Annotated in this window: 91 protein-coding genes and 1 tRNA gene (1 of these 92 cut by a window edge); 48 read left to right on the top strand and 44 right to left on the bottom strand. The window is 69.0% G+C overall.

The features are described 5' to 3' along the window. Positions 1 to 112: 112 nt before the first annotated feature. From rpmH to tam, 5 genes are all read left to right on the top strand, one after another. Entirely contained in the window at positions 113 to 247 is a 135-nt protein-coding gene (rpmH, locus tag RALTA_RS15740) for a 50S ribosomal protein L34 (RefSeq protein ID WP_008650850.1), read from the top strand. A gap of 61 nt (positions 248 to 308) precedes the next feature. Next, positions 309 to 824 carry a ribonuclease P protein component gene (gene rnpA / locus RALTA_RS15735; protein WP_407637497.1) on the top strand — a complete coding sequence of 172 codons (516 nt, stop codon included), beginning with the start codon at positions 309 to 311 and terminating at the stop codon, positions 822 to 824. 10 nt (positions 825 to 834) lie between these two features. Continuing rightward, positions 835 to 1,116, top strand: coding sequence for a membrane protein insertion efficiency factor YidD (gene yidD, locus RALTA_RS15730; protein ID WP_012354399.1), 282 nt, complete (start codon positions 835 to 837; stop codon positions 1,114 to 1,116). A gap of 21 nt (positions 1,117 to 1,137) precedes the next feature. Beyond that, a complete protein-coding gene (yidC, locus tag RALTA_RS15725; RefSeq protein ID WP_012354398.1) occupies positions 1,138 to 2,817 on the top strand; it encodes a membrane protein insertase YidC in 1,680 nt (559 codons plus the stop codon). Positions 2,818 to 3,113: 296 nt separating this feature from the next. Next, positions 3,114 to 3,884, top strand: a complete 771-nt coding sequence (gene tam, locus RALTA_RS15720; RefSeq protein ID WP_012354397.1) for a trans-aconitate 2-methyltransferase — start codon at positions 3,114 to 3,116, stop codon at positions 3,882 to 3,884. 7 nt (positions 3,885 to 3,891) lie between these two features. On the opposite strand, the gene RALTA_RS15715 is transcribed toward tam, so the two are convergent. Further along, on the bottom strand, positions 3,892 to 4,278 hold the full coding sequence (locus RALTA_RS15715) for a VOC family protein (RefSeq protein ID WP_012354396.1): 387 nt from the start codon (positions 4,276 to 4,278) through the stop codon (positions 3,892 to 3,894). A gap of 58 nt (positions 4,279 to 4,336) precedes the next feature. Next, positions 4,337 to 4,549, bottom strand: a complete 213-nt coding sequence (locus RALTA_RS30800) for a hypothetical protein (RefSeq protein ID WP_242405236.1) — start codon at positions 4,547 to 4,549, stop codon at positions 4,337 to 4,339. On the opposite strand from RALTA_RS30800, the gene RALTA_RS30795 reads away from it, so the two are divergent. The 7 genes from RALTA_RS30795 (at position 4,461) to RALTA_RS15680 (ending at position 9,958) form a co-directional block, all read left to right on the top strand. Beyond that, entirely contained in the window at positions 4,461 to 4,931 is a 471-nt protein-coding gene (locus RALTA_RS30795; protein ID WP_322787186.1) for a PaaI family thioesterase, read from the top strand. The genes RALTA_RS30800 and RALTA_RS30795 overlap by 89 nt on opposite strands. Continuing rightward, positions 4,928 to 5,743, top strand: coding sequence for a CHAD domain-containing protein (locus tag RALTA_RS15705; protein ID WP_012354394.1), 816 nt, complete (start codon positions 4,928 to 4,930; stop codon positions 5,741 to 5,743). Before RALTA_RS30795 ends, RALTA_RS15705 begins: the two co-directional genes overlap by 4 nt. A 91-nt stretch (positions 5,744 to 5,834) precedes the next feature. Next, complete coding sequence (gene mnmE / locus RALTA_RS15700) at positions 5,835 to 7,262, top strand: tRNA uridine-5-carboxymethylaminomethyl(34) synthesis GTPase MnmE (protein WP_012354393.1); 1,428 nt, start codon at positions 5,835 to 5,837, stop codon at positions 7,260 to 7,262. Between the two features lie 148 nt (positions 7,263 to 7,410). Next, on the top strand, positions 7,411 to 8,280 hold the full coding sequence (dinD, locus tag RALTA_RS15695) for a DNA damage-inducible protein D (RefSeq protein ID WP_012354392.1): 870 nt from the start codon (positions 7,411 to 7,413) through the stop codon (positions 8,278 to 8,280). Positions 8,281 to 8,426: 146 nt separating this feature from the next. Then, positions 8,427 to 9,020 carry an OB-fold putative lipoprotein gene (locus RALTA_RS15690; protein WP_012354391.1) on the top strand — a complete coding sequence of 198 codons (594 nt, stop codon included), beginning with the start codon at positions 8,427 to 8,429 and terminating at the stop codon, positions 9,018 to 9,020. Positions 9,021 to 9,052: 32 nt separating this feature from the next. Continuing rightward, the gene (locus tag RALTA_RS15685; RefSeq protein WP_012354390.1) at positions 9,053 to 9,253 is read left to right on the top strand and encodes a hypothetical protein; all 201 of its coding nucleotides are present in this window, start codon (positions 9,053 to 9,055) and stop codon (positions 9,251 to 9,253) included. Positions 9,254 to 9,415: 162 nt separating this feature from the next. Continuing rightward, a complete protein-coding gene (locus tag RALTA_RS15680; protein WP_012354389.1) occupies positions 9,416 to 9,958 on the top strand; it encodes an Sbal_3080 family lipoprotein in 543 nt (180 codons plus the stop codon). Between the two features lie 101 nt (positions 9,959 to 10,059). Here the strand turns inward: RALTA_RS15680 and RALTA_RS15675 are convergent, their stop codons facing one another. From RALTA_RS15675 to RALTA_RS15665, 3 genes are all read right to left on the bottom strand, one after another. Next, entirely contained in the window at positions 10,060 to 11,037 is a 978-nt protein-coding gene (locus RALTA_RS15675; RefSeq protein WP_012354388.1) for a M14 family metallopeptidase, read from the bottom strand. A gap of 115 nt (positions 11,038 to 11,152) precedes the next feature. Next, positions 11,153 to 12,139: a Bug family tripartite tricarboxylate transporter substrate binding protein gene (locus RALTA_RS15670; RefSeq protein ID WP_041232236.1), complete on the bottom strand. Its 987-nt coding sequence runs from the start codon at positions 12,137 to 12,139 to the stop codon at positions 11,153 to 11,155. 129 nt (positions 12,140 to 12,268) lie between these two features. Beyond that, positions 12,269 to 13,225, bottom strand: a complete 957-nt coding sequence (locus RALTA_RS15665; RefSeq protein ID WP_012354386.1) for a LysR family transcriptional regulator — start codon at positions 13,223 to 13,225, stop codon at positions 12,269 to 12,271. Positions 13,226 to 13,319: 94 nt separating this feature from the next. On the opposite strand from RALTA_RS15665, the gene RALTA_RS15660 reads away from it, so the two are divergent. Next, complete coding sequence (locus RALTA_RS15660; protein ID WP_012354385.1) at positions 13,320 to 14,153, top strand: MerR family transcriptional regulator; 834 nt, start codon at positions 13,320 to 13,322, stop codon at positions 14,151 to 14,153. A 21-nt stretch (positions 14,154 to 14,174) separates the two neighbouring features. Here the strand turns inward: RALTA_RS15660 and RALTA_RS15655 are convergent, their stop codons facing one another. The 6 genes from RALTA_RS15655 to RALTA_RS15630 all read right to left on the bottom strand — a co-directional run bounded on the left by RALTA_RS15655 (position 14,175) and on the right by RALTA_RS15630 (position 20,129). Next, positions 14,175 to 14,339, bottom strand: coding sequence for a rubredoxin (locus RALTA_RS15655; RefSeq protein WP_012354384.1), 165 nt, complete (start codon positions 14,337 to 14,339; stop codon positions 14,175 to 14,177). After that, on the bottom strand, positions 14,336 to 15,211 hold the full coding sequence (locus RALTA_RS15650; protein WP_041232235.1) for a metal-dependent hydrolase: 876 nt from the start codon (positions 15,209 to 15,211) through the stop codon (positions 14,336 to 14,338). The genes RALTA_RS15655 and RALTA_RS15650 overlap by 4 nt, the downstream gene beginning before the upstream one ends. Before the next feature lie 46 nt (positions 15,212 to 15,257). Next, entirely contained in the window at positions 15,258 to 16,220 is a 963-nt protein-coding gene (locus RALTA_RS15645) for an alpha/beta fold hydrolase (RefSeq protein ID WP_041232234.1), read from the bottom strand. Next, on the bottom strand, positions 16,217 to 17,107 hold the full coding sequence (locus RALTA_RS15640; RefSeq protein WP_012354381.1) for an SDR family NAD(P)-dependent oxidoreductase: 891 nt from the start codon (positions 17,105 to 17,107) through the stop codon (positions 16,217 to 16,219). Before RALTA_RS15640 ends, RALTA_RS15645 begins: the two co-directional genes overlap by 4 nt. 61 nt (positions 17,108 to 17,168) lie before the next feature. Further along, the gene (locus tag RALTA_RS15635) at positions 17,169 to 18,764 is read right to left on the bottom strand and encodes a flavin-containing monooxygenase (protein WP_012354380.1); all 1,596 of its coding nucleotides are present in this window, start codon (positions 18,762 to 18,764) and stop codon (positions 17,169 to 17,171) included. Between the two features lie 258 nt (positions 18,765 to 19,022). Further along, positions 19,023 to 20,129, bottom strand: coding sequence for an AraC family transcriptional regulator (locus RALTA_RS15630; RefSeq protein ID WP_041232404.1), 1,107 nt, complete (start codon positions 20,127 to 20,129; stop codon positions 19,023 to 19,025). Positions 20,130 to 20,254: 125 nt separating this feature from the next. Here RALTA_RS15630 and RALTA_RS15625 point away from each other — a divergent pair, with 125 nt between their 5' ends. From RALTA_RS15625 to RALTA_RS15595, 7 genes are all read left to right on the top strand, one after another. Continuing rightward, the gene (locus tag RALTA_RS15625; protein ID WP_012354378.1) at positions 20,255 to 20,860 is read left to right on the top strand and encodes a hypothetical protein; all 606 of its coding nucleotides are present in this window, start codon (positions 20,255 to 20,257) and stop codon (positions 20,858 to 20,860) included. A 7-nt stretch (positions 20,861 to 20,867) separates the two neighbouring features. After that, on the top strand, positions 20,868 to 22,463 hold the full coding sequence (locus tag RALTA_RS15620; protein WP_012354377.1) for a GMC family oxidoreductase: 1,596 nt from the start codon (positions 20,868 to 20,870) through the stop codon (positions 22,461 to 22,463). A gap of 272 nt (positions 22,464 to 22,735) precedes the next feature. Further along, the gene (locus tag RALTA_RS15615; RefSeq protein WP_012354376.1) at positions 22,736 to 23,719 is read left to right on the top strand and encodes a TetR/AcrR family transcriptional regulator; all 984 of its coding nucleotides are present in this window, start codon (positions 22,736 to 22,738) and stop codon (positions 23,717 to 23,719) included. A 165-nt stretch (positions 23,720 to 23,884) separates the two neighbouring features. After that, on the top strand, positions 23,885 to 24,835 hold the full coding sequence (locus RALTA_RS15610; RefSeq protein WP_012354375.1) for a DUF1571 domain-containing protein: 951 nt from the start codon (positions 23,885 to 23,887) through the stop codon (positions 24,833 to 24,835). A 159-nt stretch (positions 24,836 to 24,994) separates the two neighbouring features. Next, entirely contained in the window at positions 24,995 to 26,350 is a 1,356-nt protein-coding gene (locus RALTA_RS15605; RefSeq protein WP_012354374.1) for a DUF2957 domain-containing protein, read from the top strand. Positions 26,351 to 26,384: 34 nt separating this feature from the next. Next, positions 26,385 to 27,665, top strand: a complete 1,281-nt coding sequence (locus RALTA_RS15600; RefSeq protein ID WP_012354373.1) for a DUF2957 domain-containing protein — start codon at positions 26,385 to 26,387, stop codon at positions 27,663 to 27,665. A gap of 80 nt (positions 27,666 to 27,745) precedes the next feature. Continuing rightward, a complete protein-coding gene (locus RALTA_RS15595; RefSeq protein WP_041232233.1) occupies positions 27,746 to 28,585 on the top strand; it encodes an OmpW/AlkL family protein in 840 nt (279 codons plus the stop codon). A gap of 155 nt (positions 28,586 to 28,740) precedes the next feature. On the opposite strand, the gene RALTA_RS15590 is transcribed toward RALTA_RS15595, so the two are convergent. The 3 genes from RALTA_RS15590 to RALTA_RS15580 all read right to left on the bottom strand — a co-directional run bounded on the left by RALTA_RS15590 (position 28,741) and on the right by RALTA_RS15580 (position 34,703). Continuing rightward, on the bottom strand, positions 28,741 to 30,225 hold the full coding sequence (locus RALTA_RS15590; RefSeq protein ID WP_012354371.1) for an efflux transporter outer membrane subunit: 1,485 nt from the start codon (positions 30,223 to 30,225) through the stop codon (positions 28,741 to 28,743). 2 nt (positions 30,226 to 30,227) lie between these two features. Beyond that, a complete protein-coding gene (locus RALTA_RS15585) occupies positions 30,228 to 33,380 on the bottom strand; it encodes an efflux RND transporter permease subunit (protein ID WP_012354370.1) in 3,153 nt (1,050 codons plus the stop codon). 72 nt (positions 33,381 to 33,452) lie between these two features. Next, on the bottom strand, positions 33,453 to 34,703 hold the full coding sequence (locus RALTA_RS15580) for an efflux RND transporter periplasmic adaptor subunit (protein ID WP_012354369.1): 1,251 nt from the start codon (positions 34,701 to 34,703) through the stop codon (positions 33,453 to 33,455). A gap of 616 nt (positions 34,704 to 35,319) precedes the next feature. Between RALTA_RS15580 and RALTA_RS15575 the strand changes: the two genes are divergently transcribed. After that, complete coding sequence (locus tag RALTA_RS15575; protein WP_012354368.1) at positions 35,320 to 36,063, top strand: TetR family transcriptional regulator; 744 nt, start codon at positions 35,320 to 35,322, stop codon at positions 36,061 to 36,063. A 31-nt stretch (positions 36,064 to 36,094) separates the two neighbouring features. Here RALTA_RS15575 and RALTA_RS15570 read toward each other — a convergent pair whose 3' ends face one another. Then, entirely contained in the window at positions 36,095 to 37,189 is a 1,095-nt protein-coding gene (locus RALTA_RS15570; protein WP_012354367.1) for an ABC transporter substrate-binding protein, read from the bottom strand. Positions 37,190 to 37,511: 322 nt separating this feature from the next. Here RALTA_RS15570 and RALTA_RS15565 point away from each other — a divergent pair, with 322 nt between their 5' ends. Both RALTA_RS15565 and RALTA_RS15560 read left to right on the top strand, forming a co-directional pair. After that, positions 37,512 to 38,186: a response regulator gene (locus tag RALTA_RS15565; RefSeq protein WP_012354366.1), complete on the top strand. Its 675-nt coding sequence runs from the start codon at positions 37,512 to 37,514 to the stop codon at positions 38,184 to 38,186. Position 38,187: 1 nt separating this feature from the next. Then, complete coding sequence (locus tag RALTA_RS15560) at positions 38,188 to 39,669, top strand: sensor histidine kinase (protein WP_012354365.1); 1,482 nt, start codon at positions 38,188 to 38,190, stop codon at positions 39,667 to 39,669. Positions 39,670 to 39,770: 101 nt separating this feature from the next. Here RALTA_RS15560 and RALTA_RS15555 read toward each other — a convergent pair whose 3' ends face one another. The 14 genes from RALTA_RS15555 to RALTA_RS15490 all read right to left on the bottom strand — a co-directional run bounded on the left by RALTA_RS15555 (position 39,771) and on the right by RALTA_RS15490 (position 58,239). Continuing rightward, complete coding sequence (locus RALTA_RS15555; protein ID WP_012354364.1) at positions 39,771 to 41,030, bottom strand: IS256 family transposase; 1,260 nt, start codon at positions 41,028 to 41,030, stop codon at positions 39,771 to 39,773. A gap of 541 nt (positions 41,031 to 41,571) precedes the next feature. Further along, complete coding sequence (locus RALTA_RS15550) at positions 41,572 to 43,068, bottom strand: dihydrolipoyl dehydrogenase family protein (RefSeq protein ID WP_012354363.1); 1,497 nt, start codon at positions 43,066 to 43,068, stop codon at positions 41,572 to 41,574. A 67-nt stretch (positions 43,069 to 43,135) separates the two neighbouring features. Then, on the bottom strand, positions 43,136 to 44,032 hold the full coding sequence (locus RALTA_RS15545; RefSeq protein ID WP_012354362.1) for a patatin-like phospholipase family protein: 897 nt from the start codon (positions 44,030 to 44,032) through the stop codon (positions 43,136 to 43,138). 15 nt (positions 44,033 to 44,047) lie between these two features. Further along, positions 44,048 to 44,461 (bottom strand): PaaI family thioesterase, encoded by a 414-nt coding sequence (locus tag RALTA_RS15540; protein WP_012354361.1) that lies wholly within the window; start codon positions 44,459 to 44,461, stop codon positions 44,048 to 44,050. 51 nt (positions 44,462 to 44,512) lie between these two features. After that, the gene (locus RALTA_RS15535) at positions 44,513 to 45,571 is read right to left on the bottom strand and encodes an AbrB family transcriptional regulator (protein ID WP_012354360.1); all 1,059 of its coding nucleotides are present in this window, start codon (positions 45,569 to 45,571) and stop codon (positions 44,513 to 44,515) included. Positions 45,572 to 45,684: 113 nt separating this feature from the next. Next, on the bottom strand, positions 45,685 to 47,199 hold the full coding sequence (locus tag RALTA_RS15530) for a tripartite tricarboxylate transporter permease (protein WP_012354359.1): 1,515 nt from the start codon (positions 47,197 to 47,199) through the stop codon (positions 45,685 to 45,687). A 28-nt stretch (positions 47,200 to 47,227) separates the two neighbouring features. After that, positions 47,228 to 47,701, bottom strand: coding sequence for a tripartite tricarboxylate transporter TctB family protein (locus tag RALTA_RS15525; RefSeq protein ID WP_012354358.1), 474 nt, complete (start codon positions 47,699 to 47,701; stop codon positions 47,228 to 47,230). A 249-nt stretch (positions 47,702 to 47,950) separates the two neighbouring features. Next, positions 47,951 to 48,919: a Bug family tripartite tricarboxylate transporter substrate binding protein gene (locus RALTA_RS15520; RefSeq protein WP_012354357.1), complete on the bottom strand. Its 969-nt coding sequence runs from the start codon at positions 48,917 to 48,919 to the stop codon at positions 47,951 to 47,953. Between the two features lie 504 nt (positions 48,920 to 49,423). Further along, positions 49,424 to 50,284: a ChaN family lipoprotein gene (locus tag RALTA_RS15515; protein ID WP_050976463.1), complete on the bottom strand. Its 861-nt coding sequence runs from the start codon at positions 50,282 to 50,284 to the stop codon at positions 49,424 to 49,426. Between the two features lie 43 nt (positions 50,285 to 50,327). Then, positions 50,328 to 53,525: an efflux RND transporter permease subunit gene (locus RALTA_RS15510; protein WP_012354355.1), complete on the bottom strand. Its 3,198-nt coding sequence runs from the start codon at positions 53,523 to 53,525 to the stop codon at positions 50,328 to 50,330. Positions 53,526 to 53,528: 3 nt separating this feature from the next. Beyond that, complete coding sequence (locus tag RALTA_RS15505) at positions 53,529 to 54,764, bottom strand: efflux RND transporter periplasmic adaptor subunit (protein WP_012354354.1); 1,236 nt, start codon at positions 54,762 to 54,764, stop codon at positions 53,529 to 53,531. Positions 54,765 to 55,025: 261 nt separating this feature from the next. Further along, on the bottom strand, positions 55,026 to 55,664 hold the full coding sequence (locus RALTA_RS15500; protein ID WP_012354353.1) for an MOSC domain-containing protein: 639 nt from the start codon (positions 55,662 to 55,664) through the stop codon (positions 55,026 to 55,028). Positions 55,665 to 55,815: 151 nt separating this feature from the next. Next, the gene (locus tag RALTA_RS15495; RefSeq protein ID WP_012354352.1) at positions 55,816 to 56,988 is read right to left on the bottom strand and encodes an MFS transporter; all 1,173 of its coding nucleotides are present in this window, start codon (positions 56,986 to 56,988) and stop codon (positions 55,816 to 55,818) included. A 225-nt stretch (positions 56,989 to 57,213) separates the two neighbouring features. Next, a complete protein-coding gene (locus RALTA_RS15490) occupies positions 57,214 to 58,239 on the bottom strand; it encodes a D-2-hydroxyacid dehydrogenase family protein (RefSeq protein ID WP_012354351.1) in 1,026 nt (341 codons plus the stop codon). A gap of 527 nt (positions 58,240 to 58,766) precedes the next feature. On the opposite strand from RALTA_RS15490, the gene RALTA_RS15485 reads away from it, so the two are divergent. After that, on the top strand, positions 58,767 to 60,623 hold the full coding sequence (locus tag RALTA_RS15485; protein ID WP_012354350.1) for a phosphoenolpyruvate carboxykinase (GTP): 1,857 nt from the start codon (positions 58,767 to 58,769) through the stop codon (positions 60,621 to 60,623). 51 nt (positions 60,624 to 60,674) lie between these two features. Here the strand turns inward: RALTA_RS15485 and RALTA_RS15480 are convergent, their stop codons facing one another. Both RALTA_RS15480 and RALTA_RS15475 read right to left on the bottom strand, forming a co-directional pair. Beyond that, positions 60,675 to 61,361, bottom strand: coding sequence for a response regulator (locus RALTA_RS15480; RefSeq protein ID WP_012354349.1), 687 nt, complete (start codon positions 61,359 to 61,361; stop codon positions 60,675 to 60,677). Beyond that, on the bottom strand, positions 61,358 to 62,764 hold the full coding sequence (locus RALTA_RS15475) for a cache domain-containing protein (protein ID WP_041232232.1): 1,407 nt from the start codon (positions 62,762 to 62,764) through the stop codon (positions 61,358 to 61,360). The genes RALTA_RS15480 and RALTA_RS15475 overlap by 4 nt, the downstream gene beginning before the upstream one ends. 405 nt (positions 62,765 to 63,169) lie before the next feature. On the opposite strand from RALTA_RS15475, the gene RALTA_RS15470 reads away from it, so the two are divergent. The 3 genes from RALTA_RS15470 (at position 63,170) to RALTA_RS15460 (ending at position 66,140) form a co-directional block, all read left to right on the top strand. Then, positions 63,170 to 65,242 carry a carbon starvation CstA family protein gene (locus tag RALTA_RS15470; RefSeq protein ID WP_012354347.1) on the top strand — a complete coding sequence of 691 codons (2,073 nt, stop codon included), beginning with the start codon at positions 63,170 to 63,172 and terminating at the stop codon, positions 65,240 to 65,242. Between the two features lie 22 nt (positions 65,243 to 65,264). Then, positions 65,265 to 65,459, top strand: coding sequence for a YbdD/YjiX family protein (locus RALTA_RS15465; RefSeq protein ID WP_012354346.1), 195 nt, complete (start codon positions 65,265 to 65,267; stop codon positions 65,457 to 65,459). Between the two features lie 225 nt (positions 65,460 to 65,684). Then, positions 65,685 to 66,140 (top strand): hypothetical protein, encoded by a 456-nt coding sequence (locus RALTA_RS15460; protein ID WP_012354345.1) that lies wholly within the window; start codon positions 65,685 to 65,687, stop codon positions 66,138 to 66,140. A 252-nt stretch (positions 66,141 to 66,392) separates the two neighbouring features. On the opposite strand, the gene RALTA_RS15455 is transcribed toward RALTA_RS15460, so the two are convergent. Then, complete coding sequence (locus tag RALTA_RS15455) at positions 66,393 to 66,683, bottom strand: hypothetical protein (protein WP_012354344.1); 291 nt, start codon at positions 66,681 to 66,683, stop codon at positions 66,393 to 66,395. Positions 66,684 to 66,884: 201 nt separating this feature from the next. Here RALTA_RS15455 and RALTA_RS15450 point away from each other — a divergent pair, with 201 nt between their 5' ends. Beyond that, positions 66,885 to 67,826 carry a LysR family transcriptional regulator gene (locus RALTA_RS15450; RefSeq protein ID WP_012354343.1) on the top strand — a complete coding sequence of 314 codons (942 nt, stop codon included), beginning with the start codon at positions 66,885 to 66,887 and terminating at the stop codon, positions 67,824 to 67,826. Between the two features lie 72 nt (positions 67,827 to 67,898). On the opposite strand, the gene RALTA_RS15445 is transcribed toward RALTA_RS15450, so the two are convergent. The 4 genes from RALTA_RS15445 to RALTA_RS15430 all read right to left on the bottom strand — a co-directional run bounded on the left by RALTA_RS15445 (position 67,899) and on the right by RALTA_RS15430 (position 73,626). After that, positions 67,899 to 70,589, bottom strand: coding sequence for a DNA topoisomerase III (locus tag RALTA_RS15445; RefSeq protein ID WP_012354342.1), 2,691 nt, complete (start codon positions 70,587 to 70,589; stop codon positions 67,899 to 67,901). Positions 70,590 to 70,747: 158 nt separating this feature from the next. Next, complete coding sequence (locus tag RALTA_RS15440) at positions 70,748 to 71,152, bottom strand: thioredoxin family protein (protein ID WP_012354341.1); 405 nt, start codon at positions 71,150 to 71,152, stop codon at positions 70,748 to 70,750. 82 nt (positions 71,153 to 71,234) lie between these two features. Beyond that, positions 71,235 to 72,437: a DNA-processing protein DprA gene (gene dprA, locus RALTA_RS15435; protein WP_012354340.1), complete on the bottom strand. Its 1,203-nt coding sequence runs from the start codon at positions 72,435 to 72,437 to the stop codon at positions 71,235 to 71,237. Between the two features lie 7 nt (positions 72,438 to 72,444). Beyond that, on the bottom strand, positions 72,445 to 73,626 hold the full coding sequence (locus RALTA_RS15430; RefSeq protein ID WP_012354339.1) for a LysM peptidoglycan-binding domain-containing protein: 1,182 nt from the start codon (positions 73,624 to 73,626) through the stop codon (positions 72,445 to 72,447). 160 nt (positions 73,627 to 73,786) lie between these two features. Between RALTA_RS15430 and def the strand changes: the two genes are divergently transcribed. The 10 genes from def (at position 73,787) to RALTA_RS15380 (ending at position 84,101) form a co-directional block, all read left to right on the top strand. Next, positions 73,787 to 74,293, top strand: a complete 507-nt coding sequence (def, locus tag RALTA_RS15425; protein ID WP_012354338.1) for a peptide deformylase — start codon at positions 73,787 to 73,789, stop codon at positions 74,291 to 74,293. 153 nt (positions 74,294 to 74,446) lie between these two features. After that, positions 74,447 to 75,460, top strand: coding sequence for a methionyl-tRNA formyltransferase (gene fmt / locus RALTA_RS15420; RefSeq protein ID WP_012354337.1), 1,014 nt, complete (start codon positions 74,447 to 74,449; stop codon positions 75,458 to 75,460). A 188-nt stretch (positions 75,461 to 75,648) separates the two neighbouring features. Beyond that, positions 75,649 to 76,509, top strand: coding sequence for a zinc metalloprotease HtpX (htpX, locus tag RALTA_RS15415; protein ID WP_012354336.1), 861 nt, complete (start codon positions 75,649 to 75,651; stop codon positions 76,507 to 76,509). 141 nt (positions 76,510 to 76,650) lie between these two features. After that, the gene (gene rsmB, locus RALTA_RS15410) at positions 76,651 to 78,084 is read left to right on the top strand and encodes a 16S rRNA (cytosine(967)-C(5))-methyltransferase RsmB (RefSeq protein WP_012354335.1); all 1,434 of its coding nucleotides are present in this window, start codon (positions 76,651 to 76,653) and stop codon (positions 78,082 to 78,084) included. Between the two features lie 9 nt (positions 78,085 to 78,093). After that, positions 78,094 to 78,969: a DUF4390 domain-containing protein gene (locus tag RALTA_RS15405; protein WP_012354334.1), complete on the top strand. Its 876-nt coding sequence runs from the start codon at positions 78,094 to 78,096 to the stop codon at positions 78,967 to 78,969. Beyond that, positions 78,966 to 81,398: a sensor histidine kinase gene (locus RALTA_RS15400; protein WP_012354333.1), complete on the top strand. Its 2,433-nt coding sequence runs from the start codon at positions 78,966 to 78,968 to the stop codon at positions 81,396 to 81,398. The genes RALTA_RS15405 and RALTA_RS15400 overlap by 4 nt, the downstream gene beginning before the upstream one ends. 52 nt (positions 81,399 to 81,450) lie before the next feature. Then, entirely contained in the window at positions 81,451 to 82,161 is a 711-nt protein-coding gene (locus RALTA_RS15395) for a response regulator (protein WP_012354332.1), read from the top strand. A gap of 60 nt (positions 82,162 to 82,221) precedes the next feature. Continuing rightward, positions 82,222 to 82,297 (top strand) — tRNA-Phe (locus RALTA_RS15390). Positions 82,298 to 82,569: 272 nt separating this feature from the next. Then, on the top strand, positions 82,570 to 83,061 hold the full coding sequence (locus RALTA_RS15385) for a hypothetical protein (RefSeq protein ID WP_012354331.1): 492 nt from the start codon (positions 82,570 to 82,572) through the stop codon (positions 83,059 to 83,061). A 299-nt stretch (positions 83,062 to 83,360) separates the two neighbouring features. After that, positions 83,361 to 84,101, top strand: coding sequence for an aquaporin (locus tag RALTA_RS15380; protein ID WP_012354330.1), 741 nt, complete (start codon positions 83,361 to 83,363; stop codon positions 84,099 to 84,101). On the opposite strand, the gene RALTA_RS15375 is transcribed toward RALTA_RS15380, so the two are convergent. After that, positions 84,085 to 85,782 carry a carbohydrate porin gene (locus RALTA_RS15375; protein WP_012354329.1) on the bottom strand — a complete coding sequence of 566 codons (1,698 nt, stop codon included), beginning with the start codon at positions 85,780 to 85,782 and terminating at the stop codon, positions 84,085 to 84,087. The genes RALTA_RS15380 and RALTA_RS15375 overlap by 17 nt on opposite strands. Positions 85,783 to 86,255: 473 nt before the next feature. Between RALTA_RS15375 and RALTA_RS15370 the strand changes: the two genes are divergently transcribed. The 3 genes from RALTA_RS15370 to dinB all read left to right on the top strand — a co-directional run bounded on the left by RALTA_RS15370 (position 86,256) and on the right by dinB (position 89,593). Beyond that, a complete protein-coding gene (locus tag RALTA_RS15370; protein WP_012354328.1) occupies positions 86,256 to 87,392 on the top strand; it encodes a TRAP transporter substrate-binding protein in 1,137 nt (378 codons plus the stop codon). 151 nt (positions 87,393 to 87,543) lie between these two features. Continuing rightward, positions 87,544 to 88,449, top strand: a complete 906-nt coding sequence (rarD, locus tag RALTA_RS15365) for an EamA family transporter RarD (RefSeq protein WP_012354327.1) — start codon at positions 87,544 to 87,546, stop codon at positions 88,447 to 88,449. A 64-nt stretch (positions 88,450 to 88,513) separates the two neighbouring features. Continuing rightward, positions 88,514 to 89,593, top strand: a complete 1,080-nt coding sequence (dinB, locus tag RALTA_RS15360) for a DNA polymerase IV (protein WP_012354326.1) — start codon at positions 88,514 to 88,516, stop codon at positions 89,591 to 89,593. A 77-nt stretch (positions 89,594 to 89,670) separates the two neighbouring features. Here the strand turns inward: dinB and RALTA_RS15355 are convergent, their stop codons facing one another. Both RALTA_RS15355 and RALTA_RS15350 read right to left on the bottom strand, forming a co-directional pair. After that, a complete protein-coding gene (locus tag RALTA_RS15355) occupies positions 89,671 to 90,663 on the bottom strand; it encodes a DUF2272 domain-containing protein (protein ID WP_012354325.1) in 993 nt (330 codons plus the stop codon). Positions 90,664 to 90,902: 239 nt separating this feature from the next. Then, entirely contained in the window at positions 90,903 to 91,181 is a 279-nt protein-coding gene (locus tag RALTA_RS15350) for an HU family DNA-binding protein (RefSeq protein ID WP_012354324.1), read from the bottom strand. 1,132 nt (positions 91,182 to 92,313) lie between these two features. On the opposite strand from RALTA_RS15350, the gene RALTA_RS15345 reads away from it, so the two are divergent. After that, positions 92,314 to 92,829: an SET domain-containing protein gene (locus RALTA_RS15345; RefSeq protein WP_012354323.1), complete on the top strand. Its 516-nt coding sequence runs from the start codon at positions 92,314 to 92,316 to the stop codon at positions 92,827 to 92,829. Between the two features lie 21 nt (positions 92,830 to 92,850). Here the strand turns inward: RALTA_RS15345 and RALTA_RS15340 are convergent, their stop codons facing one another. The 4 genes from RALTA_RS15340 to phhA form a co-directional block, all read right to left on the bottom strand. Beyond that, entirely contained in the window at positions 92,851 to 94,479 is a 1,629-nt protein-coding gene (locus RALTA_RS15340; protein WP_407637496.1) for a sensor histidine kinase N-terminal domain-containing protein, read from the bottom strand. A 128-nt stretch (positions 94,480 to 94,607) separates the two neighbouring features. Next, entirely contained in the window at positions 94,608 to 95,312 is a 705-nt protein-coding gene (locus tag RALTA_RS15335; protein ID WP_012354320.1) for a response regulator transcription factor, read from the bottom strand. A 156-nt stretch (positions 95,313 to 95,468) separates the two neighbouring features. After that, positions 95,469 to 95,768 (bottom strand): 4a-hydroxytetrahydrobiopterin dehydratase, encoded by a 300-nt coding sequence (locus tag RALTA_RS15330; RefSeq protein ID WP_012354319.1) that lies wholly within the window; start codon positions 95,766 to 95,768, stop codon positions 95,469 to 95,471. A gap of 149 nt (positions 95,769 to 95,917) precedes the next feature. Next, a complete protein-coding gene (phhA, locus tag RALTA_RS15325; RefSeq protein ID WP_012354318.1) occupies positions 95,918 to 96,847 on the bottom strand; it encodes a phenylalanine 4-monooxygenase in 930 nt (309 codons plus the stop codon). A 170-nt stretch (positions 96,848 to 97,017) separates the two neighbouring features. Between phhA and RALTA_RS15320 the strand changes: the two genes are divergently transcribed. The 5 genes from RALTA_RS15320 to RALTA_RS15300 all read left to right on the top strand — a co-directional run bounded on the left by RALTA_RS15320 (position 97,018) and on the right by RALTA_RS15300 (position 107,661). Then, positions 97,018 to 97,503, top strand: a complete 486-nt coding sequence (locus tag RALTA_RS15320; protein WP_012354317.1) for an Lrp/AsnC family transcriptional regulator — start codon at positions 97,018 to 97,020, stop codon at positions 97,501 to 97,503. Between the two features lie 107 nt (positions 97,504 to 97,610). Next, on the top strand, positions 97,611 to 103,682 hold the full coding sequence (locus tag RALTA_RS15315; protein ID WP_012354316.1) for an alpha-2-macroglobulin family protein: 6,072 nt from the start codon (positions 97,611 to 97,613) through the stop codon (positions 103,680 to 103,682). Next, the gene (locus RALTA_RS15310; RefSeq protein WP_012354315.1) at positions 103,679 to 104,383 is read left to right on the top strand and encodes a lysoplasmalogenase; all 705 of its coding nucleotides are present in this window, start codon (positions 103,679 to 103,681) and stop codon (positions 104,381 to 104,383) included. The genes RALTA_RS15315 and RALTA_RS15310 overlap by 4 nt, the downstream gene beginning before the upstream one ends. Further along, a complete protein-coding gene (pbpC, locus tag RALTA_RS15305) occupies positions 104,380 to 106,605 on the top strand; it encodes a penicillin-binding protein 1C (RefSeq protein ID WP_012354314.1) in 2,226 nt (741 codons plus the stop codon). The genes RALTA_RS15310 and pbpC overlap by 4 nt, the downstream gene beginning before the upstream one ends. A 102-nt stretch (positions 106,606 to 106,707) precedes the next feature. Continuing rightward, positions 106,708 to 107,661, top strand: a complete 954-nt coding sequence (locus RALTA_RS15300) for a delta(1)-pyrroline-2-carboxylate reductase family protein (RefSeq protein ID WP_041232231.1) — start codon at positions 106,708 to 106,710, stop codon at positions 107,659 to 107,661. Here RALTA_RS15300 and RALTA_RS15295 read toward each other — a convergent pair whose 3' ends face one another. Further along, complete coding sequence (locus RALTA_RS15295; RefSeq protein WP_041232230.1) at positions 107,662 to 108,300, bottom strand: TetR/AcrR family transcriptional regulator; 639 nt, start codon at positions 108,298 to 108,300, stop codon at positions 107,662 to 107,664. A gap of 177 nt (positions 108,301 to 108,477) precedes the next feature. On the opposite strand from RALTA_RS15295, the gene RALTA_RS15290 reads away from it, so the two are divergent. Beyond that, positions 108,478 to 109,333, top strand: the beginning of a protein-coding gene (locus RALTA_RS15290; RefSeq protein WP_012354311.1) for an alkyl/aryl-sulfatase. The gene runs 1,133 nt beyond the window's last position; only the first 856 of its 1,989 coding nucleotides appear in the window; it begins with the start codon at positions 108,478 to 108,480; its stop codon lies beyond the right edge, outside the window.

Raw genomic sequence — 109,333 nt, 5'->3', positions numbered from 1 at the left:
CGCCGCTGCAGTTCCCTCGCAAGCGGCAACCCCATGCGAACCATACGCGGCGGCCACGGCACCCCGGCACCGGCCGGAGTCGGGCGAGCCAAGATCAACCAGAGAGTGCAACATGAAACGTACCTACCAACCTTCCGTTACCCGCCGCAAGCGTACCCACGGTTTCCGCGTGCGCATGAAGACCCGCGGCGGCCGTGCCGTCATCAACGCTCGCCGCGCCAAGGGCCGCAAGCGCCTGGCAATCTAAGGGCCGGGCGACCGGTCCGGACCGCGGCAACGCGGTCCAGGCCAACCGCCTCGCTGTCCGGATGGCCGGTAGCTTGCCGCAGGGTGCAGTGTTCCCGCTAGCTTTGCCAGGCGTGTCTACCTTTGCCTTTCCCAAAGCCGCGAGGCTGACAAAGACGGATGAGTTTTCATCCGTTTTTGCTTTGCGGCCCCGGCGGCGCAGCACCCACTTCGTGCTCTATGTACGCCCGAACGACCGGCCGGAAGGCCGGCTGGGCGTGGTGGTGGGCAAGAAGTTCGCGCCGCGCGCCGCCGAGCGCAACCTGGTGAAGCGCATGGCGCGCGAGCTGTTCCGCCAGCGCCGCGACCAACTGGGGGGCCGCGACGTGCTGCTGCGTCTGCAAGCGAAGTTTCCGCGCGCGGAATTTGCAACGCGCGCGGCGGTCCGAAGGGCATGCGCGGCGGAAATCGCCAGCCTGCTCGACGTAGCGGCAAAACCACTGCCGCCACCCGCGCCGCCTGCCTCGCCCCCGGCGCCGCCCACCGCGGCGCCAGCGGCGAGCCCCTCGCAAAGCCAGCCACCAGGCCAGCCAGCCTGACCGCCCCGCCATGAAGCGAATCCTGCTAGCCCTGCTGCGCGTCTACAAGATCGCCCTCAGCCCTTACCTGGGCTCGCAGTGCCGCTTCCTGCCGACCTGTTCCGACTACGCCCGCGACGCCATCGTCCATCATGGCGCCGCGCGCGGCAGCTGGATGGCCGCCTGCCGGCTGTGCCGCTGCCATCCTTTCGCCCAAGGCGGGTATGATCCCGTGCCGGGCACGGAAGCAGACACGCCAGTCCATGCCGCCACAGGCCATGCGCCCGTGGCAATCCGTCTGCCCAGACCCTGATTTTTCCGACCACAGCCAGACATGGATATCAAACGCACCATCCTCTGGGTCATCTTCTCGATGTCCCTCGTGCTGCTCTACGACAACTGGCAGCGCGCCAACGGCCATGCGTCGATGTTCTTCCCGAGCACGACGCAGCAGCAGGCCGCTTCGGCGCCGGCCGCCAGCGGCGCTGCCGCGCAGGGCGACGTGCCCAAGGCCAACGTCCAGCCCGCTACCGGCACCTCGGCCGCCCCGGCCGCTGGCGCCGCGCCGCAGGCCGCGGCCCAGCCCACCGGCGAGAAGATCGTGGTGACCACCGACACGGTGCGCGCCGAGATCGACACCGCCGGCGGCATCGTGTCGCGCCTGGAGCTGCTCAAGGAGCATGAGAAGGACGGCAAGCCGGTGGTGCTGTTCGAGCGCGACAACGTGCGCACCTACATGGCGCGCTCGGGCCTGATCGGCGGCGACCTGCCCAACCACACCACGGTGTTCACCGCGGCCCCGGGCCCGCGCGCGCTGGACGGCGCCGAACAGGTGCAGGTGGTGCTGACCGGCGAGAAGAACGGCGTGAAGCTGGTCAAGACCTACACCTTCCGCAAGGGCAGCTACGTGGTCGACAGCAAGTTCGACGTGACCAACGCGGGCACCGCGCCGGTCTCGCCGACGCTGTACCTGGAACTGGCGCGCGATGGCAGCAAGGTCGAGCAGTCGCAGTTCTACAGCACCTTCACCGGCCCGGCGATCTATACCGACGCCGACAAGTACCACAAGCTCAGCTTCGAAGACATCGCCAAGGGCAAGGCCACCGTGCCGGCCGCTGCCAACAATGGCTGGGTGGCGATGGTGCAGCACTACTTTGCCTCGGCCTGGATCCCGCAGACCGGCAAGGAGCACAGCTTCTACGTCCAGCAGATCGATCCGAACCTGTACCGCGTGGGCATCCAGCAGCCGCTGGGCGAACTGGCCCCGGGCGCCACGGTCAGCACCGATGCACGCCTGTTCGCCGGTCCGCAGGAAGAGCACATGCTCGAGAAGATCGCCCCGGGCCTGGAGCTGGTGAAGGACTACGGCTGGCTGACCATCCTGGCCAAGCCGCTGTTCTGGCTGCTGGAGAAGCTGCATGGCTTCCTGGGCAACTGGGGCTGGTCGATCATCGCGCTGACGGTGCTGATCAAGCTGGTGTTCTTCCCGCTGTCGGCGGCGAGCTACAAGTCCATGGGCAAGATGAAGGACCTGCAGCCGCGCATGACGTCGATCCGCGAGCGCTACAAGAACGACCCGCAGAAGATGAACCAGGAGATGATGGCGCTGTACCGCACCGAGAAGGTCAATCCGCTCGGCGGCTGCCTGCCCATCGTGATCCAGATCCCGGTGTTCATTGCGCTGTACTGGGTGCTGCTGTCGTCAGTGGAAATGCGCGGCGCGCCGTGGCTGGGCTGGATCCATGACCTGTCGGTGCCGGATCCGTTCTACATCCTGCCGATCGTGATGGCCGTGTCGATGTTCGTGCAGACCAAGCTGAACCCGACCCCGCCGGATCCGGTGCAGGCCAAGGTGATGATGATCATGCCGCTGGTGTTCTCGGTGATGTTCTTCTTCTTCCCGGCCGGCCTGGTGCTGTACTGGGTGGTGAACAACATCCTGTCGATCGCGCAGCAGTGGCAGATCAACCGGATGCTGGGCAAGGGCAAGGCGGCCGTGGTGGCCAAGAGCTGAAGCTGTTGCAAGATGCGGTGATGGAAAGCCCGGCAGAGATGCCGGGCTTTTTGTCTTTGCTGAGGCTGAGGGCTGAGGGCTTTCGCGATCCCGACGGTTTGCTCCCCTCTCCCGCTTGCGGGAGAAGGGCCGGGGGAGAGGGCAGGCGCGGGCATACCGACGCGCTTTAACTTCGTGGACACTCCGGCCCTCTCCCCCACCCCTCTCCCGCAAGCGGGCGAGGGGAGCCTGGTTCAAGCGGTGTTGGCTTCGGCAGGCGTATGCTACTGGCCTGCCCTTACCGTCAGGAGACTCCCATGAGCTGGTCCGCCCACCAATACGTCGCCTTCGAGGACGAACGCACCCGCCCGGTCCGTGACCTGGTGGCTGCCATTCCCAACGAGATCGCGCGCAACGCGGTCGATATCGGCTGCGGTCCCGGCAACTCCACCGAGGTGCTGATGGCGCGCTATGCCGGCGCCTCGGTGACCGGGCTGGACAGCTCGCAGGACATGATCGACGCCGCGCGCAAGCGCCTGCCCGACGTGCAGTTCCGCGTGGCCGATATCGGCGCCTGGGACGAGGCCGGCCCGTACGACGTGATCCTCGCCAACGCGGTGCTGCAATGGCTGCCCGACCACGGCCGCTTGTTTCCCGAACTGGTCGCGAAGCTTTCCCAGGGCGGCACGCTGGCCGTGCAGATGCCGGACAACCTGGAAGAACCCGCGCACCAGCTGATGCGCCGGGTGGCGGCCGAAGGCCCTTGGGCCGACAAGCTGGCCGGCGCCAGCAAGGCCCGCGCCGAACGCGCGCCGGCGCGCTGGTACTACGAGTTGCTGCGCCCGCTGTGCCAGCGCGTGGATGTATGGCTGACCACCTACCACCATCCGCTGGCCGGCGGCGCGGCCGCGGTGGTGGAGTGGTTCAAGGGCAGCGGCCTGCGCCCGTTCCTGCAACCGCTGGACGAGGCCGAGCGTGCCGCCTACCTGGCGCGCTACCAGACCGAGATTGCCAACGCGTACCCGGCGCTGCCGGACGGCTCGGTGCTGCTGCCGTTTCCGCGCCTGTTTATCGTCGCGACGCGCTGAGGATCCCTTACGCCGGCTTGTGGCAGACCGCCTCGATGTTGTGGCCGTCCGGGTCCAGCACGAAGGCGCCGTAGTAGTCGGGGTGGTAGTGCGCGCGCACGCCCGGTGCGCCGTTGTCGCGCCCGCCCGCGGCCAGTGCCGCGCGATGGAACGCATCGACGGTCGCGCGGCTGTCGACGCGGAACGCCACGTGCACCGGCGGCTGGTTGGGCGTGCCGCGGTGGATCCAGAAATCGGGATGGCCGGGCGTGCCGAAGCCGGCCACATCGGTGCTGCCGGTGACGCTGGCCGGGAATTCCTTGTCCAGCACGTAGCCGATGGCGCCCAGCGCGGCCTGGTAGAAGGCGCGGCTTTTCTCGTAGTCGCTGACGCTGACGCCGGTGTGGTCGATCATGGGTGGCTTCCTTTGTCGTTGGTTGGAGCGGGCAGGTCTCAGGCCAGGTCCAGCACGCTCATGGTGGCGTTGAGCCGGCTGACCAGCACGGATTCGCCGTGGACGTCGGCAGGCCCTGACCCACGAGGAAACCGCCATGACCACCGAACAGGAACGGCTGCTGCTGCGCGACACCATCGAGGCTGGCTTCCGCCAGGCCGCCTTCGTCAGCGACGTCGGCATCGCGCTGGCCGACTGCGGGCCCCGGCTGGTGCGAGTCCACGCTGGCCATCACGGCACGCCACCTCCAGCACGGCGGCATCGTCCACGCGGGCGTGCAGGCCACCATGGCGGACCACACCGCCGGCGCGGCCGCCTCCACCATCCTGGAAGCCGGCCAGCACGTGGTCACCGCCGAGTTCAAGATCAACCTGCTGCGGGCCGTGCGCAGCGAACGGCTGCGCTGCCGCGCCGACGTGCTCAAGTCCGGCCGCTCCATCATCGTGGTCGAGGCCGACGTGTTCTGGCGAATCTGGGCATTCCAGCCTGAAGGACGGGGCGTGTCAACCGCCAAAGCGGCGCTGGCGCCGCATCCTGCCCAGGCGCGTGCTGTCGCCTACACTGAAGGCATCTGCGTCCCGCGTGCGCGCCTGACCGCATGCAGTCCGCCATGAACGCCGACGCCCATTCTCCCAAGCTGCGCCGCAAGACGCGGCCCGCTGCAGCCTTTGCCGCGCTGGCGCAAGCCAGCCTGGCGCGCATCGACGCGTGCCTGGACCCGCTGCAGCACCGCGACGACCCGGAAGACCTGCACCAGCTGCGCATCGCCCTGCGCCAGGCGCGCGCGGTGGTGTGGGCCATGGGCCCGGCCCTGCCGCGACAGGAGCGCGACCGCTGGAAGCGCGACCTGCGCACGCTGGCCCGCGCCACCAGCACGGTGCGCGACTGGGATGTGTTCCTGGCCGAAACCATCGGCCCGGCCCGAGAACTGGAGCCGGAAGACACGATCCTGGCCGCCATCGCCGACACCGCCCGGCAGCGGCGCGACGCGGCGCGCGAAGCGATGCTGGCGACACTGGCCGCTTACCGCGACTGGCCACTGCCCGCGCTGCATCGCGACCTGGCCCACCTGGCGCAACTCGCCACCCGCGCCCGCGGCGACGGTGCCCGCCTGTCCAGCTTTGCACGCCGGCGCGTGCGGCGCGGCCGCAAGCAGCTGCGGGCACTGGCCCGGGACGCCCGCCATGGCGACCCGGCCGCGGTGCACGCGCAGCGCATCGCCGGCAAGCGGCTGCGCTACGTGATCGAGGCGCTGGCGCCGGTGCTGCCGGCGCGCTATACCACGCGCCTGCACCGCAAGCTGGTCAAGCGGCAGGCCCGGCTGGGGCGGCAGGTCGACGGCATCGTCGCGCGCCGCCTGCTGGCCGAGTGCCTGGACCTGCAGGCGATGCCGGATGACGCGCCGCCGTTGCCCGGCGCCAGCTGAGCGGCCCGCCAGCCATGGCGGCCTGCCATAGCGTTCCAGCGCGTTCCGGCGCGTGCCACGCCAACCGCACCCGATCTGCGACAATACCGCCATGACTGCTCCCCAGCTTCCCATAGCCGCCATCGCCACCGCGCCGGGCCGCGGCGGCATCGGCGTGGTGCGCGTGTCCGGCCCCGATGTCGGCCCCGTGATGCGCGCCGTCTGCGGCCAGGCACTGAAGCCGCGCCACGCCACCTACCTGCCATTCCTCGACGGCAACGGCAAGGTCATCGACCACGGCCTGGCACTGTATTTTCCGGCGCCCAACTCCTATACCGGCGAGGAAGTGCTGGAGCTGCAGGGCCACGGCGGCCCGGTGGTGATGCAGATGCTGCTGACGCGCTGCCTGCAGGCCGGCGACGGCATCGGCCTGCGCCTGGCCGAACCCGGCGAGTTCACGCGCCGCGCCTTCCTCAACGACAAGCTCGACCTGGCCCAGGCCGAGGCCGTGGCCGACCTGATCGAAGCCAGCACCGAGGCCGCGGCGCGCTCGGCCGCGCGCTCGATGGAGGGCGAGTTCTCCAACGCCATCCGCCAGCTGGTGGACAAGGTCATCCACCTGCGCATGCTGGTCGAGGCCACGCTGGACTTCCCCGAGGAAGAGATCGATTTCCTGGAGCAGTCCGACGCGCGCGGCCAGCTCGCCACCATCCGCGATGAACTGGGCGCGGTGCTGGCGCAGGCGCGCCAGGGCGCGCTGCTGCGCGAGGGGCTGTCGGTGGTGCTGGCGGGCCAGCCCAACGTGGGCAAGTCGTCGCTGCTGAACGCGCTGGCCGGCGCGGAACTGGCCATCGTCACGCCGATTGCCGGCACCACGCGCGACCGCGTGCGCGAAACCATCCAGATCGACGGCATCCCGCTGCATATCATCGACACCGCCGGCCTGCGCGAGGAAGCCGCCGACGAAGTCGAGCGCATCGGCATCGAACGCACCTGGGACGCCATTCGCCGCGCCGACATCGTGCTGCACCTGGTCGACGCCACCGACTACCTGCGCCACGGCCTGTCCGAGATCGACGACGCCATCGACGACAAGCTGAGCGGCCAGCTGCCGCCCGGCGCGCCGATCGTGCGCATCGTCAACAAGATCGACAAGGCGCCCGCGGTGGGCGAGATGATGTTCGGCGGCAACCGCCCGCACGTGGTCGCCGCCAACGGCCCCAACCCGACCGAGATCTGGATCTCGGCGCGCACCGGCGCGGGCATCGAGCTGCTGCGCCGCGAACTGCTGCGGCTGGTGGGCTGGCAGTCCGGCAACGAAGGCACCTTCCTCGCGCGCGAACGGCACCTGACCGCGCTGCGGCAGGCGCAATCGCGCCTGGACGTGGCCGCCGAACAAAGCCAGCGCCAGGCCCAGGCGCTGGACCTGTTCGCGGAAGAACTGCGGCTGGCGCAGGAGCACCTGAACAGCATTACCGGCGAGTTCACCAGCGATGATCTGCTAGGGACGATTTTTACGCGGTTTTGTATTGGGAAGTAGGGCGGTAACCAGGTCCGTGTGCCATGCGCGCCGGACACCGTGCCCAGGGCTTCCCAGAGCAGAGGGCTGCTCATCTATGCCACTGTATATTCATACAGTAGAATGACTCCGAAACGCTGAGGAAGAACCAACGTATCAGGGGCGATCAATGGCTGATGAACGCGTGGCTGCACAGCATCACAAGACTTTCGAGAGCATCCGGCACGAGGACGAGCACGGTTTCGAATTCTGGCGGGCAAGGCAACTCGCCGGCGTGCTTGAGTACTCGCAGTATCGCCACTTTGTTGCCGTCATAGACCGTGCGAGGGAGGCTTGCCGAAACAGTGGCCAGCCGCCTGAAGACCATTTTGAGGACGTCCTCACAATGGTGGAGATCGGCTCCGGCGCACACCGCGAAATTGAGGATTGCCGACTCTCCCGCTACGCCTGCTACCTGATCGTGCAAAACGGCGATCCGTCCAAGCCAGTGATTGCCAACGGTCAAACGTACTTCGCGATCCAGACCAGGCGACAAGAGCTGGCCGATGAAGCCCGTTTCAGGACTCTCACTGAAGACGAGCGCCGCCTGATGCTTCGAGGAGAAATGGCTGAACACAACAGGGCTCTCACGGCAGCGGCCAAGCAAGCAGGCGTCGCGACCGCATTAGACTATGCGGTCTTCCAAGACCACGGCTACAAGGGACTCTACGGCGGCCTGGGTGCGAAGGACATCCATGTCAGCAAAGGACTGAAAAGAAGCCAGAAGATCCTTGACCACATGGGCAGCACCGAACTGGCCGCCAACCTGTTCCGCGCAACCCAGACGGAAGAGAAGCTGCGACGGGAGAACGTTCAGGGCAAGAAGCAGGCGAACCAGACCCACTTTCAGGTGGGCGCGAAGGTGCGGCAAACCATCGCTGATCTCGGCGGCACCATGCCAGAAAAGCTGCCCACGCCAGAGAAGAGCATCAAGCAGATCGAGCGCGAACAGCGTCAGTTGCAAAACGACTCGGACAAGTCCACACCGGAAAATTTCTGACCCGACGGCAGGCACCAAGGGCGACAGCCGCTCAAATGGCCGCGCTGGCCCTGGACAGGGCAATTGCGCGCGTTTGCGGCAGCCAGGGCGCATAATTCGCCTTTCGCTGTTTTTGCCTTCCGCTTTCACTACGCAGGACCTTCCCGATGTTGAACCGCACCCAGCAGATCCTCATTGCCATCGTCGCCGTGGCTGTCCTTGGCATGTTGTGGTTTGCCGGCAATGACCGCCGCGACGATGTTGGCGGCGCCGTGCCCGACGCGCCGGCCGATGCGCCGGCCGATGCGCAGAGTGCTGCCAGTGCGGTGCCGGCCAGCGAGGTGCGCGGCGTGCCGCGCAACGGCACGCTGGATCCGGTCAGCATCGACCCCCAACGCTCCGCCGACCGCCTGCCGCAGTTGCAGGCCGATGCACTGCTGAAGGCGTATCGCGACAATGCCGCGCAAGCCGACCGAGACTACCTGAACCAGTACCTGATCGTCGAAGGCGTGGCCAGCGGCATCCGCCGCGAGGGCGAGCAGGTCTTTGTCGATATCCGCACCAACGATCCGGGCGCCAATGTGCGCGCGCTGCTGCTGCCGCGCCAGATCTGCGGCCCGGCCGGTCGCGAGTGTGAAGTCGAAGCGCGCGCCACCATGGTCCGGCGCGGCCAGAAGGTGGCGCTGGAGTGCAACGGCGCGGGCCTGGCCGACGGCATGCCGCTGCTGCGCGACTGCCTGCTGCGCGGCGGCGCCAACTGATCGCGCTCGCGACGATTCCGGAGATCCCCGCCATGCAATCCGTGCTGTCCGTCCTTGCCATCCTGATCATGGTGGCGACCCTCGTCGGCGTGATCTCGCCCGCCTGGCTCAGCCAGACGCTGTTCGGCGGCAAACCCGTGACGCGCGTGCAGGTGGCCGTGGTCGGGACCTGCCTGGCCGCGCTCTGCCTGGTGCTGGTGGGCCGGCTGGCGCAGGGCGGCGCGGGCGGCTGAGGCGTCATCCGCAACGCCATCCGCAACACCAGAAGCGACCGTTTTGCGCTTCTGTTTGGCCGATTGGATCGGCCTGCCGGCGCCTACAGTGTGAAGGTATGCGGTGGCCATTGCGCCTTGTGGCGGCGCGGTGCAGCGCCGCCCAGCCTTCCAGGACATTCCATGAACCATGCACTGCTGGCGGCCTGCGTGGGCCTGCTGCTCACCGGCTGTTCGACCTACCAGGCCGTAACGCCGGTCGACCGCCTTGACCCCACCGATCCCGTTGTCGCGTTCCAGCTGCCGGCCGGCGGCGGCCCGCTCGGCAACTACGGCGCCCACGGCACGCTGCTGTGCGTGGTGGTGAACCCGGTCAGCGGCAATGACTTTGTCGAGAGCTTCCTGTCGTCGCTGCGGCGGCGCAATTTCGAGGTGAAGGTGCTGCAGGCGCAGACCTCGATCGCATCGTGCCCGATGGTGGCGCTGTACACCGCGCGCGGCGCCTGGTACTGGAACACCTACCTGAATAACGCCGACATCACCGTGTATCTCAATGGCGACCGGGTCGGCAAGGCGATCTACAACGCCAACCGCAGCGCCGGCGGGCTGAACCTGAGCAACTTCGTGCAGCCGTCGTCCAAGCTCGATGAACTGGTCGAGCAGCTGTTCCCCGGCATGCTGCCGCCTCCGCCGCCGGCGGACACGGCGCCCGCGCCGGCGGCCTAGCCCTTCTGCCTAGCCGATCTGCAGTCAACCGGAGGGCCGCGCCATGACGCTGTGCGCAGCATCCTGCCGGGCGCGGCCGCGCCCGGCCCAGCGTACCCGGGTCAGCGCTCCGGCCGGCCCAGGCGCACCACGGTCACGCCGGGGCGCAACTGGCGCAGCGATGGCATCACCAGCACGCAATCCGGATACGGCGTCACCACCGGCGCGCCGTCGCGCCAGCCGATTACGGTCCCGGCCTCGGTAAAGGTCTCCAGCCCGGTGTAGGGGCCGGCAAAGCGGAAGTCCATGCTGGTCGCCACCACCGGCTCGGTCACGCGCACCACGCGCTGCGCGGCGGCCAGCGGCTGCAGCCAGCCGGCGGGCAGGTCGCTTGCGTCAACGATGCCGGCATGCAGCAGGAACCGTGCGGTGCTGTCCTGCGCCACCGTCACGGCGGCCGGTTCCCAGTGCTGGCCGCATTCGATCAGCAGCGCGTTGCGCGGGCTGGCGGCATCGCCAAAGCCATCGTAGTCGCGCATGCGGCGGCCTTCCGGGTGGCCTTCGTCGACGATCACATCGGCCGGCGCACCGAGTGCGCGCGACAGGGCGATGCCCTTGTCCAACGGGCCGGAGACGATCAGCGGCCGGCTCTTCTCATGCATCGAATGCAGGTCCAGCAGCAGGCCGACGGTATCGATCACCGGCCGCATGGCGCGTGCGCGGCGCAGCTCGGATGAATCCAGGCTGGCGTCATCGAGAACCTTCGCGGTCCACACGCGGTTGAAGTCCTGGTCGACGAAGCGCGAGGCATCCGGACTGGCGGGATCGAAGCGGTGGTAAGCATCGACGTTGGCAAAGGCCAGCGTCAGGCGGCCGCGGCGCGGGCGCAGGCCGTGGTCCAGCAGCGCCTTGACGGCGATGGCGCCGCACACCTCGTTGCCGTGGGTCAGCGCGTTGACCATCACGTGCGGGCCGGGCCGGCCGCTGTCGAAGGTGTGGAGGTAGGGGATGCCGGTGTTGCCGGCGGCGTAGGGGCGGATGTCGGGGAAGGCGACGTCGACGGGGTAGGCTTCCAGGGGTGCGGTGGGCTGGTGGGTCATGGGAGTCGGTGCGTTCAGGGTGCCTGGCAAGTCGATGCCTGCCGGGTCGGTGTGATAGGGACGGTGAGTGTGCGGTCGGCGGCATTGCAAGGAGCGACGCCGCCTCGCCATCCCCTTACTGCTGAATCCCCGCCGTCTGCACGATGGTGCGATAGCGCCCGGTCTCGCGCTTGATAAAGCTGCCGAACTGCGCCGGATTGGCGGGCGCCACTTCCACGCCGGCCTCGGCCAGTTTCTTCTTCACGTCCGGCATCGCCAGCACGGCCTGCATCTCGGTGTTCAGGCGCGCCACCACCGGCTGCGGCAGCTTGGCCGGGCCCATCAGGCCGAACCAGACGCCCATGTCCACGCCCTTGAGCGCCGGCGTCTCGGCCAGCGCGGGCACGTTCGGCGCCACCGGCGAGCGTTTGGCGCCGGTCACGCCGTAGGCCTGCACGCGGTTGGCCTGGATATGCGGCAGCGCCGACGACAGCACCATCACCGCCAGGTCGATCTGACCGCCGAGCAGGTCGGTCGCCATGGCCGAAGCGCCCTTGTACGGCACGTGGGTGATGTTGACCTGGCCCTGCTGCTTGATCAGCTCGCCCGCCAGGTTCAGCGGGGTGCCAACGCCGGACGAGGCGTAGGCCAGTTTGCCCGGCTGGGCCTTGGCCAGCGCGATCAGCTCGGCCGCGTTCTTCGCCGGCAGGCCGGGCTTGCCGACCAGCACCATCGGCTGGGTGCCGACAAAGGTGACCGGCGCCAGGTCCTTCTCGCCGTCATAGCGCACCGCGGGGTTGGTCAGGCGCGCGATCGACACTTCACTGCCCGAGCCCATCAGCAGCGTGTAGCCGTCGGCTTCTGCCTTGACCACCTTGGACGCGCCGATGGTGCCGCCGGCGCCGCCCAGGTTTTCGATCACCACGCTCTGGCCCAGGCGCTTGCCCAGTTCCGGGGCGATGGTGCGGGCCACCAGGTCGACGCTGCCGCCGGCGGTGTAGCCCACCACCAGCGTGATCGGCTTGGTGGGCCAGGCATCGGTCGCGGCGGCGGCGGTGGAAACGGCGCCGGCGCAAGCGGCAAGGCAGAGTGCGGCAGCGGCCGCGCGCAGGGTGGTCTTCATGGTATTGGCTCGGTGTCCCGGAATCATGGTTGTGGACCGATGTTAGAAGCGCAGGACCGGCGCGGCGTGCGGCTTTGGCAACCGCGGTTGCCGATTTGGCAATGGCGGCAAGGGGCCGCCGGCGGCGCTTCAGCGCGGCGCCTGCACGGCCGCCTGCCAGAAGGCCTCGGCCAGCGGCCGCATCGGCGCGCGCGGGCGGTAGAGGCGGATGTCTAGCGCCAGGTCGCCGCCATCATCCTCGCGCGGGGCGGCGATGGCGCGCACGAGCCGGCCGTCACGCAGGTCGTCGGCGATCAGCCGCGCGGGCAGCCAGGCCAGGCCCATGCGCTGGCGCACCATCTCGTGCACCGACTCGGCAAAGTCGCTGACCGCGATCACGTCCAGCCGCGGCGCCAGCTTGCGGCGCGCGATCTCCTGGTTGACCATGCGGCCCAGCGTCAGGGTTTCTGCGTAGGCGATCATCGGCACCGGCGCGGGCGCGGTCTTGCCAGAGACCTTGCTTGTCCCCAGCCGGTGCAGCGGCGCACCGCGCGCGTCGGCGGCGCTGACGCACACCAGCCGCTCCACGCCGGCCAGGTGGAACTGGTAGCGCGCGTCGTCCAGCATCACCGGCAGGTCGGGCGGGCTGTAGCACAGCAGGAAGTCGGCATCGCCCTCGGCGAACATTGCCAGCGCGTCGTGCATCGGGAAGGTCGACAGGCGGGTGCGAAAGCCGGCCGCCGCGGGGTCATGGCGCAGCGCCTCGCGCAGCCCCGCGAGCCAGGCCGGCACCATCGAGCGCGCCAGCGTCTTGCCGGTGGCAATGGTCACGGTGCTGGCATCAGCGCGGTGAGCGGCGCGCAGCGCCAGGCGGGTGTCGTCGAGGGTGCGCAGGGCGCTTTGCGCCGCTTCCAGGAACTGGCGCCCTTCGGCGGTCAGGCGTACCGGGAAGGCGCTGCGGTCGATCAGCGGGGCCCCGGCCCAGACCTCCAGCGCCTGCATGCGCCGGCCAAAGGCGGGCGGGGTCACGTTGCGCAGCTCGGCGGCGCGCGCGAGGCTGCCGGCCTGGGCCAGGCAGACGAAGTCTTCGAGCCAGCGGATATGCATGGAAAACGGTCGGTCGGGGTGGGGGCAATGCCTTCATTATCGGCAAAAGCCGCCGCCACTTTGCCTGCCGCGTTCCTCGGTTAGAATTTTTGGCATGACACTGACCCGGCGCCGCCAACCTTCGCCTCCGTCCCGCCCGGCGTCCGCCGCATCCGGACCGCCGCCTGCCCCGGAATACACCATCGACGAACTGGCGCGCGTGGCCGGCACCACGGTGCGCAACGTGCGCTCATACCAGGACCGCGGCCTGATCGACCCGCCGCAGCGGCGCGGGCGCGTGGGCATCTACACGCAGGCGCACCTGGGCCGGCTCAAGCTGATCCACCACCTGCTGGCGCGCGGCTACACGCTGGCCAATATCACCGAACTGCTCAAGGCCATCGTCGAGGGGCACGACCTGCGCTCGATCCTGGGGCTGGAGACCGCGATCAGCAGCCCGTGGACCAACGAGACCCCGCGCCACTATTCCTACCTGGCGCTGGCGCGGCTGTTCGGCCGGGCGATCTCGCGCCCGGCGCTGGCCAAGGCGATCTCGCTGGGGCTGCTGGAACCGGACGGGCTGGGCTACCTGGCGCGCAGCCCGCGCGCACTGGCCGCGGGTGCGGAGATCGCCCACGCGGGCTTTGCGCTGGAGGATGTGCTGGAGATCATCGCGCAGTCGCGCGGGCATTTCCAGGCGGTCTCGGACCAGATCGTCGCCACCGTGGTACGCGAGCTGGACCGCTTTGGCGAGGGCAAGCTGCCGCCGCCACAGGACGTGCCGCGGCTGGTCGACATCCTGTGGCGCATCCGCCCGCTGGCGCTGGTGATGGCCGAGACCGAGATGATGCGGGCGCTCGAGATCTCGGCCAACAAGTACCTGGGGGACCGGGTGGCGGCGATCATCGAGCATCTGCATGATGAGGAGGGCGGGGGCGCCAAGCCCTAGCCCTCGTCCACGCCCTGCCGCCTATAGCGCAACCATGTCGAAATCCGCTTTCGCCATGCCGCAGTCCGGGCAGCGCCATTCCGGCGGGACCGCGCCCCACGGTGTGCCGGGCGCGATGCCGTGCTCGGGCATGCCGAGCGCTTCTTCATAGACGAATCCACAGATTCGGCACTGCCAGATGGTCATGCCGTCCCCCGCAGCGAAGGCGCCCGGGTGGAGACGCCGGCGGCGCGCGCGGTGTCTTCGATTTCCCGCACCAGCGGATCGATGCGGGCCAGCTCGGCGCGGTTGTCGTCGTCCCAGGGATGGAAGCCGGGGCGGAAGTAGCTGAGCCACTCCGGGATCATGCGCGGCAGCGCGCCGGGCGACGCCCACAGGAAGCGCAGCGCGGTGCCAAACCCGCTCAGCTTGTTGCGGCAGCCCTTGTCGCCCATCACCAGCGCGATATGGAACACGAACACCATGGCCCAGAACGTCACCGTGGTGGTCAGCATGGTGAAGGTGCGCACGAAGTAGCGGTAGGGGCCCGGCTTCATCACGGTGTTCCAGACATCGTAGGCCACCGCCTTGTGCTCGGTTTCCTCCAGCGCGTGCCAGGTCCACACCTGCCGGTAGCCGGCCTGAGAGTCCGCGCCCAGGTGGCGCACGTCCTTCAGCACGCCGTCGGCCAGCATCGCGGTGTAGTGCTCCAGCGCGATGGTATGCGCCAGCTGCCATGACTTGGGCAGGATCTTGCGCAACATGTCCAGCAGCTTCCACACCGCGCGGTCCAGCGCCGCGGCGGGCAGGCCGGCGTCTTCCATGAGCCGGTTGTAGAGGATGTGCTCGCGCGTGTGCATCGCTTCCTGGCCGATAAAGCCGGCGATGGCGCGGCTCAGCTCGGGGTCCTTCACCTGGTCGCGGTAGTTGCGCACGCTGTCCATGAAGAAGCGTTCCCCGGCCGGGAAGAAGATCGACAGCGTGTTGAGGAAATGGGTGACGTGGCGGCCCCGCTCGTGCCAGTCGCTGATGCGCTCCGGCGGCAGGTGGGGATGCACGTCGCGGCGGACTGGCATCATGGCGGTCTCCTTGGGTGACAGCCGGCGCGCACGGCGCCGGCGCGATTCATTGGCGGTCCAGGAATGGCAGCAGGTCTGCGGCCACGCGTTGCGGGTCTTCTTCCATCGGCACATGGCCCAGCCCCGCGTAGCGGCGCAGTTGCGCGCCGGGGATGCGCTCGGCGAAGGCCTGCGCGTGCGCGGGCGGAATCCAGCGGTCGCGCTCGCCCCACAGCACCAGCGTGGGCGCCCGCACGCTGCCGAGCAGGTGGGTGTCGAGCTGGGCGAAGTCGAGCTTCGGCACCATCTTGCCGACCGCCTCGCGGCTGCCTTCGGCATAGAAGAAGTCCACGTAGCGGCGGAAGGTGGCCTCCGGCACGCGCGAGGCGTCGCCGTAGACGTCGCGCGTGGCGGCGCGGATGATGCACTCGGGCAGCAGCCACGGCGCCGACCAGCGCACCGGCGCATGGCGGAACAGGTCGATGTAGATCGGCAGCTTCATCGGGAAGCCGGCGGCATCGATCAGCACCAGCTTGTCGACCGCACCCGGCCGCCGCACCGCGAGGTCCCACGCGATCAGCCCGCCCAGCGAATTGCCGATGATGCTGGCGCGGCGCACGTTCACCGCGGCCAGGAAGGCATCGATGAAGTCGCGGTAGCGGTGCACGTCCATGGTCTCGATGCGCCCGCGCGCATCGCGCAGCGGCCCGGTCAGGCCGAACGGGGCCAGGTCCAGCCGCAGCACGCGATAGCGTTGCGCCAGCGCCGGCACGATGCCCTGCCACGTATGCAGCGACGCGCCGAAGCCGTGGATCAGCACCAGGGTCTCGCCGTCGGCGGGGCCTTCGTCGGTGTAGTGCACCATCGCATCGAGCACGCGCACCCAGCGCGAGGCCGGCAGCGCATGGCGCTGCGCCAGCGTCGCGCGCGACAGGCTGAACAGCCCCACGCGGCCCTGGCCGAACCAGCGCGTCAGCGTGCCCGGCGGCGCCAGCAGCGCCGCGTCGGCTTCCATCGCCAGGCGGTTCACGGGCGCTCTCCCTGGCCCACCGAAGCGGGCGCCACCACGTTGCCCAGGTCGCGCTTGCGGCGCGTCTCGCGCACCACCAGCGCCTGGTAGGCGGCGGGCAGCAGCCGCGCCATGGCGTCGGCGGCGTAGGCGTCGGGCCCGATCAGCACGCGCCGGCGGTTGCGCCGCACGCCCTCCAGGATCACGCGCGCGGCCTTGTCGGGCGAGGTAATGAAGAATTTCTCGAACTCGTCCTTGCCGTGCTGCGCGTCGCGCACCAGGAAGCCGTTGACGCTGGCCGAGACACGGCTGGCCTGCGCGATATTGGTCTTGATGCCACCGGGGTGCACGGTGGTGGCCGACACGCCGCAGTCCATCAGGTCCAGCTCCTGCCGCAGCGATTCGGTAAAGCCGCGCACCGCGTACTTGCTGGCGTTGTAGGCGCCCATGCCGGGCTGGGCGAAGATGCCGAAGATGCTCGAGGTATTGACCACGTGGCCGTCGCCGCTGGCCTGCAGGTAGGGCAGGAAGGCCTTGGTGCCGTAGACCACGCCCCAGAAGTTGATGCCGATGATCCATTCCAGGTCGTCGTAGCTCATGCCTTCGACCGTGCTGGACAGCGCCACGCCGGCGTTGTTGAAGATCAGGTTGACGCGGCCGTGCGCGTCGGCGGCGGCAGCGGCCCACGCATAGACCGCGGCGCGGTCGGCCACGTCGACGGTGTGCTGCGTGACGCGCGCATGGGGTGCCGCGGCCATGGCCTGCGCCGCAGTCTGCGCCAGCCCGGCCTCGTTGCGGTCCGACAGCGCCAGCTGGCAGCCCTCGCGTGCCAGGGCCAGCGCCAGCGCGCGGCCGATGCCCGAGCCGGCGCCGGTGATCGCGGCAACCTTGTTACGGAAGTCCTTCATGTCCGGTCTCCTTCCGGTGTGTGTCGTTGTTCTGGGTGAAATCGGGGCAACGGCGCGTACGTCATGCTCCCGCGGCGCTGGCGATGTCCGCCGCCGGCTGCCGGGTGGCCTCGTCCGGCACGGCGCGCCGCACCGGGTACAGGTCGTAGTCGGTCATGCGGAAGCTGGCCGTGGCGCGGCGGAACTGCCAGGTGAAGCCGGGCCACAGCGTGGTGTTGCGGCCGCTGCGCGGGTCGATGTACCAGCTGGCGCAGCCGCCGGCGGACCAGATCGCGTGGCCCAGCCGGGCCTGCAGCCGTTCGTTGAAGCGGCGCTGCACGGGCTCGCGCACGTCCACCGCCTGCACGCCGTCGCGGCGCATCTGGCGCAGCGCGTCGGCGATATAGGCCACCTGCGACTCGATCATGAACACCATCGAGCTGTGTCCCAGGCCGGTGTTGGGACCGACCACGAAGAACAGGTTGGGAAAGCCCGACACCGTGGTGCCGAGGTAGGCCTGTGCGCCGTCGCGCCAGGCATCGACCAGGTCCACGCCGCCGATGCCGGCGATCACGCCGCGCAGCAGCGGGTCGGTGGCATGGAAACCGGTGCCGAGGATGATGCAGTCCGCCGGCCGGCGCGTGCCGTCGCGCAGCACCACCGCGTCGCGCTCGACCCGCGCGATGCCGGCGGTGACCACGTCGACGTTGTCGCGCGTGAGCGCCGGGTAGTAGTCGTTGGAGATCAGCACGCGCTTGCAGCCGATGGTGTAGTCCGGCGTCAGCGTCGCGCGCAGCGCGGGATCGCGCACCTGCCGCGCCAGGTGGCGGCGCGCGACGCGCTCGACCACCTTCATGATCTTCGGATGCAGCACGAAGCCCAGCACGCGCGACTCCAGCATCCAGTAGATGCCGGTGCGCACCAGCGTCTGCGTGAACGGCAGGCGTCGGAACAGCCAGCGCTCGGCGGCGCTGACCTCGCGGTCGGGCTTGGGCATGATCCATGGCGGGGTGCGCTGGTACAGGTCCAGGTGCGCCACCTGCGGGGCAATCTGCGGCACGAACTGGATCGCGCTGGCGCCGGTGCCGATCACCGCGACGCGCTTGCCGCGCAGCGCATAGGCGTGGTTCCAGTGCTGCGAGTGGAAGCATTCGCCTTCGAACGTGTCCAGCCCGGGGATGTCGGGATACGACGGCCGGCTCAGCCCGCCCATGCCCGACACCAGCACGCGTGCCCGCACCACCTTGCCGTCGGCCATCTGCAGCCGCCACAGCTGCGCGGACTCGTCCCAGGCCGCGTGGCGCAGCTCATGGTGCAGCCGCAGGTGCGGGCGCAGGCCGAAGCGGTCGGTGCAGTCCTCCAGGTAGGCACGGATTTCCGGCTGGGTCGAGAACATGCGCGACCAGTCCGGGTTGGGCGCAAAGGAAAAGGAGTACAGGTGCGACTGCACATCGCAGGCGCAGCCGGGGTAGTGGTTGTCGCGCCAGGTGCCGCCGACCGAGCCGGCTTTCTCGAACACCAGGAAATCGTGCTCGCCGCGCTCGCGCAGCTGGATCGCCATGCCCAGGCCGGCAAAGCCGCTGCCGATGATGGCGATATCGGTGTGCTCGGGGGCAGGGGGTGCCTGTGGTGGCCACTGCGGCGACAACGCCGCCGGCAGCTCCGCGGGTGCATTCATGCGCGCTCCTCACCTTTGCGACAGTGTTTATTGTGACATTGATGGATGTCATCGTAGGAAGCGCGGCCGGGGCGGTCAATGCCGTGAATCGAAGGATGGTTCTAATTTTTCGGGATTTCCAGCGGCGTCTGGTGCACATGAAACAGTGCCAGGGGGCCGCATCGCCGCTTGCCACGGAGGCTCGCCGCGCGCGTTTGAAACCGCAGGATTTTTTCGGGGCTTCGCCGATGGCGAAGGCGCGCGCGCAACAAACGGGCGCTAGGCGGTCCGGCCCTTGCGGCGCCAGCCGTGCGGCGTTTCACCGGTCCAGCGCTTGAACGCATGGGTGAAGGCGCTCTGTTCGGAATAGCCGAGCCGCATCGCGCATTGCGCCAGGCTCAGGCCGGGCTCGGCCAGGTACTGCCGCGCCAGCGCCTGCCGTACGTTATCCACAAGCTGTGAATAACTGATGCCCTGTGCCTGCAGCCGCCGCTGCAGCGTGCGCACCGGCAGGCCCAGTTGCGCGGCGACGTCGGCGATCGGCACCTCGCCCTGCGGCAGCCGCGCGCGGATGCAGGCGCGCGCCTGCGCCAGCGCGTCGGCGCCCGCGGGCACGATCTGCTGCAGCTGCGAATCGGCGATGCGGGTCATCTGCGCCTGCATGCCGGCATCGGCCTGCAGCGACGGCAGGTCCAGCAGGGCGCGTTCGATATGCATGGCATGGCGCCCGGCGTTGAAGACCACCGGGCAGCCGAACACCTCGGCATGCAGCCGGGTATCGGCCGGAGCGGCGTGGGGAAACTCCACCTGCGTCGCCACATGCTGGTCGCCGATCAGCCAGCGCGCGAACACCACCCACGTGGCCATATGCAGCTCGTGCGCATGGCGCGACAGCGGGCCGTGCCGCGCTGCCCACGTCATGCAGGCCGACTGCGGCGTTTCGGCCAGGTGCGTGCCGCCGATGTCGTTGGCCAGCACTTCATAGCGGATGCCCTGCAGGATGGCGTCGCGCACGGTGGGCGTGGTCAGCACCACGTAGCCCATCTCGGCATAGTGGCGGGGCGCGAAGGCGGCGCCGGCGCGCAGGCCGACATCGGCATCGCCGGTGGCTTGCTCGAGCCAGTCGAGCAGCGCGAGATAGGTTGCGCCGGGAATGCGCGTGGCGGTCTGCGCATGCGCCCCTGCGTCGAGCAACGCCGGCGGCACGCCGACGGCGCACAGCTGCTCGGCCGGGGCAATGCCCTGGCGCTCGCCGTGGTCGAGCACGGCGCGAAGGTAGGCGAGCGAGACGGTGCCGGATGTGGTGCCGGATGTGGTGTCAGACCCGGTGCCGGCCTGCATACCACCGGCACTGGCATCGCCATCGGGCGGAGTGGCGCGTGGCATCAAATCACCTGTCATGCGGGATCAAGACCGGGCACCGATCTTTATCCAAACTCCGGGTAGCGTCAATGCGGGCCTGCCCGCCCGCACCGCAGAGCAATGACAAGAGACTGACGCAAGGAGACCCGATGCGCCCCAACCCTCATCACCGCCGCGCGGTGGCCGAAGCCGATGCGCTGCACGCGCTGACGCGGCGCGGCTTCCTCAAGGTGGGCCTTGGCTTCTCGGCCGCGCTGGCGTGTACCGCGCTGGTGCCGTCGCTGGCCGGCTGCTCGTCCGCCGATCCCGCCCCGCAGGCGGGCATGTCGTTCCTGCGCCCGGACGACGTGGCGATGTTCCGCGCGCTGCTGCCGGCCATCGTCACCGAACTGGCCGAAGCGCCTCCGCCGCGCCAGGCCGCGCTGGCGCACGACGCGCTGCGCAATATCGACACCACCTGCGCCGCCATGGCCGCGGGCGCGCAGGCGGAGCTGCGCAAGCTGTTCGGCCTGCTGGCCAGCACCCCGCTGCGCTGGGCGCTGGCCGGCATCCGGCAGGACTGGAGCGCCGCCACGCCGGCGCAGGTGCAGGCCTTCCTGGCGCGCTGGCGCGCCAGCCGCCTGGCCACGCTCAATGCCGGCGCGGTGGTGCTGGTCAAGCTCGCCAGCGTCGGCTACTACGCGCTGCCGGCGGCCTGGGCCGGCTGCGGCTATCCCGGCCCTAATGCGGCCATCTACCGGGCGCTGCACGCCTGACCCCGCCATGGCCATCGACAATCTCTACGATGCCGGCATCGCCGCCGGCTGGAAGGTACTGGACGCCTCCACCTTCACCACCACGCGCACGCTCGATGCCGACGTCGTCATCGTCGGCAGCGGCGCGGGCGGCGGCATCAGCGCCGAAGCCCTCAGCCGTGCCGGCCTGCGCGTGGTGCTGCTCGAAGAAGGCGCGCTGCGCACCTCGGACAGCTTCCGCGACATGGACGAGAACCGCGCCTACCGCGAGCTGTACCAGGAAGCCGCGGCGCGCACCACCGCCGACGGCGCCATCGCCATCCTGCAGGGCCGCGCGGTCGGCGGCAGCACCACGGTCAACTGGTCGTCCAGCTTCCGCACGCCGCCGCAGACGCTGGCGCACTGGGCCACGCACCACGCCGTCACCGGCCACGGCGAGGCCGAGATGGCGCCATGGTTCGACCAGGTGGAAGCGCGCCTGGGCATCGCACCCTGGGCGATGGCGCCCAACCCCAACAACGACGTGCTCCGGCGCGGCTGCGAAACGCTCGGCTGGGAATGGCACGTGATCCCGCGCAACGTGAAGGGCTGCTGGAACTCGGGCTATTGCGGCTTCGGCTGCCCGGTCAACGCCAAGCAGTCGATGCTGGTCTCGACCATTCCCGCGGCGCTGGCCAGCGGCGCAACGCTGGTGCACCGCGTGCGGGTGCGCACGCTGGACCACGACGGCCAACGCGTGCGCTCGGTCACCGGTGAGGCGCTGGGCGCCGACGGGTATACGCCCACGGGGATCGCCGTGGTCGTGCGCGCGCGGCACGTGGTCGCCGCCGGCGGCGCCATCAACACGCCGGCATTGCTGCTGCGCTCGCGCGTACCGGACCCGCATCAGCGGCTGGGCCTGCGCACGTTTATCCATCCGGTGAATATCAGCATCGCCAAGATGCCTGAGCGCATTGATCCGTATTATGGCGCGCCGCAGTCGATTGCCTCCGACCACTTCCAGTGGCAGCACGGCGCGACCGGGCCGATGGGCTACAAGCTGGAGGTGCCGCCGATGTTCCCCGGCATCAGCGCGGGCGTGGTCAACGGCGTGGGCGACGCGCTGCGCCGCGATATGGCGCAGCTGCCCAACACCAACGCCATGCTGGCGCTGCTGCGCGACGGCTTCGTGCCGGACAGCCCGGGTGGGCGCGTGCGCCTGGCGCCCGACGGCAGCCCGCTGCTGGACTACGAGATGACCGACTACGCCTGGGACGGCGTGCGGCGCGCGTGGCTGAGCATGGCGCAGGCACAGTTCGCCGCCGGTGCCGAACGCGTGCGGCCCGCGCACCTCGACGCCGCCGAGTACCGCAGCTGGCCCGAAGCGCGCGACGCCATCGCGCGGCTGCCGCTCAAGCCGTTCCGCACCGCGCTGTTCACCGCGCACCTGATGGGCGGCTGCGGCATGAGCGACGACCCGCGCGGCGGCGTGGTCGACAGCCGCGGCCGCCATCACCAGCTGGCCAACCTGTCGGTGTTCGATGGCTCGGTGTTCCCGACCAGCGTGGGCGCGAATCCGCAATTGTCGGTGTTCGCGCTGAGCGCGCAGAACGCCGACGCGCTGGCGCGAAACCTCACGTCATGATGGATTCGCGCGAAGCCGGCACTGCCTTGTCTGGCTGCGCAGGCAGGCGGCCAGCGTGCCCGTTGCATGGCGCGGCGGACAATGCGGTGCGATCGCCCACACAACATCGGTTTTTAGAATGTCCATTCCAATTCAGCGCTTGTGAAACGCCCGAAGCCGTGGATAGGCTTCGTACAGCTGTTTCAAGCATCCGTATGCCGTCAGAGCAGGGAGCGGACAGCGCAGCCAATTGCACAGGGGTTTATCGCGGTACAGAAGAGAGAAGCGCCCCCATGAAGACCGGCAAAAGCTCGGCAGGAGACACCAAGGCCCGGATTCTCGACGCCACGGAAAAGCTGTTCACCGAGGTCGGCTACGAAGCCACCTCGCTCAGGCAGGTCACGTCGCGCGCCATCGTCAACCTGGCCGCCGTGAACTACCACTTCCGCAGCAAGGACATCATGATGCACGCCGTGCTGAGCCGGCGCCTGGACCCGCTCAATGCGCGGCGCCTGGCGCTGCTCGATGCGTGCGAAGCGCGCTGGCCCGGCCACGCCATCCGCTGCGAACACGTGATGGGCGCGCTGTTCGTGCCCGCGCTGCAGATGGCGCGCGACCCGGCGGTAGGCGGGCCGTCGTTCCTGCGGCTGCTGGGACGCGTGTATTCGGATACCTCGCCCTTTATCCAGCAATACCTGCTGGAGCACTATGCGCCGGTGTACGGCCGCTTCTTCGATGCCTTCGCGCGCGCCATTCCGGCGCTGCCGCGGCACGAGCTGGGCTGGCGCCTGCAGTTCGCGCTCAAGGCGCTGGCCGGCGTGCTCGCCGGCGAAGAACTGGCCAGCCTGCTGCCCGCGTTCACGCAGGGCCGGCAGATGAGCGATGCGCACGTGCTGGCCCAGCTCACCGCGATGGTCGAGGCCGTGCTGAACGTGGCGCAGCCCGGCGCGGACCAGCTCTCGGCACTGCAATCGGTGTTCGAGCTGGGCGCGGAGCAGCAGCACGGCGGGCAGCACAGCGGGGAGCGCGCCGCCAGCCTGGCAACGCAGCCCGCCAATGACCCGGATGCCAGCGTGGCCGCGACCGCGGCCACCATGGGCGACGCGGCCAGCCATGCCGCCGCCCTCGGCAAGGCCCGCACCAGCGCACGCATCGTGCGCAACGCGGGCACCAAGCGTGCCGCCGTGACCAGCGTGCCGGTGCGCGCGCGCGAGCACACCGTGAGCTTTCCCAGCAACCCGCTGGATGACTGGATGCGAATGCGCTCCAGGACATAGCGGTGCGCGCCGCCGCCGGTTACCGCCGGCACGGCGCCGCCGCGCTCACGCAACCAAAACCGTCGATCCAACCAGCGAGGCCGCGCTGCGGCCCCGTGGACCCCGTGCGCCCGCCAGCGCTGCGGTGACCCTGTCCGCTTTGCCCGTCTTGAGGAGGAAGCTGCCGTGTCTATCCATCCGCCGATCCGACCATCCAACCGACCATCGAACACACTGCGCCGCCTTGCCGCCGTCACGGGCACCATCATCGGCCTGCTGGCCGTGCCGCTGGCATATCCGCCCGCGGCCATGGCCCAGCCGGGCAGCGCTGCCGCAGCTTCCGCCGCTGCCGCCACAACCGGCACCGCCTATGACGGCCTGCCCTCGGCCCAGCAGGCCGCGCTGTTCTCGCGCCAGGTCGCCAGCGGCGAGCTCGCGCGCCTGTCCGATGCGCAGGTGCTGGCCGTGTTCCAGGCGCTGCAGCCCGATGCGCTGCTGAAATGGGCACGCGCCGAGATGAACCGCTATCCCGAGTACGAGTACTGGATGTCGCGCCAGGAACGGCTCAACGGCCAGTGGCAGGAGCAGCCCGCGAAGATGCAGATCCGCTACCGCCATGCGCCGCGCCAGCTCTATGCGAAGTGGCTGCCGGGCGGGGCGCAGGCGGGCCAGGAAATCCTCTATGACGAGACCCGCCGCAAGGACGAGATGTACGGCCACCTGGGCGGCGTGCTGGGCTTTACCTCGATGTGGATCGCGCTGGATGGTTCGCTGGCGCGTTCGCAGTCCAACCATACCGTGCGCGACCTGGGCTTCCAGTACGTGCTGTCGATGCTCGAGCGTGATGCCAAATCGCTGCGCGCCGCCGGCCTGTCCGAGAAATACGGCAAGGCCGAGATCGTGCAGGAGCAGGGCGTACGCATGGTGGCGCTGACCTGGGACCTGCCGGCCGGCGCGCCACAGTACTACGCCAAGCGGGTGCAGCTGATGCTGGACCTGAAGCATCCCTACATCCGCGTCGAAACCGCATGGGATGCCGACGGCAACATGGTCGAGAAGATCGTGTTCGACAAGCTGGTGCGCAAGACCTTCGAGGCCGCGGCGTTCGACCCGGCCAATCCCGAGTATCGCTTCTGAAGCGGCACGCGCCGCGCGCGGCCGCGCCCGTTTGGAACGGCCGCTCTATTGACGCTGAAACCCGCGCGCGGCGACAGTCGCCGCTCACGACAGGATCCGGACGCAGAGCCGGACCACCGATCCGGCAACAGGGGTCGCAGGAAAAACAGGAGACAGGCAATGACCATGTCGAGGCTTTGGCGCAGCACTTTGGTTGTGACAGGGGTGAGTGTTGCCGCGGCGCTGGCCGGCTGCGGTGGTGGCGGCGGCGACGAGGACACGCCGCGCGCCGGCACGCAGGCGCCGCCGCAGTGCGCGGACACCGGCACGTGCCCGGCGCAGGGGCCGGTCACCATCGGCGGCCCGCCCGGATCGCTGTGCCCGGCGGCGCTGGACTACGGCACCACCTTCACCGGCGGCTCCGGCGCGGGCGAACTGGTCAGGCTGCGCTTCGATACCGCGGCGCGCACGTACCAGCTGGAAATCATCGAGTCGCCGGTGCCGAAGCAGCCCGGCAGCGTCAGCCCGACGCGCGCGGGCGTGACTTTCACCGGCACGTTCGCCAACCTGACCTCGCTGCCCACCGCCGAGCAGAACCGCTGCGCGGTGGCGCTGCAGACCGCCACGGCGTCGGACGGTGTCTCGCAAGCGAATATCGACAGCGCCAGGCCGCCGGTGATCTTCCTTGGCAACGGCGTCGCCGGCGGCGGCATCCCGGGCGCCACCATTTCCTATCCGGGTGTGCTCGGCCTCGGTGCGATCCCGGCGACCACCTTCCCGTTCTATCCGGTGCTGGCGTTCGCGCAGACCGAGACCGATTTCGCCCGGGTCGCCGGCACCTACAACCTGCTGGGCTACCACCAGGTGCCCTCCGGCGGCGCGCTGACCGCCCAGAGCCACTTCACGCCCGCCACCGCGCAGACCACCGAGACGCTGAACGCCGACGGCAGCTGCACCACCGCGGCGGGCAGCTGCGTCAGCACCGGCAACAACTGGAAGCTGCGCAGCGCCGACGGCGCGTTCGAAAGCAGCAATGCCGACGGCAGCCGCCGCTATCCGTCGTTCCAGAGCCAGGCCATTACCGCCAGCAACGCCAGCCGCGCCAAGGGGCTGATGGTGGTGGGCAAGCTCAATGGCGCGCTGGTGCCGCTGCTGGTGCGCACCGGCTATGCGCAGATCTCGCTGCTGCCGCTGACGGTCAATGTCGACGATGAATCGGGGCTCGCGCTGATGGCGCCGGCCACCACCGTCGCCAGCGGCCGGCTCGACGGCGGCTATATCGGCTCGGGCAGCGACTTTGCCTATACCGCGTCGCTGATCAAGGGCGCCCGCGTTGACCTGCTCGACCCGATGACGATGAACCAGACCGGCGGCTTCCAGCTCGACTTCACGCAGGCCGCGGCGGGCATGGTGAACACCACCGATAACAGCGGCACGACCGGCGCGCTCATTGCGAGCGGCCGTGTGTTCAGCCACTTGTCAGGCACCGGCGGCAGCAGCCCGACCTTCCGTGTCGGCGTGCTGGCGGCGCCCTGATCGCAGCGCAGACAAAAGCAACGAGGAGACAACCATGCAGCCCCAACGAAACCACCTGCCACGGGCGCCGCGCCCATCGACCGTGCCGGCGCGCGCGCTGGCCGCGGCCGCGACCGCCATGCTTGCCGCCTGCGGCGGCGGCGGCGGCGACGACGCCCCGGCCACCCCCGCGGCCGCGCAGACGCGCCTGTGCCCGGCCTCGCTCGACTACAACACCACCTTCACCGGCGGCACCGGCTCCGGCGAACTGGTCAAGGTGCAGATCGACACCACCCGCATGACGTGGCAGGTGACCTTCCTCGATTCCTCGGTGCCGCGCCAGCCCGGCACCGTGCAGCCCACGCGCAGCGACCCCACCAATGGCCTGAACGTGATGCGCGGCACGCTGAAGGCCGAGACCGGCCTGCCCACCGAGAAGCTGAACCAGTGCGCGTTCGAGCTGAGCGGCGCCAGCCTCGACCCCGCCCGCCCCGCCAAGCTCTTCGTCGGCGAAGGCGTGGCGGGCGGCACCATCCCCGGCGCGCGCATCCAGTTCAACGGCGTGCTCGGCGCCGGCGCGGTGCCGGATACCACCTTCCCGTACTTCCAGTTCATCGGCTTCGCGCAGACCGAGACCGACCTGTCGAAGATCGCCGGCCAATACAACGGCACCGGCTTCCACGAAGTGCCGTCCAAGCAGTTCAAGCTGGTGGCGCAGGACTACCGCATGGCGCTCGCCGCCGACGGCTCGTTCACGGTCTGCGACAACGCCAGCGGCAGCTGCGAGCGCAAGGGCAACAACTTCGTGCCGCAGCCCAGCGGCGCGCTGCTGTCGACCAACTACAAGGCCGAGAGCCAGCCGCCCACGCTGGGCAGCACGCTGGGCAAGGCCTACCTGATCGTCGGCAAGCTGCGCGGCCAGCTGGTGCCGATCATGATCCGCGTGGGCTATGCCAATGACTCGCTTGCCAACGGGCCCCTGGGCGCCGACGACGAGATTGGCATCGGCATGATGGCGCCCGCCGCGGCCGTCACCGAGGGCACGGTCAACGGCGAATACGTCGGCGTCGACAGCAACTTCAACTACCGCGTGACGGCGCTGGTGGGTGCCGCCGCGACCATGATGGATCCGTTCCGGCCGTCCGATGCGTCGCTGGCAATCCCGTACCGGCTCGACTTCTCGCAGCAGGTGCCCGGCGTGGTCCGCACCTCGCGCCGCGAGGCGCCCGCCGGCTCGGCACCGACCGGCAAGCTGATGTTCACGGGCGGCGTATTCGGCTTCCTGGAGCAGCGCGACAGCGGCCCGTACTTCACCGTCGGCGCGTTCGTGCAATAAGCCGGCCCAGGCCCGGGGCCATCGCAGCCCCGGCGCCTTTATCGATGCATCACAGTGACTTCACTGCCCGGGGACACAACATGAAGACCTTGCGCCTGACCCTTGCGCTGGTGCTGGCCACGCTGGCCAGCATCGCCCTGCCTGCCCACGCCCAGAAGAAGGGTGACAACGTGGTCTCGGCCGGCTGGTTCCATATCCGGACCCACGGCCAGAGCGACCCGCTCACCACCACGCTGCTGGACGTGCCGATCAACTACCCGCTCGGGCTGCCGTCGACCTTCACCGCGCCGGGCAGCAGCATCTCGTCGTCCAACGCCAATACGCTGGGGCTGACCTTCAGCCACTTCGTCACCGACCATATCGCCATCACCGCGGTGGGCGGCATCCCGCCCGAGTTCAAGCTCTATGGCCATGGCGAGCTGATCCCGCCCGGCCCGGCCGGCGCGCTTGGCCGCCAGAGCCTGGGCGACCCGGCGCTGAACCCGATCATCACCAAGGCGCGCCAGTGGAGTCCGGCGGCGATGGTGCAGTACCACTTCCTGGACCCGGGCACGCGCTTCCGGCCATTCCTGGGGCTCGGCGTCTCGTACAACTTCTTTACCAACATCGAAGTCAATCCGGCCTTCGCCAGCTCGGTCAACAACAACCTCGGCGCCATCCTCGCGGCGGGCGCGGGCATTCCGGGGCCGACTTCGGTCAGCGCCGATGCGTCGTCGTCGTGGGCGCCGGTCTTCAATATCGGGGGCACGTATAACTTCGACGAGCATTGGGGGCTGACGGCGGCGGTGACGTATATCCCGCTGAAGACCACGTCGACGATGACGATCAAGGCGGCCAACGGGACGGTGCTGTCGACGTCGAAGACGAAGCTGGAGCCGAATCCGCTGGTGTTTTTTGTGGCGGCTTCGTATAAGTTTTGAGGACGAAAAAAAGCCAGTGGCGAAACCACTCGCTTTAGCGCATGAACCGCTGCCGGCGTACTCCCTCTCCCGCAAGCGGGAGAGGGGAGCGAACCACCAGCAAAAAAAACGACGCGCCGAGGCGCGTCGTTTTTTTGTTAGGGCAACAGGCGGCGCTACTGCGTCACCGTCCCCTGTTGCGCCGGCGCCTGCTGCGCCACCGCACTGCTCTCCTGCAAGCCGCCGCCCAGCGACCGGTACAAATCGATCGCATTGTTCAGCCGCAGCTGCCGCGCCTGCACCAGCGCCTGTTCCGCGGTGAACAGCTGGCGCTGCGCATCGAGCTCGTCCAGGTAGCTGGCCACGCCGCTGCGGAAGCGCAGCCGCGCCAGCTCGTAGCGAGCGGCTTCGGCATTGCGCACCTGCTCCTGGCCCGCGACCTGGTCTTCCAGCGTGCCGCGCGCCACCAGCGCGTCCGCCACTTCCGCGAAGGCCGTCTGGATGGTCTTCTCGTAGTTGGCGATCTGGATGTTCTTGCGCACGTTGGCCAGATCCAGGTTCGACAGGTTGCGGCCATAGTCGAAGATCGGCAGCGTCAGCTGCGGCGCGAACGACCAGGCGCGCGTGCCGGCATCGAACAGCCCCGAGAACGTCGGGCTGATGGTGCCCACGCTGGTGGTCAGCGAGATGCGCGGGAAGAACGCCGCGCGCGCCGCGCCGATATTGGCGTTGGCCGACAGCAGCTGCTGCTCGGCCTGCCGGATATCGGGACGCTGCTCGAGCAGGTCCGACGGCAGCCCCGGCGGGATATCGCTGATGATGCGCTCGTCCGACAGGCGCATCGGCTCGGGCAGGTTCTCGATGGTGCCGATGGGCTTGCCCACCAGCACTTCGAGCGCGTTATGCGCCTGCGCGCGCTGGCGTGCCAGCTGCGCCGCGGCGACGCGTGCCTGCGCCACCAGCGACTCGTTGTCGCGCAGGTCCAGCGCCGAGGTAGCGCCAGCCTCGAAGCGCTGCTTGGCCAGACCGTAGGTGCTTTCGCGCGCCTTCAGGGTGTCGCGCGCCAGCTCGTACTGCTCGGCGTAGGCGCGCTCGGCCAGGTAGGCCTTGGCGACTTCCGAGACCAGCGAGATCTGCGCCGAGCGGCGCGCCTCCTCGGTGGCGAAGTACTGCGCCAGCGCGGCATTGGACAGGCTGCGCACGCGCCCGAAGAAATCCAGCTCGTACGACGAGATGCCCAGGCCGACCTGGTACACCTCGGTCACCCCCGGCTGCCCGAGCACCGTCGCCGCCTCGGCGGCCGTGGTGCGGGCCCGGGTGTAGCCGCCGTTGACATTCACCGTGGGCAGCAGGTCGGCGCGCTGGACCTGGTACGTGGCGCGCGCTTCCTCTATGCGCAGCGCCGCGGTGCGCAGGTCGCGGTTGTTGTCGAGCGAGGTCGCGATCAGCGCCTGCAGGCGCGGGTCGCGGAAGAACTCGCGCCAGCCGATGTCCGCGGCACGGCGGGTTTCGCCGCTCTTCACCTCGGCGGTGGCATAGCCTTCGGGCGCCGTCGGGAAGCTGTCTGCCACCGGCGGGGCAGGGCGGTCATAGTGGGGCGCCAGCGTGCACCCCGTGAGCACGCCGGCCACCAGCAGCAGTGTGGTCAGAGTCTTGGTCATGTTCAGATTTCCTCCTGGGGGTCGTGCCACTTCTGGTCCAGCATGCGCTGGCGAGCACTGCCCTTGAAGCGCTTGCGCACCACGACGAAGAAGACCGGCACCAGGAAGATCGCCAGCACCGTGGCCGTGATCATCCCGCCCATCACGCCGGTACCGATGGCGCGCTGGCTGCCCGAGCCCGCGCCGGTGGCGATCGCCAGCGGCAGCACGCCCAGGATGAACGCCATCGACGTCATCAGGATCGGGCGGAAGCGCAGGTGCACCGCTTCCAGCGTGGCTTCGATCAGGCCCTTGCCTTGCGCCTGCAGGTCCTTGGCGAATTCCACGATCAGGATGGCGTTCTTCGCCGACAGGCCGATGGTGGCGATCAGGCCGACCTTGAAGTACACGTCGTTGGGCATGCCGCGCAGCGTCACACCCAGCAGCGCGCCGAGCACGCCCAGCGGCACCACCAGCAGCACCGAGAACGGGATCGACCAGCTTTCATACAGCGCGGCCAGGCACAGGAACACGATGATCAGCGACAGCGTGTACAGGATCGGTTCCTGCGAGCCGGCCAGGCGTTCTTCATACGACTGGCCCGACCACTCGAAGCCGAAGCCCGGCGGCAGCTTGGCGAAGTTCTCTTCCATCGCGCGCATGGCTTCGCCGGTACTGCGTCCCGGCGCGGCCTGGCCCGCGATCTTCACCGCCGGCATGCCGTTGTAGCGCTCCAGGCGCGGCGAGCCCATGATCCACTTCGACGTGGCAAACGCCGCGAACGCCACCATGTCGCCGTTGCTGTTCTTCACGCGCAGCTTGGTCAGGTCGTCGGGCAGGCGGCGGTCGGCGCCGTCGGCCTGCACGATCACCTTGCGCACCCGGCCTTCATAGATGAAGTCATTGACGTAGCTGGAGCCGAACGCAATCGACAGCGTCGAGTTGATCTCGGCCACCGACACGCCCAGCGCACGCGCCTTCTCGCGGTCGATGTCGATCTGCAGCTGCGGCGCGTCTTCCTGGCCTTCGGGGCGCACGCCCATCAGCACCGGGTTCTGCGCGGCCATGCCGAGCATCATGTTGCGCGCTTCCATCAGCTTGGCGTGGCCCTGGCCGGTGCGGTCCTGCAGGCGGAAGTCGAAGCCCGAGGAGTTGCCCAGCTCGGCGATCGCCGGCGGATTGAGCGGGAAGATGATCGCGTCCTTGATGAATGACAGCGCGCCGAAGGCACGGCCCACCAGCGCCTGCGCGGTCTCGCCGTCGCCGGTGCGCTCCTTCCAGTCCTTCAGGCGCACGAACGCGATACCGCCGTTCTGGCCGCGGCCGAAGAAGGAGAAGCCCGCCACCGTGATCATCTGGTCCACCACCTTGCTTTCCTTCTGCAGGTAGTAGTCCTCGATCTGCTTGAGCACGCCGATGGTACGGTCCTGCGTGGCGCCGTTGGGCAGCTGCACCACCGTGATCATGTAGCCCTGGTCTTCATCGGGCAGGAACGACGACGGCAGGCGCTTGAACAGCACCACCACGCCCGCGATGATCAGCGCGTAGATGATCAGGTAGCGGCCGGTGCGCTTGAGGATGCGCGCGACCACGCCCTGGTAGCCGGTCGACGCCGTGGCGAAGGTGCGGTTGAACCAGCCGAAGAAACCCTTCTTTTCATGGTGATGGCCCGCTTCCACCGGCTTGAGCAGCGTCGCGCACAGCGCCGGGGTCAGCGTCAGCGCCAGCAGCGCAGAGAATGCCATCGAGGCGATCAGCGACAGCGAGAACTGGCGGTAGATGTTGCCCACCGAGCCCGAGAAGAACGCCATCGGGATGAACACTGCGGTCAGCACCAGCGTGATGCCGACGATGGCGCCGGTGATCTGGCCCATGGCCTTGCGCGTCGCCTCGCGTGGCGAGAGTCCTTCCTCGCTCATGATCCGCTCGACGTTTTCCACCACCACGATCGCATCATCCACCAGGATACCGATCGCCAGCACCATGCCGAACATGGTCAGCACGTTGATGGAGAAGCCGAACGCCAGCAGCGCGCCGAACGTGCCCAGCAGCGCGATCGGCACCACCAGCGTCGGGATGATGGTGGCGCGGAAGTTCTGCAGGAACAGGTACATCACCAGGAACACCAGCACCACGGCTTCCAGCAGGGTCTTGATCACTTCCTCGATCGAGATCTTGACGAAGGCCGAGGTGTCGTAAGGCACCGTGTACTGGTAGTCCGCCGGGAAGGTCTTCGACAGCTCTTCCATCTTGGCGCGCACCGCGGTGGCCGTGGCCAGCGCGTTGCCGGTCGGGGCCAGCTTGATGGCGATGGCCGCCGACGGCTTGCCGTTGGTGCGGGCCAGCGTCGAGTAGTCGGCGCCGCCCAGCTCCACGCGGCCCACGTCCTTGATGCGCACCGACGAACCGTCGGGGTTGGTGCGCAGCAGGATGTTGGCGAACTGCTCAGGCGTGGAAAGCCGGCTTTCGGTGGTGACGGTGGCATTCAGCTCGGTGCCCTTGGGCGAGGGCGTGCCGCCCAGTTCGCCCACGGCGACCTGCACGTTCTGCTCGCTCACCGCGGCGGTCACGTCCAGCGGCGTCAGGTTGTACCCGGTCAGCTTGGACGGGTCCAGCCAGATGCGCATCGCGTACTCGGTGCCGAACAGGTCGGCCTGGCCCACGCCCGGCACGCGGCGGATCGAGTCGATCACCTGCGCCGAGACGTAGTTGCCCAGCTGGATCGCACTGGCCGTGCCGGACTTGGACGACACGGTCAGGAACATCATGTAGTTGTTCCCGGCCTTGTCCACGCGCACGCCCTGCTGGCGGACCTCCGCCGGCAGGCGCGCTTCCACGCGCTTGAGGCGGTTCTGCACTTCGACCGAGTTCAGGTCGACGTTCGAACCCGGCGCGAACGCGATGGTGATCGTCGCCAGGCCGGTCGATTCGCTGGTCGAGTTGTAGTAGAGCAGGTTGGGGGCGCCGTTAAGCTCCTGCTCGATCACCGAAGTGACGGAATCCTCCAGCGTCTTGGCCGACGCACCCGGATAGGTGGCGGTGACCGAGATCGTGGGGGGCGCGATGTTCGGGTACTGCGCGATCGGCAACTGCATGATCGACAATATCCCGCCCAGCACGATGATCAGCGCGAGCACCCACGCGAACACCGGCCGGTCGATAAAAAACTTGGCCATAAGACTGGCTCCCTCTTTGTCTAGCCCTGTGTGCCGCGGCGGCTGGTGTCAGCCATCGCGGCCCGGCGGTGTTCAGCCTTGCTTGCCCTCGGCCTTCGCATCCTGCTTCGCTTCGGCCTTGGGGGCCGAGGCCGGGGCAGCGGAAGCCGCGGTCGGCGTGGCGGCCGGCGCCGAGGCACCGGCCTGCACGAACGGCACCGGCCTGGCCGGCGCGCCGACCTTGACCTTCTGCAGGCCCTCGACGATCACCTTCTCGCCGCCCTTCAGGCCTTCGGTCACGATCCAGCGGTCACCGATCGCCTGCGGCGCCTTGACCGGCACCGCCGCGACGTTGCCGTCGGCACCGACCACCATCACGCTGGCGCCCTGGGCGCCGCGGATCAGAGCGCGCTGCGGCACGGTCAGCGCGTTCTCGTCCACGCCCTGCTCGATCTTCACGCGCACGAAGGTGCCCGACAGCAGCTCGCGCTTCGGGTTGGGGAACTGCGCGCGCAGCGTGATCGCGCCGGTGGTCGGGTCGACCGTCATGTCCGAGAACAGCAGCTTGCCGGTGTGCTCGTATTCGCGGCCGTCTTCCACGTACAGGTGCACGTTGGCGCCGCCGTTGACGCCCTTCACGGCGCCCGACTCGATGGCGCGGCGCAGGCGCGTGACTTCCGAGGCCGGCTGCGTGAACGTGACCCACATCGGGTCCACCTGCTCCACCAGCGCCAGCTTGGTCGCCTCGCCCTTGCCCACCAGCGCGCCCTCGGTCACCAGCGCGCGGCCGGCGCGGCCGCTGATCGGCGCGGTCACGGTGGTGTAGCCCACGTTGATCTGGGCGGTGCGCACGGCGGCCTTGGCCGACGCCACGTCGGCGTTGGCCTGGCCGGCGGCGGCCACGGCGTCGTCGTACTCCTGCTTGCTGACCGCGTTGACGGCCACCAGCGGCTTGTAGCGGTCGGCCTTCAGGCGCGCCGACACGGCGTTGGCCTCGGCGCGCTGCAGCGCGGCCTGGGCCGAGGCCAGTTCGGCCTGGTAGGGCGCGGGGTCGATGCGGAACATGACCTGGCCGGCCTTCACTTCGCCGCCTTCGGTGTAGTTGCGCGACAGCACGATGCCCTCGACGCGCGCCCGCACTTCGGCCGTGCGCACGCCTTCGAGGCGGCCCGGCAGTTCATTGACCACGGCAACCGCCGACGGCGTCACGGTGACCACGCCCACTTCAGGCGGCGGCGGGGCAGCGCCCTCGGCCTTCTTGTCGCCGCAGGCGGACAGCGCCACGGCCGACAGGGCCGCTAGTGCATAGGCTGCAACGCAACTGATACGTTGGGACTTCCTCATCGATAACCCCATGATGGCAATTTGAGATCCGCCGTGCCGCCCCGGCCTGTCATCGGACAAACGGGAACGACATGGCGCGCCGCAAGGCTTTGCGGCGGGCAAAAGCGTGATGCTAGCCACAAATCGCGGCGTCGCGGTGACGTTTGCGACGAACGGTGGCTTTTATGTAACGACTGGATAAATTGCCCGGCTGGCCTGCGGCAGGAGCGCTCACTGTGCTGGGTAGGTCACAGAGGGCGGCTGGCCGAATGCCGGACAAGCGCGTATTATATATACATTCAAGCATGTATGTTAAGTTGATGTCGCGATGGGGCCTTTCGGCGCACAACATGACCGCAAAGGCACGGCAGCACGCATGCCCATGCCGCTCCAAGATCGGATCGGTACGAATTGCGTGGAATCTGCCCCGGGATCAGGGCGAGAACCGCCGGCTCGGGTTAGGATGCGCGCCGTCGTGTCGGCTCGCAAGCGAGGCAATGCCCGCGATGTGATGACAACGACCCACCGGAGCCATGCTGCCGGCAGGTGTGCCTGCCCAGGCAGCCGCACCAGGGAGAATCAACCAGACCGGCCATGATCGCCCGAGCGCGACATGCCGCCGGCACCAGAGACAATCATGGTCAGACGCACCAAGGAAGAGGCGCTCGAAACGCGCCACCGGATACTCGACGCGGCCGAGGCCGTGTTTCATGCCCGCGGCGTGGCACGCCCGTCGCTGGCCGACATTGCCGAGGCGGCGGGGGTTACGCGCGGCGCGATCTACTGGCACTTCAAGAACAAGAGCGATGTATTTGCCGCCATGTGCGACCGCGTCCACCTGCCGGTGGAAGCGCTGATCGAGCCGGAGCGGCTGGCGCGCCAGGAAGACCCGCTCGGCGGCATCCGCGACATCTGCGCCTATGTGATGCGCCAGACCGTGATCAATCCGCGCTGGCGCCGGGTCTTCGAGATCATCTTCCACAAGTGCGAAATGGTGCAGGACAACGGCGCCATCTTCGAGCGCCAGCGCCAGTCGCACCAGGACGGCCTGGTCAAGATGCGCGAGCACCTGCGCCTGGCGGTGGAGCGCGGCCAGCTGCCCGCTGACCTGGACCTGGACCTGGCCGTCAATGCCTTCCATGCCGCGGTGGGCGGGGTGCTGGCGCACTGGCTGTTCTCGCCGCAGGACTTCAACCTCGACGCCAACGCCGAGCGCCTGTCCGACGCCTTCATCGATACCCTGAAGTTTTCGCCGGCGCTGCGCCATGGCTACGTGCCGCGCCCGATGGCCGAGCTGGACCAGGAACTGAGCTCGCTGTGCCAGCAGGCCTGCGCCGGCACGCAGAACGGCGGCCTCGATACCCCCGACCTGGTGCCCTGAGCCCTACTGCTGCCGACCGAGGGCGCCCGCGCTAGCCGCGCATGGCCTCGCGCCAGCGCGCCAGGAACGCGCGCTTGCGCATGGCGTCCTGCGCCGCCAGCAGGCCCGGGCCGACGCTGATCGGCTTGAGCGCATAGCCGAGCCGCTCCGACAACGCCGCGGCCGTGTGCACGCTGTCGGTGTCGGTGCGGATGGTATAGAGCTGCGACGTCGACTTGGCCAGCAGCGCCTGGCCTTCGCGCGACAGCAGATAGTCCAGCCACAGCCGCGCCGCATTGGGCCGCGGCGCGCGCCGCGCGATAAACGCCACGCGCGACATCACCAGCGTGTAGTCGCTCGGCGCGATCACGTCGATGGCCGCGCCGCGCTGCATCAGCGAAAGGGCATAGGATCCCAGCAGGTTGTAGCCCATCACCAGCTCGCCGCCGGCGATGCGCTCGATCATCTCCGCGGTGGACGCCGACAGCTGCACCCCGGCCCGGCCCAGCGCCTGCGCCAAGTACCAGAATTCGCTGCCCATGCGCGCGTCCTGCTGCGCCAGCAGGTAGCCCACCCCCGACCGCTCCACGTCATACGTCACCACCTTGCCGTGCCAGCGCGGCGCGTGCTCCTGCAGCAGCCGCGCCAGCCCGCTGCGGCTGCGCGGCGGGCGCATGCCGGCCAGGTGGTGGCGGTTGTAGACGATCACCGCGGGCTCGAAGGTGGTGCCCCAGGCTTCGTCGCGCCACACCGCCCAGCCCGGCAGGCCGCCGCGCTCGGGCGAGGCGTAGCGCTGCGCATGGCCGTCGTTGACCAGCTTGATCTGCAGGTCCATGGCGGTGCTCCACAGCACGTCGGCAAAGATGGCCCCCGGCCGCGGCGGCTGGCCGGACAGCGCCGCGGTTTCGGCGAGGAAGCGCTGGTTGAGCTCGACCGTGTTGAGATCCTGGTAGTGCACGCGGATGCCGGGGTAGCGCGCCTCGAACGCGGCAATCAGCGGCCGCGCCACCTCCAGGTCGGTCGACGCGTACACCGCGACCATGCCCTCGCGCAGCGCGCCGGCGATGGTGGCGTCATACCCCGACGGATACCCCGGCGGTGGGGCCGGCGGCCTAGACTGGGCATGAAGGGGCCATGCCGCGGGCAACGCCGCGCCGCCCAGCAGCGCGGCGCCCAGCAGGCGGCGGCGCTGTCCCGAAACGGGCGCAGCGCAGTCTGTCAGGCACGGCTGGGAAGGTTGGGACGGCTGGGACGAACGCGGGGACACGGTGCTCGGGACGGAGGAACTTCCGGTGGTGCCGCGCAAAGCGGCGAGCGCGCCGGGACCGGCGGGGCGAGGGTATTATAGGCGCCCGCGGCGGGCGCGCTCCATCGGTGCTGCCCCCGGTTTTGCGGACGCTTTCCAGGCTTTTGGGCGCGCGTGCGCGCCGCATCTAACATAGAAACAACCGGCACAGGAGGAGACCGGCATGCGCATCCTGCTGGTGGAGGATGAAGTCGAACTGGCACGCTGGGTCGCCCGCGCGCTGGAGCAGGGCGGCTTCGTGATCGAGCACGTCGCCGACGGGCTGCAGGCCGAGGCACGCCTGCAGGCCGAGGAATACGACGCCGTGCTGCTGGACCTGCGGCTGCCCGGCAAGGACGGGCTGGCCGTGCTCAAGTCCATGCGCGGGCGCGACGACCGCACCCCGGTGCTGATCCTGACCGCGCAGGACACCCTCGACGAGCGCGTGCGCGGCCTGAACCTCGGCGCCGACGACTACCTGCCCAAGCCCTTCGCCATTGCCGAGCTGGAAGCCCGTCTGCTGGCGCTGATCCGCCGCAGCCGCGGGCGCGCGCATCCGCGCCTGCAATGCGGCACGCTGGTGTTCGACGGCGAGACCCGCAGCTTCACGCTGGGCGGTGCGCCGCTGGCGCTGACGCCGCGCGAATCGACCCTGCTGGGCGCGCTGCTGGCACGCAGCGGCCAGCCGCTGACCAAGGCCCAGCTGCTCGACAAGGTGTTCTCGCTTGACGCCGACGTCTCGCCCGATGCGATCGAGGTGCTGGTCTACCGGCTGCGCAAGAAGCTGGCCGGGCACGGGGTCACCATCGTCACGCTGCGCGGCTTCGGCTATCTGCTGGAGCCGGAGGCGAAGGGCTGAGATGCGGCACCCGGTGCTGCTGTGGCGCCGCGGCAGCCTGCGCCGGCAATTGCTGTTGCTGCTGCTGCCGGCGCTGGCGGCGATGATGGCGCTCGACACCTGGCTGACCTACGGCACCCTGCGCGACGCCGCCAACACCGCCTACGACCGCTCGCTCTACGGCTCGATCCGCGCCATCGACAATGCCATCGGCATGGCCGGCGACAACGTCCAGCTGACGCTGCCCGACGCCGCCATGGAAATCTTCGAGACCGCGGCGCAGACCCATGTGTTCTACCGCGTCTCGACCGAGCGCGCCGGCCAGGTCGAGACCGTGACCGGCTACAGCGACCTGCCGCTGCCGCGCGGCCCGCTGGTCAACAACCAGCCGCGTTTCTACGACGCCGAATACCTGGGCGAGGCCGTGCGCATTGCCGCGATGGCGCGGCCGGTGTACCGGCCCGACGCGCGCATGCGCGTGATCATCCAGGTGGCCGAGACCGCCGAGCCGCGCAGCGCGCTGATCGGCTCGGTGTGGCGCAGCGCGCTGGCGCGCGACCTGCTGCTGATCCTGCTGAGCGCCGCCATCCTGGTGGGCGGCGTCACCTACGTGCTGCGCCCGCTGGCGCGCGTGCGCGACGACGTCGAGGCGCGCTCGCCCGAGGACCTGACCCCGCTCGTGTTCGAGCGCGTGCCGGCCGAGGTGCGCCCGCTGGTCGATGCGGTCAACCTGCACGTCTCGCGCTCGGCCGCGATGGCGCAGTCGCAGGCGCAGTTCATCGCCGATGCCGCGCACCAGCTGCGCACGCCGCTGGCCATCCTCAAGACCCAGGCCGAGTACGCCCAACGCCAGCTGAATGCCGCCGACCCCGCCGCCAACCCCGAAGCCGCGCGCGCGGCCGCCGGCGAAGCCGTGGGCGGCATCGTCACTCAGCTGGAGCAGGCCGCGCGCCTGACCAACCAGCTGCTGGCGCTGGCACGGGTACGCCAGCACCGCGCCGACGCGGCGCAGCCAGGCCAGGGCAGCGAGGGCGGCGAGGGCATCGACGTCATCGATGCCGTCACCGTGGCCGAGCAGGTGGCGCTGGACTACCTGCCGCTGGCGCGCGGCAAGCAGCAGGACTTCGGCTGGGAACCGGTGCCCGGGCTGTCGCTGCCCGTACGCGCCGATCCCGCGCTGCTGCGCGAGGCGCTCGCCAACCTGGTCCATAACGCAATCCAGTATTCCCCGCGCGGCAGCCGCATCACGCTGTCGGCCACGCGCTCGGGCAATCACGCCCGGCTGGTCGTGGAGGACGATGGTCCCGGCATTCCGGCCGAGGAACGCGAAAAGGTCTTCGCACGGTTCTACCGGCGCGTCGGCAATACGGAGCCCGGCTCAGGCCTTGGCCTGGCGATTTCGCGGGAGATGGCAGCGCGGTTTGGCGGGACGGTGGAACTGGCAGAGGGCGCGCAGGGCACTGGCGTGCGGGCGGTATTGAGGTTGCCGGTAGAGGTGGGCTAGTGTTACGGCGGGGTCCGGGGGAGGGATTTGGGCCTGTCAGTTTTTTTGTGTGCAGGGCAGGTAAAGGCTCACCGTCGATGGAACGGTGAGCCAGCAATATCTTAACGATAAGGGTGGGTGAAGCGTTCCTCGTAGAGGATCGCAAACTGGTTCATGGCAGCCTTCCAGTCATGGGTTGAACTGCCCCACTTCACCGTGATGTTTCGCAGCGCCAGCCACAGCAGCTTGGTCGCCGCCTCGTCGCTGGGGAAGTGACCGCGCGTCTTGATGATCTTGCGCAGCTGCGCGTTGATGCTCTCGATCGCGTTGGTCGTGTAAATGATCTTGCGGATCGCCGGCGGGAACGTAAAGAACGGGATCACCTGATCCCAGGCGCGACGCCAGGATGCGCCGATCGGTGCATACCGCCGACCCCATTCCCCGTTCTCGAAGGCCGCCAACTCGGCCAGCGCGGCCTCGACCGTGGGGGCCGTGTACACGGGCTTGAGCGCCGCCGCCACGGCGCGGCGCTCCTTCCAGTTGGCGTACTCCAGGCTGTTGCGGATCAGATGCACGATGCAGGTCTGCAGGGTGGTGTTCGGGAACACCGCGGCCAGGGCCTGTTCCATGCCCTTAAGGCCATCGGTCACCGCGATCAGGATGTCTTGGGTACCCCGGGTCTTCAGGTCGTTGAACACCTTCATCCAGAACTTGGCGCCTTCGGTAGTCTCGATCCACAGGCCCAGGATGTCGCGCGTGCCGTCGGGCAGCACGCCCAAGGCCAGGTAGACGGCCTTGTTGCGCACCACGCCGTCCTCGCGCATCTTGACCCGCAGCGCGTCGAAGAACACCACCGGGTACATCACCTCCAGCGGACGGGCCTGCCAGGCGGTGACCTCGTCCATGACCGCATCGGTCACCGAACTGATGAACTCGGGCGAGACCTCGGTGCCGTACTGTTCGGCCAGAAACGCCTGGATCTCGCGCAAGGTCATGCCGCGCGCATACATGGCGATGATCTTGTCGTCGAACCCGGTGAAGCGCCGCTCGTGCTTGGGAATCAGGATCGGATCAAAGCTGCCGTCGCGATCGCGAGGGATGTCTAACCGCAGCGGCCCGTCGTCGGTCAGAACCGTCTTGGCGCTCTTGCCATTGCGCTGGTTGGCCGTGCCGGCCGGGCGCTCGGCGCCAGCCGGGTAGCCCAGATGATGGCCGAGCTCGGCCCCCAGGGCGCGCTCGATCAGGGCCTTCTTGAACGCCATCGAGGCGTCCTGCACCGCCTCGGCGGTCATCGGACCCTTAACGAAATGGGCAATCAGGTCCTCGGGAATGGTCGGCAGCTCACGGTCGGCGGCCTGGCTGGTCTTGGTTTTGCGTGGCATACATGCTCCTTGGCGACATGTTATGCCCTAAACACAAAATTTCTGACAGGTCCAGGGATTTTGATGCCGGACTTCGTCGATGCGCCGGCCCTCTCCCCCGCCCCTCTCCCGCAAGCGGGAGAGGGGAGAAAACAAGCGGGCAACAAAAGCCAGACGGGTCGCCCGCGACAACACGTGCGAGCGCAGCGACGCACTCCGTGCCAGTGCCCAAGACCTGAGATAGGGCCCGCGCGCAGCGCAGCCGAAGGCGTCCCACCAATAACGTGATAAGCAGGCTGCCACCGACCTAAAGTCGGGTTCGTCCATCCGACCCCGAACGCCAGGCACCTCCCGGTAGCGTCAGCAGGGTCGAACCACCACCATCACGACCGCGAGTCACCACCGCCAGAACGACCAACGCCGCCTTGGCCAGCCGCCCAGGCGACGCGCTCTTTGCCTCCTTTCTGTCGCTCGGACAGAAAGGAGGTCGCCGGCTACGCCGGCGAAACAGCAGCGCCCGCCAAGCACAATAACAACAACAACAGCAGCCCAATCCAAAACCCTATCCAAACAACTCCTCCGCCACCGTAGGATGCACCTGCACCGTCGTCTGCAGATGCGCTTCCCTCACCCCCAGCCTTAACGCCACCGCCAGCGCCTGCACGATCTCCGGCGCCGCGTTGTCCATCAGATGCACCCCCAGCACCCGCCCGCTGCGCGCATTGAGCACCAGCTTGAATACCGACTGATGCGGCGTGCCGGCAAAGCGATGCTCCAGCGAGACAAAGCGCTTCACCACGGTACGGATGCGCTCGGGCTTGCCGGCTGCCTCGATGGCCTGGGCTTCGGTCAGTCCCACCGCGCCGATGGCCGGCTCGCAGAACACCGCGGTGGGCACGAAGTCGAAGTCGGCGCGATCGCCGCGCCGCCCGAACAGGCGGTCCGCCAGCCAGCGGCCCTGCGCGGTAGCCACCGGCGTCAGGTGCAGGCCGTCGATGGCATCGCCCAGCGCATAGACGCTGCGCACGCTGCTGCGGAACTGGCGGTCCACGCGGATGCCGCAGCGCTCGCCGAAGGCCACGCCCAGCGCTTCCAGCCCCAGGCCTTGCACGTTGGAAACGCGCCCGATCGCCGCCAGCGCGGCCTGCGCGCGCACGGATTCGGTCTGGCCGGCGCGGCTGGGATCGTTGGTGGGCTGGTAGCAGACCTCGACAGCGCCGTTGGCCTGGCTGAGCAGGTGCACGCGCGCATTCAGGTGCAGCCGCACGCCGCGCGCGGTGAGCGCGTCGGCCAGCGCCGCTGCGATGTCGTGGTCGAAATGCGGCAGCAGCCGCTCGCCGGCGACGATCAGGTCGACCTTGACGCCGTAGCGCGACAGGATCGAGGCCTGTTCCACGCCGATATAGCCGCCGCCGATGACGGCCACGGACGCGGGCAGGCTCTGCCAGGTGAAGACGTCGTCGGAGCTTGCGGCCAGGTCGCCGCCCGGCACGTCGAGCGTACGCGGCCGCGCGCCGGTGGCGATCAGGATGCGGCGCGCATGGATCACCTGGTCGCCGACGCAGACTTCCTCCGCGCCCGTGAGCCGTGCCTCGCCGCGCAGGACTTCGACGCCGGAATCGGTCAGGCGCTGCGTGTAGCCCACGTTCAGCCGCGCGACCTCGGCGTTGACGCGCACGATGGCATCGCGCCAGTCCTCGTGTCCGCCGGTGTGCGACAGGCAGCCCGACAGGATGGCCGACCACGAGGCGCCGTAGGACAGCATTTTCTTGGGCACGCAGCCGCGGTTGACGCAGGTGCCGCCGATGGCGTCGCGCTCGACCAGGATCACGCGCGCGCCATGCGCCGCCGCGCGCCGCGCGCACGCCACGCCGGCCGAGCCGCCGCCGATCACCACCAGGTCGGCCTCGCGCGCCCTGTCGTTGCGACCGTTGCGACGGCCGCGGCCGCTGCGCGCGCGCGGCACCTGCTGCACCGGCGGCGCCGCGCTGACTTCGCGGGCGCGCCGCGGCGCGCTGGCCCCTGGCGCGGTGGAAATCGGTGTCTGGCGTTTGGTCATCCATGCCTCCTGTCGCGGCACGCGGGCCGCATCGACAATCATCAGGCCAGCGCCGGCAACACGGAAACTAGGCAGCGGGCCGCAGTTCGGTATTCAGGATCGACGGCCACTCGCGCAGGAAAGTTTCCCCGTCGCGGCGGCCCAGTTCATAGGCGTGCGTCATGGCATCGGGCCGGGTGTAGTCCCAGCTCGAGATCGGCACGCGCTGCGAAGGCTGCAGGTACAGGCGGCGCTGGCCGCCCTGCTCGAGCACGAAACGGCGCGGGCGCGGATACAGCCGCGTGACCAGCACCAGCACATTGCCGGGCGCGGCATCGAGCGCGTCGACCGGCACGTTGTCGACCAGCCCGCCGTCCAGCACCGGGCGCCCGTCGCGGCGCAGCACCGGCGTGAACGGCGGCGTCGATGCCGACTGCAGCAGCAGGTCGGCCAGCTGCTCGGGCGAGGCGCAGTCCTGCGCGCGCACGAACTCCGGCCGGAAGCCCAGCTTGCGTCCCAGCCGCGGGTGCAGCGTCTTGAGCACGTGCTTGTCGATGTTGTAGGCCAGCAGCCCGGCCGCCACCGCCAGGCGCGGGCCGCTCCAGCGCGGGATATGCGCCACGCCGATGCGGATCTCCGGCGCCCGCTGCAGTTGCGCGAGGCGGCCGTCGGCAAAGATGCTCAGCAGCGCGGTACGGTAGATGCCGTAATGCGGGAACACGCGCTCGTTGCGCAGCAGGTTGCCCCAGTAAGCGTTGCGGCGGTTGCCGGCCAGTACCGCGCGGTAGTAGTCCATGGTCTGGTGCGAGTCGTGCGCATAGACCATGCAGGCGGTGGCGGCGCCGGCCGAGATCGCGGCGATCACGCGCGGGCGCAGCTGCAGTTCCGGCGCGACTGTGTCCCACCAGCCCGCCTGCCACCAGCAGCGGTTGCCACCGCCGGCAAAGACGACCTGGTCGAAGGGATTGGGGCCACCGGAAAGCATGGGAATCTGCGTGCCTCAGAGCAGCGCGTAGGTGGTGGTGGCCTGCACCGCGAGCTTGCCGTCGGTGCCGGTCAGCTCGATCTCGCCGAACACCACGGTCTTGCCCAGCCGCAGCACGTTGGCGCGCACCAGCACGTCGCCGTCGATCACCGGACGCATGAAGTTGGTGGTCAGCGTCACCGTGGTCATCGGCCGGAACGCGCCCAGCGCGCTGGCCACGGCTACGATCATGGTGGTATCGGCGGCCGACATCAGCACCTGGCCGCAGACCACGCCGCCCGCATGGCGGAACGATTCGCTGAACGGCAGGCGCAGCGTCACGCCCCGGGCATCGACGGCTTCGGCGCGCAGGCCGAGCTGGCGCACCCACGGCGCCAGCACGCGCTCGAGCGTGGCGTCGATGTCGGCAAGGGTCAGGACTTCGGGCATGAGGCTCCTTGTTCTGTCTGGCCGCGCCATGGCGATCCTGCGAGCGGACCGCTATTCCGTCTCCTCCGGCGCAACGCGATGTTTGAGGCAATGATACAGGGGCCCGGTGGCCAGCACCACGAACGCCATCCGGATCACGTGGAAGGCGGTCACCAGCGGCACCCCGACCTCCAGCACCTTGGCGGTGATGCACATCTCGGCGATGCCGCCCGGGGTGGTGCCCAGGATCACCGTGGCCGGGTGCGCGCCCGACAGCGCCGACAGCCCCCAGCCGAACAGCGCCGACACCACCAGCGCCAGCACGGTGTACAGCGCCACGCCCGACAGGAAGCGCGGCGCGGTATGCAGGAACTCGCGCGAAAAACGCACGCCCAGCGACACCCCGATCAGCAGCTGCCCGGCCCGGCTCATCCAGGTGGGAATGGCCGACAGCTCGATGCCGCAGGCGGTCAGCACCGCGGCCGCCAGCAGCGTGCCGATCACGAACGGGTTGGGCATGTTCAGCCGCTTCACCAGCAGCGCCACGCCCAGCGTGATCGCCACCAGCGCCAGCAGCCCCGGCGCGCTGACCACGCGCGGACCCGGAATATACGGGTCGAGCCCGTGGATGCCGCCGTACTGGAAGATCGCTGGCACGGTCACCACCACCATCAGCACCCGCAGCGAGTGCGCGGCCGCCACCTGGTCGATGCGCGCACCGTTGCGCTCGGCCAGGTTGGCCATCTCCGACGCGCCACCGATGGCAGTGGAGAAGAACGCGGTCTTGAAGGCGACGCCGGTGGTCCGCCGCAGCAGCAGCGCGCCGGCCGCGCCGAGCGCCAGCGCGAACAGCGACCCGGCCACGATGTACGGCAGGTACTCCACCAGCCGCGCCACTACGTCCGGCGTGAAATACAGCCCGAGCGAGGCGCCGATCACCCATTGCCCGGCATTGCGCGCCTGCGCCGGCGCGCGCAGGTCGGCGCCGGCCATGCGCGCGGCGGCCACCGCCAGCAGCGGCCCGATCATCCACGGCAGCGGCGTATGCAGGAGGGTGCAGAGCAGGGCGGCGGCCAGCCCGAGCGCCAGCGTGGGCAGCGCGGACAGCCAGCGGTTGGCGGCAAGCGGCATCGGTCAGCGGCCTGGCGCGGGGGCGCCGGCGCTTGTTGTTGTGACGAAGGAAAAGCAAAGAGGCCCGCGCCATGGCGCCGGGCCCCGGAGAGACTATCGCATGCTAACGCGAATTACGCGGCGTTGTCTGCCTGCGCATGCGCGCTGCCGCGCCCGGCGTGCCAGCGCAGCAGGCGCGGGATCACCACCACCGCCACCGTCAGCGCCAGGATCGAGGCCGAGATCGGCTGGCGCAGGAACAGGCTCCAGTCGCCCTGGCCGATCGACAGCGCATTGCGCAGCTGCTTCTCCGCCATCGGCCCGAGGATCATGCCGACGATCACCGGCGCGGTGGGGAAATCGAAGCGGCGCATCACCATGCCCAGCAGGCCGATCACGAACAGCAGCAGCAGGTCGAACCACGACTGGCGGATGCCGTACGCGCCCAGGCCGGCGAAGATCAGGATGCCGCCATACAGCAGCGGCGTCGGCACGCGCAGCATGCGAACCCACAGGCCGATCGCGGGCAGGTTCAGCACCAGCAGCATGACGTTGCCGATATACAGCGACGCCAGCAGGCCCCAGACCAGGTCGCCCGAGGTCTGGAACAGCATCGGCCCCGGCTGCAGGTTGTAGTTCTGGAACGCGGCCAGCAGGATCGCGGTGGTGTTGGAGGTGGGGATGCCCAGCGTCAGCAGCGGTGCCAGCGTCGCGGTCACGGCCGAGTTGTTGGCGGCCTCGGGCCCGGCCACGCCTTCGATCGCGCCGACCTTGCCGAACTCATCCTTGTGGTCCGACAGCTTCTTCTCGGTGGCATACGACAGGAAGGTCGGAATCTCGGCGCCGCCCGCCGGGATCAGCCCGAACGGGAAGCCGATGAAGGTGCCGCGCAGCCACGCCGGGATCGAGCGCTTCCAGTCCGACCGGTTCATATGGGTCGAGCTGAGCTTGTTGTAGGTGCTGGGCGGCTGCGGGAAGAAGGCGTTGAACAGCGCCTCGCCCACCGCGAACAGGCCGACGGCGACCACCACGATGTCGATGCCGTCGTACAGCTCCTGCACGTTCATCGAATAGCGCGTCTGGCCCGACAGCGAATCCATGCCGATCAGGCCGATGCCCAGGCCCAGGAACAGCGCCGTCATGCCGCGCAGCAGCGACGAGCCCAGCACCGCCGAGACCGTGGTGAAGGCCAGCAGCATGATCATGAAGTACTCGCCCGGGCCGAACTGCAGCGCCACGTCGGCCGCCACCGGCGCGAACAGCGACAGCAACACCGTGGCGATGGTGCCGGCCACGAACGAGCCGATCGCCGCGGTCGCCAGCGCCGGGCCGGCGCGCCCGTTCTTGGCCATCAGGTTGCCTTCCATGGCGGTGACCATGGTGGAAGACTCGCCCGGCGTGTTCATCAGGATCGAGGTGGTCGAGCCGCCGTACATCGCGCCGTAGTAGATGCCGGCAAACATGATCAGCGCCGCGGTGGGCTCGACCTTGGCGGTCAGCGGCAGCAGCATCGCCACCGTCAGCGCGGGGCCGATGCCGGGCAGCACGCCGATGGCGGTGCCGAGGAAGCAGCCCACCAGGGCCCACATCAGGTTGATTGGCGTGATCGCGACGGCAAAGCCGTGCATCAGCTGGTTCAGGGTATCCATGCGAAGACTCCTTGCGTGACGGGCGGGCTCAGAAGCCGGCGATGGGCAGCAGCGGCAGATTGATGCCGAGCAGGAATTCGAACAGCGCCCACATCGGCACCGTGATGCACAGCCCGATGATCGCGTCGCGCACGATGCGGCGGCTGCCGTACCCGCGCGCCACGCAGACCATCAGCAGCGTCGACGACAACACGAAGCCGAGCGTGCCGATCAGCGCCATGTTCAGCACCAGGCCCGCGGCGACCCAGACGAAACCGCCGAAGTTGTGCGGCGCGTTGGGCAGCTCGGCGTCCTCTTCCGGCATGTTGCGGAAACCGCCGCGCACGCCCTGCCAGGTCAGCAGCACGCCGCACACCGCCAGGCCGATCGCCACCAGCGTAGGCACGAAGCGCGGCGACAGGCCCGCATAGCCCTCGTCGCCGGTAATGCCGGACAGGCCGAGAAAGAAGAACAGCGAGATTGCCAGCACGGCGATGCCGATGGCGAGGTGCGAGGGTTTCATGGAGACTCCTTGGCCATGGTCGCCGGGCCGCGGGGGCTGGCGTGCGCGACGCTGGCGGATGCTGCCCGCGCGGCGGCGGGGCCCAGTGACATGTGTTGTTGTCTTCGGTATCGCAGGTGGACACCGGGCCCCGCGCCGTGTTTCCGGCCGCCGGGATCACCGGCGGCGTCGGCAGGCACGACAGGTAATGCGAAAGTACGGTAAGGCAGCAGGCTGGGCGGCGCGGCAGTCCGCGCCCCTGGCGGTGTGTTACTTGGCCACGCCCAGTTCACGCAGCGTCGCGCCCAGGCGGGTCGATTCGCTGTCGACGAACTTGCCGAACTCGTCGCCGGTCAGCAGGAACGGGGTCCAGTCGTTCTTCTGCAGCGTGTCCTTCCAGGCCTTGCTCTCGGTGGCCTTGACCACCGCGTCGATCATGGCCTTGCGCTGCTCGGGCGTGGTGCCCGGGGCGCCGTACACGCCGCGCCAGTTATAGATCTCGACATTGACGCCTTGCTCCTTCAGCGTCGGGATATCGGCGACGCGGTCCTTGGACGTGACCGCCAACGCGCGCATCTTGCCGCTCTTGATAAAGGGCAGGAACTCCGACACGCCGGCGATGCCCACCGTCACGTGCCCGCCCATGATCGAGGCCGAGGCTTCGCCGCCGCCCTGGAACGGCACGTAGTTGACCTTCTTCGGGTCGACGCCGCTTTCCTTGGCAACCAGGCCGGCCAGGATATGGTCGATCGAGCCCTTGGAGCCGCCGCCCCAGCTGACGCTGCCCGGGTTGGCCTTCAGTTGCGTGGTCAGGTCCTTGATCGACTTGATCGGCGAGCTGGCCGGCACGGTGATGACCATGGTGTCGGCGAACAGGCGCGCGATCGGCGTGGCGTTCTTCAGCGTGACCGGCGGCTTGTTGGTCTCGATCGCGCCGACCATCACCGCGCCTACCACCATCAGCGCATTGGGGTTGCCCTTGTCGGTGTTGACGAACTGGGTCAGCGCGATGGTGCCGCCGGCGCCGCCCTTGTTGTCGTACGAAACGGCCTTGGCCTGGCCCGCGGCGACCATCGCCGCGCCCAGCGAGCGGCCGGTCTGGTCAAAGCCGCCGCCGGGGTTGGCGCCGATCATGACCTTGACGTTGTCCATCGCGAAGGCGGGCGCGGCCACGGCCGCGGCGGCGAGGGTGGCGGATGCCATCACGGCATGGGCGAAGCGGAAATAGGTACGGCGCATGGCGGTCTCCTTGGTATTACCGGTGATCGCTTGCCATCGATGGCGGCCGCGATCCGACCCGGGCGGTTCCGGCGCGCCTGGCATTGCAGGACGGGATGCGGACCGGGTGCGCGCAGCAGCGCGGCACCGGGCTTGTCTCCTGTCCGGCGCGGCGAAGGCTGGCCGGGACTGTTCTTGGATTTTGGTGAACATCAGACCGGAACTGCTGGTCATGGGGCGGATTCTAGGCGGGGGAAACTGTCAAAAGGCTGTCAAATCGGGGGAGATGGGGGTGGGGTTTACGTGGATGTTGGCAGGCGGGCATGCGAAGGGCGCGACTTCGTGGAGACTCCTGCTCTCTCCCCCGCCCCTTTCCCGCAAGCGGGAGAGGGGAGCAAACCGTCGGTATGAGAATGCGTTCGGGCTTGCTGCATCGCTGGGCAAGCGCTCCCCTCTCCCGCGCGCGGGAGAGGGGTTGGGGGAGAGGGCCGGCGCCTCCATGGCAACCGGCCCTGAAACCCCGCCTTACCCCGCCGGCTTCGCCTGCAGGCAAGGATCCTTGCGCTCGACCGCCGGCACCACCACCGCCATGTCGAACTCGCCATCGGTCGGCGCGTTTTCCACATAGCCCACGCTGAGTACCTTGCCGGGCTCGTCAGGAAGCCAGCGTGGCACGCCCACATCGCGCCGCACATGTCCGTTCCCCGCGATCAGCACCGCGCCGCGCCCGGCATGCGGCCGCAACGCCTGCGCCATCACCGCGTCGCGCGCGGCCTGTGCCGCCAGCATGCCGGGCAGCATCGCCTTGGGGAAATTGCCGCAATGCCCGCGGTCGAGCACCGCGGTCTGCGCCGCCACCAGGTCCGGCGGCAACGCGCCGGTCAGGCCGAGGCGCTGCTGCTCGTCCGCCGAAAACAGCCCGTCGAGCCCGCCGCGCACGATCCTCGCCGCATCGGCGCGCGACAAGTTGGCGGCGACCAGCGGCAAGTCATGCTGCAGCGCCAGCGCCACCACCGGCCGGTACTGCGGCCACTGCCAGGCGCCGCCGCCGGCCTGCGCGATCAGGTAGTCGGCATCGCGCGGGCGCTCGCGCCGGGCGCGGTCGATGTCCGCCTGACGCTCGCGGTCGAACTGCTCCATGGCGATGGCGGGGCGCCAGCCTTGCTCGACCGCGCGGGTCAGCGCGGCCAGCCGCTGCCGCTGGCCGGCGGCGTTGTCGTGGACCTCGCCCAGCAGCACGTAGGGCTTGCCGGCAAAGGCAGCGCTGACCGTCGAGGGCGCCGGCCCCGGGGTCGCACAGCCGGCGCTGAGCACGGCAGCGGCAGCGGCCAGCGTGGCGGCGGCGCGCCGGCGCAATGAGGTCACGCGGTTTCCTTTATCGATCATTTCTGGGAACCGTTCGGATAGCTGGCGGTTTCCACCCACGCTTTCAGTGCTGCCGCACCGCCTCCCCGGTCACCTTCTCCGGCAACCGGTTGCCCTCCGCATCGATCTGCAGCGGCCCCGTGCCGGAGAACCGGTCCAGCGCCAGGTAGATCACCGGCGTGATGAACAGCGTGATCACCTGCGAGAACAGCAGCCCGCCCACCACCGCCAGGCCCAGCGGCTGGCGCAGCTCGGCGCCGGCGCCCAGGCCGAGCGCCAGCGGCAGCGCGCCCATCACCGCGGCGAAGGTGGTCATCATGATGGGCCGGAAGCGCAGCAGGCACGCCTGCCGGATCGCGCGGGCCGGCGTCATGCCCTGTTCGCGCTGCGCCGCCAGGGCGAAGTCGATCATCATGATTGCGTTCTTCTTGACGATGCCGATCAGCATCAGTACGCCGATCACCGCGATCAGCGACAGCTCGACGTTGAAGAGGAACAGCGTCAGCAACGCGCCCACCGCCGCCGACGGCAGGCCCGCCAGGATGGTGAGCGGGTGGATGTAGCTCTCGTACAGCACCCCCAGCAGCGTGTAGATCACCGCGATCGCCGCCACCAGCAGCACGATCTGCGTCGCCTGCGACGACTGGAACACCGCCGCGTCGCCGCCCCAGCTGGTGAAGATCGAGGTCGGCATCGCGATCTCCTGCTTGTAGCGGCCGATGCGGGCCGAGGCGTCGCCCAGCGCCGCACCGGGGGCCAGGTTGAACGACACGGTCACCGACGGCAGCTGCCCCTGGTGGTTGACTGCGATCGGGCCGACCCGGCGCTCGGTGGTGGCGAAGGCCGACACCGGCACCATCTGCCCGGTCTTGCTGCGCACATAGAGCTTGGAGAACGCGCTTTCGTCGGTGCGGTCGACGTCGGCCGCTTGCAGGATCACGTAGTAGTTGTCGATCGGCGTGTAGATGGTCGATACCTGCCGCTCGCCGAAGGCCGAGTACAGCGCGGTGCGTACGTCCTGCATCTGCACGCCGAGCGCATTGGCCTTGTCGCGGTCGATGGTCAGGTGCGCTTCGAGGCCGGACTGCTGCGAGTCGCTGGTGACGTCGCGGAACAGGCTGTCGGCGCGCATCTTCGCCATCAGCTGGTCGGAGTAATCCTGCAGTTGCCCCGCCTTCACGCTCTGCAACGTGTACTGGTAGCGGCTCTTGCTCTGGCGCCCGCCCAGCTGCAGGTTCTGCACCGGCGCGAAGTACACCGCCAGGCCCGGCACACCGGCCACGTCGCGGCGCAATGACTCGATCACCTTCGGCATGGCCTCGCGCTCGCCGCGCGGCTTCAGTTCGACGAACATGCGCCCGGTGTTGATCGCCGGCGACGGGCCGCCGCCGATGGCGACCACGATGCTCTTGACCGCCGGGTTGGCGCGCATGCGCTCGGCCGCGTCGCGCAAGCGCTCCGACATGGCGTCGAACGAAATATCCTGCGGTCCTTCGGCGTTGACGCGGATCTGGCCGATGTCCTCTTCGGGGAAGAAGCCCTTGGGAATGGCCACGAACAGCACCGCGGTCAGCACGAAGGTCAGGCCCGCCGCCACCAGCACGGTGCGCCGGTGCGACAGGCACCAGTCCAGCCCGCGCGCATAGCGGTGCAGCGTGAACTCGAACAGGTTCTCGAACCACTGCGTCGAGCGCATGCCCAGCGTCGGCTTCTGCGCCACGGCGGGCTGCGCCACCGGGTGGTCGCCATAGGCGTGGTGCGATTCGTCCACCGGCACGTTCTCGGCCGACAGGAAGCGCGCGCACAGCATCGGGATCAGCGTCAGCGAGACCAGCGCCGACACCAGGATCGACAGCGACACCACCGCGGCGAATTCGTGGAACAGCAAGCCGATCACGCCCGGCATGAAGAAGATGGGAATGAACACTGCCACCAGCGAGATCGAGATCGACAGGATGGTGAAACCCATCTCGCGCGATCCCACCAGCGCGGCCTTCAGCGGCGGCACGCCGTCCTCGATATGGCGCACGATGTTCTCGAGCATGACGATGGCATCGTCCACCACCAGCCCCACCGCCAGCGTGATCGCCAGCAGCGAGACGTTGTCCAGGCTGTAGCCGAACGCCTTCATCAGCGCCACCGTGCCGATCAGCGAGATCGGCAGCGACACCGTCGGGATCAGCGTGGCGGCGGCGCGGCGCAGGAACAGGAAGATCACCATCACCACCAGCGCCACCGTCAGCGCCAGCGTGAACTGCACGTCGTGGATCGATTCGCGGATCGAGCGCGAGCGGTCGTTGACCACCGACACGTTGATCGACCCCGGCATCTGCTGGATCAGGCGGGGCAGGGCGGCATGGATCGCGTCGACCACGGCGACGGTGTTGGCGTCAGGCTGGCGCAGCACCGCCAGCACGATCGAGCGCTCGTTGTTGAGCCAGCTGCCGGTCTTGATGGTTTCGACGCTGTCCTCGACCTCGGCCACGTCGGACAGCCGCACCAGCGCGCCGTTGGGCTGGCTGGCGACGATGATATTGCGGAAGGCATCGGCACTGGTCAGCTGCCGGTTGGCCTGGATCGTCAGGGTCTGGCGCGCGCTGTCGAGCGTGCCCACCGGCGTGTTGGCGTTGGCGCGGTTCAGCGCGGTGGCCAGCTCGTCCAGCGTCAGCCCGCGCGCTGCCAGCGCATCCGGGTGGGCGCGCACGCGCACCGCAAAGCGCTTCTGCCCGAAGATCTGCACCTGCGCCACGCCCGGCAGCGTCGCCAGCGTCGGCGAGATCAGGTTGTCGCCGAAGGCGTTCAGGTCCGCCAGGCTCATCGCCGGCGAGTTGATCGCCAGCAGCAGCACCGGCGCGTCGGCCGGGTTGACCTTGCGGTATGACGGCGGCGTCGTCATCTCGATCGGCAGCGAGCGCTGCGCGCGGAACAGCGCCGCCTGCACGTCGACGGCGGCGTCGTCGATGTCGCGGTCGTTGTTGAATTCGATGGTGATGCTGGAGTTGCCGAGCGTGTTCGACGAGCTGATCACCGACACGCCCGGAATCGTCGCGAACTGTTTTTCCAGCTGCGTCGCCACCGACGCGGCCATGGTTTCGGGGCTGGCCCCGGGCAGCGTCGCGGTAACCTGGATCACCGGCGAGTTGAAGCTGGGCAGCGCGGCAATGGGAATGGTCGGATACAGCACGATGCCGGTGACGACCACGGCCAGGCACAGCAGCACCGTCATCACCGGACGGCGGATGCAGAGTTCCGAGAGCGTCATGGCTCAGTGCCCCGCGCTGGCAGGGCGGGCGGCGTCGGCGGCGGAAGCGCCGCGGGCGGCGGCCTCGCGCACCAGCGCGCCGGGGCGCAGGTTCTGCGTGCCCTCCACCACCACGCGGGCGCCGGGCTGCACGCCCTCGACCACGGCCGCGGCGGCGGTGGTGCTCACCACCCGCACCGGCACGCGCGCCACCTTGCTGTCGGGCTGTACCACATAGACGAAGCGGCCTTCGGGGCCGGTCACCACCGCCTGCGGCGGCACCGACAGCGCGTCCTTCAGGGTCTGCACCACGGCGCTGACGGTGGCATAGGTGCCCGGCCACAGCCGCTGCTCTTCATTGTCGAACTGGGCCTTGACGCGGATGGTGCCGTACTGCGGATCGACCGTGTTATCCACAAAGCTGATGCGGCCGGTGACCGGCGCCTGGTTGCCGTCGTTGGGTTGCGCGGTGACCTGCACCGGGCCGGCGCGCAGCGCCTCGCGCAGCGCCGCCAATTGGCGTTCGGGCAGGCTGAAGGTGACCGCGATCGGCTGCACCTGGGCGATGGTGACCATCGGCTGGGTGCTATTGGGCAGCACCAGCGAGCCCGGGAAGGCGTTGATCACGCCGGTGCGGCCGCTGATGGTGGCGCGGATGGCGCCGTAGCTGACCGCGACGCGGCTGGCCTCGATCGCGGCCTGGTCGGCGCGCACGGTGGCGGCCAGGCCGTCGGCCCGCGCCTGCGCGGTATCGACCGCGCTCTTCGAGATGAAATTGCGCTGCAGCAGCTCCTGGCTGCGCGCCAGCGCGCGGCGGGCATCGGCCAGGTCGGCCTGGTCGCGCAGCAACTGCGCCTGCGCCTTGGCCAGGTTGGCCTCGTCCATGCGGGTATCGAGCGAGAACAGCAGGTCGCCGGGTTTGACGGTCTGGCCCTCCTTGATATGGACGGTGCGCACGGTGCTGGACACCTGCGGCCTTACCTCGACCGTGGACAGCGCGGTGACATTGCCGTTGGCCGAGACCTGCAATGGCACGTCGCCGCGCTGCACCGGTGCGGTGGACACCACGGCCGCCGCAGGCGGCTTGGGCGCGGGCTTCGGCGCCAGCCAGGTACGCCATGCGAACCAGCCCATGCCCGCGAGGGCGAGCACCACCACCACCGCCAGCCACGGCGACACGCGGCCGCGCCCGGTCCCGGCGGCCGCCCTCCAGTTGCTGTCGACGAAGCCCTTGGGCTGGTCGATCCTGTCAGATTTCATATTGTGTGGACCTTCTGCCCGCGTCTTCAGCGCCACTCCCCGTGTACCGCCCGGCATGTCATGCCCAGATGCTGCCGGTGCGTGTCGACGCAAAGACTCTACTAGTACCGCGCTTTGCCCGCCGGAGCCAGCGCCGCGTATTACAGTCCGTTACAGAGGTGCAAGGGTCTGGTAATGCCCGGCGCCGGCAAACGCCGTCCGGGCCACAGGGGAGGCCGGAGATGTGTGTAGCGGGGCGCTTGTATGGTTAGACAAACATTATCAGAAAAGCTGCCGCCGGCCATCTCGGCGCCACTGATTTACGCTGTCGACCGACAATTCCCGTGGTCCGGCCTGCACAATCACCGCATCGCCGGCGCGCACTTCGCCCTTGAGCACCACGCTGAGATAGACCCCGGAGTAGCCGCTCTGCACCATGTCGCGCACTGCGTGGCGGTACCCCAGCGCGGCGTTGAACTTGTAGCAGGGCTGGCGCGGGGCCTCCACGCGCAGCAGGGCGGTGCCGACCCGCACCAGGTCGCCGATCCATAGCGCGGACTCCAGCAAACCCTCCAGCGTCAGGTTTTCCCCCATCGCGCCGTAGGGCAGCGGCGGCCCCGAGTCCGGCTGGGCGCAGGCGCGGCGGCGGGCGTTCCACCAGGCGTAGTGCTCAGAGGGGTAGGCGTAGACCGCCTTGTCGAGGCCGCCGTGCACGGTCAGGTCGCCCTGCTCGTCGCCCGCCAGGCCCCGTTGCTGCACCTGGACCCGCAGCGGATGCAGCAGCGTGCTGACCGGATGCTTGCGGATGCCCGACAGCACCACCGCCTCGGTGCCCGCACCCGCCACCACCAGCGGGATGGCCTTGCCCAGGCTGACCGCCAGCACGCGTGCAAGGCCTGGCCGAGGTCTCGAATCGCTCACGTGCGCCCCCGCTTCGTGGTTGTGGAAAGGGATGTGGATAAGCTGCGGATATCCCTGAGGATAACGGGGCGGATAAGGCTGTGGACAAGTGCTTGGTGCGGTTCCTCACAAGGCGCGGGGCGGGCGCCTCGGTGCGCGTTTCAGAGGGAAATCAGAGCTGCTGGGCCGCCTGCGGAGGCTGCCAGCGGCAGCCCAGCAGGCGCGCGCGCTGCGACACCGCCAGCGCCGCCAGCATCAGGCCCGCCGCGCCCCAGTGCAGCGTGTCGGGACCGGCCAAGGTATAGATCGCCGCCCCCGCCATGGCACCTGCGGCCTGGCCCAGGTAGATCGAAGAAGAGTTCAGCGAGATCGACACCGAGGCCCGCTCCGGCGCCAGCAGCACCAGCCGCGCCTGCTGCGCGCTGTTGGTGGCAAAGCCGCCCACGCCCCACAGCATGAACAGCGCCACCAGCGCCACGCTGCCCAGCCCGGCCAGCGGCCACAGCACCATCGCCGCGATAGAGGTCAGCAGCGTCACCTGCACGATCCGGCTGGGCGTGACCCGGTCCATCCGCGACGCCGCCATGGCATTGCCGAAGACCCCGCAGGCACCGTAGGCCAGGAACATCAGGCTGAGCGCGCCGCCGCTGATGCCATAGACATCGCGCATCAGCGGCGCGATATAGGTAAACAGCGTGAACATGCCCGCCGACGAGATCATGGTGGTCAGCACCACCAGCATCACCGGCTTGTGGCGCAGCACCGCGCCCCAGGCCTCGCGCCCGGCCGGCGGTACCATCAGCCCGCGCGGCAGCGCGCGCCACACCGCCGCCGCCACCAGCAGCGCCATCACGCCGACCAGCGCCATGCTGACACGCCAGCCCAGCGTGCTGGCAATCCACGTCCCCAGCGGCACGCCCACCACGCTGGCGACGCTCCAGCCCAGGAACACAAAGCTGATGGCCCGTCCGCGGGTCTGCGCATTGACTAGCAGCGGCAGCGTGGCCGCGGTCTGCGGCGTATAGATCGCCGCCCCGATCGCGGTCAGGAACCGGATCGCCATCAGCGCGGCAAAGCTGGGGGCCAGGGCCGCGGCCAGGTGCATCACCCCATAGACCAGCAGCGAGCCGGCCAGCAACTGCCGGCGGTCGATGCGCGAGCCCAGCGTGGCGAACAGCGGGGCGCCCACGCACGTAGCCAGCGCAAACACCGAGATCAGCTGTCCCGCGCTGGCCGCGCCCAGCCCGAAATCGCCGGCAATGTCGTTCAACATGCCGGTTACGATCATCGCGCCGGTGCCAATGACGAAATTGCCGACGCAGAGCGTGACGAGCCTGGGGTCCATGCCGGCCTTGGGGAGAGGGATCGGCGCGAAGGGCGCCTTGTTGTTGTCAGGGCTGCCGCGGGCCATGGCAGGCCGGGCGGTAAGGAAAGTCCCGAGTGTAGCGGTTTCGCGAAATTCGCGTTCGCGGGGAATAGGCAGGCGCCGGCCGAAGCCAACACCGTCCGAACAAGGCTCGCCTCTCCCGCGCGCGGGAGAGGCGAGCAACCGGCGGAAGCCCGAACCGGCTCAGCGCGTCAGCACCGGCGCCAGTGCCTTCGGGTTGACGATGCAGTCATGCTTGCCGTCCAGCACGTCGAGGATGTTCTGGAAGGCGGTGCGGAAATACAGCTCGTAGCTGTCGCGTTCCACATAGCCCAGGTGCGGCGTGCAGATGCAGTTTTCCATGCGCAGCAGCGCATGGCCCTGCAGGATCGGCTCGGATTCGAAGACGTCGACCGCCGCCATGCCAGGGCGGCCGCGGTTCAGCGCGGTGACCAGGGCGTTTTCTTCCAGCAGTTCGGCGCGGCTGGTATTGACGAACAGCGCGGTCGGCTTCATGGCGGTCAGGTCGGCCTGCTTGACGATGCCGCGGGTGTCGTCGTTCAGCCGCAGGTGCAGCGACAGCACGTCGCTGTCGGCGAACAACTGCTCCTTGGAGGCGGCCACGTCCAGGCCATCGGCGCGCGCGGCTTCCTGTGACGCCTCGCGGCCCCAGACCAGCACCTTCATGCCGAAGGCGCGGCCGTAGCCAGCCAGCAGCCGGCCGATCTTGCCGTAGCCCCAGATCCCCAGCGTCTGGCCGCGCAGCACCTGGCCCAGGCCGAAGTTGGGCGGCATCGTGGTCGATTTCAGTCCCGACTGCTGCCACGCGCCATGCTTCAGGCTGGCCACGTACTGCGGGATGCGGCGCTGGGCGGCCATGATCAGGGCCCAGGTCAGCTCGGCCGGCGCCACCGGCGAGCCCACGCCCTCCAGCACCGCCACGCCGCGGTCGGTGGCGGCATCCAGGTCGATATGGCCGCCGGGCCCCGCGCCGACCCGGCCGGTCTGGCTGATCAGCTTCAGTTTCGGCAGTTTTTCCAGCAGTTGGCGCGTGATGCGGGTGCGTTCGCGGATCAGCACCACGGCTTCCACGTCTGACAGGCGCGCCGCCAGCTGGCCTACGCCCTTGACGGTGTTGTTGAACACCTTGACGTCGTGCCCCTCCAGCAAGCTGAAGCAAGGCAGCTTGCGCACGGCATCCTGGTAATCGTCGAGTACGGCAATCTTCATCGGCAACCCTGGTTATCTTCGGGACGTTGTGCCAGTTGGTGCGCGCGCCCACCGAGGCGCGCGTCGGCCAACAGTATTGTTGTGAAACGTTTGCGAACCCGCACCGGCGCGCCGCAACCCTGGCGCAGCGCGGCGCAAATACCCCGCCGGCCAACGCCGGCAATTGTTGCGCAGCAAAAAACAGGGGGGTGCGCCAGTGGTATCCTTGCCCGCTCCGGTGCCGCCGCGGATTGTCGGTCGAGCGTTGCTCCCGTCACGCGGCTGCCTCCGGACAAAGCCCGGCCGGCAACCGCAGGCCACGCTGCGCGGGCGAAGCGCCACTGTAGCGCAGCCGCCGCGACCGCCGCGACCTTTTGCACAAACCGGGCCGCCGCGGAGTTGTAACGGGATGTGACGCTCCCGATGCGGCCCCTGCAGTAACCCAGCGGCAGTGACGGTTCCGGCCCCCGGCACGCAAGACGACCCGCCGGCCAGGCTTTGCAAGGATTCCTTCCCTTCCTTCCCTTTACAAACCTGGAGTTTGCAGTATGAACCACCCCACGATGCAAGGTACGGCCGCCGTCAATGCGCCGGCCTGGGTCAAGCACCCCAAGCTGATTGCCTGGGTCGCGGAAATCGCCGCGCTGACCAAGCCAGACAACATCTACTGGTGCGACGGCTCGCAGGAAGAATATGACCGCCTGTGCGAGCAGATGGTCGCGGCCGGCACCATGAAGCGGCTGAACCCGGCCAAGCGCAAGAACTCCTTCCTGGCCCTGTCGGACCCGTCAGACGTGGCGCGCGTCGAAGACCGTACCTTCATCTGCTCCGAGAAGCAGGAAGACGCCGGCCCGACCAACAACTGGACCCCGCCGGCCGAGATGCGCCAGACGCTGGCCGGCCTGTTCGACGGCTGCATGCGCGGCCGCACCCTGTATGTGGTGCCGTTCTCGATGGGACCGCTGGGTTCGCCGATCGCCCATATCGGCGTGGAACTGTCCGATTCGCCGTATGTGGCGGTCAATATGCGCATCATGACCCGCATGGGCAAGGCCGTGTACGAGGTGCTGGGTAGCGACGGCGCCTTCGTGCCGTGCGTGCACACCGTGGGCAAGCCGCTGGCGGCTGGCGAGAAAGACGTGGCGTGGCCGTGCAATCCCACCAAGTACATCGTGCATTTCCCGGAAACGCGCGAGATCTGGTCGTTCGGCTCGGGCTACGGCGGCAATGCGCTGCTGGGCAAGAAGTGCTTCGCGCTGCGTATTGCCTCGACCATGGGCCGCGACGAAGGCTGGCTCGCCGAGCACATGCTGATCCTCGGCGTGACCTCGCCCGAGGGCAAGAAATACCATGTCGCCGCCGCCTTCCCGTCGGCCTGCGGCAAGACCAACTTCGCCATGCTGATCCCGCCCAAGGGCTTCGAGGGCTGGAAGGTCACCACCATCGGCGACGACATCGCCTGGATCAAGCCGGGCAAGGACGGCCGCCTGTACGCGATCAACCCGGAAGCCGGCTACTTCGGCGTGGCGCCGGGCACCAGCGAGAAGACCAACTACAACGCGATGGCGACGCTGAAGGAAAACGTCATCTTCACCAACGTGGCGCTGACCGACGACGGCGACGTCTGGTGGGAAGGCATGACCAAGGAAGCGCCCGCGCACCTGATCGACTGGCAGGGCAAGGACTGGACCCCGGAGATCGCCAAGGCCACCGGCGCCAAGGCCGCGCACCCGAACGCGCGCTTCACCGCGCCCGCGTCGCAATGCCCGTCGATCGACGACAACTGGGACAACCCGGCCGGCGTACCCATCGATGCGTTCATCTTCGGCGGCCGCCGCTCGACCACGGTGCCGCTGGTGACCGAGGCACGCGACTGGACCGAAGGCGTCTACATGGCCGCCACCATGGGCTCGGAAACCACCGCCGCGGCCGCCGGCCAGCAAGGCGTGGTGCGCCGCGACCCGTTCGCCATGCTGCCGTTCTGCGGCTACAACATGAGCGACTACTTCGGCCACTGGCTCGAACTGGGCAAGAAGCTCGAAGCCGCGGGCGCGAAGCTGCCGAAGATCTACTGCGTCAACTGGTTCCGCAAGGATGCCGACGGCAACTTCGTGTGGCCGGGCTTTGGCGAGAACATGCGCGTGCTGTCGTGGATGATCGACCGCGTCGAAGGCCGGGGGCAGGGCGCCGAGCATGTGTTCGGCACCTCGCCGCGCTACCAGGACCTGAACTGGAACGGCGTCGAGTTCTCGCCGGCGCAGTTCGAGCAGGTGACCTCGATCGACCGCGACGCCTGGCAGAAGGAGCTGGCGCTGCATGACGAGCTGTTCACGCAACTGAAGCACCATCTGCCGCAGGCACTGGCGCAGACGCGCGCGGCGCTCGGCAAGCGACTCGACGGCTAAGCGACCGACGTCGTGAGCCAGCCAGCGCCCGCCTTCCAAGGCGGGCGTTTTTTATGCGCCCTCGCTGTCCCCCAGCGTCTCCACGGCATACTTCACCAGCCCGGCCCGCCCCTCGATCCCCAGCTTGCGCTTCAGGTTCAGCCGGTGGGTCTCGACGGTGCGCACCGACACCCCCAGCTGCGCCGCGATCTCCTTGTTGGCCAGGCCGCGCCCGATGCCGCGCAGGATATCGCGCTCGCGCGGCGTGAGCGCATCGAGCGGGCCGGCCGCGGGGCTTTGCTCGGCGATGCCGCGCGCGATGCGGGCGCTGTAGAACACGCGTCCCGCCAGCACCGAGCGGATCGCCGCGATCAGCTCGTCGGCCGGGGCGTCCTTGAGCACATAGCCGCGCGCGCCGGCGCGCACGGCCTGGCGCACATATTCCAGGTTGTCATGCATCGACACGATCAGCACCGCCAGCTCGGGATAGCGGTCGTGCAGCGCCGCCGCCAGCGCAATGCCGCCCATGCCGCGCATGCCGATATCGGTGATCACCAGGTCCGGCATGTCGGCCGCGCCGGCGCGCTCCAGCCACGCCAGCGCGGCTTCGCCGTCATCGGCTTCGCCCACCACGCGCAGCCCGGGCTGCAGCGCCAGGTGCATGCGCATGCCGTCGCGCACCAGCGCGTGATCGTCGATCAGCAGCACGCGGGCGGGCGCTTCGTTGTCTTCGCTATGGTCGGCAAGAAACTGGATCATGACTGCGAGGGTACTGCGGAAATGGCCTGGCGCGCGCTCGCCGCGGGGAGGGCCAGCGGCAGCGAGGCAATGATCTGGGTGCCGCCCAGGCCGGAAGCGATGTCGAACTGCCCGCACAGCGCGGCGATGCGCTCGCGCAGGTTGCGCAGGCCAATGCCCCGCTGCGGGTCGGCCTGCATGCGCGCGACATCGAAACCGTGGCCGTCGTCGCGCACGGCCAGGCGCGTGGCATCGGCATCGAAGGCGAGCGACACCGACACGCGCCGGGCGCCGGCGTGGCGCTCCACGTTGGTCAGCGCTTCCTGGGCGATGCGGAACAGCGCCGTGGCCTGCTCGTCGGGCAGTTCGCGCGGGGTGCCGCTTTGCGTCACCACGATCTCGAGGCCGCTGCCTCCCTGCATCTCGCGCGCGAGATGCTGCAGCGCAGCGAACAGCCCCAGGTCATCGAGCAGCGCCGGGCGCAGGTTGCGCGCCACCCGCCGCACTTCATTGAAGACCGTGTCGAGCCGGTTCAGCGCCATGCCCAGCACCGGCGCCACCGCCGCGCCTTCGGACGGGGCCAGGCGCAGCCGGTTGGCGGCGGTTTCCAGCACCAGCTTGACCGAGACCAGCAACTGGCTGATGCCGTCGTGCAGCTCGCGCGACAGCCGCGCGCGCTCTTCTTCCTGCGACTGCACCACGCGCTGCGCCAGCTGGCGCAGCTTGGCGTCGGCCTCGCGGTGCTCGCTGACGTTCAGCGCCAGGCCGCTGGCCGCCACCAGCAGGATGCTGATGCCGGCGATCACGCCAATCCACGCCATGGTCTCGCGGATATCGGTCTCGGCACGCGCGTCGAGCTGGCGCAGCGTGCTTTCGACGTCATCCAGGTAGATGCCGGTGCCGAGCATCCAGCCCCATTCGGGCACCGCCACCACGTAGCCGAGCTTGGGCGCCAGCTGCTGCGACGAAGGCTTGCGCCACTGGTAGCGCACCGCGCCGCCGCCGCCCTTGGCCGCGGCGATCAGCTGCTGGATGGTGGGCGCGCCCTGCGGGTCGCGCAGCGCCCACAGATCCTGGCCGACCAGCTCAGGCTGGCGCGGATGCATCAGGTTGCGGCCCTGCAGGTCGTACAGGAAGAAGTAGCCATCGGGGCCATAGTCCAGCCGGGCCAGCGCTTCCATCGCCGCCTGGCGCGTGGCCGCGTCGTTGCGGCCGGAGCGCACCAGCGGCGCAATCGCGCTCTGCGCCAGCTCCACGTAGTGGCGCAGCTCGGTCTCCTTGCTCTGCAGGTAGGCGGCCTCGACCAGTTCGCGCTCGTGCTGCGCGAGCTGGGTCGCCTGGAAGCGCACCGCCAGCGCGATGCCGAGCATCGCCACCGCAAGCGGCGCCACGGCGAGCAACAGGATTTTCTGGCGGAGTTTCATACAGGACCGGGGGAGCGGGGGTAAACACCGATGCCGCGCAGGCGGCATGCCACCGTCGACTTGCGTAGTACTACGCAGAAGTGCTGCGTAGTTACGCGCTTGTGCCGGGTTTGGCGGCTGTCAATACTACACGCCGGACGCGCAAGCCGCCCCAACATGCGGCGCGGGTCCACGCAGTTGGTGCACCGCCTACCCGGTTGGTGCATCGCCTGCCTGCAAGACGAGATCCGGAAACGACACGAACCGGGCGCGCAGCCATTCATTCCAGCACCCCAGGAGACCCCTCACCGCCGGATTGCCCTCGCTGCCCGCCCCAGGCGCGCCCGCCGCCGACCCGCCCGTTGCCAGTTGCCAGTCCTTCGCCGCCGCAGGCTTTCCAAATCCCGGTCTGAGGAGACCTTCACTATGAATCGCATCGGAGAACACCTGGTGTGGCTGGCCGTCGCCATCCTTGGCGCGTTTGCCTTCGGCACCGTCGCGCTGGCGCGCGGCGAAGCCGTCAGCGCGCTGTGGATCGTGGTTGCCGCGCTCTGCATCTACCTGATCGCCTATCGGTACTACAGCCGCTTTATCGCCGACAAGGTGATGCAGCTCGATCCCAAGCGGATGACGCCCGCGTGGCGCCATAACGATGGCCTGGACTACGTGCCGACCAACAAGGCAGTGCTGTTCGGCCACCACTTCGCCGCCATCGCCGGCGCCGGCCCGCTGGTGGGCCCGGTGCTGGCCGCGCAGATGGGCTATATGCCCGGCATGCTGTGGCTGCTGGCCGGCGTGGTGTTCGCCGGCGCGGTGCAGGACTTCATGGTGCTGTTCATCTCCACGCGCCGCGACGGCCGCTCGCTGGGCGACCTGGTCAAGTCCGAGATGGGCACGGTGCCGGGCATGATCGCGCTGTTCGGCTGCTTCATGATCATGATCATCATCCTGGCGGTGCTGGCGCTGATCGTGGTGAAGGCGCTGGCGGACTCGCCGTGGGGCACCTTCACCGTGGCGGTGACCATCCCCATCGCCATCTTCATGGGCATCTACACCCGCTACATCCGCCCGGGCCGCATCGGCGAGGTGTCGGTGATCGGCTTCGTGCTGCTGATGCTGGCGATCATCGGCGGCCAGTACGTGCATGAAAGTGCGACGCTGGCGCCGCTGTTCACCTACGACGGCAAAGCGCTGACCTGGATGCTGATCATCTACGGCTTTGTCGCCGCCGTGCTGCCGGTGTGGCTGCTGCTGGCCCCGCGCGACTACCTGTCGACCTTCCTGAAGATCGGCACCATCATCGCGCTGGCCGTCGGCATCCTGATCGTCGCGCCGGAGCTGAAGATGCCGGCCTTCACGCAGTTCGCCGCGGGCGGCGGCCCGGTGTGGTCGGGCAACCTGTTCCCGTTCCTCTTCATCACCATCGCCTGCGGCGCGGTGTCGGGCTTCCACGCGCTGATCTCGTCGGGCACCACGCCCAAGCTGCTGGAGAACGAGACCCACGCGCGCTTCATCGGCTACGGCGCGATGCTGGCCGAGTCCTTCGTCGCCATCATGGCGCTGGTGGCCGCCGCGGTGATCGAGCCGGGCGTGTACTTCGCCATGAACAGCCCGGCCGCCGTGATCGGCACCACGCCGGAGGCGGTGGCGCAGGCGGTGTCGACCTGGGGCTTCGTGATCACGCCCGACGTGCTGGTGCAGACCGCCAAGGACGTCGGCGAGAACACCATCATCTCGCGCGCCGGCGGCGCACCGACGCTGGCCGTGGGCATCGCCCACATCCTGCACCAGGTGGTCGGCGGCCAGGCCATGATGGCGTTCTGGTACCACTTTGCCATCCTGTTCGAGGCACTCTTCATCCTGACCGCCGTCGACGCGGGCACCCGCGCCGGCCGCTTCATGCTGCAGGACCTGCTGGGCAGCTTCGTGCCGTCGATGAAGCGCACCGACTCGCTGCCGGCCAACCTGATCGCCACCGCGCTGACCGTGGCGGCCTGGGGCTACTTCCTGTACCAGGGGGTGGTCGATCCGCTGGGCGGCATCAACACGCTGTGGCCGCTGTTCGGCATCTCCAACCAGATGCTGGCCGCGGTAGCGCTGGTGCTGGGCACCTGCGTGCTGGTCAAGATGAAGCGCGGCCAGTACGCCTGGGTCACGCTGGTCCCGACCGTCTGGCTGCTGATCTGCACGCTGACCGCCGGCTGGCAGAAGCTGTTCCATGCCGACCCGAAGGTCAGTTTCCTGACCCACGCGTCGAAGTTCAGCGCCGCCATCGCCGAAGGCAAGGTGCTGGCACCGGCCAAGTCGATGGAGCAGATGCACCGCATCGTCTTCAACGACTACCTGGACGCCGGCCTGTGTGCGCTGTTCATGGTGGTGGTGCTGTCGATCGTGTGCTACGGCTTCAAGACCGCGATGCAGGCGCGCGCCGTGAACCGTCCGACCGACAAGGAAACGCCGTTCGAGCCGCTGCCGGGCGCCGCTTCGGCCCAGTCCTGATCCCTATCGACAAGGAGCCGCCATGCTGGAACAACTTGGCACCATGGGCCGGTACCTCGGGCAGTCGCTGCGGCTGATGGTCGGGCTGCCCGACTACCAGACCTACGTGGCGCATATGGAAAGCACGCACCCCGACCGTGCGCCGATGAGCTACGAGGAGTTTTTCCGCGAGCGCCAGGAAGCGCGCTACGGCGGCGGGCAGGGCAAGTGCTGCTAAAGGCAGGCTGATCATCGCCGCCGAACCTGGGTCGGCGGCGGACAATGCAGACAGGCGATCACATGATCGCCTGTCTTTTTATTAAGTGTTGTATTTTCACCGCGCCTTTGTAGTGGTCCGATACCGTTTCTGCAGGGGGTTACAGGGCTTTACAGGTGGTTACAGCAAGGCTGCGGCACCTTATCTACACTTGCGACACATCATGGCAATTCGAGGAAAAAACATATGACTCGCCATCCCGTTCGCAACCTGACCGTTGCCCTTGCCCTGGCGGCCTGCGCGCTGCCGGCTGTCGCGGGCGACATGAACAATGCCCTGGGCGGCGCCCTGGGCGGCGTCGCCGGTGCCGCAGTCGGCGGCGCGCTGGGCGGCAGCACCGGTGCGGTGATCGGCGGTGCGGTGGGCGGCGGCGCGGGTGGCGCTGTCACGTCCAATCGCCGCGAGCGTACCGGCGCCATCATCGGCGGCGCGCTGGGCGGCGGTGCCGGTACCGCGGCAGGCAATGCCATGGGCGGACGCACCGGCGGCCTGATCGGCGCCGGCCTGGGTGGCGGCGCCGGCGCGGCGCTTGGCGGCAATATCTCGCGCAACAACTCGTACGACGATGACCGCCGCTATTACAACAAGAGCCATTACAAGCGCAAAAAGCACAAGCACCATCATCACCACTACGACGATTGAGTCGCAGCGGGGTCAGCAAAACGGGCCGGCATGGCCCGTTTTTCTTTGGGCGCTTCACCGGCTCCCCGGCTAATTGCATTGCGGCGTCTGGCATAATCGAATGCAGTCTGGCGTCGAGTTTGCCGGCATCCGAAACAAAGAAGCCCGCTACCGGGACCGGTGCGGGCTTCTTCCCCAATAAAGCGGGAGAGGCGCGGAGCGCTCTCACTAAAGACCTGTGGAGACCAGGTTCAAGCGGTGGACGCCGCCGGCTCAGAGCGGCGCGCGATCGGTCGTGGTGTCGTACTTGGCGCCTTCCGAGAAGGTGTCGAACTTGCCGGTACGGGCGCCGTCGGTAAAGGCGTCGAACTTGCCGGCCTTGGCACCATCCGTGTACGGGTCGAACTTGCCGGCACGGGCACCGTCGGCATAGACGTCGAAGCTGGCTACCTTGGCGCCGTCGGTATAGACATCGAACTTGCCGGTCTTGGCAAAGGCCGGGGCTGCCGACAGTGCGGCAGCGATGGTGGCGACAGCGATCAGGGCGTAACGGTTGGTTTTCATGATTCAGGCCTTTCTTGTAGCGTGGATGCCTGATCCGGCACCTTCGGGGGAAGGGCATGTTGCATTGCGGCATCCGATGGCTAGATATTAGGCATTTCCCTCATATCAATAAATATCAGGATCCACAATGATTAGTTTTGATTCGGACAATAAAATAAGCTGATTGCGTAAGAATTCAGCAAAGAAACGGGAGACTATGTCATGGATCGCCTGCAGTCGATGCGTGTGTTTTCCAAAGTGGTGGAACTCGGCAGCTTCGCGCGTGCAGCGCAGCAGCTGGAAATGTCCAACGCGGTCGTCACGCGCTACGTGGCCGACCTGGAAAGCCACCTCGGCACGCGCCTGCTCAACCGCACCACGCGCAGCCTGTCGCTGACCGATGCGGGCGAGACCTACCTGCAGCGCTGCCAGCAGATCCTGGAAGACGTGGAGGAAGCCGAAAGCGTGGTGACGGCTCGCAGCCAGTCGCTGTCCGGCACGCTGCGCCTGGTGACGCCGGTGATGTTCGGCCTGCACCTGCTGCCCGAGCTGCTGTCGCGCTTCCAGCAGCTGTATCCGGACGTGGTCTTCGACGTGATCCTGTCGGACCGCAATGTCGATATCGTCGAGGAAGGGCGCGACGTGGCCGTGATGCTGTCCGACCTGGGGCTGGGCTCGCACCTGGTGGCGCGCCCGCTGTTGTCGGCCGAAGTCATCCTGTGCGCCTCGCCCGGCTATGTCGCGGCGCATGCGCCGATCCGCCATGCCCATGAGCTGAGCCACCATCGCTGCATCGCCATGCGCCTGCCCAACGCCGAGCACGAATGGACGCTGCTCGGGCCCGAAGGGGAGGTAACCGTGCCGATCCGCCCGGGGCTGCTGTGCAGCAACGCCGAGCTGGCGCACCAGGCCGCGCTGGCCGACATGGGCGTGGCCATGCTCTCGTCCTACCTGGCGCGGCCCAATATCGACGCGGGCCGGCTGGTGCGCGTGCTGCCGCAATACCAGTTGCCCCGGCGCGATGTCAGCGTGGTCTATCCGAGCCGCAAGTTCCTGCCTACCAAGGTGCGCGCCTTTATCGATTTCCTGCTGGAAGAAGGGCAGGTGCGGGGCAAGGATGCGCACCCGGCCGCCAGCCTGGGCGTCCACGCCGTGCGCACCTGATCGGCCGCGTCCGCGCGGCGCGCCGCAGAAAACAAGACGCCCGGCCATGCCGGGCGTTTTTGCTTGGCTGGCTTACTCGCCGGCCGCTGCCGCGCGTGTCTTCTTTGCCGCGGCGGTCTTGGCGGGAGCCTTCTTTGCCGCGGCCTTCTTCGCCGGGGCCTTGGCGGCTGCGGTCTTGGCGGCCGTCTTGGACGCAGTCTTGGCGGCGGTCTTGGTAGCCGGCGCCGCTTCGGCTTCGGCGGTGCCGCGCGATGCCGCCTTGGCCGGGGCCTTGGCAGCGCTCTTGGCGCCGGCCTTGGGCTCGCGCGCCTCGAACTCGAAGCCGATCTTGCCGTCCGGCTGCTTGACCAGGAAGGCCTTGAAGTTGCGACCGGTGCGCGATGACTTGAAGCCGGTCAGCAGGTCGGTCTTGCCTTCGTTGAGCAGCTTGCCGATCTGCTCGCGGCTGATTTCCTGCTGCAGGATGATCTTGCCGGTGGTGAAGTCGCAGCTCTTGGGGCTGGTCGTGCTGTTCTCGCAGACGTATTTCATGCCGTGCTCGAACACCGAGCCGCCGCACTTCGGGCACGTTCCTACCGGCTGCTGGCCGCTGAAGTCGACCGGCTCGCCGTCGTTGTCGTCGTCGTTCTGGCCGAAGTCGAATTCCATCTTGTAATGGCCTTCGTCGTCCTTGCCCAGCTTGAGGATGGCGGCAAACGGGCGGCCCATCTTGCTGCGGAAGCCCTGCAGCGGACCGATCTCTTTCTTCTGCAGCAGTTCTTCGACTTCCTCGATCTCGAACTGGCGGCCGCCCGGGATCTTGCTGATCGAGAATTCGCACGCGGTGCAGGCAAAGCGGCGATAGTTCTCCTTGACCTGTCCGCCGCACTGCGGGCACGGCGTGTCCAGCGTGGCGTAATCGCCGGGGATGGTATCGCTGTCGTATTCCTTGGCGCGCTTGACGATCTGCTGCGTCATCTGCGCGATCTCGCGCATGAACTCGTCGCGCTTGAGACGGCCGCGCTCGATCTGCGAGAGCTTGTGCTCCCACTCGCCGGTCAGTTCCGCCTGCGTCAGTTCCTGCACGCCCAGGCCGCGCAGCAGCGTCATCAGCTGGAACGCCTTGGCGGTCGGGATCAGCTCGCGTCCTTCGCGCACCAGGTACTTCTCGGTCAGCAGCCCTTCGATGATCGCCGCGCGCGTGGCCGGCGTGCCCAGGCCCTTGCCGGCCATGGCTTCGCGCAGCGCGTCATCGTCGACCAGCTTGCCGGCGCCTTCCATCGCCGACAGCAGCGTGGCTTCGTTGTAGCGAGCGGGCGGCTTGGTGGTCAGCCCGACGCCCTCGACCTTGTCGGTCTTGACCTTTTCATCCTTGGCCACGGGCACCAGATTGGCGGCGTCCTTGTCGCCCTGGGCCTCGCGCCCGTAGATCACCAGCCAGCCCGGGTTGACCAGCACCTTGCCTTCGGTCTTGAAGTGGTGGCCGGCAACTTCGGTAATGCGCGTGGTGACCTGGAACTCGGCCGCCGGGAAGAACACCGCCAGGAAGCGGCGCACCACCAGGTCGTACAGCTTCTGTTCCGGCTCCGACAGGTTCTTGGGCGCCTGCAGCGTCGGGATGATGGCGAAGTGGTCGCTGATCTTGCTGTTGTCGAAGATCTTCTTGTTCGGGCGAACCCAACCCTGCGCCAGGATTTTCTTGGCGTGCGGCAGGTAATTGGGCGAGCTGTCGGCCAGCATGTCCATGGTCTGCTTGACCGTGTCCATGTAGTCCTCGGGCAGCGCGCGCGCGTCGGTACGCGGGTAGGTCAGGACCTTGTGCTTTTCATACAGGGCCTGCGCCAGGCCGAGCGTATTCTTGGCCGAGAAGCCGAAGCGCGAGTTGGCCTCGCGCTGCAGCGTGGTCAGGTCGAACAGCGCCGGCGACTGCTGCGTCGACGGCCTGGATTCCTCGGTGACGGTGCCGGGCTTGTCGCGGCAGGCGGCGACGATGCTCTTGGCCTCGGCCTCGCTCCACAGCCGCGACTCGCGCGCCTCGGGGTCGAACTCGTTCTTCTTGAACTTGGGATCGAACCAGCGGCCTTCATACAGGCCGGCGGCGGCGATGAACTCGGCGCGCACTTCCCAGTAGTCGCGCGGGACGAAGTGCTTGATCTTCTCTTCGCGCTCGACCACGATCGACAGCGTCGGCGTCTGCACGCGGCCCACGGTAGTCAGGAAGAAGCCGCCGCCCTTGCTGTTGAACGCGGTCATGGCACGCGTGCCGTTGATGCCGACCAGCCAGTCGGCCTCGGAGCGGCAGCGCGCGGCGTCGGCCAGCGGCAGCATGTCTTCGTCTTCGCGCAGCGCGGCAAAGCCGTCGCGGATCGCCTGCGGCGTCATCGATTGCAGCCACAGCCGGCGCACCGGCTGCTTGGCCTTGGCCTGCTGAGCGATCAGGCGAAAAATCAGTTCCCCTTCGCGCCCCGCGTCGCAGGCGTTGATCAGCGTGGTCACATCCTTGCGCTTGATCAGCCGGTTCAGCACCTTCAGGCGCGATTCGGTCTTCGCGATCGGGCGCAGGTCGAAATGCGGCGGGATCACCGGCAGGTTGGCGAAGCTCCACTTGCCACGCTTGACCTCATATTCGTCCGGCGCGGCGATCTCTACCAGGTGGCCGACGGCGGAGGACAGCACGTAGTCATCGCTCTCGAAATACTCGTCGTGCTTGGTAAACCCCCCGAGGGCACGGGCGATATCCGCCGCGACCGACGGTTTTTCCGCGATGATGAGGGCTTTTGACATGGGAAGGGTCCTTGCGGGCTGCATCCGGCAACCCGCTAATTGCACTGCAAACGTAGTAATCAGAACGCCGGGGGGCTATGAGGCGCCAATAATAAGCGCGGTTTCGACGGCGGTGCAAGCCAGCCTCATGGCGGCTCCCTTGCCGTCGCGCGCGCCGCCTAGGCGCCGCCGCGCCCCCCGTCAAGCAACCAGTCCAGCACGTGGGGCATATCTTCCGTGGGCGCCGGCATGGCCGCGCCGCGCGCAAGCATGCGCTCGAGCACCTCGATATGCGGCAGCAGGGTGCCATAGAACTGCGGCGCCCCGCCTGCCGCCGGCTGCACCAGCACGGTCGGAAAATTCTCGATATCGATATCCCCCAGCGCATCCGCGTGGGTCTCGATATCGATCCAGACAAAGCAGTCATCCGGATAGCGTGCCGCCAGCGCCGTCAACGCCGTCAGGTAATCCCGGCATGTGCCGCACCACTGCGCGCACAGGCAGGCTACCAGACGGCCCTGTGGCCGCGCCGCCAGGCAGTCGGCGATGGCGCCGGCGTCACGTTCAGGAAAGTAAACGGTCATGGCATCGGAAACATGAGGTGCCCGCGACACACGGGACAGCCGGGGATTGTATGGCATTGCGCGCGCGGCCCCGGTTCGGCCTTCATGCGAGGCGTCGGAACAGGTTTCCGGGTAGACGCTCGGCAAGCCCGGCCAGTTCCAGTTCCAGCAGGCGTGCCGCGGCGGCATCCGGGCGCTGGCCGCTGCGCTCGCACAGCGCATCCAGCGTAACCGGATCGTAGCCCAGGGCGGCCAGCAGCGGGTCGGCGCAGTCGGCAGATTCAGATTGATCCGAAGCCGGTGGCGCAGCCAGGGCCGGCGCCGCCGGCTGCCCACGAGCCGGGGCCGCCGGCCCCAGGTTGATCTCTTCCAGCACGTCCTGGGTGCGCTCCACCAGCTTGGCGCCCTGGCGGATCAGCAGGTGGCAGCCCTGTGACAGCGGCGCGTGGATCGACCCAGGCACCGCGAACACCTCGCGCCCGAGTTCCGCGGCCAGCCGCGCAGTGATCAGCGAGCCCGAGCGCGCCGCGGCTTCCACCACCAGCACCCCGTGCGCCAGCGCCGCGATGATGCGGTTGCGGCGCGGGAAGTTGGCCGGCAGGCCCTGCATGCCGAGCGGAAATTCGGTGACGACGGCGCCGCGCTCGGCGACCTCGCGGGCCAGCGCCAGGTTGTCGGGCGGATAGACCCGATCGGCTCCGGTACCCGTGACCGCGACGGTGCCGCCGCAGCCGAGCAGCCCGCCGGCATGCGCCGCGGCGTCGATGCCCAGCGCCAGGCCCGAGACCACCGTCAGGCCCGACTCGGACAGCTCGCGCCCGAACGCCTGCGCATCGCACTTGCCCTGCCCGGTGGCATTGCGCGCGCCGACGATGGCCACCGCGGGACGGGCCAGCAGCGCGGGATCGCCTCTGATATATAGCAGCGGCGGCGGATCGTGCAGGTCGAACAGGCGGCGAGGGTAGGCGTCGTCGGCCAGCGTGAGCAGGTGGTTGCCGGGCGTACGCAGCCACGCCAGCGTGCGATCGGCCAGCGCCGCCAGGCCGGCACCGGGCCTGGCCAGTACCGCGCGGGCCAGCTTGGCCGGGACGATGGCGGACAGCGCCGTCACGCTCTGCGCCAGCACTTGCTGCGGCAGCCCGAACGCCGTCAGCAGCAGGCGCACCGCGACCGGGCCGACCCCGGGGGCACAGGCCAGCTGCAGCCATGCCTTCAGGTCATCGGCATCGCGGATGACGGCTTGCCCGCCGGCACCGGCATGGCAGGAAGGTGCGGCGCAGACGGGCGCCGCCGGAGATGTCGCCAAGGCCGGCTCAGCGCGGCGAGGCGGCGCGGTCGCCGACCGCGATCACGTTGGATGCGTCGGTGACCAGCGCATACGAGACGCCGGGAAACACGCGGAAGACGAAGGCCAGTCCGTAGCGCTCGTCGGGCAGGCGGATGGGGCGGTTGCCGTCGGTCTTGTCGGTCACGGTTTCGCCGGCGCGCGACAGGGCCAGCACGTGGCCCGGTTCCACGCCCGCCTGGCTGCCAAGGTTGAGCACCACCACCTGCCTGGCGCCACCGAACTCCACCCCGCCATAGACCTTGGCGACGCGTCCGTCGAGCTGCGCATCGGACGCATGCGGCACGTAGCGCAGGGCTTCACGCGCTGGCTGCGGCATCAGCAGCGTGCCAACGCCCATCTCTTGCCGGGCCTGCGTGACCTGCATGGTCGAGACCGCGTCCGGGCCCTGCGCGCCGCGCGCCAGGCGCACGTTGCCTTCATATTCGGCCTCGTAGCCAAGCACGGCCTGTGTCACGGGATCGCGCACCGGGGTGAGCGGGCGGTAGGCCTGCCAGTCGCTGCCCGGCGGCGCGTCCGCGGGAATGCCGCGCGCATAGCCGGTGTCGTCGCGGCCCAGGATGACGCGCGATTCCGACACCGCCACGATGCGCGCCGAGGTATCGAGCGTGTCCTGGTCAACCACCAGCGGGCGGATCAGGAAGGGCTCGATATCGGCGGCCGGGATGCTCAGGATGGCGGCGCCGTCGGCGGCGCCGCTGCGCATCTGCGGCGACAGGCGCACGGTGTCGCTGCCACCCGGCGCGGTCGACAGCCAGGCACGCCCGTCGCGCTGGATCAGGTACAGGATCTGGCCCGGGTAGATCAGGTGCGGATTGCGGATCTGCTGCCGGTTCATGCCCCACAGCTCGGGCCAGCGCCACGGCTGGCGCAGGAAGCGGCCGGAAATGCCCCATAGCGTGTCGCCGGCACGCACCGAATATTGCGAGGGTGCATTCGGGGCGAGGTCGGCCACGGGAATGCCCTGCCGGGCGGTGCGCTGGGCCTCGGCCTGCTGGGCGGCCGTGACCGTCAGGTCCGCCGCCGCGGCCGGCAGCGCGGCCGCGGCGGTGAAGGCCGCGGCACTCAGGCATGGATAGGCAAATCTGGGGATGAACGCGTGCAGCCTGCGGCCCGACGCCGCCTGGTGTTCTTTGGTAAGATCGCGCATTTTCCTGACCGGCCGGAGGTTCGGCCGGATTGACCCGGGAGAGCGTGCCTGTTGCGGCGCGCCTTGAATTTTTGTACTTGCGCCCCGATTCTGCATGTAAACATCCGTCGCCGCAACGCGGCCCGGTTGCCGGCAGCAGCCGGCGTTGCGCCCCAGCATCATGGCAAAACTCGACATCCTGACCTACCCCGATCCCCGCCTGCACACCGTTGCCAAACCCGTGGCCGCGGTGGACGACCGCATCCGCCAGCTGGTCAAGGACATGGCGGAAACCATGTACGAAGCGCCCGGCATCGGCCTGGCCGCGACCCAGGTCAACGTGCACGAGCAGGTGGTGGTGATCGACGTCTCGGAAACGCGCGACCAGCTCCAGGTCTTCATCAACCCGGAGATCGTCTGGGCCAGCGACAACCGCAAGGTGTGGGAAGAGGGCTGCCTGTCGGTGCCCGAGGTCTATGACCGGGTCGAGCGCCCCGACCGCGTGCGCGTGCGCGCGCTCAACGAGAAGGGCGAGAGCTTCGAACTCGAGGCCGACGACCTGCTGGCGGTCTGCATCCAGCATGAGATCGATCATCTGCGCGGCAAGGTCTTCGTCGAATACCTGTCGCCGCTCAAGCTCAACCGCATCAAGAGCAAGCTGCAGAAGCGCGAACGCGCCCGCATGTAAGCCGCAGCCGCGGCAATAAAGATGTAACAGCCCGCCGGATTCCGGCCACCCGCGTGCGGCATCGGCGCGGGGTCTGTTATCTTTATGACTTCCGAAGAACCACGATACCGGCCGCTATAGCGGCCGGTGCCATTTCAGGCCACGGAACCTGCCATGTCCCAAGCCAGCCCCTTGCGTGTCGCCTTTGCCGGCACGCCCGAGTTTGCGCGCGTCGCGCTGGAAGCCATCCACGCCGCCGGATTTCCGGTGGTCGCCGTGCTGACCCAGCCCGATCGGCCCGCCGGCCGCGGCATGCAGCTGCAGGCCAGCCCGGTAAAGCAGTTCGCCGTCGCCAATGGCCTGGCGCCGGTGCTGCAGCCGCGTTCGCTGCGCCGCCAGGGCAAGTATCCGGAAGAAGCCGCCGCGGCCATCGACACCCTTGCCGGCATCGCGCCGGATGTCATGGTGGTGGCGGCCTACGGCCTGATCCTGCCGGCCGAGGTGCTGGCGCTGCCGCGGCTGGGCTGCCTGAATATCCACGGCTCGCTGCTGCCGCGCTGGCGCGGCGCGGCGCCCATCCACCGCGCCATCGAGGCGGGCGACGCCGAGACCGGCATCACGCTGATGCAGATGGACGAGGGCCTGGACACCGGCGACATGCTCACGCGCGAGGCGGTGCCGATCGGCGCGGACGACACCACCGGCACGCTGCACGACACCCTGGCCGCGCTCGGCGCGCGCATGATCGTCGACGCGCTGCGGCAACTGGATACCGGCCGGCCGCTGCCGGCCACGCCGCAACCGGAGCAAGGCGTCACCTACGCCGAGAAGATCGCCAAGGACGAAGCGCCGCTGGACCTGCGCCGCCCGGCCGCCGAGCTGGCCAACCAGGTGCGCGCCTTCAATCCATTTCCGGGCGCCACCGTGCAGGTGGGCGACACCGTGATCAAGTGCTGGCAGGCCGTGCCGCTGGCGGCGGCCAGCAGCCTGCCGCATCCGCCCGGCACGGTGCTGGCCGCCGATGCCGCCGGCATCCTGATCGCCTGCGGCGAGGGCAGCGCGCTGCAGGTTACCGAGCTGCAGAAGCCGGGCGGCCGTCGCCAGCCGGCGCAGCAGTTCCTGCAAGCCTTGCCGCTGCCGCCGGGCACGCGCTGCGTGGTGCCCGGGAACGGAGGCGCGGCGGCTTGAGCAGGCCCTTTGCCGCACATGACGCTTGAAGTGCCGCGCACAGCGCCCCGTGCGCGCGCCCGGCGCAACATGGGGCACGCCGTGGAACGGCCGTTGAATTTTCCGCGATCGGCCCCTATCTAACGGGCATCGCGCCCGCTTTTCTGCCTGAGGCGCGTCACCGGAAGCGATTACACGGAGTCACCGCAATGTTCAACTGGGTCAAGACCTTCATGCTGATGGCGGCCATCACGGCGCTGTTCATCGTCATCGGCGGCATGATCGGCGGGCGCAGCGGCATGATGTTCGCGCTGCTGATCGCGCTGGGCATGAACTTCTTCTCCTACTGGTTCTCGGACAAGATGGTCCTGCGCATGTACAACGCGCAGGAAGTCGATGCCGGCAGCGCGCCGCAGTTCTACGGCATGGTGCAGGACCTGGCGCAGCGCGCCGGCCTGCCGATGCCGCGCGTCTACCTGATCAATGAAGACGCGCCCAACGCCTTTGCCACCGGCCGCAACCCGGAGCATGCCGCGGTGGCGGCCACCACCGGCATCCTGCGGGTGCTGTCCGAGCGCGAGCTGCGCGGCGTGATGGCGCATGAGCTGGCCCACGTGCGCCACCGCGACATCCTGACCTCGACCATTGCCGCGACCATGGCCGGCGCGATCTCGGCACTGGCCAATATGGCGATGTTCTTCGGAGGCCGCGATGAAAACGGCAACCGCACCAACCCGATCGCCAGCATTGCCGTGGCCATCCTGGCGCCGCTGGCGGCCTCGCTGATCCAGATGGCGATCTCGCGCGCGCGCGAATTCGAAGCCGACCGCGGCGGCGCCGAGATCTGCGGCGACCCGCAGGCGCTGGCCAGCGCGCTCGACAAGATCCACCGCTACGCGCAGGGCATTCCGTTCCAGGCGGCCGAGGAACATCCGGCCACGGCGCAGATGATGATCATGAATCCGCTGTCCGGCGGCGGCATCGCCAACCTGTTCTCGACCCACCCGGCCACCGAGGAGCGCATCGCGCGCCTGATGCAGATGGCCCAGACCGGCACCTACCCGGCCTGAGCCACCGGAAATCCGGGGCGCGGCCCCGTCACAAGGTAAACTGCCCGCTGTTCCGCGTGGACCGGCGGGCTTTTTTTGGCCCGTGCCGCGCGCCTTCCCGATTCACGCCTTACCTGCTGCCTGATCCGCCGCCTGACCGATATGCGCCTGCCACCCGATTCGCTTGCCTTCCAGATGCTTGGTGCCGCCACCGCGGTGCGCGCCGTCAGCGAAGGCACCGCCTTGCCCCAGGCGATCGAGGACGCCGCCGCGCAACTGAAGCTGGACCGCGTGCGCGATGCCGCCACCCGCGGCGCGCTGCAGGACATCGCCTACCGCACCATGCGCCAGTTCGGCACCGCGCGTGCGCTGGTGACGAAGCTGGTAACGCGGCCGCCCGGTGCACAGGTCGATTCGCTGCTGGCGGTGGCGCTGGCGCTGTTGCTGGAACATGGGCCCGGTCCGCGCGACCGCCACGACGGCGCCGACGCGGCGCGCCACGAGGCCGACGCCGGCCGTCCGGGCTACAGCACCTTCACGGTGGTCGACCAGGCCGTGAGCGCGGCCGCCTCCGAACCCAAGACCGCGCACGCACGCGGACTGGTCAACGCGGTGCTGCGTCGGTTCCTGCGCGAGCGCAAGGCGCTGCTGGCCGAGGTCAACCGCGACGAGCAGGCGCGCTGGAACCTGCCGCCGTGGTGGCTGCGCCTGCTGCGCGAGGCCTACCCCGACCAGTGGATGGCGCTGGCCGCCAGCGCCAACGTGCGGCCGCCGATGACGGTACGCGTCAACACCGCGCGCGTGTCCGTGCCGCAATACCGCACCGACCTGGCCAACGCCGGCCTGGCGGGGCACGTGGTCGGTCCGCAGGCCGTACGCCTGGTGCGCGCGGTGCCGGTGAACCAGCTGCCGGGCTTTGCCGAAGGCGTGGTGTCGGTGCAGGATGCCGGCGCGCAACTCGCCGCGCCGCTGCTCGAAGTGGCCGACGGCATGCGCGTGCTCGATGCCTGCGCGGCGCCCGGCGGCAAGACCGGGCATCTGCTGGAGCTGGCCGATATCGAAGTGACCGCGGTCGAGAGCGACCCGCAGCGCGCCACCCGCATCGGCGAGAACCTGGCGCGCCTGGGCAAGTCGGCAAAGATCGTGGTCGGCGATGCCAGCCGGCCCGCCGACTGGTGGGACGGGCAACCCTTCGACCGCATCCTCGCCGACGTGCCGTGCTCGGCCTCGGGCATCGTGCGGCGCCATCCGGACATCCGCTGGCTGCGCCGCGAAACCGATATCGCCAGGCTCATCACCGAGCAGCGCCGCATCGTCTCGCAGCTGTGGCCCCTGCTCAAGCCGGGCGGCATCCTGGTCTATGTCACCTGTTCTATTTTTCCAACGGAGGGCGAGGAGCAGGCGCGCTGGTTTGGTGAGCAACTGGCAGATGCGATACGATTGCAGGCGCCGGGACAGCTGCTGCCCGGCACCCATGCAACGCTTGCCGCGGGCGCGGACGGTGACAAGGCCACCCTTGACAGCAGCACCGACGGTACCAGCCTGCCATCCGATCACGATGGCTTCTTCTACGCCCGCTTCCAGAAACGCGCCTGATCTGATCCGATGCCGAGCACGCCGCGCCTGTCAGGCTTTCGCGTTGAAGACCTCCGCGCCGACACCGGCGCGGATTCCGTGCCCGGCCGGCGCACCCCGCTGGCGCGCTGGGCACTGGCGCTGCTTCTGGCGCTGGCCGCCGCGCTGTGGCTGCCCCGCGCAGCGCAGGCGCAGGTCATCGAGGCCACCGAGGCCCGCGTCGAATACCAGGACGGCGGCTTCGAGCTTGCCGCGAGCTTCGACTTCGACCTGCCGCCCGCACTCGAGGACGCGCTGCACAAGGGCATCTCGCTGTATTTCGCGGTCGACTTCCAGCTGTCGCGCTCGCGCTGGTACTGGTTCGACGACAAGCCGGTCAACACCACCCGCAGCGTGCGCTTGTCGTACCAGCCGCTGACGCGCCAGTACCGCATCTCCACCGGCGGCCTGCAGCTGCCGTTCACACGCCTGAAGAGCGCGCTGCAGTTTATCCAGCGCGTGCGCGGCTGGCGCGTGTTCGAGCGCAGCGCGGTCAAGCCCGGCGAGACCTACAACGCCGAGGTGCGCATGCGGCTTGACCTGTCGCAGTTGCCCAAGCCGTTCCAGATCAACGCCGTCAACACACGCGACTGGAACCTGGCGTCCGACTGGCGGCGCTTCACCTATACCGTGCCGACCGACCTGAACGCGCCGCCCGCGCCCGCGCCGCAGCCGCCGGCACCGCCACCGGCATTGCCTGCGTTGCCGGCCTCGCCGACCGTGCCCATGCCCGCACCGGCTCCGGCATCGGCGCCTGCGGCGGCCAACGAGCGCGGCCTGATGGAAGGACGCGGCCTGTATCTGCAGACCGCGTCGTTCGCGCTGTCGCCGGCGACGCTGGCGCAGCCCGCGCCGAGCCAGCCATGAGCAACCCGTTGTGGGACAGCCGGTTCCGGCGCGTGCTGTACCGCGTCGTGGCCGGCATCATCGTCTTCCTGGCCCTGGTGCTGGTGGGCCTGCTGGCGGGCGCATCGGCCAATACCGAATTCTTCGATCGCTATTTCACGCTGCTGTTCAAGGTGAACCTGGTGATCGGCGCGCTGCTGGTGCTGACCGTCGGCGCGCTCGCGGTCACGCTGTGGCTGCGCTATCGCCGCGGCAAGTTCGGCACGCGGCTGATGAGCAAGCTCGCGGTGTTCTTCGGCGTGGTGGGCGTGCTGCCCGGCGTGCTGATCTACCTGGTATCGCTGCAGTTTGTCTCGCGCAGCATCGAGTCCTGGTTCGACGTGCGCGTGGAAACCGCGCTCGAGGCCGGACTGAACCTGGGGCGCTCCACCATCGACAGCGCGCTGGCCGACCTGCAAGGCAAGGCGCGGCTGATGTCCGAGCAGCTGGCCGGCGCTTCCGGCGTGGCCACCTCGCTGCAGCTGAACCGGCTGCGCGAGCAGTACGGCGTGCAGGAAGCCGCGATCTTCACCGGCAGCGGGCGCGTGCTGGCATCCGCTTCCAGCAACTATGCCTCGCTGGTGCCGGACCTGCCTTCGGGCGTGCTGGCGGAACAGGCGCGGCTGGCGGGCGGCTATGCCGCGGTCGAGGGTGGCACCGATCCGTCCAGCGACGTGGCCCAGGCGTCCGAGCGCGTCGACAGCAGCCACCTGTATCGCCTGCGCGTCATCATTCCGCTGGGCGCTGCACCCGGACCGGCACAGGATACGGTCAGCGCCGCCAGTGCCCCGCGTGCGCTGTCCCGGCCGTCGCGCTGGGCCGGCTCGGGCCTGTCGGTGGAACGCAGCCCGGAAGATTCTCCATCGAGCGGCTTCGGCCTGGTCGGCGAGACCGTGCGCGAAGAGCGCTACCTGCAGGTGCTGCACCCGGTGCCGGCCGTCCTGGCGCGCAATGCCGACGAGGTCCAGCGCGCGTACCAGGAATACCAGGAGAAGGCGCTGGGCCGCACCGGCCTGCGCAAGATGTATATCGGCACGCTGACGCTGACGCTGTTCCTGGCGGTGTTCATCGCGGTGATGCTGGCGCTGCTGCTCGGCGGGCAGCTGGCGCGGCCGCTGCTGATGCTGCTGCAGGGGACCAAGGAAGTGGCCGAGGGCGACCTGTCGCCCAAGCGCGAGCTCAAAAGCCGCGATGAACTGGGCATGCTGACGCAGCAGTTCAACCAGATGACGCGCCAGCTGGCCGAGGCGCGGCTGGCGGTGGAAGAAAACCGCGCCGCGCTGGAGCAATCGAAGGCCTACCTCGAGAGCGTGCTGCAGAACCTCACGGCGGGCGTGCTGGTGTTCGACCGCCGCTTCGTGCTGATCACCGCCAACCCGGGCGCCGAGCGCATTTTCCGCCAGCCGTTCGGCGCGGTGATGGGCCTGCCGATGGAGCAGATTCCCGGCATGGGGCCGTTCGCCGAGATCGTGCGCCAGGCCTTCTCGGACCAGAACACCAGCGAGGTGCTGGGCGGCGCCGAGCACTGGCAGAAGCAGATCGAACTGCCGCAGGGCGAGGAGCAGCCGCTGACGCTGCTGGTGCGCGGCGCACGCCTGCCCGGCGGCGAGCGTGACGAGCCCGGCTATGTGATCGTCTTCGACGATATCTCCGATGTGATTTCCGCTCAACGCTCGGTGGCGTGGGGCGAGGTGGCACGGCGCCTGGCGCACGAGATCAAGAATCCGCTCACGCCGATCCAGCTCTCGGCCGAGCGCCTGCAGATGAAGCTCTCGCCCAAGCTCGAGGGCACCGATGCCGACGTGCTCAAGCGCGGCGCCGCCACCATCGTCAACCAGGTGGCCGCGATGAAGCGCATGGTCGATGATTTCCGCGACTACGCGCGCACGCCGCCCGCGGTGCTGCAATCGCTGCAACTGAACAGCCTGGTGGCCGAGGTGCTGCACCTGTATGGCATCGACGATCCGGCGGTGCACGAGCACCCGGTGATCCATCCGACGCTGGGCAGTGCGCTGCCCGAGATCAAGGGCGACCCCACGCAACTGCGCCAGGTCATCCACAACCTGCTGCAGAACGCGCAGGACGCTGCCGCGGAGAACGTCGCGGCCGGTAGGGCGGCGCCCCATATCACTCTGCACACCGAGACTGTAGAATACAAAGATTCTGCCGGCGAGAACCGGCAGGCCGTCAAGCTCACCATTGCGGACAATGGTCCCGGTTTTGCACCACGCATCCTGAGCCGTGCGTTCGAGCCTTATGTGACCACCAAAGCCAAGGGCACCGGTCTCGGGCTCGCGATGGTAAAGAAGATCATTGACGAACACGGCGCGCGCATCGAACTGCGCAATCGCATGGAAGGTGCCGAGATCGTCGGTGCGCAGATCTCGATCCTGTTCGTTAAACTGGCATAGTCAACATTGGCGTCCGGTCCCGGAACGCTGCGGTGGGGTTAAGAGGGGAAGTATGGCAACCATCCTCGTAGTCGATGACGAAATGGGAATCCGGGAGCTGCTCTCGGAGATCCTCAGCGACGAAGGCCATGTGGTCGAACTCGCGGAAAACGCGCAACAGGCGCGCGATTACCGTGCGGCGGGCACGCCCGATCTCGTGCTGCTCGATATCTGGATGCCCGATACCGATGGCGTGACGCTGCTCAAGGAGTGGTCCGCGCAGGGACAGCTGACCATGCCCGTCATCATGATGTCGGGCCACGCCACCATCGACACCGCGGTCGAGGCCACCAAGATCGGCGCGCTCAATTTCCTGGAAAAGCCGATCGCGCTGCAGAAGCTGCTGTCCGCGGTGGAGCAGGGCCTGGCCCGTGGCATCGAACGCCCGCGCAGCAGCGCCACGGCCGCCGCCGCACCCGCCACCGCGCCAACGGCGGAACCCGGCACCGCCGCCCCCACGCCCGAGGCCACTGCCGAAGCCGCACCCAACGGCAGCCCGGCGCGCGTGCCCGAAGCCGAGATGCAGTTCTCGTTCGACATGCCGCTGCGCGAAGCGCGCGACCTGTTCGAGCGCGCCTATTTCGAATACCACCTGCTGCGCGAACACGGCAGCATGACGCGCGTGGCCGAGAAGACCGGACTGGAGCGTACCCACCTGTATCGCAAGCTCAAGCAGCTTGGCGTGGAACTGGGCCGCAACAAGCCGGAGCCGGCCGAGCACTGAAGCAGTGGCCTACATGACGCTTGACTGGCACTGAAAGTCCAGTTATAGTTTCGCTTCTTTGGCCCGGTAGCTCAGTCGGTAGAGCAGAGGATTGAAAATCCTTGTGTCGGCGGTTCGATTCCGTCCCAGGCCACCAGAACAGGAAAAGCCCGGCTCTTGCAGCCGGGCTTTTTGCATTGGGCGGCCAGTCAGGGTGGCTGCCGTGCCGCGCGCGCTGGCGCCGACGCGACGCAACACCCAATCCAGAAGTAAAAATCTTCTACTTGGCAGCCGATCCATGTCTCTCTAGGATGCCCTGACGCACCGCCACCAGGCGGGGCGGGCCAGGCCGGCCAAGCCGCATTGCAAGGCGCAGCCATAACGCGGATACCCCGGCCCCGGGCCCATACTTTCTTACCGGGGGGTTGGATGGACACACTGATCGGGACGGACAAGCACTGGCCGCCGCAGACCGCGGCCGGCGAGCGTGGCTTGTGGAAGAGCACCATGGCGGCGGCTAGCCAGGCGCTGGGGGCGGCGGGGCGGATGCAGCAGGCGGTGTCGCAGACGCTGAAGCTGCAGAACAAGATCCGCGCGCTGCGCGACGAGCTGCATCAGATGGAAGCCGAGCGCGATGTCTACCGCGAACTGCACGCGCGCACGGTGGAAGAGCTGCACCAGGCCATCGACCGCAGCCCGGCGGAGATCAAGCGGCTGCGCGCCGAAACCGAGGCCATGCAGGTACGCCATCGCGCCTACAAGCTGCTGGTGCAGCACTACATCCGAACGGGAACGCCGATCGATCCCGCTGCGTTCGCAGAACAGCGCAGCCGGGTGCAGCAGCACATCCTGTTCCAGCGCCGCAAGGGCATCCCGGTGGCGAATATCGTGGTCGAGGATATTGCCTTCCTGTTGCGTTGAATGGCGCTGAACGGCGCGATTCGAAACCCGGCGTCAGCACACAACATCGTCAGCGCGCATTGACGCACCGGGGCCGCGGCGGAACACTGTCGCGACCGCGCGCGCAGCCGCTGCGCCGCGGCGTTGCCCTGCGTTGAGGGCAACGACCTGCCACCGTTCGAGGCGTCGTCTCAGGCGACGTTGTCCACCTTGTTGCTGCGCGCCGTCCCCATCGTTTCCGCCACCGGCTCCGACACACACCCACGTTCCGGCCCTGGTCCCGCTCCTGTTTCGCGCCGCTGCGCCGGCGCAGCGCAGCGATGAGTACGCTGGCGCGCCGCCTGGTGGCGGAAGGACTCGGCACCGCGCTGCTGGTGGCAATCGTGGTCGGCTCCGGCATTCGTGCCGAGCGCCTCGCCGCCGGCGATACCGCGCTCGCGCTGCTGGCGAACTCGCTGGCAACGGGCGCGGGGCTGGTGGCCTTGCTGGTGTCGCTGGGGCCGGTCTCGGGCGGGCATTTCAACCCGGTGGTGAGCCTGTCGGCCCTGGTGCAGGGTGCGCTGGCGCCGCGCGATGCGCTGCGCTATGTGCTGGTGCAGCTGACTGGCGGCGTCTGCGGCGTGCTCGCGGCGCATGCCATGTTCGGCGAGCCGGCATTGGGGTGGTCGGCGCAGAGCCGCACCGGCGCGTCGATGTGGTGGAGCGAGTTCGTGGCCACCTTCGGCCTGGTCGGCGTGGGCATCGGCACGCTGCGCAGCCGCCCGCAGCTGGTGCCGTTCGTGGTGGCCGGGTATATCACCGCGGGCTACTGGTTCACGTCGTCGACCTCGTTCGCCAATCCCGCGCTGACGCTTGCCTGCGCGCTGACCGATACCTTCACCGGGATCCGGCCGCAGGACGTGCCGGGCTTCGTGCTGGCACAGATCGGCGGCGGGCTGGCCGCCACGCTGCTGTTCCACTGGCTGTTTCGCAAACCCGCCGAGGTGAAACCGGCGCCGGTCAGCACCCTGAGCGGCGCGACCATCAGCGGAACCACCAGCGCCACTACCAGCGCCGATTGAGCTGCACGCCGAAGATCGAGCCGCTCGGCTGCGACGCCCACGCGTCGGCCGGCGCGGTGTAGCCGATGCCGTCCACGTCGCTGGCGCGGCTGTAGGTGTAGAAGGCACGCAGGTTGGCATTGCCGGCCGACTTGCCCAGCGTGAACGTGGGCGCCACCGTCAGCGCGGTGCGCTGGCCGCTGACACCGAAGCCGGACGAGATCTGGTCGTGCGACACCTCGAAGTTCAGCCGGAACTGGCTGCTGGCAACGTACGCCGGACGCAGGCGCGTGGTGGTCCACTGCAGCGTGCCGACCGGCGAACGGTCGAACTGCAGGCTTTGCTCCACCGCGCCGCTAAGGCCCCAGCGGCTCTTCCATTCGATCGAGTCGGCCACGCGCGTGCGCGACAGCGACGGGCCCATGCCGGTATAGCCGGTCATGGCGTTGCGCGATCCCGCGCCGAACTGCACTCCCAGCCGGTTGGTGCCGAACAGCACGCCCTTCTGTTCGTGCAGCGCCGACGCCCACCACGCCCCACCGGAATCCTCCACCAGTGGCTGCGCTTCCACCCGTGTGAAGCCCAGCTGGACCGAACCCTGTTCATTGGTGGGGATCGGCGCGGTGCGCAGCGAGTGGTAGCTGGGCAGGTTCTGGCCGTTCTGGTCGGCGCGCGCGGTGTACTGGTAGTTCAGGCCGATATCGCCGACCAGCCTGGCGTTGTCCACGCCAAAGCGCATCGCCGTGGAGTTGGGCGGCAGCAGTCCGGATGACATCAGGAACGGCGCGTTGTCGCGCCGGCCGGCCCACATGGTGGCGCCATCCAGCACCGCCAGCCCGCTGACCGCCGTGTAGAACTGCGGCACCAGCGCATAGGGATCGATCGCCGCCGGGCGGCCATTGACGGTGGTGGCATCCGTGCCGCGTGCCTGCGCGATCAGCATCACCTGGGCGCCACCGTCGAGGTCCAGCACCGACTCGCGGATCCTGACCTCTCCCGCGCTGCGGCAGGCCAGCCCGCTGCCGATGCCGGTGGACAGCGCCCCACCCGGGCAGGCGCGCATGGTGGACGAGCGATCCTCGACCGCGGCGCGGCCGCTGTAGCTGAGGCGCCACACGGAATCGACCGCCGGATCGTCCGCGGGCAGCTGGGAATGCAGTACCGGCGGTGCGTCCGACGGGGTGCCGGCCTCCGCGCCGGTGCCCTGGGCCGGGGCGGCAGGCGCCTCCGCCTGGAACTCGCCAAGCTTGTGGGGGAACAGCACCAGCGGCGGCGGCGGCGGGGGGGCCGGCGGTTCGGGCGGCCCGACGAAGTCAGGATCGACCGGCGGCACAGCCGCGGCGACGCTGGATTGCGCAGGGGCGGGTACGGTGACACTCGCCGCCGGCGCCGCATCGCCGGCGATCAGCGCGGCAAGCGGGTCTTCGGTCGCGGCCGGCGCTGGCGTCCCAGGGGCCGCCGTATCGGCGGCCCCTGCCACTGCCTGGGGGGTTGGCGCCGCCGCGCCAGCGGTGACCGTTGCGGGAACCGCAGGACGCGCCGCGATGCGCGGCGGCTGCAAGGCCGTGGCAGGCGCGGCAGCAGCGGACGCCGAGTCGCCGGTCTGCGCGCAAGCCGCCAGACCCCATGCGGCCAGCACGGCAAAGCCGAGGCGGCGCAGCGGCACGCCGCGGCCCGCGCAAGCGCTGGGGCCGGGCGGCATCAGGGGAAGTCGACGAGAGCAGGCAGGCAATGGGTACGGCAACGGGTACGGCGGTTCAGCGGGCAACGACGATATCCGGCAGCGGGGCTCCGGAGGCGGGACTGTTTTTTATCAGCCGAGACCATTTGACCGCAAGCCGGGTTACAAAATCCATCACACCGTGCGACGTCTCACATTGCGAAAAACCGCGGAAATGGCGCAATCGACTAGCGAAAACCCGCACTTGCGCGGGGCCCCGTGCCGAAAGGGCCACCGCTATAATCGGCTGGCTTGTCTTTCGGGTAAGACAGCCCTCGGCCGTGTGCGCGGATCCAGCGCCGGGCATGCGGGGCACGCCGCCGTGCCCGTTCGCCACAGGCACAGCGCTGCGCAGGCCGCCGTACCCCGGCGGCCGGTGCGTCACGGTCCGGCGCGCGGCTCATGCAAGCCGTGCGCCCGCATCCGAATCAATATCTATAAGAGGAGAAGTGGAGATGGAACGTCGTTCCTTTCTGTTGAAAGCGTCGGCCGTGGCTGCCACCGGGGCACTGGCCGCGTGCGGCAAGGGTGAAGAAAAGGCAGCGCCTGCCGCCGCCAGCGGCCCGGCCGCGCCGGCCGTCGTGGGCAGCAACCCCGCCGTGGAATGGCGCCTGGCCTCGAGCTTCCCCAAGTCGCTCGACACCATCTACGGCGGTGCCGAGCTGCTGTCGGCCCGCGTCAAGGAACTGACCGACGGCAAGTTCAACATCAAGGTCTTTGCCGCCGGTGAAATCGTGCCGGGCCTGCAGGTGCTGGACGCGGTGCAGAACAACACCGTGCAGATCGGCCACACCGCTGGCTACTACTATTTCGGCAAGAACCCGACGCTGTGCTTTGACACCACCATCCCGTTCGGCCTGACCGCACGCCAGCAGAACGCCTGGATGATGCAGGGCAACGGCATGAAGCTGATGCGCGAGTTCTTCAAGGAATACAACGTCGTCAACTTCCTGGGCGGCAACACCAATGCACAGATGGGCGGCTGGTTCCGCAAGGAAATCAAGACTGTGGCCGACCTGCAGGGCCTGAAGTACCGCATCGCCGGCTTTGCCGGCGTGGTGCTGTCGCGCCTGGGCGTAGTGCCGCAGCAGATCGCCGGCGGCGACATCTACCCGGCGCTGGAAAAGGGCACCATCGATGCGGCCGAGTGGGTCGGCCCGTACGATGACGAGAAGCTGGGCTTCTACAAGGTGGCGCCGTACTACTACTATCCGGGCTGGTGGGAAGGCAGCGCGCAGCTGTCGTTCTACGCCTCGGCCAGCGAGTTCGAGAAGCTGCCCGCGCTGTACAAGCGCGCGCTGGAAACCGCCACCATCGAGGCGCACACCAACATGATGGCCAAGTACGACACGGTCAACCCGCAGGCGCTGGCACGGCTGCTGGAAAACGGCGTCAAGCTGCGTCCGTTCTCCAAGGAGATCATGGAGGCCTGCTTCAAGGCCACCCAGGAGTCCTACGCCGACGAAACCGCGAAGAACCCGTCGTTCAAGAAGATCTACGACGACTGGCGCGTGTTCCGCAACAACCAGGCGGCCTGGTTCAACGTGGCCGAGCAGGGCTTCGCCCAGTTCAGCTTCGCACGCAAGCTGTAAGCCGCCTGGCGTCCGGGCAACCGGCCCGCCGCCGCAAACCCCATGTTCCTGCGGGAGCATGGGGTTTTTTGTTGATGGCGCACGCTGGTGGCACGTGCCGGCGGGGATGGCGCGGCCCCGGTAGAATCGCCGGCATCGCTCGGAAAACCTTATGCAACTCGGCATTCTCTACGCGCTGCTGGCCTACATCATCTGGGGGCTGCTTCCGCTCTACATCAAGTCGCTCCCCGGCATCGCGCCGGTGGAGATCCTGCTGCACCGGATGGTGTGGTCGCTGGTCTTCCTGGGATTGATCCTGGCCTGGCGCCGCCAGTGGGCGTGGCTGGGCCAGGTGGCCAGGGACCGGCGCCTGTTGCTGTCGTTTGCCGCCAGCGCGGCGCTGCTGTGCGCCAACTGGTTCCTCTATATCTGGGCGGTATCGGCCAACCGCGTGGTCGACGCCAGCCTGGGTTATTTCATCAACCCGCTGTTCAGCGTGCTGCTGGGCGTGGTGTTCCTGCATGAGCGCCTGCGCCGGATGCAGTGGCTGGCGATCGCGGTGGCGGCGGCCGGCGTGGCCTGGCTGACGGTGGCCGCGGGGCAGCTGCCGTGGATTGCGCTGGGCCTGGCCGCCAGCTTTGGCGGTTACGGGCTGTTGCGCAAGACCGGTGCGCTGGGCGCGCTGGAAGGGCTGTCGCTGGAAACGCTGCTGCTGTTCCCGCTGGCTGCCGCGGCGCTGGCCTGGCTGTTCGCCACCGGCCAGGACAGCTTTACCCACGCAGCGCCGGGTACGCAGTGGCTGCTATTGCTGGCCGGGCCGGTGACGGCGGTGCCACTGCTGTTCTTTGCCGCCGGCGCACGGCGCATTCCGCTGTCGCTGCTGGGCCTGCTGCAATACACCGGCCCGACGCTGCAGCTGCTGCTGGGCGTATGGCTGTGGAACGAGCCGTTCCCGGCGCAGAAGCAGGTGGGCTATGCGCTGATCTGGCTGTCTCTGGCCTTGTATGCGGCCGAAGGGTTGTGGATGAATGCGCGGCAGAAGCCCGCCGCCATCCAATCGATCAATGAGACGACATGAAAGTCGCTATCCGCCATTCGTCCCACGGATAATTCGCAGCTAGCCGCTCCCCATCCCGGCCGCCATGTCTGCCCCGCCTGACGCCATTGCCGCGGTCCAGCGCAAGATCATCCATTGCGACTGCGACTGCTTCTACGCTTCGGTCGAAATGCGCGACGACCCGTCGCTGCGCGGCCGGCCGATGGCCGTGGGCGGCGCGCCCGACCGGCGCGGGGTGATTGCCACCTGCAACTACGAGGCGCGCGCCTACGGCGTGCGCTCGGCGATGGCCTCGGCGCAGGCGCTCAAGCGCTGCCCGGAGCTGCTGATCGTGCGGCCCGCCATGGACAAGTACCGCGAGGTCTCGCGCCGCATCTTCGCGATCTACCGCGAATACACCGCGCTGGTCGAGCCGCTGTCACTGGATGAGGCCTACCTGGACGTCAGCCTGTGCACGCACCATGCCGGCAGCGCCACCCGCATCGCCGAAGAAATCCGCCAGCGCGTGCGCGACGAGGTCGGGGTGACGGTGTCGGCCGGTGTCGGGCCCAGCAAGTTCGTCGCCAAGATCGCCAGCGACTGGAACAAGCCCGACGGCCTGTTCGTGGTCCGGCCGGCGGCGGTCGATGCCTTTGTCGCCGCGCTGCCGGTGGAGCGCATCCATGGCGTGGGCAGGGTCACCGCGGCCAAGCTGCGCCGGCTGGGGGCCGAGACTTGCGGCGACCTCCGACCGTGGTCGCCGGACCGCCTGCATCGCGAGTTCGGCGTGTTCGGGGCGCGGCTGTACAAACTGTGCCGCGGCGTCGACGAGCGCGCGGTCACGCCGGAGCGCGAACGCAAGTCGATCAGCGTGGAAGAGACCTATGCCGACGACCTGCCCGACCTGCAGGCCTGCCTGGCCGAGCTGGAACCGCTGATCGCCATGCTGGAGGTGCGCATTGCGCGCGCCCAGGCGCACGACACCATCGACAAGCTCACGGTCAAGCTGCGTTTCTCGGACTTCCGGCAGACCACGGTGGAATGCCGCGGCCATGCCCCGGACCGCACCGTCTATGCCCGGCTGCTGGCCGAGGGCCACGCGCGGCGGGGCCTGCCGGTGCGGCTGCTGGGGGTGGGCGTAGGCACCAGCGACCGGAACAGCGCGCAGCTGGAACTGTTCGACTGAGCCGGCAGATTATTTGTGCGACTTATCATTCGCGGCCCATCTGGACAATAAGCGATAAATCGCATCGATGGAACGACCTATTGCAGGTCGTTACGCATCACCAGCAGCCACGGCATGTGCGAGTTGGTGACACCGTCGAGCCTGCCGGAATCGCCCAGTTCGATCTCTTCCATCGATACCGATTGCTGGACGTTGCCGCCGATGGCCCGCACCACGCGCGCGGCCGGATCCACGGCGACCACGATGTCGCAATGCATCGGCGTGGTGCCGAAACCGATCTCGGCGATGTCCTCGAGATAACGGTCGCGCCCGCGGCCGGCGCAGATGATGTCGCCGGGGCGGGGCATCGCCGGCACGGGCTCGATGCGGAACGCAGGGTGGGGGAGGATGCCGTCGCGGGCGTCGACCACGTACATCGAGTGCGACTGGCCGGTCAGGAACTGGCGCTCGTCCAGGCCTGCCTTGCGCAAGACCCATGACACAAAGACCGCCGACCAGGCCCAGGCGCCTTGCGTGACCTGCCTGCAGCTCGGCGCTTCGCCGACGATGCCCCAGTAGCGGCGCGCCAGCGTGCAGCCCAGCGGCGTGGCCTCCATGCCGGTGCCGTCCGGGAAAGAAAGGCAGCTTGCCGCCGGCGGCGGATTGCCGTTGGTCTTGGATTCGGTATCGGTGGTGGCCACGGCGGGCGCTGCCGCGTCGGCACTCGATGCCAGGGGAAGCTCGGGGGGCAGCTCCGGCGCCGGGCTGTAGGTCACACAAGACGTGTCGTCGCGGCCCAGCCGCACCACCTGGCCACCCCAGCGGGCCCATTCCTGCGTGGCGATCTCGATGATCCGCTCGCGCGGCGTGGCGCCCGGGCGCGTCACTGGCCGCTCGGTGTCCGGCAGTGCCCGCGCCTGCGGCCTGGCCGGTCCGACGACCGTGGTGCAGGCGCTCAGCAGTGCCAGCAGCGCGGCCGCGCAGGCGGCACGCAGCGGCGCGCGCGCCTGTGGAGAACGCTGTGGAATCGGCTGTGGAAAGCGTTGTGCATAACGCTGTGGAGATCTGCGGCGCTGCGGACGGGCAAACATGTTGGCCCCACATGGCACGGCGCCCGGCATGGCCAGTTCTGGCCAAGGCTGGACGCCTGTTGGAAGACTTGGCGCGCGATCGCCCAGACGCGGAGCGGGCGATGCGGCGGTTACTGCAGGATATTCAGATCACGACTGTGGATAACGTCCCCCGCCGGACGCGCGCCTGCGCCCTCGGGCACCGGGGCGGCGGCATGGCGGGGTCAGGATGCCGGGCTCTGCAGTGCAGCCCGTCAGGATCACTGGTTGACAGCGTCCTTGAACTTCTGGCCAGCCTTGAACTTCACGGTCTTGGCGGCCTCGACCTTGATTTCTTCACCGGTACGCGGGTTGCGCGCCATGCGCTCGCCACGCTCGCCCTTGCTGAACGTGCCAAAGCCGATGAGGCTCAGCGTGTCACCCTTGGCCACTGCATCCATGATGGCCGACAGGGTCACGTTCAGTGCCTGCTCGGCCTTGGCCTTGGTCAGACCGTCCACCCCGGCTGCGATAGCGTCGATCAGTTCGGTTTTCGTCATGCTTCACTCCGTATCGAGTTGATAAAACACAGGCGTCGGCATGCCGGGCGGCCAGGCTGGCACCGCTCCGGCAAAGACGCCGCGGGCCACATGATACCGTGTCGGACAAGGCGCACCGGGAACAGATTGTTACCTGGCAGTTTCTGCGAGGCCGCGCCAGCACGGGGCTGGAGGCAAATCGGGGTGGTCGGGCGAGGGTTCGCCATTGGGGAGATCGCGGCGTAAACGGCAAATTGCCGTACGCCAGGCGAGCGGGCTTCCGCGATCGGTGTGGCACGGTATACCCACATGCCAGACGCCTCCAGAAGGCCTCTGGCAGCCTTCTGATCCGCTTCGGGGGGCGGAGCACACCCTGCGCTCCTGGGCGGTCTGGAAGCGCTGTACGGGCTGCAGCGCCGTTGATGCACTATGGTGCATGTTCCTGCCCGCGCTACCGCAAGCATCCGCCAGCGTTATTCGGCACATGCATGCCCCCATTCCGCTGCGATCCCCGTCACCTGCCGGCGTGCGCGTATACCGCCGCGATGGCCGTCCTGGTTTCCCGTATACGCCGCCGGTATACGCATGGCCCGAACGGGCAAACAGAAAGTCTCTCGCAAACCCGCCGCTTACGCCTGCCGCCTTTCGGATGATCCCGCGGGACCGGGTCGTTCTTTCGGTTTACCTTTTTCTTTCATGTATACAAATAGTAGTAGTAGGTAAACACCCGCAGCGTCTGTGGAAAACCCCGTAAACGTCTTTGCCTTCAACGGTTTACGTAAACGAGAAGTGGTCTCGTCGAATGTTGGCCGAGGTGGATGACTCAGCCCGATGGATGAGGCGGGCGCCTGACCCCCTCCGACTTATGCCCGAAGCATCCCCATGCCAGCCCCAGGCAGCCCACATCCAATCCGCGTGCTTGTCCACAGAACGGGGCGGGGTTATCCACATGCGGGGTGGTAAACGGCTGTCCCGTATACCCGGCATGGCGGCGGGGCGGGGTGTTCGTATACGCGATTCAAGCCAGCCGTGGCAGCGCAGGGAAGGGGTGCCACGTATACGTGTCGCAGCCGCCCCGGTATCATCCCCGATCGCGCGAGGCGGCCGGCACCGGGCCACCCAGGCACAACAGGCGAAAAGCACGGAAAGGCAAATGGCGGACAAGGCAAAGCGCAAGGCAGCGGGCGAAGGCAGCAAGAAGACGGCGAGCGACCGGATCGAGGTGCGCCAGTCAGGCGTGCACGGCAAGGGCGTCTATGCCATTGCGCCGATTGCCGAGGGCGAGCGCGTGATCGAATACAAGGGCGAGCATATTTCGTGGAAGAAGGCGCTGGAGCGCCATCCGCACGATCCCAGCGATCCCAACCACACCTTCTACTTCAGCCTGGACGACGGCAGCGTCATCGACGCCAAGTACGGCGGCAACCGCGCGCGCTGGATCAACCACGCCTGCGAGCCCAACTGCGAGGCGCGCGAAAAGAAGGGCCGCGTCTTTATCCACGCGCTGCGCGACATTGCCCAGGGCGAAGAGCTGTTCTATGACTACGGCCTGGTGATCGACGCGCGCTATACCGCCAAGCTGAAGAAGGAATTCGAGTGCCGCTGCGGCAGTCCGCAATGCCGCGGCACCATGCTGGCGCCGAAGGAAAAGAAAAAGAAGGCCAAGTAAGGCGACGCGCGGCGGCCCGGTTCAGGCCACCGACCCTGCCGGCTCGCAGGGGATCCGGATCACGAAGCGCATGACCGCGCGCCGCTCGGACGTGCTGTCCGTGGCGGGCGCCTGGCTGGCCGATGCCGGTGCCGGCGGCACGTCCTCGATGCGGATGGTGCCATGGTGCAGGGTCACGATTTCATGCACGATGGCCAGCCCCAGGCCGGCCCCGCCCGCCTGGTCGGCGCGGCCGCCGCCCGGCTCGGTGGCGCGGTCGCCGCGGAAAAAGCGCTTGAACACTTCCTCGCGCCGCTGCGGCGGGATGCCGGGGCCGTTGTCTTCCACCATCACCACCGCCATGCCGCGGTGCCCGATGGCCTCGCCGCCGGCGCGCACCGTGATGCGCCCGCCCGACGGCACGTACTTCACCGCATTGTCGATCAGGTTGGACAGCGCCTCGCGCATCAGCAGCCGGTTGCCGCGCACCACGGCCGGCGCGCTGCCGGTGAAGGTAGGGCCGGGCAGGATCTCGAAGCCCAGGTCGATGCGGCGCGCCAGCGCCTGCGGCACCCACTCGGCACCGATTTCAAAGGCCAGCTCGGCCAGGTCGAAGTGCTCCACCGGTCCCAGCCGTTCCAGCGACAGCCCGGGCTCCGCCCGCGCCAGCGACAGCAGCTGGTTGGACAGGCGCACCGCGCGGTCGGCCGCGGTCTGCACCTCGCGCAGCGCATGGCGGGCCACTTCCAGCGAATCGGCGCTCTGCGCCCGGTCGGCATGCAGCTTGACCGCGGTCAGCGGCGTGCGCAGCTGGTGCGCGGCATCGGCAATGAACTTGCGCTGCGCGTCGAGCGCGTCGCGCAGCCGTGCCAGCAGGGCGTTCAGGCCGCGGATCAGCGGCGCCACTTCGGCCGGCACCTGGGTCTCGTCGAGTGCGGCCAGCGAGCGCGCGGTCTGCCGGTTGAGCTTGTCGGCCAGGATCTGCAGCGGCACCAGTTCTTCCTTGAGCACGTGCGACAGGATCAGGCTGCCCACCAGCAGCAGCAGGATCAGCGGCACCGACACCGACAGCAGGATCTCGTTGGCGGCGGTTTCGCGCCGGTCGAGCAATTCCGCCACCTCGACCACGATGGGCCCGCGCGCGGCCTTGCCGGCCTCGCTGGTGCCGAGTTCGTCCACCGCGGCGCTAGGCAGCATCACCGGCAGCCGCACCGCGCGCACCTGGCGGCCGCTGAACCAGGCGTAGAACAGGCGCGCGTCGTGCAGCGTGGTCTGGCCGGTGCCGTAGCCCAGCCAGGTGTCCATGCCGCCGATCAGCCCGTCGGGGCCGTGGATGCGCCAGTAGATGCGATCGGTGCCCTCGGCCTCGACCAGGGTCTGCGCGATCATCGGGATGTCCTGTTCCAGCCGCGGGCCGGCAATGCGGATCTGCTGGGCGATGTTGTTGGCCACCCCGTACAGCGCCCGGTCGAACACCTGCGTGGTGTAGTGCGCCGCCAGCCAGTAAGACAGCGAGCCGCTGGTCAGCACCAGTGCGAACAGTGGCGTGGCCAGCGCGCGCAGAAGGTGCACGCGCAGGCTGATGTTGGAGCCGGGGCGGGAGGCCTGGCGCGTCGCCGCGGGCGCAGGGCTGGCGCCGTCGGCATCAGCCGCGGCGGAAGATGGGTGCACGTTCCGCGTTGCCATGCGGGAGGCCGTGCGCCAGGAAACCCGGGAGGAGGTGCGGGAGCGAGGCCACATTGCCGGCTAGGCCGAAGGACTGGGCCGCGTGTCGGATAACCGCGGCGGCCGGAGCGGTTTCATTGGCCGGCGCGGATCTGCAGCAGGTAGCCGAAGCCGCGCACGGTGACGATCTCGACGTCGCTGTCCTCGAGCTTCTTGCGCACGCGGTGCACGTAGACCTCGATCGCGGTGTCGCCGACGGTATCGCCGCCCTCGCCGGCGGGGTGGGCAAAGGTGGCCAGGTGGTCCTGCAGCTGGGCCTTGCTGACCACGCGGCCCTGGCGCTGCAGCAGCAGCTCCAGCACCGCGAACTCGCGCGGCGACAGCTCCAGCGGGCGGGCATCGATGAACATGCGGCGGTCGTTGCCGGACAGCCGCAGCCGGCCCAGGCGCACATCGCGCTCGGGTGCGGCCTCGCCATGCTGGCTGCGGCGCAGCAGCACGCGCACGCGGGCTTCCAGCTCGGGCAGCGCGAAGGGTTTGATCAGGTAGTCGTCGGCGCCGGCGTTCAGGCCGGAGAGCTTGTCTTCCAGCTCGTCGCGCGCGGTCAGGATGATGACGGGGGTGGTGCGGTTGCGGGCGCGGTAGCGTGCCAGCAGGGTCATGCCGTCGATGCCGGGCAGGCCCAGGTCGAGGATGACCAGGTCGTGCTGCTCGCGCAGCAGGTGTTCGGTGGCATAGACGCCGTCGTGGACGACGCGCACCTGGTGGCCGGCGCGGGACAGGCCGGCTTCGACGCCGCTGGCAATCTGGCGGTCGTCCTCGATCAGCAGGATACGCATGGCGGCAGCTCGGGAAGGACGTTGGGCATGGCAGGCAGGCAGACGGGGCAAGGGCCCCACGGCGCACATGGCGGTGCGGGCCTGCCGCAGATTGTACTAGGCACCGCCCCGCGCTTCCTTACGGTTAGCCTACAGCCGCCGCCTTCGCTCGCCGGCTCAGTTCGTCACCGCGTCGGCGGCGCGCTCGATGAAGTGGGCCAGGTCGATGTCGCGCTGGGTCAGGCCGTTGGCATCGTGCGTGGACAGCGTGATGTCGACCCGGTTGTAGACGTTGAACCATTCCGGGTGGTGGTCGGCCTTCTCGGCCTGGATCGCCACGCGCGTCATGAAGCCGAAGGCGGCGTTGAAATCATGGAAGGTAAAGCGCTTGAAGATCGCATCGCGGTCCGGGACGGTGGTCCAGCCGGGCAGGTCGGCGAGGAGCGTGGCACGGGCTTGCGGGGAAAGAGGGGTCATGGGGGGCTCGATCTGGTCGTAACGAAAACGAAGGCCGCAAATCAATGCGGACAGCCGGCCCGCCCGCGCCTTGGCGGCGGGCATGCCGGCATTGTTTCACAAAGCGGGAAGCGGAGCAGGACGCCCCGGGTTTGCAGGCGGTGGCCGGATCAGATGTCTTCGGTATCGGCCCAGCCTTCGCGGGTGCCGACATTGAGCACCTGGTCGCCGGGCGCCACGTCGCCGGCGCCCAGCGTCGGCTGCGCGCGCAGTTCTTCGTACAGCGGCGCAAAGTCCGGGCGGGTGGCGTCGAACAGCTGCTCGAAGCTGTCGATCACGAAGTAGGTCTTCTGGAACGTGTCGATGCGGTAGCGCGTGCGCATGATGCGGCGCACATCGAAGCCGATCCGGTTGGGGCTGGCCGAGTCCAGGCTGTAGATCGATTCCCCCTGGCTCGAGACGATGCCGGCGCCGTAGATGCGCAGTCCCTGCTCCGTGCGGATCAGGCCAAACTCGACCGTGTACCAGTACAGGCGCGACAGCATGTCGAGCGCGCCCAGGCCGGCCGCCTTCAGGCCGCCCTTGCCGTAGGCCTCCATGTAGTCGGCAAAGACCGGGTTGATCAGCAGCGGCACATGGCCGAACACGTCGTGGAAGCAGTCGGGCTCCTGCAGGTAGTCGAGCTGCTCGGGCTTGCGCATCCACCAGCTGGCCGGGAAGCGGCGGTTGGCCAGGTGCTCGAAGAAGACCTCGTCCGGCACCAGCCCGGGCACGGCCACGACCTGCCACCCGGTGGCTCGCATCAGGGTCTCGTTGAGCTGGTCGAAGTCCGGCACGCGGTCTTTTTCCATGCCCAGCGTGGCCAGCCCCTGCAGGAACTCGTCGCTGACGCGGCCGCGCAGCATCTCGGCCTGGCGTTCGTATAGCTTGCGCCAGATGGCGTGGTCGATGCTGGTGTAGCGGTGCACCGGCTGCGCGATGGTGAAGTCCGGGCGCAGTTCCTGGCCGGACAGCAGGCCGGCGTCGAACTGTTCCTTGAGTTTGTCGGTCAGGGTGCCCTGGAAGGCGCCGGGGGCTTCGGTGGCCATGGCGATGGACATGTTGTTTGTGTCTCCTGGAATGCGCGCTGGCTGCGTCGGCGCCAGCATGGATGCGGATTTACTGCGTAGTTTAGGCGCCGGAGGCCGCAAACTGTCCGCATAGTCCGCTCGATTTCGATAGATCATGCATATAATGCGCATTCCTGGATTGAGATATGCGGGATTTGTGTATGGCAGCCCATAGTGTTTCCCTCGATGCGTATGACCTCGCCCTGCTGAGCGCGCTGCAGGCCGACGGCCGCGCCACCCACCAGCAGCTGGCCGAACGCGTGCACCTGTCACCCAGCCAGGTCGGCCGCCGGCTGGCGCGGCTCGAGGCCGACGGGGTCATCACCGGGTACCGCGTCAGCCTGTCGTCACAGGCGCTGGGGCTGGGCGTGGTCGTCTTCGTCAGCGTCAAGCTGGCGCATCACGGCGATACCATCATCGAGCGCTTCCGCGAAGAGATCCTGCTGCTGGAAGAGGTGCAGGAGTGCTACTCCGTCGCCGGCGAGGCCGACTACCTGATCCGTGTGGTGGTGCCGGACCTGCCCACGCTGGCCGAATTCACCATGAAACGGCTGATGCGCGTGCCCGGCGTGGAAAGCGTGCGCTCGAACATCGTGCTGACGGCAATCAAGTGCGAGGGGCCGCTGCCGCTGTCGCACCTGCGCTGAAATCGTTCCTGTAGCGCTTTGGGGGCATGCGCCGGCCTTGCACTCCTGTGGCGTGCGTGTCACCCTCGCCGGGTGCCGCAAACGTGGCGGGAACGGAGGATGGCAGGATGAAGGGGATCGTCGCCCGAGCCCATCGGGGCCTTGGCAGTTCACGACAGCAATCGCACCTGGCGCGGGTCTGTGCGGCAGCGGCCCTGGCGGGCGCGCTCGCCAGCCTGCCCGGCGGCGCGCTGGCCGCGCAGGTGAGCCGTTTCTCCCCGGAAGGCACGGTGGGCCAGGTGCGCCAGGTGGCGATCCGCTTTGACGAAGCCATGGTGCCGATGGGCGATGTCCAGGCCGCCGCACCCGCGGCGGTTTCCTGCACCGGCGCCAGCACCAGTGGCCAGGCCCGCTGGATCGACGCCAGAAACTGGGTCTACGACTTTGCCAGCGACCTGCCGCCCGGCGTGCGCTGCACCGTGCGCATGCGCGCCGGCCTGCGCAGCGAGGCCGGCACCGCCTATGCGGGCAAGGCGGAATACCGCTTCGAGACCGGCGGCCCGACCGTGGTCTCGAGCCGGCCTTCCGGCGGCGAGATCGAGGAAGACCAGGTCTTCGCACTGCGTTTCAACGGCGCCACCACCGCGGCCTCGGTGCGCGAGCACGCCTGGTGCCAGGCGCAGGGGCTCGGCGAGCGCATCCCGGTGCGGCTGCTGGCCGGCAAGGAACGCGAGGCCGTGCTCGAGGCGATCCGCTGGGACCGCCTCGCCAAACCGATGCCCGACGCGGTGCACCTGCTTGCCTGCCAGCAGCGCCTGCCGGCCGCGGCGCGCGTGCAGCTGGTGCTGGGCGCGGGCATTGCCACGCCGTCCGGTGTCGCCACGCGAGAGGAACGCCGCTTCGACTACACCGTGCGCGAGCCGTTTACCGCCAGCTTCAGCTGCGAACGCGAACACGCGCAGTCGCCTTGCACGCCGCTGCGGCCGATGACGGTGACGTTCTCCGCGCCGGTGCCGCGCAAGCTGGCCGAAAGCGTGGTGCTGAAAACGCCGTCGGGCCCGCGCGCGCCGCAGTTCGACCCCGACCTGGCGCCCGACGCCAGCGTCAGCGCGCTCACCTTTGCCGCGCCGTTCGCCGAGAAGGCGCAATTCACCATCGAGGTACCGCGCAAGCTGCAGGACGATAGCGGCCGCCCGCTGGCCAATGCGGACCTGTTCCCGCTCAAGGTGGCCACGGCCGCGATGCCGCCGCTGGCCAAGTTTGCCGCGGCGCCGTTCGGCGTGGTCGAGCGCTTCGGCGAGCTGCCGCGCGGCAAGTCGGCGCAAGACTATCCGCCGCTGCTGCCGGTGACGCTGCGCAATGTCGAAGCCGACCTGTCCGTGCGCGGCGTGCAGGCCCGGGCCGGCACGGTGATGAAGCTGCGCGTCGACGACGATGCCGCCGTGATGCAGTGGCTCGGTCTGGTGCGCCGCCTGCACGAGGCCAGCTATACGCGCGGCGAACTCGACGCCGTGCTGGCGGGCCGCTCGCCGTACCGCGTCAGCAATCCGCGCAACGCGGTGTCGATCGAGACCCGCTCGGTGTCGCTGCTCGAGCGCGCGCCGGGCGTGCAGAAACTGGCGGTGCCCAAGCCTTCGGGCGATGCGCCGCGGCCGTTCGAGGTGGTCGGCATCCCGTTGCCGGAACCCGGCTTCCATGTGGTGGAGATCGCCTCGCCGATGCTGGGCGAGGCGCTGCTGGGCAAGCGCGCGCCGATGTACGTGCGCACCGCGGCGCTGGTCACCAACCTTGGCGTGCATTTCAAGCTGGGCCGCGGCAGCGGCAACGAAGACGACGGCAGCCGCAGCGGGCTGGCCTGGGTTACCGCGCTGGACGACGGCAAGCCGGTCAGCGACGCCGCGGTGGCGGTGCGCGACTGCAGCGGGCGCCTGCTGGGCGAAGGCCGTACCGATGCCAGCGGCGTGGCGCGTTTTGCCAGGCTCGCCGCGGCGCCGGAGAGCGCGTGCGACCAGAACGGGCTGTCGGGCTATTTCGTCTCCGCCCGCATCGCCGCCACGCACCCGCAGGCACGTGGCAAGGCCGACATGGCCTTCGTGATGTCGGACTGGAACCGCGGCATCGAGAGCTGGCGCTTCAATGTGCCGACCGACACCAGCGCGACGCCCACCGTGCGCGCCCACACCATCTTCGACCGTACCCTGCTGCGCGCCGGCGAAACCGTGTCGATGAAGCACCTGATCCGCGCCGAGACCGCGCAGGGCTTTGCCTTGCCGCCGGCGAGCCGTCCGCTGCCCACGCGCGTAACGATCCGCCATGAGGGCAGCGGCCAGAGCTACGAGCTGCCGCTGCAATGGCGCCAGACCGCGACCGGCGGGCGCAGCGCGGAAAGCACCTTCCAGGTGCCCGCGGCGGCCAGGCTCGGGGTCTATACCGTCGAGCTGGAAACGCAGAAGGGCGACGGCGCAAAGGATGAGGGCGGCGTGCGCAGCTACACCAGCGGCAGCTTCCGCGTCGAGGCGTTCCGCCTGCCGGTGCTGGCCGGCACGCTGCAGGTGGCGGGCAAGGCCGGACCGGTGGTGGCCCCGGCCGAACTGCCGGTCGGCGTCGAGATCCACTATCTTTCCGGCGGCGGCGCCGCCGGGCTGCCGGTGCGCGTGTCGGCGCTGCTGCGCGACAAGTACGTCAGCTTCCCCGGCTACGACGGCTTCTCCTTCACTCCCCCGCGCGCGCAGCGCGAAAGCGGCGGCGACGAGGAGATGGACGAGGATCAGCAGGGCGGCGCCAGCGACGATCGCCAGAAGCTGGTCGCCGACAAGCTGCCGCTGACGCTGGACAAGAATGGCAATGGCAGCGTGACGCTGACCAAGCTGCCCAAGACCGAGGCGCCGCGCGACCTGGTGCTCGAGGCCGGCTTTGCCGATCCCAATGGCGAGATCCAGACGCTGCGCCAGACCGTGCCGGTATGGCCGGCGGCGGTGGTGGCCGGCATCCGCACCGACGACTGGGTCTCGGTGAAGCAGAAGCTGGCGGTGCAGGGCGTGGTGCTGGACGTCAACGGCAAGCCGGTGGCGGACGCACCGGTCAAGATCAACGCGCGCGCACGCATCACCACCTCGGCGCGCAAGCGCGTGGTCGGCGGCTTCTACCGCTATGACAACCGCACCGAGACGCGCGACCTGGGCACCGTGTGCGAAACCCGCACCGATGCGCAGGGGCGCGCGCGCTGCGACGTGACGCTGGAGCAGGCCGGCCAGATCGAGCTGGTGGCGAACGCGCGCGACAAGGATGGCCGCACCGCGCAGGCCGCCACCACCGTGTGGGTCACGCGCCAGGGCGAGCTGTGGTTTGGCGGCGAGAACCATGACCGCATCGACCTGCTGCCGGAGAAGAAGTCCTACGCGCCGGGCGACACCGCGGTGTTCCAGGTGCGCATGCCGTTCCGCCACGCCACCGCGCTGGTGGCGGTGGAGCGCGAAGGCATCTACCAGACGCAGGTGGTGGAGCTGCACGGCAGCGATCCCACCGTGCGCGTGCAGGTGAAGCCCGAATGGGGGCCCAACGTCTACGTGTCGGTGCTGGCCCTGCGCGGGCGCCTGCACGAGGTGCCGTGGTATTCGTTCTTCACCTGGGGCTGGCGCCAGCCGGGCGAGTGGTGGCGCGCATTCCGCAGCGAGGGGCGCGAGTACGCGGCGCCGACGGCGCTGGTCGACCTGTCCAAGCCGGCGTTCCGCCTGGGACTGGCCGAGATCCGCGTCGGCAACGCCGGCCACCGGCTCGACGTCGCCGTGACCCCGGACAAGGCCAGCTACCCGGTGCGCGGCAAGGCGCGCGTGGCGATCCAGGTCAGGCTGCCGGACGGCAAGCCCGCCGCCAACGGCGAAGTGGCGCTGGCCGCGGTGGACCAGGCCCTGCTGGAGCTGATGCCCAACACCAGCTGGGACCTGCTCGACGCGATGCTGCAGCGGCGCGGCTACGGCGTGGAAACCTCGACCGCGCAGATGGAGATCATCGGGCGCCGCCACTACGGGCGCAAGGCGGTGCCGGCGGGCGGCGGCGGCGGCAAGAGCCCCACGCGCGAGCTGTTCGACACGCTGCTGCTGTGGAACCCGCGCGTGCAGCTCGACGCCGAGGGCCGGGCCAGCGTCGAGGTGCCGCTCAACGATTCGCTGACCAGCTTCCGCATCGTCGCGGTGGCGGACCAGGGCCTGGGCCGCTTCGGCACCGGCAGCGCCACCATCGCCGCCACCCAGGACCTGCAGGTGATTTCCGGCCTGCCGCCGCTGGTGCGCGAGGACGACCGCTACCGCGCCATGTTCACGCTGCGCAATACCACCAGGCGTGCGATGACAGTGCAGGCCAGCGCGCGCGGCACGCTGCTCGGCAATGAAGCCGGCCTGCCGGCGCAGACCGTGCAGATTCCCGCGGGCGAAGCGCGTGAGATCGGCTGGGACGTGACCGCGCCCGCGCTGCTGGCCTACGCGCGCACCGGCACCGTGATGTGGGAGGTGCAGGCCAGCGAGCAAGGCACGGGCGGCGCCGCCGACCGCATCAAGGTGTCGCAGCAGATCGTGCCGGCGGCCCCGGTCACGGTGCAGCAGGCCACGCTGGCGCAGGTGGCGCCGTCGCTGTCGATACCGGTCAAGGCGCCGCCGGGCGCACTGGCCGACCCGGCCGGCAAGGTGCGCGGCGGGGTGCAGGTCAACTTCCAGTCGTCGCTGGCGGGCGGCATGCCGGGCGTGCGCGAGTGGTTCCGCAACTACCCGTTCACCTGCCTGGAGCAGCGCGCCTCGAAAGCCATCGGCCTGAACGACGGCGCCGCGTGGGAGGCGCTGATGGCGCAGTTGCCGTCCTACCTCGATGCCAACGGCCTGGCGTCGTACTTCCCGCTGAACAGCGACAGCGACTACGGCAGCGAAGTGCTCACCGCCTACTTGCTGGCGGTCACGGACGAGGCCGCGCGCGCCGGGCTGGCGCTGCGCATCCCGGACGCGCAGCGGGCGCAGATGGAGCGCGGCCTGACCGACTTTGTCGAAGGCCGCATCCGCCGCGACAGCTGGTCGCCGGTGGCCGGAACCCAGTACCTGGAGGTGCGCAAGCTGTCCGCGCTCGAGGCGCTGTCGCGCACCGGCCACGCGCAGGCGCGCATGCTGGGATCGATCCAGATCCTGCCGGCGCAATGGCCGACCTCGGCGTTGCTGGACTGGGCGCTGCTGCTGACGCGCATGCAGGACATCCCGCAGCGCGAGCAGCGCCTGGCCGAGGCCCAGCAGCTGCTGCGCTCGCGCCTGACGGTGCAGGGCACGCGCCTGGCGTTCTCCACCGAGCGCAACGACAACTGGTGGTGGATGATGGCCGGCGGCGACGTCAACGCCGCGCGCCTGCTGGCGCTGGCTTCGGAACTGCCGGGCTGGAAGGAAGACGCGCCGCAACTGGCCACCGGGCTGCTGGGACGCCAGGTGCACGGCGCCTGGGGCACCACCACCGCCAATGCCTGGGGCATGCTGGCGGTGACGCGCTTTGCGCAGGCCTTCGAGAAGACGCCGGTGGCCGGCACCACGCGCGCCAGCATCAGCAACGCCGCCGACGCCGCGCGCAGCTTCGACTGGGCGCGCGCGCAGCGCAGCGATGGCGTGGCGCAGGGCAGCGTCGACCTGCCGTGGCCGGCCGGGGCCGAGGGCGGCACGCTGCAGGTGGAACAGGCCGGCGCGGGCCAGCCGTGGGCGACGGTGCGCGCCATGGCCGCGGTGCCGGTGACCGCGCCGCTGGCCGCGGGCTACCGCATCCAGCGCACCGTGACGCCGCAGGAACAGGCAGTGCCGGGCAAGTGGTCGCGCGGCGACGTGTATCGCGTCAAGCTGGAGATCGATGCGCAGGCCGACATGACCTGGGTGGTGGTCAGCGACCCGGTACCCGCAGGCGCCACCATCCTCGGCAGCGGCCTGGGCCGCGACTCGGCCATCGCCACGCGCGGCGAGCGGCGCCAGGGCGCGGCGTGGCCGGCCTATGTCGAGCGCACGCCGCAGGCGTACCGCGAGTACTTCGGCTACCTGCCTAAGGGCAAGGTCTCGGTCGAATACACGGTGCGGCTGAACAACGCCGGCGACTTCGCGCTGCCCCCCACGCGCGTCGAAGCGATGTACGCGCCGGACGTGTTTGGCGTGGCGCCCAATGCGCGGCTGGCGGTCGGGGCACGCCCATGAGCTGGCTTTCCGCGATGATGCCGGCGCGCGTGCGCGAGTGGTGGCTCGCGGGCGCGATGGCCGGCCTCATCTATGGCGCGCTGCTGGTGCAGGTGGCGCTGGATCTGCCCGATGGCGCGCCCCTGACCGGGCATATCGCCATGCAGCCGGCGTGGAAGACCGCGATGGCGCTGCTGCTGGCGCGCGCGGCTTGGTTCCATCGCGTCCCCGGCGAGCGCCGCTGGCTGGTGACGGCGCTGCTGTGCTCGGCGCTGGGCGATTTCCTGCTGGCGCTGCCGGCGCTGTCGTTTTCCTTCGTGGGCGGGCTCGGCGCCTTCCTGCTGGCGCACCTGGCCTACCTGCGCCTGCTGGTGCCGCTGGCGGGCGACACCCGCCCGCACCGGCTGATTGCCTGCGGCGCCATGCTCGGCGTGGCCGGCACCATGCTGGGCCGCTTCTGGCCCAATCTCGGCACGCTGATGGTTCCGGTGACGCTATACGTGGGCGTGCTTGCCGCCATGGTGTGCAGCGCGCTGGTGGCGCGCCTGCCCACGCCGCTGGCGGCGCTGGGCGCGCTGTGCTTCGCCGCGTCGGACATGATGATCGGCATTGCACGCTTCCTGGTGCCGTTCGAGTCGTTCCAGCTGGGCATCTGGTGGACCTACGCCGCGGCGCAGGTGCTGCTGGTGGCGGGTCTGGTATCGGGACGCGCGCGGCCATGACGCGACGCCTGGCTCTTGCTGCGATGGCGGCGGCGCTGGCCTGGGCGGCGCCGGCCGCGGCCTTGCCCACGTTCGCGCAGGTGCGGGCCGACTGGCGCAGCGCCGACGTGGTGGTGCTGGACCGCCACGGCGAGCCGGTGGGCCGTGTGCGCGACGACTTCCGCGCGCGCCGCGGCGACTGGGTGGCGCTGGCCGACACCTCGCCCGCGCTGCGCACGGCCATCGTGCTGTCGGAAGACCGGCGCTTCTATGCGCACAGCGGCGTCGACTGGCAGGGCGTGGCGGCGGCGGCCTGGGCCAACCTGTGGAACACGCGCACGCGCGGGGCGTCCACGCTGACCATGCAGCTGGCCGGCCTGCTCGATGAAGACCTGCGCCGGCCGGGCGCGGCGGGACAGGGGCGCAGCCTGACGCAGAAGCTGGGGCAGGCCGCCGGCGCCGCGGTGCTGGAGCGCAGCTGGAGCAAGGACCAGATCCTCGAGGCCTACCTGAACCTGGTGCCGTTCCGCGGCGAACTGGTGGGGCTGTCGGCGATGTCGCAGGTGCTGTTCGGCAAATACCCCGAAGGCCTCGATGCGCGCGAGTCGGCGCTGGCGGTGGCGCTGGTGCGCGCGCCCAATGCGCGTGCCGCGCAGGTGGCCAGCCGCGCCTGCGGCATCCTGCGCGAGATGCGGCTGCCGCGCGAGTGCGACGGGCTGGAAGGTTTTGCGCAGCTGGCGCTGCTGCACACCGGGCCGGTGGCACAGCGCGCCGCGGCGGCCGCGCCGTCGGCAGGCATGACGCAACTGGCGCCGCACCTGTCGCGGCACCTGGTCGGCGAGGCGCGCGCGCAACTGCCGGCCGGCGCAGCCATGCCGGCGCGCATCGCCTCGACCCTCGACGCCCGCCTGCAACGCACCGCCGTCGCCAGCCTGGACCGGCACCTGCGCGAACTGGCCGGACGCAATGTCGAAGACGGCGCGGTGGTGGTGATCGACAACGCCAGCGGCGACGTGCTCGCCTACGTGGGCTCGTCCGGCGCGCTGTCCGGCGCCGCGCAGGTCGACCACGCGGCGGCGCTGCGGCAGGCGGGATCGACGCTCAAGCCTTTCCTGTACGCGCAGGCACTGGAAGAGAAGCGGTTGACGGCGGCGTCGCTGCTCGACGACCGGCCGGTGAACCTGCCGGTGGGCGGCGGGCTCTATGTGCCGCAAAACTACGACCACCGCTATGCCGGCTGGGTCAGCCTGCGCGCGTCGCTGGCGGCATCGCTGAACGTGCCGGCGGTGCGCACGCTGGTGATGGTGACCCCGCACCGCTTCCACAAGCGGCTGGTGGCGTTGGGGCTGCCGCTGACCGAGGCAGGCGACTACTACGGCTACAGCCTGGCGCTGGGCAGCGCCGATGTGTCGTTGCTGGCGCTGACCAATGCCTACCGTGCGCTCGCCAACGGCGGCAGCTACGCGCCGCCACGGTTGCGGCAAGGCGCGCCGGCCGTCCCCGCCACGCGCGTGATGCAAGCCGGCGCAAGCTACGTGGTCGCCGATATCCTGTCCGACCGCCATGCCCGCGCCCGTACCTTCGGGCTCGACAGCCCGCTCACCACGCGCTTCTGGACCGCGGTGAAGACCGGCACCAGCAAGGACATGCGCGACAACTGGTGCATCGGCTGGTCGCAGCACTACACCGTCGGCGTGTGGGTCGGCAACGCCAGCGGCGCCAGCATGCGCGACGTGTCCGGCGTGTCGGGCGCGGCGCCGGTGTGGCACGACGTCATGGAAGCGCTGCACCGCGCGCGCCCCAGCCAGGCGCCGGCCATGCCTGCCGGCGTCGAGCGCGTGGCGCTGCGCTTCGACGACGGACTCGAGCCCGCGCGCGAAGAAGTGTTCCTGGTCGGTACCGCGGTCCGGCGCGTCAGCGTGGGCGCGCCGGCCGCGCGCGCGGGCACGCCCATGATCGCCACGCCGGCCGACGGCACGGTGTTTGCGCTGGATCCCGACATGCCGCCGGCCTCGCAGCGGGTGTGGTTCCAGGCGCAGGGCGTGGCCGGCCAGCCGGCGCGCGCGGTCAGCTGGCGCATGGACGGCAAGCCGCTCGGGCGCGGTGGCGAGGTCGCATGGCTGCCCTGGCCGGGCCGGCACCAGGTGGAGTTGCTCGATGCCGCAGGCAAGGTGGTCGACCGCATCGGCATCGAAGTGCGCGGCGCGTCGGTGCGCGCGCCCGTGGCCGCGGCCAGGCGCTGAGACCCGTGAACGGGCCCCGCAGGCCCCGGGCCCGGTGACGCGGCCACGGCCGGTGGCCATGGGCAATAATGGCGCTTCGCCATGTCCCGCCGGAGCCCGCGCATGTCCCTCGTTCCCTTCAACGCCGCCACCACCGCGGCGCGCCTGCCGTATCCCGAACTGGCGCAAGCCATCGCCGACATGCTGGCCGAGCTGCGCGACGGCACCGCCACGGCGCCGCCGCGCATCGCGCTGCCGGTGGGCGATGCAGGGCAGGGCGCGGGCACGCTGCTGGTCATGCCGGCCCGGAACCGCGAGCTGGTGATGACCAAGAACATCACCGTGCACCCCGATAACCCGCAGCGCGGCCTGCCCAGCATCCTCGGCGAGGTGGTGGTGGCCGATGCGCATACCGGCGCGCGCATCGCCATGCTCGACGGTCCGACCGTGACGGGACGGCGCACCGCGGCGGTGTCGCTGCTGGCGGCGCAGCGCTTTGCCGCGTGCCCGGACGGCGAGCTGCTGATCGTCGGCGCGGGCGTGCAGGCGCTGACGCATTTGGAGGCCTTCGTTGCCGGGCTGGGCGTGCACCGGCTGTGGCTGCATTCGCGCACGCGCGACAAGGCCGAGGCCCTGGCGGCGCATGCGCGTGCGCTGGGCGTGGAAGCACAGGTGACAGACTCGGTCGCGGCGGTATTGCCGCGCGTATCGATGGTGGTCACGGTGACCTCGAGCCGCAGCCCGGTGCTGCCGGACCTGGACAGCGGGCTCTGGCGCGACCATCACTTCATTGCCGCGGTCGGCGCGTTCCGACCCGACATGTGCGAGCTGCCGCCGGCGCTATGCCATGCCGCCGCGGACCACGGCCGGCTGCTGGCCGATACCTTGTTCGGCATCGAGGACGAGGCCGGCGACCTGCTGCAGGCCGGCATCGACTGGGCCGACGTGCAGCCGCTCGAGACCGCGATCCTGCAGGCCGACGCGATCCGCGCGCGGGAGGGCAGCCCGCTGGTGTTCAAAAGCGTGGGCTATGCGCTGTGGGACCTGGCCGCGTGCGTGCTCGCCAGCCGCGCCTGATCAGCGGTCGCGGCTGCGCAGCCAGTCGGCGAACAACTCGCGCGCCGGCGCCAGGAAGGCGGCGATCGGTTCGCTGCGGTCGCTGGCGTACCAGTGGCAGTAGCAGCCGTGGATGGTCGCGATCATCAGGCGCGCCATCGGCGCAGGCAGCGGACGGCCCGGCGCCGACAGCGCCGCCACCAGGTCTTGCACGTGGCTGTCCCAGCCGCGGCGAATTTCCTCGCGCACACTGGCCGGCACGCTGCCTGAGAAGAGCAGCGCCAGCACCACGCCCTTGGCTTCTGGATTGGCGGTGAGGTAGTCGGCGACCCGGTCGAAGCTGTTCTCCAGCCGCCGTGCCGCCGTCCTGCCGTGGTGGGGCTCGGCGCCCAGTTCCTCGCCGATCTGGCGGAACAGGCTGGTGGCGGCCTCCGCCAGCAGCATTTCCTTGCTGCCGAAATGCCACAGCAGGCTGCTCTTGGCCACGCCGGCCTCGGCGGAAATCTGGTCGAGCGTCACCTCGGCGTAACCGTGCGCGCTGATCAGCCCGCGCGTGACCGCGAGCACCCGTTCGCGGGTTTCCAGCCCGCGCCGGTTCTTGGCGACCGGCGCGGCGTGGCGGGATGCGGCGGGCTCGGCGGACTGCGGGATCGAAGGCATGGATAGGGGCGGCAAGTGGAGCGGGACCAGGCGTCGAAGCAGGCCGGACCCGGCAGGGCTCTATTTGACAGTAGACGAGGTCTGCCAGCAAACTCCGGAATTGTACTGAACGTTCAGCACAATGACATAAGCGCTGCCGGCCACGCCCGTGCCCGGCGCCGGATCCAGGAGACCAGGATGCCGTATCCGACTGTTTTTGCCGCCGCCGCCACCGCGCTGGCCGCCGCCGCCTTCACCGTTGCCGGGACCGCCGGCGCCGCTTCCGCCGCGGCCAGTGCCGGCAAGCCCGCCACCGATGCCACCGCCCGCGCCAATGCTGCCGTGCTGCAGCAGCTGCCGTTCCAGGACCGGCGCGACTTCGACGCGGCGCGCCGCGGCTTCGTCGGCACGCTGGACGACACCGAGATCCGCGACGCCAGGGGCAACGTGGTGTGGACGCTGGCTCCCTACGATTTCCTCAAGCCGGAGACCGCGCCGGCCACCGTGAATCCCAGCCTGTGGCGCCAGGCCCGGCTCAACCTGCACCACGGCCTGTTCCAGGTGACGGACCGCATCTACCAGGTGCGCGGCTTCGATATCGCCAACATGACGATCATCGAGGGCGAGTCCGGGCTGATCGTGATCGACCCGCTGACCGCGATCGAGACCTCGCGCGCCGGCCTCGAGCTTTACTTCCGGCACCGGCCGAAGAAACCGGTGGTGGCGGTGATCTACACCCACAGCCATGGCGACCACTTCGGCGGCGTCAAGGGCGTCACCACCGAGGAAGACGTCAAGTCCGGCCGGGTCAAGGTGCTGGCGCCGGAAGGCTTCATGGAAGAAGCCGTCAGCGAGAACGTCTTTGCCGGCAATGCCATGAGCCGCCGCGCGCAGTACATGTATGGCTTCAACCTGCCGCGCTCGGCCACCGGCCAGGTCGACGTGGGCCTGGGCAAGGCCGTCGCGCACGGCACGCTGACGCTGATCCCGCCGACCGACCTGATCCACAAGACCGGCGAGACCCGCATCATCGACGGCGTGCAGATCGAGTTCC

It is taken from the genome of Cupriavidus taiwanensis LMG 19424, from assembly GCF_000069785.1.
In the GTDB taxonomy this organism is placed as follows: domain Bacteria; phylum Pseudomonadota; class Gammaproteobacteria; order Burkholderiales; family Burkholderiaceae; genus Cupriavidus; species Cupriavidus taiwanensis.
The sequence above is the reverse complement of the archived record's forward strand: the minus strand, read 5'-3'. Positions and strand labels throughout refer to the sequence as shown.

Excerpts from the sequence above, each read along its gene's own strand:
- rpmH (WP_008650850.1), top strand. The coding sequence starts at position 113 with ATGAAACGTACCTACCAACCTTCCGTTACCCGCCGCAAGCGTACCCAC.
- rnpA (WP_407637497.1), top strand. The coding sequence starts at position 309 with ATGGCCGGTAGCTTGCCGCAGGGTGCAGTGTTCCCGCTAGCTTTGCCA.
- yidD (WP_012354399.1), top strand. The coding sequence starts at position 835 with ATGAAGCGAATCCTGCTAGCCCTGCTGCGCGTCTACAAGATCGCCCTC.
- yidC (WP_012354398.1), top strand. The coding sequence starts at position 1,138 with ATGGATATCAAACGCACCATCCTCTGGGTCATCTTCTCGATGTCCCTC.
- tam (WP_012354397.1), top strand. The coding sequence starts at position 3,114 with ATGAGCTGGTCCGCCCACCAATACGTCGCCTTCGAGGACGAACGCACC.
- RALTA_RS15715 (WP_012354396.1), bottom strand. The coding sequence starts at position 4,278 with ATGATCGACCACACCGGCGTCAGCGTCAGCGACTACGAGAAAAGCCGC.
- RALTA_RS30800 (WP_242405236.1), bottom strand. The coding sequence starts at position 4,549 with ATGGCCAGCGTGGACTCGCACCAGCCGGGGCCCGCAGTCGGCCAGCGC.
- RALTA_RS15705 (WP_012354394.1), top strand. The coding sequence starts at position 4,928 with ATGAACGCCGACGCCCATTCTCCCAAGCTGCGCCGCAAGACGCGGCCC.
- mnmE (WP_012354393.1), top strand. The coding sequence starts at position 5,835 with ATGACTGCTCCCCAGCTTCCCATAGCCGCCATCGCCACCGCGCCGGGC.
- dinD (WP_012354392.1), top strand. The coding sequence starts at position 7,411 with ATGGCTGATGAACGCGTGGCTGCACAGCATCACAAGACTTTCGAGAGC.
- RALTA_RS15690 (WP_012354391.1), top strand. The coding sequence starts at position 8,427 with ATGTTGAACCGCACCCAGCAGATCCTCATTGCCATCGTCGCCGTGGCT.
- RALTA_RS15685 (WP_012354390.1), top strand. The coding sequence starts at position 9,053 with ATGCAATCCGTGCTGTCCGTCCTTGCCATCCTGATCATGGTGGCGACC.
- RALTA_RS15680 (WP_012354389.1), top strand. The coding sequence starts at position 9,416 with ATGAACCATGCACTGCTGGCGGCCTGCGTGGGCCTGCTGCTCACCGGC.
- RALTA_RS15675 (WP_012354388.1), bottom strand. The coding sequence starts at position 11,037 with ATGACCCACCAGCCCACCGCACCCCTGGAAGCCTACCCCGTCGACGTC.
- RALTA_RS15670 (WP_041232236.1), bottom strand. The coding sequence starts at position 12,139 with ATGAAGACCACCCTGCGCGCGGCCGCTGCCGCACTCTGCCTTGCCGCT.
- RALTA_RS15665 (WP_012354386.1), bottom strand. The coding sequence starts at position 13,225 with ATGCATATCCGCTGGCTCGAAGACTTCGTCTGCCTGGCCCAGGCCGGC.
- RALTA_RS15660 (WP_012354385.1), top strand. The coding sequence starts at position 13,320 with ATGACACTGACCCGGCGCCGCCAACCTTCGCCTCCGTCCCGCCCGGCG.
- RALTA_RS15655 (WP_012354384.1), bottom strand. The coding sequence starts at position 14,339 with ATGACCATCTGGCAGTGCCGAATCTGTGGATTCGTCTATGAAGAAGCG.
- RALTA_RS15650 (WP_041232235.1), bottom strand. The coding sequence starts at position 15,211 with ATGATGCCAGTCCGCCGCGACGTGCATCCCCACCTGCCGCCGGAGCGC.
- RALTA_RS15640 (WP_012354381.1), bottom strand. The coding sequence starts at position 17,107 with ATGAAGGACTTCCGTAACAAGGTTGCCGCGATCACCGGCGCCGGCTCG.
- RALTA_RS15635 (WP_012354380.1), bottom strand. The coding sequence starts at position 18,764 with ATGAATGCACCCGCGGAGCTGCCGGCGGCGTTGTCGCCGCAGTGGCCA.
- RALTA_RS15630 (WP_041232404.1), bottom strand. The coding sequence starts at position 20,129 with ATGCCACGCGCCACTCCGCCCGATGGCGATGCCAGTGCCGGTGGTATG.
- RALTA_RS15625 (WP_012354378.1), top strand. The coding sequence starts at position 20,255 with ATGCGCCCCAACCCTCATCACCGCCGCGCGGTGGCCGAAGCCGATGCG.
- RALTA_RS15620 (WP_012354377.1), top strand. The coding sequence starts at position 20,868 with ATGGCCATCGACAATCTCTACGATGCCGGCATCGCCGCCGGCTGGAAG.
- RALTA_RS15615 (WP_012354376.1), top strand. The coding sequence starts at position 22,736 with ATGAAGACCGGCAAAAGCTCGGCAGGAGACACCAAGGCCCGGATTCTC.
- RALTA_RS15605 (WP_012354374.1), top strand. The coding sequence starts at position 24,995 with ATGACCATGTCGAGGCTTTGGCGCAGCACTTTGGTTGTGACAGGGGTG.
- RALTA_RS15600 (WP_012354373.1), top strand. The coding sequence starts at position 26,385 with ATGCAGCCCCAACGAAACCACCTGCCACGGGCGCCGCGCCCATCGACC.
- RALTA_RS15595 (WP_041232233.1), top strand. The coding sequence starts at position 27,746 with ATGAAGACCTTGCGCCTGACCCTTGCGCTGGTGCTGGCCACGCTGGCC.
- RALTA_RS15590 (WP_012354371.1), bottom strand. The coding sequence starts at position 30,225 with ATGACCAAGACTCTGACCACACTGCTGCTGGTGGCCGGCGTGCTCACG.
- RALTA_RS15585 (WP_012354370.1), bottom strand. The coding sequence starts at position 33,380 with ATGGCCAAGTTTTTTATCGACCGGCCGGTGTTCGCGTGGGTGCTCGCG.
- RALTA_RS15580 (WP_012354369.1), bottom strand. The coding sequence starts at position 34,703 with ATGAGGAAGTCCCAACGTATCAGTTGCGTTGCAGCCTATGCACTAGCG.
- RALTA_RS15575 (WP_012354368.1), top strand. The coding sequence starts at position 35,320 with ATGGTCAGACGCACCAAGGAAGAGGCGCTCGAAACGCGCCACCGGATA.
- RALTA_RS15565 (WP_012354366.1), top strand. The coding sequence starts at position 37,512 with ATGCGCATCCTGCTGGTGGAGGATGAAGTCGAACTGGCACGCTGGGTC.
- RALTA_RS15560 (WP_012354365.1), top strand. The coding sequence starts at position 38,188 with ATGCGGCACCCGGTGCTGCTGTGGCGCCGCGGCAGCCTGCGCCGGCAA.
- RALTA_RS15555 (WP_012354364.1), bottom strand. The coding sequence starts at position 41,030 with ATGCCACGCAAAACCAAGACCAGCCAGGCCGCCGACCGTGAGCTGCCG.
- RALTA_RS15550 (WP_012354363.1), bottom strand. The coding sequence starts at position 43,068 with ATGACCAAACGCCAGACACCGATTTCCACCGCGCCAGGGGCCAGCGCG.
- RALTA_RS15545 (WP_012354362.1), bottom strand. The coding sequence starts at position 44,032 with ATGCTTTCCGGTGGCCCCAATCCCTTCGACCAGGTCGTCTTTGCCGGC.
- RALTA_RS15540 (WP_012354361.1), bottom strand. The coding sequence starts at position 44,461 with ATGCCCGAAGTCCTGACCCTTGCCGACATCGACGCCACGCTCGAGCGC.
- RALTA_RS15535 (WP_012354360.1), bottom strand. The coding sequence starts at position 45,571 with ATGCCGCTTGCCGCCAACCGCTGGCTGTCCGCGCTGCCCACGCTGGCG.
- RALTA_RS15530 (WP_012354359.1), bottom strand. The coding sequence starts at position 47,199 with ATGGATACCCTGAACCAGCTGATGCACGGCTTTGCCGTCGCGATCACG.
- RALTA_RS15525 (WP_012354358.1), bottom strand. The coding sequence starts at position 47,701 with ATGAAACCCTCGCACCTCGCCATCGGCATCGCCGTGCTGGCAATCTCG.
- RALTA_RS15520 (WP_012354357.1), bottom strand. The coding sequence starts at position 48,919 with ATGCGCCGTACCTATTTCCGCTTCGCCCATGCCGTGATGGCATCCGCC.
- RALTA_RS15515 (WP_050976463.1), bottom strand. The coding sequence starts at position 50,284 with ATGATCGATAAAGGAAACCGCGTGACCTCATTGCGCCGGCGCGCCGCC.
- RALTA_RS15510 (WP_012354355.1), bottom strand. The coding sequence starts at position 53,525 with ATGACGCTCTCGGAACTCTGCATCCGCCGTCCGGTGATGACGGTGCTG.
- RALTA_RS15505 (WP_012354354.1), bottom strand. The coding sequence starts at position 54,764 with ATGAAATCTGACAGGATCGACCAGCCCAAGGGCTTCGTCGACAGCAAC.
- RALTA_RS15495 (WP_012354352.1), bottom strand. The coding sequence starts at position 56,988 with ATGGACCCCAGGCTCGTCACGCTCTGCGTCGGCAATTTCGTCATTGGC.
- RALTA_RS15490 (WP_012354351.1), bottom strand. The coding sequence starts at position 58,239 with ATGAAGATTGCCGTACTCGACGATTACCAGGATGCCGTGCGCAAGCTG.
- RALTA_RS15485 (WP_012354350.1), top strand. The coding sequence starts at position 58,767 with ATGAACCACCCCACGATGCAAGGTACGGCCGCCGTCAATGCGCCGGCC.
- RALTA_RS15480 (WP_012354349.1), bottom strand. The coding sequence starts at position 61,361 with ATGATCCAGTTTCTTGCCGACCATAGCGAAGACAACGAAGCGCCCGCC.
- RALTA_RS15475 (WP_041232232.1), bottom strand. The coding sequence starts at position 62,764 with ATGAAACTCCGCCAGAAAATCCTGTTGCTCGCCGTGGCGCCGCTTGCG.
- RALTA_RS15470 (WP_012354347.1), top strand. The coding sequence starts at position 63,170 with ATGAATCGCATCGGAGAACACCTGGTGTGGCTGGCCGTCGCCATCCTT.
- RALTA_RS15465 (WP_012354346.1), top strand. The coding sequence starts at position 65,265 with ATGCTGGAACAACTTGGCACCATGGGCCGGTACCTCGGGCAGTCGCTG.
- RALTA_RS15460 (WP_012354345.1), top strand. The coding sequence starts at position 65,685 with ATGACTCGCCATCCCGTTCGCAACCTGACCGTTGCCCTTGCCCTGGCG.
- RALTA_RS15455 (WP_012354344.1), bottom strand. The coding sequence starts at position 66,683 with ATGAAAACCAACCGTTACGCCCTGATCGCTGTCGCCACCATCGCTGCC.
- RALTA_RS15450 (WP_012354343.1), top strand. The coding sequence starts at position 66,885 with ATGGATCGCCTGCAGTCGATGCGTGTGTTTTCCAAAGTGGTGGAACTC.
- RALTA_RS15445 (WP_012354342.1), bottom strand. The coding sequence starts at position 70,589 with ATGTCAAAAGCCCTCATCATCGCGGAAAAACCGTCGGTCGCGGCGGAT.
- RALTA_RS15440 (WP_012354341.1), bottom strand. The coding sequence starts at position 71,152 with ATGACCGTTTACTTTCCTGAACGTGACGCCGGCGCCATCGCCGACTGC.
- RALTA_RS15430 (WP_012354339.1), bottom strand. The coding sequence starts at position 73,626 with ATGCGCGATCTTACCAAAGAACACCAGGCGGCGTCGGGCCGCAGGCTG.
- def (WP_012354338.1), top strand. The coding sequence starts at position 73,787 with ATGGCAAAACTCGACATCCTGACCTACCCCGATCCCCGCCTGCACACC.
- fmt (WP_012354337.1), top strand. The coding sequence starts at position 74,447 with ATGTCCCAAGCCAGCCCCTTGCGTGTCGCCTTTGCCGGCACGCCCGAG.
- htpX (WP_012354336.1), top strand. The coding sequence starts at position 75,649 with ATGTTCAACTGGGTCAAGACCTTCATGCTGATGGCGGCCATCACGGCG.
- rsmB (WP_012354335.1), top strand. The coding sequence starts at position 76,651 with ATGCGCCTGCCACCCGATTCGCTTGCCTTCCAGATGCTTGGTGCCGCC.
- RALTA_RS15405 (WP_012354334.1), top strand. The coding sequence starts at position 78,094 with ATGCCGAGCACGCCGCGCCTGTCAGGCTTTCGCGTTGAAGACCTCCGC.
- RALTA_RS15400 (WP_012354333.1), top strand. The coding sequence starts at position 78,966 with ATGAGCAACCCGTTGTGGGACAGCCGGTTCCGGCGCGTGCTGTACCGC.
- RALTA_RS15395 (WP_012354332.1), top strand. The coding sequence starts at position 81,451 with ATGGCAACCATCCTCGTAGTCGATGACGAAATGGGAATCCGGGAGCTG.
- RALTA_RS15385 (WP_012354331.1), top strand. The coding sequence starts at position 82,570 with ATGGACACACTGATCGGGACGGACAAGCACTGGCCGCCGCAGACCGCG.
- RALTA_RS15380 (WP_012354330.1), top strand. The coding sequence starts at position 83,361 with ATGAGTACGCTGGCGCGCCGCCTGGTGGCGGAAGGACTCGGCACCGCG.
- RALTA_RS15375 (WP_012354329.1), bottom strand. The coding sequence starts at position 85,782 with ATGCCGCCCGGCCCCAGCGCTTGCGCGGGCCGCGGCGTGCCGCTGCGC.
- RALTA_RS15370 (WP_012354328.1), top strand. The coding sequence starts at position 86,256 with ATGGAACGTCGTTCCTTTCTGTTGAAAGCGTCGGCCGTGGCTGCCACC.
- rarD (WP_012354327.1), top strand. The coding sequence starts at position 87,544 with ATGCAACTCGGCATTCTCTACGCGCTGCTGGCCTACATCATCTGGGGG.
- dinB (WP_012354326.1), top strand. The coding sequence starts at position 88,514 with ATGTCTGCCCCGCCTGACGCCATTGCCGCGGTCCAGCGCAAGATCATC.
- RALTA_RS15355 (WP_012354325.1), bottom strand. The coding sequence starts at position 90,663 with ATGTTTGCCCGTCCGCAGCGCCGCAGATCTCCACAGCGTTATGCACAA.
- RALTA_RS15350 (WP_012354324.1), bottom strand. The coding sequence starts at position 91,181 with ATGACGAAAACCGAACTGATCGACGCTATCGCAGCCGGGGTGGACGGT.
- RALTA_RS15345 (WP_012354323.1), top strand. The coding sequence starts at position 92,314 with ATGGCGGACAAGGCAAAGCGCAAGGCAGCGGGCGAAGGCAGCAAGAAG.
- RALTA_RS15335 (WP_012354320.1), bottom strand. The coding sequence starts at position 95,312 with ATGCGTATCCTGCTGATCGAGGACGACCGCCAGATTGCCAGCGGCGTC.
- RALTA_RS15330 (WP_012354319.1), bottom strand. The coding sequence starts at position 95,768 with ATGACCCCTCTTTCCCCGCAAGCCCGTGCCACGCTCCTCGCCGACCTG.
- phhA (WP_012354318.1), bottom strand. The coding sequence starts at position 96,847 with ATGTCCATCGCCATGGCCACCGAAGCCCCCGGCGCCTTCCAGGGCACC.
- RALTA_RS15320 (WP_012354317.1), top strand. The coding sequence starts at position 97,018 with ATGGCAGCCCATAGTGTTTCCCTCGATGCGTATGACCTCGCCCTGCTG.
- RALTA_RS15315 (WP_012354316.1), top strand. The coding sequence starts at position 97,611 with ATGAAGGGGATCGTCGCCCGAGCCCATCGGGGCCTTGGCAGTTCACGA.
- RALTA_RS15310 (WP_012354315.1), top strand. The coding sequence starts at position 103,679 with ATGAGCTGGCTTTCCGCGATGATGCCGGCGCGCGTGCGCGAGTGGTGG.
- pbpC (WP_012354314.1), top strand. The coding sequence starts at position 104,380 with ATGACGCGACGCCTGGCTCTTGCTGCGATGGCGGCGGCGCTGGCCTGG.
- RALTA_RS15300 (WP_041232231.1), top strand. The coding sequence starts at position 106,708 with ATGTCCCTCGTTCCCTTCAACGCCGCCACCACCGCGGCGCGCCTGCCG.
- RALTA_RS15295 (WP_041232230.1), bottom strand. The coding sequence starts at position 108,300 with ATGCCTTCGATCCCGCAGTCCGCCGAGCCCGCCGCATCCCGCCACGCC.